General features: G+C 72.1%; 90 protein-coding genes, 2 tRNA genes and 2 pseudogenes (2 of these 94 running past the window's edge). 44 read left to right on the forward strand and 50 right to left on the reverse strand.

What is annotated here, in order from left to right:
• From acnA to ACSRUE_RS07875, 5 genes are all read left to right on the forward strand, one after another.
• Nucleotides 1-198 carry the 3' portion of an aconitate hydratase AcnA gene (gene acnA / locus ACSRUE_RS07855; protein WP_441290472.1) on the forward strand. The gene continues 2,556 nt to the left of window position 1, outside the view, so the window shows 198 of its 2,754 coding nt (coding positions 2,557-2,754); its start codon lies beyond the left edge, outside the window; the stop codon is at nt 196-198.
• A gap of 120 nt (nt 199-318) precedes the next feature.
• Nucleotides 319-1,620, forward strand: coding sequence for a serine--tRNA ligase (serS, locus tag ACSRUE_RS07860; RefSeq protein ID WP_441290473.1), 1,302 nt, complete (start codon nt 319-321; stop codon nt 1,618-1,620).
• Between the two features lie 5 nt (nt 1,621-1,625).
• Complete coding sequence (locus ACSRUE_RS07865; protein WP_441290474.1) at nt 1,626-3,800, forward strand: ATP-binding protein; 2,175 nt, start codon at nt 1,626-1,628, stop codon at nt 3,798-3,800.
• Nucleotides 3,801-3,821: 21 nt separating this feature from the next.
• On the forward strand, nt 3,822-4,850 hold the full coding sequence (locus ACSRUE_RS07870) for a hypothetical protein (RefSeq protein WP_441290475.1): 1,029 nt from the start codon (nt 3,822-3,824) through the stop codon (nt 4,848-4,850).
• Between the two features lie 155 nt (nt 4,851-5,005).
• Nucleotides 5,006-5,455 (forward strand): universal stress protein, encoded by a 450-nt coding sequence (locus ACSRUE_RS07875; protein WP_441290476.1) that lies wholly within the window; start codon nt 5,006-5,008, stop codon nt 5,453-5,455.
• Nucleotides 5,456-5,471: 16 nt separating this feature from the next.
• Here ACSRUE_RS07875 and ACSRUE_RS07880 read toward each other — a convergent pair whose 3' ends face one another.
• Nucleotides 5,472-6,017 (reverse strand): chalcone isomerase family protein, encoded by a 546-nt coding sequence (locus tag ACSRUE_RS07880; protein WP_437763491.1) that lies wholly within the window; start codon nt 6,015-6,017, stop codon nt 5,472-5,474.
• 394 nt (nt 6,018-6,411) lie between these two features.
• On the opposite strand from ACSRUE_RS07880, the gene ACSRUE_RS07885 reads away from it, so the two are divergent.
• The 3 genes from ACSRUE_RS07885 (at nt 6,412) to ACSRUE_RS07895 (ending at nt 11,030) form a co-directional block, all read left to right on the forward strand.
• Nucleotides 6,412-7,935 carry a vWA domain-containing protein gene (locus ACSRUE_RS07885; protein ID WP_441290477.1) on the forward strand — a complete coding sequence of 508 codons (1,524 nt, stop codon included), beginning with the start codon at nt 6,412-6,414 and terminating at the stop codon, nt 7,933-7,935.
• 338 nt (nt 7,936-8,273) lie between these two features.
• Nucleotides 8,274-9,470: an aminotransferase class V-fold PLP-dependent enzyme gene (locus tag ACSRUE_RS07890; RefSeq protein ID WP_441290478.1), complete on the forward strand. Its 1,197-nt coding sequence runs from the start codon at nt 8,274-8,276 to the stop codon at nt 9,468-9,470.
• Nucleotides 9,471-9,707: 237 nt separating this feature from the next.
• Nucleotides 9,708-11,030 (forward strand): hypothetical protein, encoded by a 1,323-nt coding sequence (locus ACSRUE_RS07895; RefSeq protein WP_441290479.1) that lies wholly within the window; start codon nt 9,708-9,710, stop codon nt 11,028-11,030.
• A gap of 95 nt (nt 11,031-11,125) precedes the next feature.
• On the opposite strand, the gene ACSRUE_RS07900 is transcribed toward ACSRUE_RS07895, so the two are convergent.
• On the reverse strand, nt 11,126-11,323 hold the full coding sequence (locus ACSRUE_RS07900; protein WP_437546818.1) for a hypothetical protein: 198 nt from the start codon (nt 11,321-11,323) through the stop codon (nt 11,126-11,128).
• Nucleotides 11,324-12,944: 1,621 nt separating this feature from the next.
• Here ACSRUE_RS07900 and ACSRUE_RS07905 point away from each other — a divergent pair.
• Together ACSRUE_RS07905 and ACSRUE_RS07910 are read left to right on the forward strand one after the other, a co-directional pair.
• Nucleotides 12,945-14,567, forward strand: a complete 1,623-nt coding sequence (locus tag ACSRUE_RS07905) for a thiamine pyrophosphate-binding protein (protein ID WP_441290480.1) — start codon at nt 12,945-12,947, stop codon at nt 14,565-14,567.
• A 5-nt stretch (nt 14,568-14,572) separates the two neighbouring features.
• Nucleotides 14,573-15,094 carry a M17 family peptidase N-terminal domain-containing protein gene (locus tag ACSRUE_RS07910; RefSeq protein ID WP_441290481.1) on the forward strand — a complete coding sequence of 174 codons (522 nt, stop codon included), beginning with the start codon at nt 14,573-14,575 and terminating at the stop codon, nt 15,092-15,094.
• A 40-nt stretch (nt 15,095-15,134) separates the two neighbouring features.
• On the opposite strand, the gene ACSRUE_RS07915 is transcribed toward ACSRUE_RS07910, so the two are convergent.
• The 6 genes from ACSRUE_RS07915 to ACSRUE_RS07940 form a co-directional block, all read right to left on the reverse strand.
• On the reverse strand, nt 15,135-17,201 hold the full coding sequence (locus tag ACSRUE_RS07915) for an ATP-binding protein (RefSeq protein WP_441290482.1): 2,067 nt from the start codon (nt 17,199-17,201) through the stop codon (nt 15,135-15,137).
• Between the two features lie 550 nt (nt 17,202-17,751).
• Nucleotides 17,752-18,567: a hypothetical protein gene (locus ACSRUE_RS07920; protein WP_441290483.1), complete on the reverse strand. Its 816-nt coding sequence runs from the start codon at nt 18,565-18,567 to the stop codon at nt 17,752-17,754.
• Nucleotides 18,568-18,638: 71 nt separating this feature from the next.
• Nucleotides 18,639-21,002 carry an AAA family ATPase gene (locus tag ACSRUE_RS07925; RefSeq protein ID WP_441290484.1) on the reverse strand — a complete coding sequence of 788 codons (2,364 nt, stop codon included), beginning with the start codon at nt 21,000-21,002 and terminating at the stop codon, nt 18,639-18,641.
• A 132-nt stretch (nt 21,003-21,134) separates the two neighbouring features.
• Nucleotides 21,135-22,124 (reverse strand): universal stress protein, encoded by a 990-nt coding sequence (locus ACSRUE_RS07930; RefSeq protein ID WP_441290485.1) that lies wholly within the window; start codon nt 22,122-22,124, stop codon nt 21,135-21,137.
• On the reverse strand, nt 22,118-25,180 hold the full coding sequence (locus tag ACSRUE_RS07935; protein ID WP_441290486.1) for a glycoside hydrolase family 65 protein: 3,063 nt from the start codon (nt 25,178-25,180) through the stop codon (nt 22,118-22,120). Before ACSRUE_RS07935 ends, ACSRUE_RS07930 begins: the two co-directional genes overlap by 7 nt.
• Before the next feature lie 89 nt (nt 25,181-25,269).
• A complete protein-coding gene (locus ACSRUE_RS07940; protein WP_441290487.1) occupies nt 25,270-25,683 on the reverse strand; it encodes a response regulator in 414 nt (137 codons plus the stop codon).
• A 345-nt stretch (nt 25,684-26,028) separates the two neighbouring features.
• Here ACSRUE_RS07940 and ACSRUE_RS07945 point away from each other — a divergent pair, with 345 nt between their 5' ends.
• Nucleotides 26,029-26,691 carry a response regulator gene (locus ACSRUE_RS07945; RefSeq protein ID WP_044970202.1) on the forward strand — a complete coding sequence of 221 codons (663 nt, stop codon included), beginning with the start codon at nt 26,029-26,031 and terminating at the stop codon, nt 26,689-26,691.
• Nucleotides 26,692-26,740: 49 nt separating this feature from the next.
• Here ACSRUE_RS07945 and ACSRUE_RS07950 read toward each other — a convergent pair whose 3' ends face one another.
• Entirely contained in the window at nt 26,741-27,307 is a 567-nt protein-coding gene (locus ACSRUE_RS07950) for a pentapeptide repeat-containing protein (RefSeq protein WP_441290488.1), read from the reverse strand.
• Between the two features lie 53 nt (nt 27,308-27,360).
• On the opposite strand from ACSRUE_RS07950, the gene ACSRUE_RS07955 reads away from it, so the two are divergent.
• Entirely contained in the window at nt 27,361-28,245 is an 885-nt protein-coding gene (locus tag ACSRUE_RS07955) for an alpha/beta fold hydrolase (protein ID WP_437763506.1), read from the forward strand.
• Nucleotides 28,246-28,324: 79 nt separating this feature from the next.
• On the forward strand, nt 28,325-29,134 hold the full coding sequence (gene xth, locus ACSRUE_RS07960; protein WP_441290489.1) for an exodeoxyribonuclease III: 810 nt from the start codon (nt 28,325-28,327) through the stop codon (nt 29,132-29,134).
• A gap of 13 nt (nt 29,135-29,147) precedes the next feature.
• On the opposite strand, the gene ACSRUE_RS07965 is transcribed toward xth, so the two are convergent.
• Nucleotides 29,148-30,281 (reverse strand): penicillin-insensitive murein endopeptidase, encoded by a 1,134-nt coding sequence (locus tag ACSRUE_RS07965; RefSeq protein WP_441290490.1) that lies wholly within the window; start codon nt 30,279-30,281, stop codon nt 29,148-29,150.
• A 367-nt stretch (nt 30,282-30,648) separates the two neighbouring features.
• Here ACSRUE_RS07965 and ACSRUE_RS07970 point away from each other — a divergent pair.
• Nucleotides 30,649-30,722: transfer RNA gene (locus ACSRUE_RS07970), tRNA-Arg, on the forward strand.
• A gap of 79 nt (nt 30,723-30,801) precedes the next feature.
• Nucleotides 30,802-30,874 (forward strand) — tRNA-Lys (locus tag ACSRUE_RS07975).
• 597 nt (nt 30,875-31,471) lie between these two features.
• Here ACSRUE_RS07975 and ACSRUE_RS07980 read toward each other — a convergent pair.
• Nucleotides 31,472-32,278 carry an SDR family oxidoreductase gene (locus ACSRUE_RS07980; protein ID WP_441290491.1) on the reverse strand — a complete coding sequence of 269 codons (807 nt, stop codon included), beginning with the start codon at nt 32,276-32,278 and terminating at the stop codon, nt 31,472-31,474.
• 302 nt (nt 32,279-32,580) lie between these two features.
• On the opposite strand from ACSRUE_RS07980, the gene ACSRUE_RS07985 reads away from it, so the two are divergent.
• Together ACSRUE_RS07985 and ACSRUE_RS07990 are read left to right on the forward strand one after the other, a co-directional pair.
• On the forward strand, nt 32,581-33,015 hold the full coding sequence (locus tag ACSRUE_RS07985) for a hypothetical protein (protein WP_441290492.1): 435 nt from the start codon (nt 32,581-32,583) through the stop codon (nt 33,013-33,015).
• Between the two features lie 167 nt (nt 33,016-33,182).
• The gene (locus ACSRUE_RS07990; protein WP_441290493.1) at nt 33,183-34,100 is read left to right on the forward strand and encodes a cation diffusion facilitator family transporter; all 918 of its coding nucleotides are present in this window, start codon (nt 33,183-33,185) and stop codon (nt 34,098-34,100) included.
• A gap of 47 nt (nt 34,101-34,147) precedes the next feature.
• Here ACSRUE_RS07990 and ACSRUE_RS07995 read toward each other — a convergent pair whose 3' ends face one another.
• Both ACSRUE_RS07995 and ACSRUE_RS08000 read right to left on the reverse strand, forming a co-directional pair.
• Nucleotides 34,148-34,360, reverse strand: coding sequence for a hypothetical protein (locus ACSRUE_RS07995; protein ID WP_441290494.1), 213 nt, complete (start codon nt 34,358-34,360; stop codon nt 34,148-34,150).
• 143 nt (nt 34,361-34,503) lie between these two features.
• Nucleotides 34,504-34,785, reverse strand: a complete 282-nt coding sequence (locus tag ACSRUE_RS08000) for a hypothetical protein (RefSeq protein ID WP_441290495.1) — start codon at nt 34,783-34,785, stop codon at nt 34,504-34,506.
• Between the two features lie 202 nt (nt 34,786-34,987).
• Here ACSRUE_RS08000 and ACSRUE_RS08005 point away from each other — a divergent pair, with 202 nt between their 5' ends.
• The gene (locus ACSRUE_RS08005) at nt 34,988-35,386 is read left to right on the forward strand and encodes a phage holin family protein (protein ID WP_441290496.1); all 399 of its coding nucleotides are present in this window, start codon (nt 34,988-34,990) and stop codon (nt 35,384-35,386) included.
• A gap of 30 nt (nt 35,387-35,416) precedes the next feature.
• On the opposite strand, the gene ACSRUE_RS08010 is transcribed toward ACSRUE_RS08005, so the two are convergent.
• Nucleotides 35,417-36,142: a hypothetical protein gene (locus ACSRUE_RS08010; RefSeq protein WP_441290497.1), complete on the reverse strand. Its 726-nt coding sequence runs from the start codon at nt 36,140-36,142 to the stop codon at nt 35,417-35,419.
• Nucleotides 36,143-36,497: 355 nt separating this feature from the next.
• On the opposite strand from ACSRUE_RS08010, the gene ACSRUE_RS08015 reads away from it, so the two are divergent.
• Nucleotides 36,498-36,692 carry a hypothetical protein gene (locus tag ACSRUE_RS08015; protein WP_437763516.1) on the forward strand — a complete coding sequence of 65 codons (195 nt, stop codon included), beginning with the start codon at nt 36,498-36,500 and terminating at the stop codon, nt 36,690-36,692.
• Between the two features lie 67 nt (nt 36,693-36,759).
• On the forward strand, nt 36,760-38,175 hold the full coding sequence (locus tag ACSRUE_RS08020; RefSeq protein WP_441290498.1) for a sugar porter family MFS transporter: 1,416 nt from the start codon (nt 36,760-36,762) through the stop codon (nt 38,173-38,175).
• A gap of 175 nt (nt 38,176-38,350) precedes the next feature.
• Here ACSRUE_RS08020 and ACSRUE_RS08025 read toward each other — a convergent pair whose 3' ends face one another.
• From ACSRUE_RS08025 to ACSRUE_RS08035, 3 genes are all read right to left on the reverse strand, one after another.
• Nucleotides 38,351-40,891, reverse strand: a complete 2,541-nt coding sequence (locus ACSRUE_RS08025) for a PAS domain S-box protein (protein WP_441290499.1) — start codon at nt 40,889-40,891, stop codon at nt 38,351-38,353.
• A gap of 77 nt (nt 40,892-40,968) precedes the next feature.
• The gene (feoB, locus tag ACSRUE_RS08030) at nt 40,969-42,915 is read right to left on the reverse strand and encodes a ferrous iron transporter B (RefSeq protein WP_441290500.1); all 1,947 of its coding nucleotides are present in this window, start codon (nt 42,913-42,915) and stop codon (nt 40,969-40,971) included.
• On the reverse strand, nt 42,912-43,241 hold the full coding sequence (locus tag ACSRUE_RS08035; protein WP_441290501.1) for a FeoA family protein: 330 nt from the start codon (nt 43,239-43,241) through the stop codon (nt 42,912-42,914). The genes feoB and ACSRUE_RS08035 overlap by 4 nt, the downstream gene beginning before the upstream one ends.
• A gap of 565 nt (nt 43,242-43,806) precedes the next feature.
• Here ACSRUE_RS08035 and ACSRUE_RS08040 point away from each other — a divergent pair.
• Nucleotides 43,807-44,025, forward strand: a complete 219-nt coding sequence (locus tag ACSRUE_RS08040; RefSeq protein WP_441290502.1) for a heavy-metal-associated domain-containing protein — start codon at nt 43,807-43,809, stop codon at nt 44,023-44,025.
• Between the two features lie 518 nt (nt 44,026-44,543).
• Complete coding sequence (locus tag ACSRUE_RS08045; RefSeq protein ID WP_441290503.1) at nt 44,544-45,809, forward strand: cellulase family glycosylhydrolase; 1,266 nt, start codon at nt 44,544-44,546, stop codon at nt 45,807-45,809.
• Between the two features lie 50 nt (nt 45,810-45,859).
• On the opposite strand, the gene ACSRUE_RS08050 is transcribed toward ACSRUE_RS08045, so the two are convergent.
• From ACSRUE_RS08050 to ACSRUE_RS08090, 9 genes and pseudogenes are all read right to left on the reverse strand, one after another.
• A complete protein-coding gene (locus ACSRUE_RS08050; RefSeq protein ID WP_441290504.1) occupies nt 45,860-46,459 on the reverse strand; it encodes a nucleotidyl transferase AbiEii/AbiGii toxin family protein in 600 nt (199 codons plus the stop codon).
• Between the two features lie 128 nt (nt 46,460-46,587).
• Nucleotides 46,588-47,730 (reverse strand): non-canonical purine NTP pyrophosphatase, encoded by a 1,143-nt coding sequence (locus ACSRUE_RS08055; protein ID WP_441290505.1) that lies wholly within the window; start codon nt 47,728-47,730, stop codon nt 46,588-46,590.
• Nucleotides 47,727-48,425: an RNA ligase family protein gene (locus ACSRUE_RS08060; RefSeq protein ID WP_441290506.1), complete on the reverse strand. Its 699-nt coding sequence runs from the start codon at nt 48,423-48,425 to the stop codon at nt 47,727-47,729. The genes ACSRUE_RS08055 and ACSRUE_RS08060 overlap by 4 nt, the downstream gene beginning before the upstream one ends.
• Nucleotides 48,412-48,975, reverse strand: a complete 564-nt coding sequence (locus tag ACSRUE_RS08065) for an endonuclease dU (RefSeq protein WP_441290507.1) — start codon at nt 48,973-48,975, stop codon at nt 48,412-48,414. Before ACSRUE_RS08065 ends, ACSRUE_RS08060 begins: the two co-directional genes overlap by 14 nt.
• A gap of 112 nt (nt 48,976-49,087) precedes the next feature.
• Entirely contained in the window at nt 49,088-50,998 is a 1,911-nt protein-coding gene (locus ACSRUE_RS08070; protein WP_441290508.1) for an ATP-binding protein, read from the reverse strand.
• A gap of 276 nt (nt 50,999-51,274) precedes the next feature.
• Entirely contained in the window at nt 51,275-51,439 is a 165-nt protein-coding gene (locus ACSRUE_RS08075) for a hypothetical protein (protein WP_441290509.1), read from the reverse strand.
• Nucleotides 51,440-51,469: 30 nt separating this feature from the next.
• Nucleotides 51,470-51,616, reverse strand: a pseudogene (locus ACSRUE_RS08080) (Kelch repeat-containing protein); the annotation flags it as partial.
• A complete protein-coding gene (locus tag ACSRUE_RS08085) occupies nt 51,552-52,172 on the reverse strand; it encodes a hypothetical protein (RefSeq protein WP_441290510.1) in 621 nt (206 codons plus the stop codon). The pseudogene ACSRUE_RS08080 and the gene ACSRUE_RS08085, both read right to left, overlap by 65 nt.
• Nucleotides 52,173-52,556: 384 nt before the next feature.
• Nucleotides 52,557-54,479, reverse strand: a complete 1,923-nt coding sequence (locus tag ACSRUE_RS08090; RefSeq protein ID WP_441290511.1) for a methionine--tRNA ligase — start codon at nt 54,477-54,479, stop codon at nt 52,557-52,559.
• An 833-nt stretch (nt 54,480-55,312) separates the two neighbouring features.
• On the opposite strand from ACSRUE_RS08090, the gene ACSRUE_RS08095 reads away from it, so the two are divergent.
• Complete coding sequence (locus ACSRUE_RS08095; RefSeq protein ID WP_441290512.1) at nt 55,313-56,836, forward strand: serine/threonine-protein kinase; 1,524 nt, start codon at nt 55,313-55,315, stop codon at nt 56,834-56,836.
• A 137-nt stretch (nt 56,837-56,973) separates the two neighbouring features.
• The gene (locus tag ACSRUE_RS08100) at nt 56,974-58,263 is read left to right on the forward strand and encodes an Hsp70 family protein (protein WP_441290513.1); all 1,290 of its coding nucleotides are present in this window, start codon (nt 56,974-56,976) and stop codon (nt 58,261-58,263) included.
• Between the two features lie 1,229 nt (nt 58,264-59,492).
• On the opposite strand, the gene ACSRUE_RS08105 is transcribed toward ACSRUE_RS08100, so the two are convergent.
• A complete protein-coding gene (locus ACSRUE_RS08105; protein WP_441290514.1) occupies nt 59,493-60,788 on the reverse strand; it encodes a metallophosphoesterase in 1,296 nt (431 codons plus the stop codon).
• A gap of 750 nt (nt 60,789-61,538) precedes the next feature.
• On the opposite strand from ACSRUE_RS08105, the gene ACSRUE_RS08110 reads away from it, so the two are divergent.
• Both ACSRUE_RS08110 and ACSRUE_RS08115 read left to right on the forward strand, forming a co-directional pair.
• Nucleotides 61,539-62,939: a glycoside hydrolase family 6 protein gene (locus ACSRUE_RS08110; protein WP_441290515.1), complete on the forward strand. Its 1,401-nt coding sequence runs from the start codon at nt 61,539-61,541 to the stop codon at nt 62,937-62,939.
• A 295-nt stretch (nt 62,940-63,234) separates the two neighbouring features.
• Nucleotides 63,235-64,164, forward strand: coding sequence for a LysR family transcriptional regulator (locus ACSRUE_RS08115; protein WP_437763531.1), 930 nt, complete (start codon nt 63,235-63,237; stop codon nt 64,162-64,164).
• A gap of 100 nt (nt 64,165-64,264) precedes the next feature.
• Here ACSRUE_RS08115 and ACSRUE_RS08120 read toward each other — a convergent pair whose 3' ends face one another.
• Entirely contained in the window at nt 64,265-65,344 is a 1,080-nt protein-coding gene (locus ACSRUE_RS08120) for a hypothetical protein (protein ID WP_441290516.1), read from the reverse strand.
• Nucleotides 65,345-65,407: 63 nt separating this feature from the next.
• Nucleotides 65,408-66,091: a DsbA family protein gene (locus ACSRUE_RS08125; protein WP_441290517.1), complete on the reverse strand. Its 684-nt coding sequence runs from the start codon at nt 66,089-66,091 to the stop codon at nt 65,408-65,410.
• 381 nt (nt 66,092-66,472) lie between these two features.
• On the opposite strand from ACSRUE_RS08125, the gene ACSRUE_RS08130 reads away from it, so the two are divergent.
• Complete coding sequence (locus ACSRUE_RS08130; RefSeq protein ID WP_441290518.1) at nt 66,473-69,409, forward strand: Eco57I restriction-modification methylase domain-containing protein; 2,937 nt, start codon at nt 66,473-66,475, stop codon at nt 69,407-69,409.
• Between the two features lie 75 nt (nt 69,410-69,484).
• Here the strand turns inward: ACSRUE_RS08130 and ACSRUE_RS08135 are convergent, their stop codons facing one another.
• Both ACSRUE_RS08135 and ACSRUE_RS08140 read right to left on the reverse strand, forming a co-directional pair.
• Nucleotides 69,485-69,955 (reverse strand): response regulator, encoded by a 471-nt coding sequence (locus tag ACSRUE_RS08135; RefSeq protein ID WP_437295895.1) that lies wholly within the window; start codon nt 69,953-69,955, stop codon nt 69,485-69,487.
• 457 nt (nt 69,956-70,412) lie between these two features.
• Nucleotides 70,413-72,734: an SdrD B-like domain-containing protein gene (locus ACSRUE_RS08140; RefSeq protein ID WP_441290519.1), complete on the reverse strand. Its 2,322-nt coding sequence runs from the start codon at nt 72,732-72,734 to the stop codon at nt 70,413-70,415.
• Between the two features lie 917 nt (nt 72,735-73,651).
• Here ACSRUE_RS08140 and ACSRUE_RS08145 point away from each other — a divergent pair.
• From ACSRUE_RS08145 to ACSRUE_RS08155, 3 genes are all read left to right on the forward strand, one after another.
• The gene (locus ACSRUE_RS08145) at nt 73,652-75,088 is read left to right on the forward strand and encodes a hypothetical protein (protein WP_441290520.1); all 1,437 of its coding nucleotides are present in this window, start codon (nt 73,652-73,654) and stop codon (nt 75,086-75,088) included.
• 212 nt (nt 75,089-75,300) lie between these two features.
• A complete protein-coding gene (locus ACSRUE_RS08150; RefSeq protein ID WP_441290521.1) occupies nt 75,301-77,217 on the forward strand; it encodes a zinc-ribbon domain-containing protein in 1,917 nt (638 codons plus the stop codon).
• Nucleotides 77,218-77,260: 43 nt separating this feature from the next.
• Nucleotides 77,261-77,407 carry a hypothetical protein gene (locus ACSRUE_RS08155; RefSeq protein ID WP_441290522.1) on the forward strand — a complete coding sequence of 49 codons (147 nt, stop codon included), beginning with the start codon at nt 77,261-77,263 and terminating at the stop codon, nt 77,405-77,407.
• Nucleotides 77,408-77,422: 15 nt separating this feature from the next.
• Here the strand turns inward: ACSRUE_RS08155 and ACSRUE_RS08160 are convergent, their stop codons facing one another.
• Nucleotides 77,423-79,153 carry a DUF3344 domain-containing protein gene (locus ACSRUE_RS08160; protein WP_441290523.1) on the reverse strand — a complete coding sequence of 577 codons (1,731 nt, stop codon included), beginning with the start codon at nt 79,151-79,153 and terminating at the stop codon, nt 77,423-77,425.
• A complete protein-coding gene (locus tag ACSRUE_RS08165; protein WP_441290524.1) occupies nt 79,150-80,982 on the reverse strand; it encodes an OmpA family protein in 1,833 nt (610 codons plus the stop codon). Before ACSRUE_RS08165 ends, ACSRUE_RS08160 begins: the two co-directional genes overlap by 4 nt.
• A 777-nt stretch (nt 80,983-81,759) precedes the next feature.
• Here ACSRUE_RS08165 and ACSRUE_RS08170 point away from each other — a divergent pair.
• Nucleotides 81,760-82,308, forward strand: coding sequence for an HD domain-containing protein (locus tag ACSRUE_RS08170; RefSeq protein WP_437763542.1), 549 nt, complete (start codon nt 81,760-81,762; stop codon nt 82,306-82,308).
• Nucleotides 82,309-82,751: 443 nt separating this feature from the next.
• Nucleotides 82,752-83,138, forward strand: coding sequence for an SPW repeat domain-containing protein (locus tag ACSRUE_RS08175; protein ID WP_437763543.1), 387 nt, complete (start codon nt 82,752-82,754; stop codon nt 83,136-83,138).
• 16 nt (nt 83,139-83,154) lie between these two features.
• On the opposite strand, the gene ACSRUE_RS08180 is transcribed toward ACSRUE_RS08175, so the two are convergent.
• From ACSRUE_RS08180 to ACSRUE_RS08205, 6 genes are all read right to left on the reverse strand, one after another.
• On the reverse strand, nt 83,155-84,357 hold the full coding sequence (locus ACSRUE_RS08180) for an exo-beta-N-acetylmuramidase NamZ family protein (RefSeq protein WP_437763544.1): 1,203 nt from the start codon (nt 84,355-84,357) through the stop codon (nt 83,155-83,157).
• Nucleotides 84,358-84,440: 83 nt separating this feature from the next.
• Nucleotides 84,441-85,319 (reverse strand): tRNA pseudouridine(38-40) synthase TruA, encoded by an 879-nt coding sequence (gene truA, locus ACSRUE_RS08185; protein WP_441290525.1) that lies wholly within the window; start codon nt 85,317-85,319, stop codon nt 84,441-84,443.
• Nucleotides 85,320-85,340: 21 nt separating this feature from the next.
• Entirely contained in the window at nt 85,341-85,754 is a 414-nt protein-coding gene (locus ACSRUE_RS08190; RefSeq protein ID WP_441290526.1) for a hypothetical protein, read from the reverse strand.
• A gap of 10 nt (nt 85,755-85,764) precedes the next feature.
• Nucleotides 85,765-86,307, reverse strand: a complete 543-nt coding sequence (locus ACSRUE_RS08195; RefSeq protein ID WP_441290527.1) for an AgmX/PglI C-terminal domain-containing protein — start codon at nt 86,305-86,307, stop codon at nt 85,765-85,767.
• A gap of 313 nt (nt 86,308-86,620) precedes the next feature.
• Nucleotides 86,621-87,166 (reverse strand): 16S rRNA (guanine(966)-N(2))-methyltransferase RsmD, encoded by a 546-nt coding sequence (rsmD, locus tag ACSRUE_RS08200; RefSeq protein WP_437763548.1) that lies wholly within the window; start codon nt 87,164-87,166, stop codon nt 86,621-86,623.
• Nucleotides 87,167-87,203: 37 nt separating this feature from the next.
• Nucleotides 87,204-88,310 (reverse strand): hypothetical protein, encoded by a 1,107-nt coding sequence (locus tag ACSRUE_RS08205; RefSeq protein WP_441290528.1) that lies wholly within the window; start codon nt 88,308-88,310, stop codon nt 87,204-87,206.
• 337 nt (nt 88,311-88,647) lie between these two features.
• Between ACSRUE_RS08205 and ACSRUE_RS08210 the strand changes: the two genes are divergently transcribed.
• From ACSRUE_RS08210 to ACSRUE_RS08225, 4 genes are all read left to right on the forward strand, one after another.
• Nucleotides 88,648-90,075 carry a phosphomannomutase/phosphoglucomutase gene (locus ACSRUE_RS08210; protein WP_441290529.1) on the forward strand — a complete coding sequence of 476 codons (1,428 nt, stop codon included), beginning with the start codon at nt 88,648-88,650 and terminating at the stop codon, nt 90,073-90,075.
• Nucleotides 90,076-90,077: 2 nt separating this feature from the next.
• Nucleotides 90,078-90,959, forward strand: coding sequence for a peptide chain release factor N(5)-glutamine methyltransferase (gene prmC, locus ACSRUE_RS08215; RefSeq protein ID WP_441290530.1), 882 nt, complete (start codon nt 90,078-90,080; stop codon nt 90,957-90,959).
• A gap of 235 nt (nt 90,960-91,194) precedes the next feature.
• A complete protein-coding gene (locus ACSRUE_RS08220; RefSeq protein ID WP_441290531.1) occupies nt 91,195-91,575 on the forward strand; it encodes a phage holin family protein in 381 nt (126 codons plus the stop codon).
• Nucleotides 91,572-92,072, forward strand: a complete 501-nt coding sequence (locus tag ACSRUE_RS08225) for a hypothetical protein (RefSeq protein WP_441290532.1) — start codon at nt 91,572-91,574, stop codon at nt 92,070-92,072. Before ACSRUE_RS08220 ends, ACSRUE_RS08225 begins: the two co-directional genes overlap by 4 nt.
• Here the strand turns inward: ACSRUE_RS08225 and ACSRUE_RS08230 are convergent.
• The 8 genes and pseudogenes from ACSRUE_RS08230 to ACSRUE_RS08265 form a co-directional block, all read right to left on the reverse strand.
• Nucleotides 92,057-92,752 (reverse strand): hypothetical protein, encoded by a 696-nt coding sequence (locus ACSRUE_RS08230; RefSeq protein WP_441290533.1) that lies wholly within the window; start codon nt 92,750-92,752, stop codon nt 92,057-92,059. The genes ACSRUE_RS08225 and ACSRUE_RS08230 overlap by 16 nt on opposite strands.
• A gap of 564 nt (nt 92,753-93,316) precedes the next feature.
• Complete coding sequence (locus ACSRUE_RS08235) at nt 93,317-93,895, reverse strand: hypothetical protein (RefSeq protein ID WP_441290534.1); 579 nt, start codon at nt 93,893-93,895, stop codon at nt 93,317-93,319.
• Nucleotides 93,896-94,803: 908 nt separating this feature from the next.
• The gene (locus ACSRUE_RS08240) at nt 94,804-95,286 is read right to left on the reverse strand and encodes a hypothetical protein (protein WP_441290535.1); all 483 of its coding nucleotides are present in this window, start codon (nt 95,284-95,286) and stop codon (nt 94,804-94,806) included.
• A 28-nt stretch (nt 95,287-95,314) separates the two neighbouring features.
• Nucleotides 95,315-96,001: a hypothetical protein gene (locus ACSRUE_RS08245; RefSeq protein ID WP_441290536.1), complete on the reverse strand. Its 687-nt coding sequence runs from the start codon at nt 95,999-96,001 to the stop codon at nt 95,315-95,317.
• Between the two features lie 247 nt (nt 96,002-96,248).
• Nucleotides 96,249-97,244: a hypothetical protein gene (locus ACSRUE_RS08250; protein WP_441290537.1), complete on the reverse strand. Its 996-nt coding sequence runs from the start codon at nt 97,242-97,244 to the stop codon at nt 96,249-96,251.
• Between the two features lie 351 nt (nt 97,245-97,595).
• Complete coding sequence (locus ACSRUE_RS08255; RefSeq protein WP_441290538.1) at nt 97,596-98,579, reverse strand: hypothetical protein; 984 nt, start codon at nt 98,577-98,579, stop codon at nt 97,596-97,598.
• Nucleotides 98,580-99,285: 706 nt separating this feature from the next.
• Nucleotides 99,286-100,107 (reverse strand): thioredoxin family protein, encoded by an 822-nt coding sequence (locus ACSRUE_RS08260; RefSeq protein ID WP_441290539.1) that lies wholly within the window; start codon nt 100,105-100,107, stop codon nt 99,286-99,288.
• 164 nt (nt 100,108-100,271) lie between these two features.
• Nucleotides 100,272-101,074 (reverse strand): annotated as a pseudogene (locus tag ACSRUE_RS08265) (IS5 family transposase).
• A 198-nt stretch (nt 101,075-101,272) separates the two neighbouring features.
• Between ACSRUE_RS08265 and ACSRUE_RS08270 the strand changes: the two are divergent.
• The 3 genes from ACSRUE_RS08270 to ACSRUE_RS08280 all read left to right on the forward strand — a co-directional run bounded on the left by ACSRUE_RS08270 (nt 101,273) and on the right by ACSRUE_RS08280 (nt 105,008).
• The gene (locus ACSRUE_RS08270; protein ID WP_441290540.1) at nt 101,273-102,565 is read left to right on the forward strand and encodes a sensor histidine kinase; all 1,293 of its coding nucleotides are present in this window, start codon (nt 101,273-101,275) and stop codon (nt 102,563-102,565) included.
• Nucleotides 102,562-103,110, forward strand: a complete 549-nt coding sequence (locus ACSRUE_RS08275) for a response regulator transcription factor (protein ID WP_441290541.1) — start codon at nt 102,562-102,564, stop codon at nt 103,108-103,110. Before ACSRUE_RS08270 ends, ACSRUE_RS08275 begins: the two co-directional genes overlap by 4 nt.
• 68 nt (nt 103,111-103,178) lie before the next feature.
• The gene (locus ACSRUE_RS08280) at nt 103,179-105,008 is read left to right on the forward strand and encodes a glycoside hydrolase family 15 protein (RefSeq protein ID WP_441290542.1); all 1,830 of its coding nucleotides are present in this window, start codon (nt 103,179-103,181) and stop codon (nt 105,006-105,008) included.
• 217 nt (nt 105,009-105,225) lie between these two features.
• On the opposite strand, the gene ACSRUE_RS08285 is transcribed toward ACSRUE_RS08280, so the two are convergent.
• The gene (locus ACSRUE_RS08285; RefSeq protein ID WP_441290543.1) at nt 105,226-105,918 is read right to left on the reverse strand and encodes a hypothetical protein; all 693 of its coding nucleotides are present in this window, start codon (nt 105,916-105,918) and stop codon (nt 105,226-105,228) included.
• 1,012 nt (nt 105,919-106,930) lie between these two features.
• Between ACSRUE_RS08285 and ACSRUE_RS08290 the strand changes: the two genes are divergently transcribed.
• Complete coding sequence (locus ACSRUE_RS08290) at nt 106,931-107,554, forward strand: hypothetical protein (protein WP_441290544.1); 624 nt, start codon at nt 106,931-106,933, stop codon at nt 107,552-107,554.
• Here ACSRUE_RS08290 and ACSRUE_RS08295 read toward each other — a convergent pair.
• Nucleotides 107,536-109,641, reverse strand: coding sequence for a carotenoid oxygenase family protein (locus tag ACSRUE_RS08295; RefSeq protein WP_441290545.1), 2,106 nt, complete (start codon nt 109,639-109,641; stop codon nt 107,536-107,538). The two genes, ACSRUE_RS08290 and ACSRUE_RS08295, sit on opposite strands and share 19 nt — an antisense overlap.
• A 244-nt stretch (nt 109,642-109,885) precedes the next feature.
• On the opposite strand from ACSRUE_RS08295, the gene ACSRUE_RS08300 reads away from it, so the two are divergent.
• From ACSRUE_RS08300 to ACSRUE_RS08310, 3 genes are all read left to right on the forward strand, one after another.
• Nucleotides 109,886-111,007 carry a site-2 protease family protein gene (locus tag ACSRUE_RS08300; RefSeq protein WP_441290546.1) on the forward strand — a complete coding sequence of 374 codons (1,122 nt, stop codon included), beginning with the start codon at nt 109,886-109,888 and terminating at the stop codon, nt 111,005-111,007.
• An 85-nt stretch (nt 111,008-111,092) separates the two neighbouring features.
• Nucleotides 111,093-111,509 (forward strand): hypothetical protein, encoded by a 417-nt coding sequence (locus ACSRUE_RS08305; protein WP_441290547.1) that lies wholly within the window; start codon nt 111,093-111,095, stop codon nt 111,507-111,509.
• A gap of 33 nt (nt 111,510-111,542) precedes the next feature.
• Nucleotides 111,543-111,983, forward strand: coding sequence for a hypothetical protein (locus ACSRUE_RS08310; protein ID WP_441290548.1), 441 nt, complete (start codon nt 111,543-111,545; stop codon nt 111,981-111,983).
• Between the two features lie 33 nt (nt 111,984-112,016).
• Here the strand turns inward: ACSRUE_RS08310 and ACSRUE_RS08315 are convergent, their stop codons facing one another.
• The gene (locus ACSRUE_RS08315; RefSeq protein ID WP_441290549.1) at nt 112,017-113,429 is read right to left on the reverse strand and encodes a sensor histidine kinase; all 1,413 of its coding nucleotides are present in this window, start codon (nt 113,427-113,429) and stop codon (nt 112,017-112,019) included.
• A 152-nt stretch (nt 113,430-113,581) separates the two neighbouring features.
• Between ACSRUE_RS08315 and ACSRUE_RS08320 the strand changes: the two genes are divergently transcribed.
• Nucleotides 113,582-115,343, forward strand: the 5' portion of a protein-coding gene (locus ACSRUE_RS08320; RefSeq protein ID WP_441290550.1) for a MopE-related protein. It continues 437 nt past the right edge of the window; the window shows 1,762 of its 2,199 coding nt (coding positions 1-1,762); the start codon lies at nt 113,582-113,584; the stop codon falls past the right edge of the window.

Consider the following 115,343-nt stretch of genomic DNA (forward strand, 5'->3'; position numbering starts at 1 on the left):
CGCGAGGTGTTCGAGATCGGCGGCATCTCGGAGGACCTCACGCCGGGCAAGAAGCTCAACGTCGTCGTGACCGGGGAAGGCGGGGCGAAGAAGACCTTCACCGTCACCGCGCGCATCGATACGCCGAACGAGGTCGACTACTACCAGCACGGCGGCATCCTCCAGTTCGTGCTGCGCAGCCTGGGCGCCAGCGCCTAGCGCCACCCTGCGCGCCGCTCCCCGCCGAGCGTCTGGCGGGGAGCGCGGGAGGGGGCCCATCCCGGGAGCGGCGCGTCGCGGCTGCTGACGCGCGTGCGGGCTTCGGCTAAACCCTGGGGTATGCTCGATCCTCGCTACGTCGCGGAGCACCTCGATGAGGTGCGCGCGGCGCTCGCCCTCCGCTCGCCCGCCGCCGCCGCCAGCCTCGGAGACGACTTCGCCTCCACGGTGAGCGCGAGGCGGTCCAACATCCAGGAGCTCGAGCGGTGGCAGGCGGAGCGCAACGCGGCGAACGACGCGATGGCGCGCCTCGACAAGAAATCGCCCGAGTTCGCGCAGAAGCGCGACGAGCTGAAGGCCCTGTCGACGCGGATCAAGGAGGCCGAGCAGGTCGTCTCCGAGCTCGAGAAGCGGATGACCGAGCTGCTCTCCGTCGTGCCCAACCTGCCGGACCCGTCGGTGCCCGTGGGCGCGGGGGAGGAGGGCAACGTGGTCGTCCGGGCGTGGGGCGAGAAGCCGAGCTTCTCGTTCGCGCCGAAGTCGCACTGGGACATCGGCACGGCCCTCGGCCTCCTCGACTTCGAGCGCGCGGCGAAGCTCTCGGGGGCGCGCTTCACCGTGCTGATGGGCGCCGCCGCCCGCCTCGAGCGGGCGCTCATCTCGTTCATGCTCGACCTGCACACGCGCGAGCAGGGCTACCTCGAGGTGCTGCCGCCCTTCCTCGTCAAGGACACGGCGCTGTTCGGCACGGGCAACCTGCCCAAGTTCGCCGAGGACCTGTTCAAGACGCAGAAGAGCGACCCGGACAGGGCGTACGACCTGTACCTCATCCCGACGGCCGAGGTCCCGGTCACGAACCTCCACGCCGACGAGATCCTGGACGGCGCGTCGCTCCCGATCGCCTACGCGGCCTACACGCCGTGCTTCCGCAGCGAGGCGGGCAGCCACGGGCGCGACGTCCGCGGGCTCATCCGGCAGCACCAGTTCGACAAGGTCGAGCTCGTGCGGTTCTCGGCGCCGGAGGACTCCGCCCGCCAGCACGAGCTGCTCACCTCGCACGCGGAGGAGGTCCTGAAGCGGCTCGGCCTGCACTACCGGGTGTCGGCGCTCTGCACCGGCGATCTCGGCTTCGGCTCGCAGAAGACGTACGATCTCGAGGTGTGGCTGCCCGGCCAGGGGGTGTACCGCGAGATCTCGAGCTGCTCGAACTTCGGCGACTTCCAGGCGCGCCGCGCCCAGATCCGCTACCGGCCGGAGCCGAAGGCGAAGCCGCGGCTCGTCCACACGATGAACGGCTCGGCGCTCGCGGTGGGGCGGACGGTCATCGCGATCCTCGAGCAGTACCAGCAGGCGGACGGCACGGTGGTCGTGCCGGAGCCGCTCCGTGCGTTCATGGGCTGCGAGGTCCTCCGCGGCAGGTAACAGCGATGGCAGCGGACGAGGAAGCCAAGCGTGAGCTTCCGGAAGCGAAGAGCGCGCACAACGGGGGGGACGGCGAGCGGCGCTCGCAGGTCCCGGACTCGCGGGGCGCGCGCGGCGGGGGGGACGGCGAGCGGCGTTCGCAGGTCGGGGACGGCGAGCGGCGCTCGCAGGTCCACGCGCCGCCGACCATCGCGGAGACGTCGATGGCGCTCGCGCGCCGGCGGCTGCTCGACCTCTGCAAGCGGCACAAGGACGAGCTCATCGACGACTGGATCGAGAACGTGCTGGCGCTGCCGCCGGAGCGGGGCCGGTACACCGATCGGCCCGTGGGCGAGGTCACGGAGAACGTGCGCTCCTGGCTCGCCGCGTTCACCAGGATCCTCGAGGACGGCAGCGAGACGCTGCTCGACGAGTTCATCACGCACCTGGTCGAGCAGCGCTACGCGACCGGGTACTCCATCAGCGCTCCGCTGATCGCCGCGTCCGAGTTCCGCACCGCGGTCGCGGGCGTCCTCGACACGACGCACGACGACGCCGAGGCCGGCGGCTCGTCCTCGATCGACGTGCTCCGCGCCGTCGACGCGCTGCTGCTCCAGTTCGAGCACCGCTTCGCCGAGGCGTACGCCCAGCGCTCGCTGTTCGCCTCCGAGGAGCGCTACCGAGAGATCGTCGAGCTCTCGTCCGACGTCCTCGCGACGATCGACCAGGAGGGCATGCTGACGCGGCTGAACGTGCGGTTCGAGGCGCTCTTCGGGCACTCGCGGCAGGCGTGGATCGGCCGGCCGATCACCGCGCTCGCGGTCGCGGCGGACGTGCCGGCCCTGCGCACGCTCGTGCTGTCCGCGTCGCGGGCCGAGGCGCCGCGGGAGGCCACCATCCGCTGCGGGACGCGCGCCGGCCTGACCAAGGTGATGACGGTCCGGATCACGCGGCTCTACGGCGAGGACGCCTCGCTCGCGCTCATGCGCGACGTCACCGAGGAGGTCGCGCGCCGCGCGCAGATCCTCCACAGCGAGAAGCTCTCCTCGATCGGCCAGGTCGCGGCGAGCGTCGCGCACGAGCTCAACAACCCCATGGCGTGGGTGATGGCGAACCTCGAGCAGATCCGGAGCGGGGCGCACAAGCTCGTCTCGGCGGCGCGCCCGGTCGCCTCGGGCTCGTACGAGGATCTGCTGCGCGCCATCGACCTCATCGATCGCTCGTGCCACGAGGCGCTCGCCGGCGTCGAGCGGATGCGGGACATCGTGACGGACCTCAACCTCTTCTCGAGCAGCAGCGAGCGCAAGCCCGAGCGGGTCGATCTCGTCGACGTGATCGAGCTCGCGCTGCGCATGACGGGCCCGCAGCTCAGCCAGCTCTGCCGCATCGAGCGCAGCTACGGCGAGATGCCGCCGTTCGTCGGCTATCCGGGCAAGCTCTCGCAGGTGTTCGTGAACCTGTTCATCAACGCGGCGCAGGCGATGCCGAACCGCTCCCGCGACGAGAACATGGTGCGCGTGACGACGCGCTTCGACGCCGGCGTCCACCACGTCGAGGTGGAGGACAACGCGCGCGGGATGGCCCCGGAGGTCGTCGAGCGGATCTTCGACCCGTTCTTCACGACGAAGGAAGAGAGCGCGCGCCCGGGCATCGGGCTCTGGGTGTCGCGCAACATCGTCGAGGAGCAGCACGGCACGATGACGGTGTCGAGCACGCCCGGCGTCGGGACCGTCTTCACGATCCGCCTGACCGGCCTCAACCCCACGGATCTGCCCGCGCCGCGGCCGCCGCCGGAGCCGCCGCGCGCGTCGTCGCGCGGGACGATCCTGTTCATCGACGACGAGCCGATGCTGCTCAACGCCTTCGCGCGCGCGTTCGAGGAGCGGCACGAGGTGCTCGTGGCGAAGAGCGGCCACGAGGCGCTCGACCTCCTGCGGGACCGCGGCGGCCGGATCGACGCGATCGTCTGCGATCTGCTGATGCCGCAGATGAGCGGGATGGCCCTGTACGACGAGATCGGCGAGCGGTTCCCGCAGCTCTTGCCGAAGATGGCCTTCATGTCCGGCGGGGCCTTCACGCCGAGCGCGCGGGAGTTCGTGGAGCGGGTGGACAACCCGAAGATCGCGAAGCCGATCTCGCTCGACGATCTGGAGCGGGTCATCGGCGATCTTCTCAGCGGCGGGTCGAAGCGGGCGCACTAGGCTGGAGGAGCGGGGGGCTCGATGGTGGTCGCGAAGGTGAGGACGATCCGGGAGCGGGCGAACCACGCGCGTTACCGGCCGGGGCAGCGGGGCGGCTTCTACGAGAGCTTCTTCCAGCGCGCGAACCACCCGACGCGGCCGCTCGCCTTCTGGATCCGGTACACGCTGTTCAGCCCGGCCGGGCGGCCCGAGGCCGCGGAGGGTGAGCTCTGGGCGGTCTACTTCGACGGCGAGTCGGGGCGCCACGTGGTCGCCAAGCGCGAGGTCCCGTTCGTCGGGCGCTGCTCGTTCGCCCGCGACAGCCTGGCGGTCGCCATCGACGGCGCCCGGCTGAGCCTCGGCAGGCTCACCGGCGCGGCGGGCGAGGGGGAGGACGCCATCACCTGGGACCTCGCCTACGAGGGCGGCGGGGAGCCCCTCCTGCTGCTCCCGGAGGCCCTCTACGGCGCCCCGCTGCCGAAGGCGAAGGCGCTGGTCGGCGCGCCGATGGCCGTCTACAGCGGCCTCCTCCGCGTCGCCGGGCGCGGGGTCGACGTCTCGGGGTGGGTGGGCAGCCAGAACCACAACTGGGGGACGAAGCACACGGACCTGTACGCCTGGGGGCAGGTCGCCGGGTTCGACAGCCACCCGGACAGCTTCCTCGAGGTCGCCACGGCCCGGCTGAAGGTCGGGCCGTTCTGGACGCCGAACATGACGCCGCTGGTCCTCCGGCACCGCGGCGAGGAGATCGCGCTCAGCTCGCTCGTCCAGTCGGTCCGCGCCGACGCCTCGTTCGACTACTTCACCTGGCGTTTCCGGACGGAGACCGATCGGCTGAGCGTCGAGGGGCAGATCTCCGCGTCGGCCGGCGATTTCGTGGGCCTGGCCTACAGGAACCCTCCTGGCGGCGTGAAGCATTGCCTGAACACCAAGATCGGGGCCTGCACCGTCACCCTGCGGCGGAAGAGCCTGGGCCGCGAGGTCGGGATCGAGACCCTGACGACGGCGCGGCGCGCGGCGTTCGAGATCCTCACGGACGACCGGGGCCATGGCGTGACGATCCGCGCCTGATCGACGCTGGACGCACCGTCCGCGGCGGTCGGCGCGGGCGGCCGGGCCGGCGCGGAGGCGCGGGGCGCCGCCGCTCCGCCGAGCGATGCGCTGCGCGCCCGGCGCCAGGTCGGCTAAAGAAGGTGCGGTACGTCACCGCACGAAAGGCGGACGCCATGAGTCTCAAGCACCCCCGGACCATCCTCGTTGCACTGGACAGCTCCCCCAAGGCATCGCTCGTCCTCGCGGAGGGCGTCGATCTCGCGCAGAAGCTCGGCGGCAAGCTCGTGCTCGTGCGCGGGATCGGGCTGCACCACAGCCTGCCCGCGGAGGCGTTGAACGAGTCGCCGACCCGCGTCCCCGAGATCCTGGAGCGGAGCGACCGCGAGGAGCTCTTGGAGCTCGCGCGCGACGTGCCGCCCGAGCTCCTCGCGAAGGTCGTGATCCACGTCGGCGTCGCCTGGGAGGTCATCTGCCGGACGGCCGACGAGGAGAACGCGGATCTCATCGTCATCGGGTCGCACGGCTACTCGGGCATCGACAAGGTGCTCGGCACGACGGCAGCGAAGGTCGTGAACCACACGAACCGGTCGGTGCTCGTGGTGCGCGACAAGCCGTCGGACTGACAGCGGCTCGCCTGCCTCAGCGGAGCCGGGCGATGAGCTCGTCGCTCAGCGTGGGCTGATCGATCTTGCCCAGCCAGATCCGCCAGGTGGCCTTCATGAAATCGACGCCTGCCACGGTCGCCGTCCCGCCGCCGGCGACCGTGACGGTGGTCGCCTTCGCGCGCGGGTCGTACGCGATGGTGACCTCCGCTCCCGCCTTGAGGTCTCCCGCGAACGCCGCCACGAACCTCTCGATCTTCGGTGTGTCCGTGTATCGGTTCAACGCATAGGCGTCCCGCAGCGCCTTGACGATGCTCGCGCGGTCGACGTCGCGGAGCATCGTCCAGACGAACTTCTTCCCCGTGTCCATGTCGATGACGGCGTCCTTGGACCGGGTGGCAGGGAGCTGCTCCATGTAATGGCTGATCCGATAGACATCGACGTGGAGCACGCCGATGGTCCTCACGCGGACGCCCGTGCCGGTGAGCGTGTAGCCCGGCAAAGCAAGGAGGCTCCCGACAGCGAGGAAGACCGCCGCGAACGCGGCGAGAAGAGCTGGAGATTGGCTTCGCGCGAGCTGCATTGGATCGACCTCCTCCGGCATCGCCGCTCCGTGCGGCGCATCGTGTCCGGGCGCCGCGCGCCGGCGATCGCCCGTCGACGGTCGTGAGTGAGCAAGACCTGAACCGCCGACAGAGGGACGTCAGGAGTCGCGGATCTCGCGAGATCTCGAGATGGGCCCTGGAGTCAGGCAGGGACGACCCATGGATGTGTGCTCGGAGGGGGCTCCGGGCGCGGAGCGGCGGCCCTTCGCCGGTGCGAGGGCCGGCGGCGGTGGCGCCGACTCCGGCTCTCCCGGAGATCTTTTTTCGGCCCGGTCCGTAGAAGCCGCGCGCTGCGGAGCCGGGGAGATCGCGGCGGAGGGACGCGGTCCCCCCGTGGGCCGCGCCATGGCTTGCGGCGGAAGGAGCTTCTCGATGCGGACGATGCTCGCTGGATTGCTGATGGGATGGGCGGCGCTGGGCTGCACGGCCAGCGCGGCGGTGCCTCCGGGCACGAGCGCCGCGGCGGTGGCGGCCGCGCCGGGCGCGGCGGCGCCAGGGGAGGCGGCGAAGCCGGTCGCCGTGGCCGCGGCCCCGGCGGAGCCGGCCGGGCCCTCCGCGGCGGCGGCCGAGGCGCCGTCGTCCCGGCCGGAGCCGGCGCCCGCGGGGAACCAGGGCGTCTGGATCGGCGCCGCGGGCGCGAGCGCCTTCGCGCTGCCGGGGACGCGCGAGACGCAGCTCGGCGTGTGGATCGATGTCCCGGCGGCGCGCGCGGCCCGCGGGCAGCCGCGCGCGCCGGCGGCGGTCGTGCTGCTCGTGGACGCCTCCGGCTCGATGCAGGGCCCCAAGATGGAGAACGCGCGCGCGGCGGCGCAGGCGTTCGTCGACGGGCTCCCCGACGGCGACCTCGTCTCGGTCGCGTCGTTCGCCGACGCCGCGCAGGCGCGCGTCTCGCCGACGGTGCTGGGCCGGTCGACGCGGCCCGCGGTGGCGCGCGCCATCGCCGCGCTCGGCCCCGACGGCAACACCAACCTCTTCGCCGGCCTCCAGCTCGCGGAGCAGCACGCGCTCGCGGCGCCGCCGACGCACGCCGTCCGGCGCGTGGTGCTCATCTCGGACGGCCAGGCGAACATCGGGCCTTCCTCTCCCGACATCCTCGGAGCGCTCGCCCAGCGCGGCGCCGCGCACGGGGTGCAGATCACGTCGATCGGGGTGGGGGCCGACTACGACGAGCGCACGCTCAACGCGCTCGCCATCGGCTCCAGCGGCCGGCTGCACCACCTCACCGAGGCGCGGGAGATGTCCTCCGTCCTCGAGCGCGAGCTCGCCCTGCTCCAGACGACGGCGGCGACGGGCGCGTTCGTCGAGATCGTCCCGGCGCCGGGCGTGGAGCTGCTCGACGTCCCCAACGAGCGCACGGAGCGCTCCGGGGACGCGCTCCGGGTGCTGCTCGGCACGATGTTCGGCGGGCAGCACCGCGAGATGCTCGTGCGGGCGCGGGTCACCGCGCCGGCGGCCGGCTCCCACCCGCTGGCGAGCGTGCGGCTCCACTTCCGCGACGCCGCGAGCGGCAACCTCCCGCGCGTGCAGGAGGTGGTCGCCCGCTACGACGTGACGAGCGATCCGGCCCTCGTCGCCGCGCACCAGAGCGACAGGACCCAGACGATCGCCGCGGTGATGGAGGCGGGCATGATGCAGCTCGACGCGGCCCAGGAGGTGAGCGCGGGCAACTTCGGCGCGGCCGAGGCGAAGCTCGCGGCGGCGGAGGACCGGCTCCGGCAGCAGGCGGCGCGCGCCCGGTCGGACAGGGAGAAGGAGCGCACCGTCCAGGCGGCCTCGGCGGTAGCGAGCGCGCGGAAGACCGCGCGCGCGGCCGCGGCGGCTCCGCCCTCGCCCGCGGCGCGGCGCATGGATGCGCTCGAGATGAACAGCGCCTCCCCGGTCTGGTCGGGCCGCTGACCCGGCGCGGCGTCCTTCATGAGAGGGCAGGTGCGGTGTCCTTCATGGGACCGAAGATGGGATGTCCATCGTGGGATGGCAGGTGCGGTGTCCATCATGAGCGGGCAGATGCGATGTCCGTCATGAGACGACCAAACGCGATGTCCATCATGGACGGGTTGACCGGCTCTGCACGACCGGCGGATCCTCGTCATGGTTGATCCATGATTCAACATTGACGATACGATCCATCATGGATCGGGAGCTGCTCCTCGCGTGGCCCTCGACAGGGGTCGGGGCCCGCGCGACATTGTTCCGGGCCCTCCGGCACGTCGCCTCCCCGGGGCCCGCTCCTCGCCATGAACCCGAACGCCTTCCCGGAGTCGCGCGCCGCCGCCGTGCGCGGGCTCTGGTCGCTCGACCCGGCCGTCACCTTCCTGAACCACGGCTCGTACGGCGCCTGCCCGCGCGCGGTGCTCGAGGCGCAGCAGCGCTACCGCGAGCAGCTCGAGCGCGAGCCGGTCCGGTTCTTCCTTCGCGAGCTCGGGCCGCTGCTCGACGCAGCCCGAGGCGCGCTCGCCTCCTTCGTCGGCGCCGATCTCGACGACCTCGTGTTCGTCCCCAACGCGACCGTCGGGGTCAACACGGTGTTGCGGTCGCTCTCGCTGCGACCCGACGACGAGCTCTGCATCACCGATCACGGGTACAACGCCTGCAACAACGCGGCCGAGGCGGCCGCGGCCCGCGCTGGTGCGCGCGTCGTGGTCGCGCCGGTGCCGTTCCCCATCGAGGCGCCCGAGCAGGTGGTCGAGGCGGTGCTCGCGCGCGTGGGGCCGCGGACGCGGCTCGTCCTCGTCGACCACGTGACGAGCCCGACGGGGCTCGTGTTCCCGGTCGCCTCGCTGATCGCCGCGCTCGCGGAGCGCGGCGTCGACGTCCTGGTCGACGGCGCGCACGCGCCCGGCATGGTGCCGCTCGATCTCCGCGCCCTCGGGGCGGCCTATTACACCGGCAACTGCCACAAATGGCTCTGTTCGCCGAAGGGCGCGGCGTTCCTCCACGTGCGGCGGGACAAGCAGGGCGCGGTCCGCCCTCTCTCCATCAGCCACGGCGCCACCTCGCCGCGCACCGACAGGTCGCGCTTCCTGCTCGAGTTCGACTGGACCGGCACGGCCGACCCCAGCGCGGCGCTCTGCGTCGCGGACGCGCTCCGCGCCATGGGCGCGCTCGTGCCCGGCGGCTGGCCCGCGCTCCAGGCGCACAACCGGGCGACGGCGCTCGCCGCGCGCGACCTCCTGTGCGAGGCGCTCGGCTGCATGCCGCCGAGCCCCGACGCGATGATCGGCGCGCTCGCGACGGTGCCGCTCCCCGACGCGCCGTCGTCCGGGCTGCGCCTCGATCCGCTCCAGGACGCGCTGCTCGAGCGGTGGGGGATCGAGGCGCCGGTGTTCGCCTGGCCCGCGTCGCCCCGGCGGCACCTCCGGATCTCGGCCCAGATCTACAACGACAGGCCGCAGTACGAGCGCCTCGCGGCCGCCCTCGCCGCGCTGCTGTAGCGGCGCGCGGGGAGGGCCCGGCCCCGCGCCGCGGCTCCGCGGCGGGGGCCGCGCGGCGCTCCCCTCTGCCTCCGGGTCGCCCCGCGCCCGTGTCGCTGCGGGGTGGCGCTGGCGCTGCGGGACGGCGGTCGCGCCGCCGGAGGCGTCTCCAGCGCTCGCCGGAGCCGACCGCGCGCGCCCGCCGAGGCGATAGGATGCGCGCTCCAAGGAGACACGATGCCACGTCGAATCCTGGTCTTGTCCTCGCTTTCCTGGCTGGCGGCGACCCTCGCGGTCGCGCCCTCCGCTGCGCAGCCCGCGACGCCTCGCCCGACAGCTAGCCCTGCGCCCTCCGCGCCGGCGGGAACGCCTCCGGCACCTGGTGCACGGCAGCCGCCCGCGACGCCGGCGCCGGGCACGCCGCAGCTGCCCGCGACGCCGCCGTCGCCCGCGACGCCGGCGCCGGGCACGCCGCAGCTGCCCGCGACATCGGCACCCGGCACACCGCAGCCCCCGGCCTCAGGCACCCCGCAGGCGCCCGCGACGCCGTTGCCCGGCGGGCCGCCGCAGCCGCCGCAGCCGCCGGCGCTCGGCGCGCCCGAAGCGGGCGCACCGCGGCCAGACGCCTCGCCGGTCGCGCCGCAAGAGGCGCAAACCGCGCCGGGAGCCGCCGGGCCGCCCCCGGACTCGGCGCCGCCTGACCGGAAGCCGGGCGGGGCGGAGGCGGGCCGCAACGGCAGCACACCGGCGCCCTGGGCGCTGTCCCTCTCGGACATCGAGCTCGGGCCGCCGCCCGCGCGCGTGTCGGGCAGCAGGACAATCGACGAGGGGACCGTCCCGCGGAGCCAGCGTGGCGCGATCGGCCTGGAGACCTCCTCGTTCACCGGCGGCGACAGCGCGGTCTCCGGGCTCTCCGTCGCCCTCTTCGCCCGCATGCCGTTCGCCCAGCACACGTTCCTCGATGTCCGACTCCCGTTCGGGCTCGCGATCGCCGAGCGCACCGACGCCGTGCTCGGCAACGTGACGCTCGGCGCCCATCACGTCGCCCACGTCGGCCGGACGCTCTGGCTCACGGTAGGCGGCGACGTCGGGCTGGCGACGCTCTCGGGCCAGACCCACCACCACGCCAGCTACGAGCCCGTCAGCGCCAGCCGGGCGTACTGGGATCTCCACGAGTACTTCCCGAGCATCCTCCCCATCCACGCGCGCCTCGGCGCCGAGGCCCACGTCGGCTCCCTGGTGATCGGGCGCTTCCAGCTCGAGCCGGTGCTCTACATCCCGCTCGGCCGCAACAAGGAGTACGAGGTCGCGATCCAGCACGCCGCCGAGCTCCAGATCGGCCACGGGATCGGCGGCGGCGTGCGCGTGCAAGGGATGGCGCTGCCCACGTTCGACAACGTGAGCATCCGGCACGCCGTCGCCCGCAATCTCTACGTCCTGGCCATCGAGCCTTTCCTCGCGATCGAGCGCAACCTCGCGTTCCTCCGAACGGGCCTGCTGCTGCCCTTCGACGAGGAGCTCGGCCCGCCGCTCGACCACACATGGGGCTTCCACTTCACCGCGGGCGTCCGCGTCGACTGAGGCCCGCGGCCGGGGCGCCCGGCGGCGGGCTCGCTGGCGACAAACCGCGCCTGCCCGGCGGCCGAGCCCGCAGCGCACGCACCTGCACCCCCGCTCTAAGCGCCTCGCGCGCGGCTCGCTTCGCCGATCGCGTACGTGATGTGGCCCTCCAGCTCGCCCGCGGGCAGCTGCTCGGACTCCACGACGACGAGGCGTGCCCCCGCGTCCTCCGCGAGCAACTCGAAGGTCTTCGGCGCACGATCGTGCAAGTGGCTCGGCAAGACGATGGCCAGCGGGCGGAGGCGGACAGCCACCCCCCACGCCGAGCCCGCATCGCAGGAGCGGACGAGGAAACGAGCCCGCGCTGCAACCCTCCGGCAACGAGCCAGGAAATGGGGGCTGCAGTCGAGCGCCAGCACCATGGGTATCCGGATCAACTGACTGCTACTGGGGGGCTCCGACATAGGAAGATGCTACTCCAGCGAAGCGCGATTGCGCGTCCTCTTATCCCGCATAACCGATACAGAGCCTTCCCGAAATAGAAAACAACAAGCTCGCCAGCTCATGTAAGCAGTCACGCGTGATTTTGGTGTATTGGGTAACGTTCTGTGAGCACAGGATATTTGAAATGAACGCTGCGAGAGGGGGAGGCGCCAGCACGCGAGAGCCCCGCGGGACCGCGCGCAACATCGCCGAGAGTTCGGCCCTCCTTGCGCTGCAACAGGGGCGCGTGATGCCCTGACCGATCGCGCGTTGATGAAATGATGCACCATGGACGGAGAGGGTCTCGGCGCACACCCGTGAAAGCAACATGGCGATCGGGTGTCGGGAATGCCCGGACGGATGAAGTCTCCGCACACGTGGTAGACGCCGCTCGGGACGTAGGTTGTAAAGGCAACGCCCACGAGAGCGTCGCACAAGATGGCTCGTGTTCACCCCTGACGCTGCCCCGATCGCCGCAGCGGCTCCACGCCTCCAGCCCGTCGAGGTCGGTACGCCGCAAAGGGGTTGGCGAGCACACGTCATGGAGATCGCGTGTCGTCGCCGCGCGGCAGGCGAGCCGCGCCAGCGCCGCCATCGGCCGGAGCCGCTGCCCGGTCGCCGCGGCCCTCCCTCGCCGCGACGACCCTGAACCGGTTACGTTCCTCACAGAAGCTCGGGGGCGCCACCTACCCAGCCCCCTTCGAAATGTTTCCGCCAGGTTACGGCGAGCGCCGACGATGGAGGCGACCGCCGGCGGCGCGATGGCCCCGCCGGCAGAGGACCGGACCCTCTCCGAGGCCGGCGGCTGCAGGGAAAGAGCACCGGGGAGAGGTCGAGAGAGGTGGCGGTGTCGAGCTGGCACCTGCAATAAGGTTCCAACTATATCATCTCGTGGCCCGGATAGAAGAGAACAGCGTCGGGGTTGTGATCGCAAAGGCGTCGGCCGCCGCGGTGGGTGACGACCTCGCATCCAAGGTCGGAGTCGGCGCTGTAGCCAAGCTGTATTTTTACAGCAAAGCCTTGCGAAGGGGGGTTATCCTTCTCGGCGGTCGGATAGCCGACCTGATCGGGCGATAGCGTGGCTCACCCGTCAGGGACGCGGCGCGCGCGCCAGCAAGCGGGTGGTGCTCTGATCCCGAGAGAGCTCAGACGAGGTCGGGAGGTTAGGAAGAACACTTGCCTACCCCCCGGACAATGGGGGTTTCAGGAGGACACGACCCGCCAGCTCCGGTGATGTTTCGAGGAGTCGACACCTGACGCGCCGCCGCAGCGCGAGGGTCATGCGGCTGTCGACGCGTGGCCCCGGGGCTCGTCCCCGGAGCGCCGGCTCGGGGGCGCCGAGCGGACCGGGCCGGCGACGTGGCCGGGGTGCGCGCGCTCGCGCACGGGCGGCGGCGCGAACCGACCGCTCGCCGGCAGGACGCTGGGTCGCACATGGTATATGCCGGCCCCATGGCGCAGGTGCATGGCGGCAGGCTCGTCTCGAAGGCCCTCGCGAGACACGGGGTGACGCACCTCTTCACCCTGTGCGGCGGGCACATCCAGGCGATCTACGACGGGTGCCTGGATGACGGCATCCGGGTGGTCGACGTGCGACACGAGCAGACCGCCGGACACGCCGCCGACGGGTACGCGCGGGTGACCGGGAGGCCGGGGGTGTGCGCCGTCACCGCGGGGCCCGGCGTGACCGACGTGGTGACGGCGGTCGCCAACGCCCAGCGCGCGGGCGTCCCGATGGTCGTCCTCGGGGGCGCCGGTCCGCGCGCGCTCGCCGACATGGGCTCGCTGCAGGACATGAACCACGTCGAGCTGATGCGCCCCATCTCGAAGTGGAGCGTCTCCGTCCCCTCGACCGATCGCATCCAGGAGTACGTGGACTCGGCCTTCCGCATCGCCCAGGCGAACGTGCCAGGCCCGGTCTTCCTCGAGATGCCGCTCGACCTGCTGATGAGCTACGCCGGCGACGACGCGCCCGCCACCGCGCCCGCGGCCCCGCCTCGCCCCGGGGGCGACCCGGCCGCCGTCGCGCGGGCCGCGGCCCTGCTGAGGGACGCCGAGCGGCCCATGTTCATCGTCGGGAGCCAGCTCCGGTGGTCGCCGCGGCGCGACGCGCTGCGCCGCTTCGCCGACGCGGTGAAGGCGCCCTTCTACCTGAACGGCATGGCCCGCGGCGCGCTGCCGCACGCGCACCCGGGGCTCATGAGCCGCTCGCGCCGCTTCGCGCTCTCGCAGACCGACCTCTGCGTGGTGCTCGGGACCCCCTTCGACTTCCGCCTCGAGTACGGCCGCGCCGTCAGCCCGGCGGCCAAGGTCGTCCAGATCGATCTCGACGGGAGCGAGCTCGGCAAGAACCGCCGCGTCGACGTCGGGATCGACGGGGACAGCGGCGTCGTGCTGGAGCAGCTGCTCGCGGAGGTGCCCGACAAGACGGCCGCGGCGTGGCTCTCGGCCGTGCGCGAGGCCGAGGAGCGATCGCGCGCGAAGATGCTGGCGGAGATCGCGAGCGACGGCGACCCGCCGAACCCGCTACGCGTCTGCGCGGAGATCGGCAGGCGCCTCGGCAAGGACGACATCGTCATCGGCGACGGAGGGGACTTCGTGGCCACGGCGGCGAACGTGCTGAAGCTCGAGTGGCCGCAGCTCTGGATGGACCCCGGCCCGCTCGGGACGCTCGGGGTGGGGCCGGGCTACGCGATGGCGGCCAAGCTGGCGCGGCCAGAGGCCAACGTGGTCCTCGTGTACGGCGACGGATCGTTCGGCTTCCACGCGCTCGAGTTCGAGGCGATGGTGCGCCAGGGCATCCCCGTCGTGAGCGTGATCGGGAACGACGCGGCCTGGACGCAGATCCGCCGGGGGCAGGTGGAGCTCTACGGCGAGGGCCGCGCGCCGGCGACGTCGCTCGACTTCACCCGGTACGACCGCGTGGTCGAGGCGCTCGGCGGCTTCGGGGCCTGCGTGGAGCGCGTCGAGGAGCTCGGGCCCGCGCTGGACGAGGCGTTCCGGTGCGGCAGGCCCGCTTGCGTCAACGTGAAGATCGCGAAGAGCGACTTCCGCAAGGGCGCCATCAGCGTCTGATCCACGTGGAGCTACGGTTCATCTCCCCCGACCTGCAGAGCCTCGACGAGCTCGACTCGGAGGTGCTCGCGTGCGCCCCGTTCAGCGACGCGCGGCCGGCCCACGGCGTGGCCGGCCTCTGCGACTGGCGGCTCGGCGGCCGGATCTCCGAGCTGAGGCGGCAGGGCCTGATCACGGGCGAGCTCGGCGAGGTCGTCATGATCCCGTGCAAGCCGCGCATGGCGTTCGACAAGCTCGTCCTGTTCGGCGCCGGCGAGCGCGGCGCGTTCGACGAGGCGATCTTCCGCGAGATCGTGCGCCGGATGCTGGCCACGATGGGCGGGCTCTGCACGCGCGCCGCCGTGGTGGAGCTCCCGGGACGGCACGACGGGCTCATCCCCGCCGAGCAGGCGGCCGACGCGCTGCTCGACTGCGCGGGCAGGGAGCGCGGCGACAACGTGTGGACGCTGGTGGAGCGCGCCGAGGGCAGGCAGCAGATCACCCAGCACATGATCGAGCAGCGCCGCCGGGTGCGGCGGGCGCTCTAGCCGCGCGGCGCGCGGCGCGCGGCGCGCGGCGTGGGAGGCGTCAGGCGGGCTCCTTCGGCAGGTCGACGGTGAAGGTCGCCCCCTCGCCCGGCCGGCTGTCGACCTGGATCGTCGCCCCGAGCGCGTCGGCGATCTGCCGCACGATCCACAGCCCCATGCCGAAGCCGCTGTAGTTCTCGCTGGAGACGGCGCGCTCGAAGCGCTCGAAGATGCGGGCCTGCTGCTCCGGGGCGATGCCGATGCCGCGATCCCGCACCGTCAGGCGGGCGCGGTCCGCGAGGTCCTCCAGCGCGACGTCGATGGGCTTGCCGGCGCCGTATTTGACGGCGTTCGAGAGGAGGTTCGTGACGATCTGATCGAGCCGGAGGCGATCCCACCGGCCGACGATCGAGGCGGGGGCCGACAGGTTGACGGGGCAGCCGGCGGCGCAGAGCTCCTCGCGGAACCGCTCCAGCGCCTCGTTCACCGTGGCCGCGAGATCGACGTCCTCGAGCTCGATCTGCAGGCGGCCCGCGGAGATGCGCGAGATGTCGAGCAGGTTCGTGATGAGCCGGGCGAGCCGCTCGACCTGGCGCTTGATCATCTCGAGCCGCGGCGTGGCGCGCTCGGCGGTGAGGCCGCCGCGCTTGCCGGCGCGCAGGAGGCCGTCGACCTGCAGCTGCATGGGCGTGAGGGGCGTGCGTAGCTCGTGCGAGGCGATCGTGAGGAAATCGTCGCGCGCGCGCACCGCGAGCTGCGCCTCCCGGTAGAGCCGGGCGTTGTCGACGGCCAGCGCCGCGCGCCGCGCGAGATCCTGCGCGAGGTCGAGATCGACGGCGTCGTAGCGCCGGTGCGTCGAGGCGAACGAGAGCGTGCCCAGCGTGCGGCCGCGCGCCGTCAGCGGGACCGTGAGGTGCGAGGCGAGCGAGAGCGAGCGCAGCGCCTCGTAGTGCGCCTGATCGAACGAGATCGCGCGGACGAAGGAGTCGGTCACCTTGGGGATGAGCTCCGGCTGCGCCGTGCGCAGGACCCTGCCGATCCCTCGCCCGGCAGAGTCGGCCGTGATCCTGCCGAGCAGCTCGGTCGCCATCGCCATTGACGGATCCGCGTGGGCGGTCACCTGCCGATCGATCGCGCCGGACTCGTCCCGCAGCAGGAGCACGCAGATCGACGCGAAGTCGGGGAGCGCGACGCGGACCACGCGCCGCAGCGTCTCCTCGAAATCGAGCGACTCGCCGAGGATCTGCCCGGCGGAGACGAGGATGCGCTGCGCCTCGTGGACGCGGCGGCGCTCCGTCACGTCGCGGGTGACCTTCGCGAAGCCGCGCAGCTGCCCGGCCTCGTCGAAGAGCACGCTGATCACCTCGTTCGCCCAGTAGCGGGTGCCGTCCTTGCGGACGCGGTAACCCTCCTGGATCGAGCGGCCGGCCTCCACGGTGGACTCGAGCTCCGCGGCGGGCCTGCCGAGCTCGACGTCCTCCGGCGGGAAGAGGACCGAGCAGTGGCAGCCGATGATCTCGTCGGCGCGGTAGCCGTTGATGCGCTCGGCGCCCGGGTTCCAGCTGGCGATGCGGCCCGCGGGGTCGAGCATGAAGATGGCGTAGTCCTGGACGCCCTCGACGATGAGGCGGAACCGCTCCTCGCTCTGCTTGAGGCGCCGGTCGGCGCGCGCCTCCGCCGCCTCCATCTCCCGGCGCAGGAGGAGCTCGCGCATCCTGCGGTTCTCGTCCTCGTAATGCTTCCTGCGCAGCTGGGCGCGCAGGCGCGCCTTCAGCACCGTGAGCTCGCCCGTCTTCGTCACGAAATCGTCGGCGCCGGCCGAGAGGGCGTCGAGGATCGCCTTGTGGTCGTCGCGGCCGGTGAGCATCAGCAGCGGGATCGGCCGCCACGAGGCGTTCGCCTTGATGCGGAGGCACGTGGCCGGGCCCGACAGACCCGGCATCACCATGTCGAGCAGAATGCCGTCGACGCGCGCCACCGTGAGCCGCGCGAGCGCCTCCTCCCCCGAGTGGGCGAGCACCGGCAAGTAGCCTTCGTCGCGCATCGCCGCCGCGACCTGGTTCAGGTACGTGGGGCTGTCGTCCACGATGAGGATGCGATGGGATGGCGTGTCCGCTGGGCGGTTCACGGGAGCCTCCGGGGCGGGCTCCTGTGAGCGAGGGGAGTCGCCAGGATGGGGCGCGTGGGGCTGGTTGAACCGGCGCAACACCCGTCGATCACCCCCCGTGGCGCCTCCACCCTCATTGGCCACCCATACAGGTTGGCATGCGTTCTCCCCCGGTCGACGCGAAAAGGCTACCTGGCCCGATGCACTTTGCGTACAGCATCCTTTTTCTACCAGCCGCCAGGCGCTCGCAACGTTGCTTCCCCCACCGCGAACCGGAATCCCCGGGGAAGCGCACACGATGCGCTCTGTGGGCTTCGAGCGTCCGGCGCCGGCAGAGGGGCCTTCCCGCGCTACAAACCAGGGAAATGACGCTTGACAAGCGGCGTGACGATCCGAGTTGCGCCTGACTCGAGCGACTCGAGATCCGCGCTTGGCGAGTCGCGGCCTCACGGCGGCGCACCTGCGTCGAGGAGGGCGTGAGCGCGCGGCGAGGAGCGGAGCTCATCACGACGCTGGCTCCTCGGCGGAGCCAGGCCTGGGCGGCGCGGAAGGTCGGAGACGCGCGAATCCGTCAGCCCTCGTCGATGAGCTCGATCATCGTGGCCCGGGCGGGCCCGCCCGCGGGAATCCAGCGGCAGAGCTCGTCGACGCCGACGTCATCGACCACCCGGCGGAGCTCCGCGCGCGCTGCGGCGGGCTCGCCGAGCGCGGTGAGCGCGTGCGCGCGGGTGATGCGGTAGCGCTGGCGCACCTCGGTCGGCTCTTCCCGCTCGCCGTCGCGGAGGCCGATCAGGGAGAGCGCGCCCTCGACGTCGCCGGTGCGCACGAGCACCGCGGCGCGCGCTCCCCGCACGAGCGGCCGCACCGACGCCGGCGCGCGCTCCTCGTCCAGGTCCGGGAGGAGCTGCCGGGCGGACTCGATGTCGCCGGCGCAGAGCTGCCATTGGGCGAGGTTGCTCATGACGAGCGCCCGAACCTGCGGAGGTATCCAGTCGCGAGGCACGTCGCGCAGCGAGGCGGCCGCCGCCTTGTAGCTCCCCTCCCAGGCGAGCGACTGGCCGACGGCCTGGGCTGCGAAGGCGTAGACGAGCCGCGGATCGCCGTGCTCGGTCGGCGGCATCGAGGCGCGCTCCGCGGGGCGCGCGGCCGGCCGCCCAGTCCGCGGGGGCCGAGGCGCCCCGGGCGCCTGGCGCCAGGATCGACCGGGCCCCGCGGCGAAGCGCCGCCGGACGACGCCGCCGAGGAGGACCAGCAGCGCGATCGCGGCGGCGGCCGCGCAGGCGGCGCCGAGCGAGAGCGACGCATCACGCCACCGCGCGAGCGCGCCCCACGCCAGCAGCGGCGCCGCGGCGCCGGCCGCCGCGAGCAGGATGAGCCGCCGCGTCATCGGCGGGCTCCGGCGCCCATCGGCGCGGGTTCGGCTGTGCCCTTCGCTGCCATCGGTCCTCTTCTTCAGCTTCAGCGCTCCCTGAGCAGTCTTCGGGGATCCGCGCTCGCCGCGCCCTTCTGCGTGTCGGCGATCGCCTGGTGGAAGCGCTCGAGCCGCTGGTCCGCCGCGTGGAACACGGTCCCCTCCGGGTACCTTCCGTCCGCGTCGGCGACGCCCGCGGGGACGCCGGTGATGATCTCGATGCCCTCCTCGACGGAGCTCACCTCGAACACGTGGAAGCGGCCGGCCTCGATCGCCGTCACGACGTCGCCCCGCAGCATGAGCGCGTCGCGGTTCGCGCTCGGGATCAGCACGCCCTGCTCGCCCGTCAGGCCCTTGGCGGCGCACAGATCGAAGAAGGCCTCGATCTTCTCGTTGATGCCGCCCACGGGCTGGATGCTCCCCTGCTGATCGATGCTGCCCGTCACGGCGAGCTCCTGCCGGATCGGGACGCCGGAGAGCGCGGACAGGAGCGCGTACAGCTCGCTCGACGAGGCGCTGTCGCCCTCGATGGGCTCGTAGGTCTGCTCGAAGACGAGCGAGGCGCCGAACGAGAGCGGGCGGTGCTGGGCGAACCGGGCCGCGAGGAAGCCCGTGAGGACGAGCACGCCCTTGCTGTGGAGCGGGCCGGACATCTCGACCTCGCGCGCGATGTTCACCGGGCCCTCGCGGCCCGGGTAGACGACCGCCGTCACCCGGCAGGGGCGGCCGAACGTCTGCGGGCCGTCGGACAGGACCGAGATGGCGTTGACCTGCCCGACGCGCCGGCCGGTCACGTCGATGCGGATCGTCCCGTCCGAGAGCAGCTCGTGCACGTGGTCGCGGAAATGGCTCCCGCGGCGCCGCGCCGCCTCGAGCGCCTCGTTGACCTCGGGGCCGTCGACCACCTTGCGGCCGCGGCGCTGGGCCCGGTAGCCGGCCTCGGTCGCGACCTCGGCGATGAGCCCGATCTGCGCGCTCACCTTGGTCTGGCTCTCCGCGAGGCGGCCGCCGTGGAAGAGGAGCGCGGTCACGCCGTCGGCCGTGATCGGCGGGAGGCCGCGATCGTGCGCGAAGCCGGCGAGGAACGCGGGGTACGTGAGGAGCGCCTGATCGAGCGAGATCGTCGTCTCGAAGCGCGCCTGCACCTTGAAGAGCTGCGAGAACTCCGGATCGGCGTCGTGCAGGTCCTGGTAGAGCTGCGGGTTCGTGACGAGGACGACCTTCACGTCGATGGGGATCGGCGGGAAGAGCAGCTCCTCCGCGGTGCCGCGGAAGTACGACGGGTTGTGCTCCGGCACGATGAACTTGCCCGCGAGGAGGCAGGCCTTGAGCTGCTCGTAGAGCGCCTCGTTCTTGAGGAGCGCGCCCGCGGGCAGGATGAGGAAGCCGCCGGCCGCCTCGTGGAGGGCGCCCGCGACGGCGAAGCCGGGCTCCGGCGGGAAGCCGGAGTCGGGCGGCGCATGGGTGCGGCCGAACAGGGCGGTCAGCGTGGGGTAGGGGACATCGACGACCGGGGCGCCGGAGTCGGGCGTGTGCTGCGTGAGGAGCGTCGGGACGACCACGCCGCGCGGGAGGGTGGCGCCGCCCTCCTCGCCGCGCGCCTCGTCGACGAGCAGGCGGAACTCCTTCGACACGACCGTCTCGACGTCCGCGAGGAACGCGCTGATGTCATTGCGCCCCTCGAAGCGCGCGCGCACGGGCTGGAAGCAGGCCTTCACCCCGTCGCTGAGCAGCTGCTTCACGACGCCGCGCAGCTCGACGTCGGCCTCGTCCTGCACGGTGGCGAGCCGCATCTCGAACTCCTCGATGGAGCCGGCGATGGCGAGCAGGGCCTCGCCGTCCGGCGCGTTGGCGGCGTCCTCGATCGAGGTGATCTGCACCTCGTCCTCGCCGCGCACGAGGTCGAGGCCGAGCTCGCGCGCCGCGGACTTGAGCTGCTCCTCGAGCCGCCGCTCCTCCGCGTTCACCCGGCGCTGGATCTTGCCGCGCGCCTGCTTGAAGCGCTCTCCCTCGGTCGCGCCGCGCAGGGCGTCGACGAGCTTCTCGTGGAGCTCCTCCATCGCCTCGACGAAGGGGCGCCCCTCGCCCGGCGGCAGCGACAGGACCGTCGGCTCGCTCGGGCGGTGCGGGTTCGGCAGGAGGAGGATGTCGTCGGGCGTGGGGCGGCTCGCCGCGATGCGCTTCGCGACGGCGCGCGCGCAGAACGTGCGACCCGTGCCGGGCGCGCCGACGACGACGACGTGGAAGCGGGGCTGGCGGATGTCGAGGCCGAAGGCGAGCGCGGCGAGGGCGCGCTCCTGCGAGCCGATGCCCGCCGAGAGCGGCGCGACCTCCTCCGTCGTGGAGAAGCGGAAGCTCTGCGGCTCTACGATCTTGCGGCACTCGCTGGGGGGCAGCTTCCGGGAGACCATGGCGGCGCACCATAGCGCCTTTCGCCGGTCGTTGGCGTGGAGCCCGCCCGGCGAGGCGCCCGCGCGCGGATCGAGGGCCGCGGGAGCGCCTCGCCCGCCGCCGGGGCGCGCCGCGCGTCACGTGGGGCCGCGCTAGCGCCGCAGGACCAGCACGGGGCACGGCGCCCGGGCGAGCACGTCGCGGATGATGCCGCCATGGTGATCGGCGAGCTGCCCGTGCCAGACCAGCACTACGAGGTCGCTCGCCAGCTGCCAGGCGAGGCGCGCGATCTCCGCCGCCGGCTCGCCCTTGCCGAGGAAGAACCGCGTGGCGACGCCGTGGGGGCAGTGCCCGATCGCGCTCAGGAACCGGGCCAGGAACTCCTCGGTGAACGCGGGCCACTCGTGCTGGGGCTGGTCGACGTAGAGGGGCGCCACCATCGCGCCCGGCTCGAATGGCACAGGCGTCGAGACGGGCGGCCCCTCGTCCGCGGCCTCCCGCGGCGAGGCGCAGCCGACCAGCACGATGTCGAGCTCGGCGCCGAGCTTGCGGGCGACCTCCCCGACGGGCCTGATCGCGCTGGCCGTGCTGGGGGTCCCGTCGAGCGGCAGCAGGATGCGCTGTAGCCGCGGCGGAGAGGGCTCCTCACGGATGACGAGGACGCCGAGCGCGGCGGACTCCAGCGCGCGCGCCGCGAGCTGGCCGACGCCGAAGTGCGGGTCCATGGGCTCGTCCGCGTGCGAGGCCACGATCACGAGCGCGGTCCCGCAGCTCGCCACGGCTGAAGCGAGCGCGCCGGCCGGATCGTCGCTCGCCTCGACGTCCAGCACCATGCCCTGCAGCGCCTCCGGGGCGATCCCGAAGTGGGCCGGCACCTCGCACGCGTCGATCGGCTCCGTGGAGAGGCACAGCCCGCGCAAGGGGGCCTCGAGCCCGTGGGCGATGAGCCGCCCGAGCGCGACGGCGCCGAGGTGGGCGCGGCGGCCGTGGAGCGCGACGACCACGCTCCTGCGCTGCAGGCCGCTCTGCGGCGGGCGCTCGTCGGCCTCCTTGAACGCCTCGTGGGGTGGCTCGGCCAGGGGCGCCGGCCCAGACGGCGCCTCGAGCCCGACCGGAGACCCATCGCGTACGGCGCTCAGCATGGCGTGACCTCCTCCCATGGCGTGACGCGGCCGCCCAGCCGCCGCGTCGCATAGCGGTGGCCCGGCTCCGCCAGCACGGCGCAGGCGGGCGCGCCCGCGTCGAGCAGGCAGATCGGCAGCGGCGCGCTCCCCTCCAGCGCGACCTCGACCGCCCCGTCCTCCACGTGGATCTCGAGGGCGCGGCCCCGCCAGGCGATCGGGATCTTGACGTGCCGCCAGCCCGGCAGGAGGTGCGGCTCGATCCCGATCGCCTCGTCCTCGTCGGGGCACGGCGGCGCGTGGGGGAGCGCCTCCGAGAGCGCGCTCCGCGGCACGCGCGTGACGCCGGCGACGCCGAACGCGACGGCTTGCCAGAGGCCGCCCATGGCGGCGATGTGCACGCCCCCCGCGGCGTTGCCCATCGTGTTGCCGAGGTCGATGTCGGCGGTCTGCTCGAAGTAGCGCTCGGCGTGGGCGTGGAGATCGAGCCGGGCGGCGACGAGCGCGTGGGCGCTGGGGCTGAGCGAGCTGCCGTGGGCGGTGCGCGGCTCGTAGTAGAGGAAGTTGTCGCGCCGGGCGCCCGCGGGCACCGCGCTCCAGAGCATCGCGATGAGCTGCACGACGTCCGCTTGCTTCACCACCTGGCAGGCCTGCGTCCGCTCGCGCCCGAGCAGGACGTCGATCGGCGCGCTGCGCACGGCGTAGTCGGCGATGGAGAACGGCGCGAGGCCGAAGTAGCCCGCGAACTGCTCGATCAGGCCGGTCTGCGGGTCGATCCCGAGGAGCAGGCGGTCCGCGACGTCGCGCCAGTGGTCGGGCTCGTCGGGCCGGAGGTCGAGCCGCGCGAGCACGTCCGCGCGGGCGACGTTGCGCCGGACGAGCGCGGCGGCGACGCGGAGGTTGTGCCGCGCCATCCAGTTCGTGAACGCGTTGTCGTCCACGGTCTCGTGGTACTCGTCTGGCCCGATCACCCGCCGGATGTGGGCGTGGCCATCCGGCGCGAGCTCGGCGCGGCTGGCCCAGAAGCGCGCCGTCTCGATCAGGATCTCGGCCCCCTCGCCGCGCTGGAAGTCGAGATCGCCGGTCGCGCGGACGTACGCGTGCACCGCGTACGCGATGTCGGCGCTGATGTGGTGCTCCTGCTCGCCGGAGAGCACCCGGACCACCTCGCCGAACGGCGTGACGACGAGCGCCGGCGTCGTCTCGTCGCCCGTGTCCGTCGACTCCCACGCGTAGAGCGCGCCCTCGTAGCCGAGCGCCTTCGCCTTGCGGCGCGCGCTGGCGAGGGTGCGGTGCCTGTAGAGGAGCAGCGCGCGGGCGGCCTCGGGGTAGCAGTGCGTGTAGAACGGGACGAGGAAGGTCTCGGTATCCCAGAAGGCGTGGCCGCGGTACGCCTCCCCGCTGAGCCCGCGCGCGCCGATCGAGCTGCGCGGGTCGTCCGGGTTCGCGGCGCCGATGAGGTGGTACAGGGCGAACCGGAGCGCTCGCTCGATCCTGGGGGCGCCGTCGATCTCGACGTCGGCGTGGCGCCATCGCTCCGCCCACGCCTGCGTGTGCTCGCCGAGCACGTCGGCCATGGCGCGGCGCGACAGCTCGTCCTGGAGCGCCTGGCCCGCCTCGTGCGGCGTGGGCGTGTCGCGCGACGTGTGCAGCGTCGCCGTCCGAAAGAGGCGGCGCCGCTCGGCGACGCGGACGCCGACGTCGCAGCGCTCGGCGATGGATCGCGCGCCCGTGGTGCGCTCGCAGCGCGCGCCCGCGAGGGCCTCGAGCGGGGGTGAGCTCTCCGCGGCCTGCTCCGGGAGCTCGCGCAGGTGCGAGGTCATCGCGGTCACGAGCCCGCCGTGCGTGTGCCCGACGAGCAGCAGGCTCTTCGCGCCCGCGTCCGCCACGAAGCCGGCCCAGTGCGCCGCGCCGCTCGCGCTCTTCACGTCGCCGCTCAGGATCGCGTCGACGCGGATCGTCCCGGTGAAGTTGAGGGGGGCGATGCTGAGCGCTTCCATGAGGACGTGGCGGTTCGCGAGCGACGCCGCGTGGAGCGTGTGCAGGTGCGTGAGGTGGCCTCCCTCGCCGCGCCGCAGGCACTCGCGCAGCAGCACGCCCCGCCGCATGTCGAGGGTGCGGCGGTGGTGCAGCACGCCGCTCGTCTCCGCGGAGAACGACTCGCCCTCGATGGCGACGCTCAGCCGGCCCCAGTCGGGGGCGATGACGAGCTCCGGCACGCGGCTCACGTCGGCCGAGGGCTCGAAGGCGCCGGCGATGAACGTCGCCGGCCGCGACACGCTCGAGCCCTCCGGCAGCGACGCGCGCGAGCCGAGGTAGCCGTTGGCGATCGCGAGCAGCGACTCGATCTCGTGCTCGCGCGCGACGTCGAACCCTGGCTCCTCGATGAGCCACGCGGCGTCCCGGGGCGCCGCGAGCGAGCCGAGCTCGCCCTCGAGATCCCGCTGGAGCGCGAGGATCTCGTGGAGCCGCTGCGCGCTAGCCGTCGCGTGGACGGCGCCCGCGAGCTCCGGCGCGCCGCAGAGGCCGCGCGCCGCGGAGGCCGCCGCGCCGTCGCGTGATTCGCGTGATTCGTGTGATTCGTGTGATTCGTGTGATTCCGGCGAGATCGCGAGCCGATCGTGCGGCTCGATGCGGAGGGGCGCGATCACCTGAGCGAGCAGCGCGGCGACGGCGGAGCGCCCGTCCGGCTCCGCGCGGGCGGCGAGCGCGACCGCGGCGCCGCGGCGATCGAAGCCGTGGAGCTCGGCGCCCTCGAGCGCGCCGAGGAAGAGCCGCCTGCGGTTCTCGGCGCGCACGCCGCGAGCGAGCCGCCGCGCGAGGTGGGGCATGGCCTCGTCGGCGAAGAGCGCCACGCGCACCCCCATCGCGAGCAACGCGTCGAGCAGCGCCGCGGCGCCGTCGACCGCCTCCCCGAGGAGGCCCGCGTCGAGCGCGATGAAGCGGAAGCGGTGGTGCAGCTCGGCCGGCAGCTTGATCGCGGCCGCCGGCGCGTTCGCGACGGCGGGGCTGCCCGATCCGCCTCGCGCGAGGACGGCTGGCTCGGTGGCGCTGTCTTCTACAAGCAGCGACGACATCCTCGGCTTCTCCTGGGGGGCCAGGGGACGCGAGGAGCGTGCCGCCGCGCCTGTGCGAGCCGGGATCGGGGGGCCGCGGCGCCGGTGCGCTAGCGTTGCACGGCGCCGGCCAGGCGCTCGAGCACGACGAGGAGCCGGTCGACGTCGAAGGGCTTTGCCAGCACACCGGCCACGGCGCCGCGAATGTTGGGCTCGTTCACGCCGGAGAGCAGGAGGACGGGCACCTCGACGCCCGCGGCGGCGAGCGCGGCGAGGAACTCCTCGCCGGTCATCTCGGGCATCACGTAGTCGAGCAGGACCGCCCGCGGCCGCGCGCCGCGGGCGAGGCGATCGAGCGCCTCCAGCGGCCGCGTGAAGCCCTGAACGCGGTAGCCCTCGTCGGAGAGCAGGTCGAGCAGCGACTCGACGAGCGCGGGGTCGTCATCGACGACGAAGATCTCCGCGGGCGCGCGCGGCGAGGGCGAGTTGGCGGCAGGGCCGGGAGCGGGGACCGGCGAGCTCATCGTATTTCCCTGGATCGCTGGCCATTCCGGCGCATGAGGCGCGCGAAGGATACCAGACGGTTGCCGCGACCGCATGCGCAGGCCGCTCTGGGCGCATCGTTGCACCTTCCATCACGTCCACCGTTGCGCATTCCACGTCGCGCGGATCTCCGTCGAGCTCCGAAACTCGCTCAGGACGGAGTTTTCCTCATCAATTGGGCTTGCCGCCGCGCCGCTCCTTGCAGATCGTTGAGTACCTGATACCCCTGTAAGGTTCCTCCCAGGACGACCCGAGCAGCTTGACTTGAACTGCTCACGGGTATCGAATTGTGGTCTGAAGGACACTCCAATCCCCCTGTGGTCATCATGGCGGAAACCCCTGCTAGCAAGCTGCACATCTATCTGATCGACGATCACCCGGTCGTTCGCGAAGGCTTCGCTCGAGCGCTCTCGGACGAGCCCGACATGGTCGTCGTGGGCCAGGCCGGGACGGCGGCCGACGCCCTGCGCGAGACGGCGAGCTGCAAGCCGGACGTCGTGCTCGTCGATCTCAACATCCCCGACCGGGACGGCATCGAGCTCCTCGGGGCGCTGAGAGCGCAGCTGCCGCAGGCGAAGCTCCTCGTGTTGAGCGGCTATGACGACGAGTTCCGCGTCGCCGAGGCGCTCCGCGCGGGCGCGCAGGGGTATCTCGTGAAGACCTCGAAGCTCGAGGAGGTCATCGAGGGCATCCGCCGGATCGCGACCGGGGGAGCGCCGCTCTCCTCGAGCATCGCGGGGGCCGTGGTGCGCGCGATGCGCAAGCCGGCGAGCGAGGGCTCCGGTGGTCTCGACGCGCTGACGCCGCGCGAGCGCCAGGTCCTGCGGCTGCTCGCGGCCGGCGTGTCGACGCGCGAGACGGCCGCGCGGCTGACGATCAGCCCGAAGACGGTGGAGACCCACCGCGTGCGCATCTACGCGAAGCTCGGGTGCAAGAGCGCGGTCGAGCTGACCCGCATCGCGGTCCGCACCGGGCTCATCGAGGCGTAACCACCCGCGGCCGCGCGGGGCGCTGCCCGCTCGCTCCGCGGGTGGGGCGCTACGGCTTCCGCTCCTTTCTCGGTTTCTTCGGCGGTACTTCCTTCTCGGTGGCCCTCGGGGCCTGGCTCGCGCGTGATCGCTCCTTCGCCTCCTCGAGCAGGCGATCGATCCGCACGCCGTCGATGGTGAGCCCGTCGATCGCGCAGCCGACGATCTCGACCTCGCGGAGGTCCGACCCCTCGAAGCGAGCGCGGCGCAGGCTCGCGTCGGACCAGCGGGTCGCGGCGGCGTCGGCGTCGTTGATGCGCGCGCCGGCGAGCGAGACGTCGTCGAGCGAGGCGCCGGCGAGGGTCGCGTTGTGCAGGCGCGCGTCGCGCAGGTCGACGTCGTCGAGCTCGGCCTCCGCGAGCGAGACGTTGTGCAGGCGCGCGTCGCGCAGGTCGACATCGTCGAGCTCGGCCCCGGCGAGCGAGACGTTGTGCAGGCGCGCGTTGCGCAGGTCGACATCGTCGAAGCTGGCCCCGGCGAGCGCTGCGCCGTGAAACCGCTCGGGCTTCGTCGGCTGGATGCCCTCGTCTTCCGTGGCGTCCGCGCTCGGCGGCGCGATGGGGGGCTTCTTGGCCATGGGTCCATGCTAGCGCTAGGCGCAGGCCGCGCGCTCGCGCGGTCCGGAGAGCCATGAACGCACACGACGGCTTCGTGCCCCACCACGCCCTCGTCTCCGCCCCCTCCGCGGCGCCTGCCCGCTGGATGCTCGTGCTGCACGGCATCTTCGGCTCGGGCGCCAACTGGCGCACCTTCATCCGACGCCTCGCCGAGGCCCAATCCGCCGGGGGCGCGCCAGGCGCAGCCGCCCGGCCGTGGGGCTTCATCCTCGTCGACCTGCGGGCCCACGGCATGTCGCAGAGCCCGCCTGCGCCCCACACGATCGCGGCGGCCGCGGAGGATCTGCTCCGGCTGGGCGACCGCCTCGGCCTCGATATCCGCGGCGTGATGGGCCATTCGTTCGGCGGCAAGGTGGCGCTCGCCTACCTCGAGCGCCGGCCGACGGGGATCGAGCGCGGCTTCCTCCTCGACGCCGATCCGAGCGCGAGGCCCGCCGGCGAGAGCGGATCGGAGAGCCCCGGCGTGCTCGAGATGCTCCGCGCGATCCCGCAGCCGATCCCGTCGCGCGAGGCGTTCCTCGAGGCGGTGCACGCCGCCGGGTTCAGCCGCGGCATCGCGGACTGGCTGGCGATGAACGTCCGCCGCGAGGGCGACGGCTTTCGCATCCGGCTCGACCTCGACATCCTGGACGCGCTGCTCGCCGACTATTTCGCCCGCGATCTGTGGCACGTCCTGGAGGACCCGCCGGCGCCGGCCGGCCCGGGCGTGGAGCAGCGGCGCATCCACGTCGTGCTCGGCGGCAAGTCCAAGTCGATCTCGCCGGCCTCGCGCGGCCGCTTCGAGGCGCTCGCGGCGCGCGCGCCCTGGGTCTCGGTCCACGTCCTCCCGCGCGCCGGCCACTGGCTCCACGTCGACGATCCGGAGGGCCTCTTCGACGTGATCCGGGCGGCCTTGTGATCGGGCGCCGTGGACCCCGCGCGTGCCCCTGGACCAGGCTTCCCGCCCGGCTCTTCATCCGCTATCGCCCGGAGGACCTATGCGCATCGCGTCCTGGAACGTGAACTCCATCCGCACGCGGCTCGAGCAGCTCACGAGCTGGCTGGTCCGCGCCGCGCCCGACGTCGTTTGCATGCAGGAGACGAAGGTCGAGGACGGCAGCTTCCCCGAGGCCGCGCTCTCCGAGGTGGGCTATCGCTCGGTCGTCTTCGGCCAGAAGTCCTACAACGGGGTCGCGATCGCCGCGCGCTTCGGCCTCTCGGTCGACGACGTGAAGAAGGGCCTCGACGGCGATGAGCAGGACGTCGCCCGGCGGATGCTGGCGGCGACGATCGAGGGGATCCGGGTCATCAACGTCTACGTGCCCAACGGCCAGGCGGTGGGCACGCCGGCCTTCGCCTACAAGCTCGCGTGGCTGGGGCGGCTGCGGAGCGAGCTCGAGGCCCGCTACCGCCCGGATCAGCAGATCGTGATCTGCGGCGATTTCAACGTCGCGCCCGAGGCGATCGACGTCGCCGAGCCGAAGAAGTGGGAGGGTCAGGTGCTCTTCCATCCGGACGAGCGGGCCGCGCTGGGCCGCCTGACGGAGTGGGGGCTCGTGGACGCGTTCCGCGCCTGCCACCCCGCCAAGGAGGCGTACAGCTGGTGGGATTACCGGATGGGCGCGTTCAGGCGCAACAAGGGCCTCCGCATCGATCTCGCGCTGGTGACGCGCCCGCTCGCGGCGCGGTGCACCGATGTGTGGATCGACACGCGCCCGCGGGAGCTCCAGCGCCCGTCCGATCACGCGCCGGTCGTGGTGGAGCTCGCGGACGACGCCGCGCCGCCCGGGGCTGCGCCGGCGGCCTGAGCGCGGGCGGACGTCAGCGGGGCGCGGCCGTGCCGGGCGCGTTCGCGGCCGCCGGCGCGGCCGTGGCGCGCGCTCCGTCGGCCGCCGCCGGCGCCGCCGTGGAAGGCACGCCGTAGATGTCCGTGTCCGTCGCCGCGGGCGCCGCGGAGGCGAGCGGCTGCTTCGCTTCCTCGGCGGCGCACGCGGGGCGGGCCAGCGACTCCTCGATGCAGGCGCCGCGCATCGACGGGGGGCACATCACGCGGATGTGGAAATGGTCGTTGTGCAGGTCGGCGTCCCTCGGGCTCATCATCGCGGCCGCGGCCCGGGCCCGGAGGTCTGCGGGGACGCGCTTCTTCGCGGCGTGCGCGAGCAGCCGCGCCCGCAGCGCGTTGGTCACGAAGAGGTATTTCACGCCCGCCTGCCGATCCTCGAGCAGCGCCTGGACGAGCGCCCAGTTGCGCGCGTCGTCGAACCGCGCGCCCGGGAGGCCGATGGCGTTGCCCTCGTCGTCGAACGCCACGAACCGGTCCGTGCGGAGGTTCTTGCCCTTCGAGTTGACGACGTAGAAACCGACGTCGGCGTCGCGCCCCGTCTGGTGGGAGTTGTGCCCGTCGAGCGCGCCGCCCGTCCTGGCCGAGAGGTCCCCGACGAGCAGCGCGGAGTCGCCGTGCTTCTTGGCCACCTGGAAGGCGGCGCGCCGCAGGGTCTTCACGAGCACGGGCAGCCCCCATGTCCTGGCGCCCTCGCGCGTCTTGAGGTGCCTCGACGATCGGAGCCGCACGGCGCCGGTCAGCCGCCCGCGGTTGGGAGCGCCCTTCGACAGCGGCTTCCGCTCGTCGGCGCCGGCGTCGGTGCCGCCGCGCGCCGCGCGGGAGGCGTCATCGCGTTTCGCCGCGCGCTTCTTGCCGGCGCGCTCCTGGGCCTTCTCCTTCGATCGGGCGCTGCGCGCCGCCCGCGACTCGCCTTCGCCGCCGACCGAGCTCCGCCGCGCGGCGCGGCGCTCATTCTGCCGGCTCTTGCCCGGCTGCTGCTCGGCCGCGGCCGGCTGCGCGCCCGCGGCGGGGGCGCCCTGGGCCGGCGCGGCGAGCGAGAGGGCGAGGAGGAACGCGGCGATGGGGCCTCGCGACGCGAGGCCGCGCCGAGAGAGCGGGCGGAGCAGCGACATGGCGGAGCGGACCCTACCTTGCGGCGCCGCGGACAGAGAACTTCTTTCGCAGCCGCGCGGGGCCAGGTGCGGTCGTGCCGGGACCAGGAGAGCAGGAGGCAGCCGCCCCCGGCCCGGCGCCGCCGTGTCGGCCCAGGCGCGCCCGGGGAGCGCGCGCCGCTGGCGGGCCGCGGCCGCGCGGCGGGTGCTGGTACACGACGGTGCGCCTCACGGGGGAGGAGCCCGGATGTACCCGGCGCGCGCGTCCGCCCTGGCTCGGCGGCGGGGGCGGCCTAAAAATTGCGCATCATGTTGCTACAACGCCTTGACATATCGCCGCCGGTGCGGTTAGAAGCGTTCCGCGAGCCCCGCCGAGGGGCGCGCAGGAGCGCCCGTAGCTCAGCTGGATAGAGCGTCGGACTTCGAATCCGAAAGTCGCCTGTTCGAATCAGGCCGGGCGTACCGGGCTCAACGGGCGACTCAAGCGTTCCGGCGAGATCCCGGGAGCCGTTCCAGGTTCAGTCGGTTTGACAATTCACTCGGGCCATTAGCTCAATTGGTAGAGCAGTGGACTCTTAATCCATTGGCTGAAGGTTCAAGTCCTTCATGGCCCACCCGAGATGATTGAGGAAGCCAGCCCGAGGGGCTGGCTGGGACAGCCGGTACAACGGCTGGCTCAGGTGGTTGAGAGCCCGGCGCCCGTGGGTCGTCGGGCTTTTGGCGTTCTGGGCTGCTCTTTCGCCGGCCCGCCCGCTTCGGCACACGAGCGGCGCGGTGTCAGGGGCGCTGCTTGCCGATCTGCGGAGGCAGCTCGTGGCGAAGCTGCCGACAGGCACGAGAGCGTCCTCTGAGCCTCCCATGCGGAAGCGGGACGCCTCCGGGGTTCGTCCCTCGAGCGCAGACCGCCGTCGCTCGCCCCGCTGAGCCGTGCCCGACCTTTCTCGCGTTCGGACCCACGCCGATCGGGCGACCCGGCGGGTCCACCGTCGCGGCTCGTCCGAGGCGAGGCGCCCGGCTCTCACCATCGGGGGGAAAGACTACCCGATGCCCCTCTCTGCCGACTTCGGTATGCCGACCACCGCTTCGCCGAGGCCGAGAAGAAGCTCGCCTTAGCGACTTGGCGGTTCCCTTCCCCGGCCGGCTTCCCGCAGCAGTGCTGGCCAGGCGCGTGCGGGGATACCGAGCCGGGGTGAGGCCGTGCGCCGCGCGCCTCAGCTCCTCTTGACGGCGAAGCCGGCGAACGCCTGCATCACGGGCATCAGCTCCAGCCGGTTCACGTTGACGTGCTCCGGGAGCATCGCGCACCATACGACGGACTCGGCGATGTCCTCGGCCGAGAGCGGCTTCACGCCGCGGTACACGGCGGCGGCCTTCTCCTGGTCTCCCTTGAAGCGCACCACCGAGAACTCCGTCTCCGCCATGCCAGGCTCGATGTCGGTGACGCGCACCCGACTGCCGAGGATGTCGGAGCGCAGGTTCAGCGAGAACTGGGCGACGAACGCCTTGCACGCGCCGTAGACGTTGCTCCCGGGGTACGGCGTCTCCGCGGCGACCGAGCCGATGTTGATGATGTGCCCGCGGTCGCGCGCCACCATGCCGGGCAGCAGCGCCCGGGTGCAGTAAAGTAAGCCTTTGACGTTGGTGTCGATCATCTCCTCCCAGTCGTCCAGATTCGCCTGGTGCGCAGGCGACAGCCCGAGCGCGCCACCTGCGTTGTTGACCAGCACGGTCACCTCGGAGAACTCGGGCGGGAGCTCGGCGATGGCCTTGTCGACCGCGCCGCGGTCGCGGACGTCCAGCCGGATCAGGTGGATCGCCGGCGCGCGCGCGCCAGCCTGGCCGGCGATGCGGCTGTCCGAGAGCTCCGCCGCGAGCGCCTCCAGGCGCTCGTAGCGGCGGGCGGCGAGGACGAGGCGCGCGCCCAGGCCGGCGAAGCGTCGGGCGATGGCGGCGCCGAAGCCGGAGGAGGCACCGGTGATGAAGACGATGGGAGGCTGAGCCGTCGTGGTGGCACTCATTGCGATGTCCTGGGCGGAGCTATATCAGCTGTGCGCGCGCCGAGCGACCTCCGGCGCCTTCGGGCCGCGCGCCCGGGCCGCCGGACATCCTCCTGGAACAGCGCGGTCGCGCGGCCGTGGATGTGCTCGTCTCTCCGCCACCCGCCGATGCACATCCCACCTCGGCACGTCGCTTGCTGAAATTACCACGATGCGGCCGAGAGGCTGTGGCACCGGCCAGCCCGGACGCGACTCCCTACGGGGGCAGCGGGGCCGCCGTGAAGCAGAGAGGCGATCGAGGTGGCGATATGAAGCACGTTGACATGGGACGGCGGATCGGCGGCCGGCTAGGGCTCACGCTCGGTCTTCTCGCGAGCATGGCGCTCGCGGGCTGTGGCGGTCCGAGCGAGCAGACCATTCAGGGCACGCGGCTCGCGCCCGGCGCCGATGCGCACATCACCGCGGACATCGACTCCGACGCCGCGACCACACGGCTGCTGGTGGACGTCGTTCACCTCTCGCCGCCCGAGCGGATCGAGGCCGGCAGCAGCCACTTCGTCGTCTGGCAGCGCCCGAGCCCCGAGTCCCCGTGGAAACGGGTCGGAGTGCTCGACTACAATGCTGACAGCCGAAGAGGCAAGCTGGCCCAGATGAGCGTACCGCATGCCAACTTCGATCTGCTCATCACCGTCGAGAAGCAGAGCAGCCCCCGCTCCCCATCGTCTGCCGTCATCATCGGGCCGACATCGGTCGGGTAGCCGGCAGCCCTGGCCCCCAGCCTCGACGGCCTTACATCAAGCCTGCGCGCTCCTCCAGCGACGGTCGCGCCCGCGCGGCCGCCGCGTCGACAGGGCTCTACCTTCACGACTTCACGATAGGAGGGCGCCTGGCGCGACCTGCACATCGCTGGAAGGATCGGCGCCGCATGAGGGAAGAGTCGAGGCTCGCCATCTATGGCGCCATCGGCGCCAACGTGGCGATCGCAGCGGTCAAGTTCATCGCCGCCGCCGTGACCGGCAGCTCGGCGATGCTCTCCGAGGGGGTGCACTCTCTCGTCGACACCGCAGACGGGCTCCTCCTCCTGCTCGGCAAGCGCCGGAGCGCCCGCCCGGCCGACGCCGATCATCCGTTCGGCCACGGCAAGGAGCTTTACTTCTGGACGCTGATCGTCGCCCTCATGATCTTCGCCGCGGGCGGCGGTATCTCGATCTACGAAGGGATCTTGCACATCTTGCGCCCGCGCCCGATCGAGGATCCGACGTGGAACTACGTCGTCCTCGGCGCAGCGGCCATCTTCGAGGGAACGTCGCTCGCCATCTCGGTCCACGAGTTCAAGAAGAAGGCCGGACAGGGCTACCTCGCGGCGATGCGATCCAGCAAGGACCCGACGACGTTCACCATCGTCCTGGAGGATTCCGCGGCGCTCGCCGGGCTCGCCATCGCCTTCCTCGGCGTCTGGCTCGGGCACCGCCTGAAAAACCCCTACCTCGACGGCGCGGCGTCGATCGGCATCGGCCTCGTGCTCGCGGCGGTCGCGATCTTCCTCGCACAGCAAAGCCGTGGGCTCCTCGTGGGCGAGAGCGCGGACAGGGATCTCCTTGCCGCGATCCGCGCGCTCGCCAAGGCGGAGCCTGGCGTGGCGGAGGTGGGGCGACCGATGACGATGCACCTCGGTCCGCACGACGTCCTGGCCGTGCTGTACATCGAGTTCGACCCCGCGCTCACGGCCTCCGGGGTGGCGGAGGCGATCGAGCGGATCGAGGCGCGGACACGGAGCCAGCGACCCGAGGTGAAGCACATCTATGTCGAGGCCAGGTCGTTCCAGAGGCGCGCAGGGCCATGACGCGCCCATGGAGAGGCCGCTCGCAGCCTCCAGTGCGAGTTCCGGCGTCACCACCCCATGCGCCGGCGTTTGCGGCGTGAGCTCACCGCCACCGCCGCGACACCGCCCAGGGCGAGCACGGCCGCTGCGACGACGGCGACGCGCCAGGCCGCGTGCTCTGCCTCGCTCTCGGCGCCGCGGAGCCTCGCCCTCGCCGCGACGAGGTCGCCCGCGAGCCGCTGCTTGCTGTGCTCGATCTGCTCGGCCGGGCCCGCGGGCACCGCGGAAGCTGCGCCGGCGCCGACGTGACCTCGTTCGCTGAGGGGACGGGCGACCCTCTCCTCGTCGAATAGGATTGCAGCGGATGGTTCCATGTCTCCCGCGCTGCAACCGCCGTTCCTCGCCAGCGCATCGCACAGCAGCGCTAGGTCGCCCCCGCCTGCCGCGCCTGCTTCCGATGCTGGAGGGCGATCCAGAGCCCGGCGGCGTTGTTGACCACCAGCGCGGCGTTCAGGGCGGTGAACACCCAGTTCTTCACGAGCAGGCTGTAGATGAGGTTTCCGGCCGTCCCGGCGATCGCGGCGATGAAGAAGACCAGGGTGTACTTCTCCGATTTATCCTTCTCGCCCTTCCACTCCCTGTAGGTCTGTGACCCGAAGGTCACGAGGAGCAACAGGGAGCTTATCCAGCCCACGACATGCTTCATCGGGGGTTCCCGTGATCGGTTACCAGGTGAGCCGTGATCGGCGACGCTCGCGAGCTCGACCCTGGGCGGCGTGCGACATCCGTGCCGCCCCGCCGCGCTGCGTGCCTCCGGCGCGCCTTCGGGCGGGCGCGGCGCGCGCGGGCGCAGACAATGCATCCCGGGGCGCGCCGGGCGCGTGCTCACGCCGGCAGGGAGAGCCCGTATGCAACAACAGCCATCCATCGGTCCATCACCCACCGATCGCAGCGCGCAGGACCTCGCCGCCGACGCGGTCCACGAGGCGAAGAGGCTCCTCGGCGCGGAGCTCGCGCTCGCCAGGCGCGATCTCCGCCGGTCGGCCGCGGCCCTCTCGCGCTCGGCGATCGCGTTCGGCGTCGCGGGCGTCGCGGGGCTCGCCGGCATCGACGCGCTGATGGTGTCGCTGGCTGTGGGGCAACGCCGCAATCACCCGGCGCGCTCGACCGCCGTGGGGCTCGGGCTGCTCGCGCTCGCGGCCGCCGCGGCGCTCGTGGGGCGGCGGGTGCTGCCCGGCAGCCCGCTGCCGATCGCCGCGCGCATCGCATCGGACCTCGAGGACGTCGCCCAGCGCGTGGTGGGGTGAGCCGCCTCGTGAGGCGAGCGTCGCCCCGGCTCAGCGCCGGAGCGCCGCGGCCGCGCGGCCGGAGACGGCCGATCCGCTCGTGACGATCGCCGACCCCAGCGCGAGCAGGGCGACGAGCGTGAGCACCATGGGATAGATGCCGACGAGCGCGAGGATGCCGAGCACGACCGTTCCGGCGCCGACGAGCGACTGCAAGCCGGCGGCGGCCATCGCCGCCTGACGAGCGACGTGGGCGAGGTGCATGTGCGCGCCGCGCGCGTCGAGCGCGCCGAGGTCCGCCGTCGCGCCGCCGCTGAGCAGCAGCGTGCCGCCAAAGACGATCACCGCGACCGACGTCAGCGTCCCGGGGGCGAGCCCGAGGAGCGCGAGGATGCCGAGCACGATGCCCGCCGCGCCGCCGACGAGCTCCGCGCCCATGCCGCCGCCGAGCTCGGCGCGCGTGTCCCACTCGACGGGGGCCGTGGTCCGTGTCAAGGCGCCGAAGCGCGAGGCGATCGCGCCGCCGTGCGCGATCAGCGCGGCGCCGAAGACGATCGTGGCGATCGAGGTGAGCTCTCCCGGAATGATCCCGGTCAGTCCAAGGATGGCGAGGACGATCGCCCCCGCGCCGCACACCACCTCGGCGAGCGAGCCGCCGAGCACGATCCGCGGCGCCTCCCTCTCCTCCTCTGGCCTGCGCCGCGCGCCCGATATCGGCGCGATCGAGCTCTCCTGCTGTGTAAACCGTTCACGTTCCTCGGGTCCTAGCGTCTGCATGATTCCCCCATCCTGTGGCGTGGCCGCGCCGCGGCTACGCGCCTCTGGCTTGCATGTTCTGCGCCCCGCTGCGGCGATCCGGGTCCACGGGCTCATCGGTCCGCTGCCGCACGTCGAACGGGCCGAAGCGCTGCTCGATCGCCGCGGCCGATGACAGCGAGGCGTCGCGCCACCAGGTTCCACCGCGGTCCTCGGGCAGCGCAAACCTCGTGCACTGTCGGAAGGAGCAGCGGCGAACGCCAGGGGAACGAGCAGGCGAGAGGCGCCGGCCGGCGGCCCGAACAGCCGTGCGGGAGCGCCCGTGAACGAACGCTTGTCCGAGGTACATGCCCAGCGTCAGGAGGAGATTAGGAGCATGCTGCATCTCGAGCTCAGCGAGCGCGAAGCGGATGACACAAGGACGGCCCTCTCGACCCGGCTCGTGGGGATGCGGGACGAGCTGGTCCACACCGACGATCGAGCCTACCGGGCGGACCTGAAGGCGACGATCGAGCGGCTCGAGGTGGTGCTCGGCCGCCTCGAAGCGATCGTGGCGGCGGCGGCGCCGTAGCTGGTCATGCCCGTGCTCGTCGACGCGCCGGGGCGGCCGGCGGCACGGTTCGTGGTTCACCGGGGGCATGGCAGAGCCCGCGGCGCAGCAGGGGGATGAACGCGGCGAAGAGCCCCTCTCGACGGTACGGATCGCCCTGATCGCGTCCGTCGCCGCGCTGGGAGGCTTCCTGTTCGGGTTCGACACCGCCGTGATCAACGGCGCTGTCGGCGCGCTGGAGAGGGTATTTACAGCGCACCCGGGGGCCGTGGGCCTGTCCGTGTCCTCGGCGCTGCTCGGCGCGGCTGCCGGCGCGGTGCTCGCGGGCAGGCTGGCCGACCGTTACGGCCGGACGCGGACGATGATTGCGACCTCCCTGCTGTTCGTCGTCAGCGCGGCGGGCTCGGGGGCGGCGATCTCGCCCTGGGACTTCAGCGCGTGGAGGGTGCTCGGCGGCATCGCCGTCGGCGCGGCCAGCGTCGTCGCTCCCGCCTACATCGCGGAGATCGCGCCGGCCCACCTGCGCGGCCGCCTCGGATCGCTCCAGCAGCTCGCGATCGTGCTCGGCATCTTCGTCGCCCTGCTCGGCGATTACGCCATCGCGACGTCCGCGGGCTCGGCGACGAGCCCGTTCTGGCTCGGGGCACAGGCCTGGCGATGGATGTTCTGGAGCGCCGTCCCACCGGCGGTCCTCTACGGGCTCGGCGCGCTGCTGATCCCCGAGTCCCCGCGCCACCTCGTGGCGAAGGGGCGTGTGGACGAGGCGCTCGTCGTGCTCCGTGGCCTCCTCGGCGCGTCCGCCCAGGCGAAGCTCGTCGAGATCCAGAGGACGCTCTCGTCCGAGCGCCGGCCCAGGCTCGCGGATCTGCGGGGGCGCGCTGGGCTGCTCCGCATCGTCTGGATCGGCATCGGCCTCTCGGCGTTCCAGCAGCTCGTGGGCATCAACGTCATCTTCTATTACTCGAGCGTCCTCTGGCAGGCGGTCGGGTTCTCCGAGCGAAGCTCGCTTGTCATCACGGTCATCACCGGCGTCACGAACATCGTGACCACCCTCGTCGCCATCGCGACCGTCGACCGCGTCGGGCGCAGGCCGCTGCTCATCGCGGGATCCATCGGCATGACGCTGACGCTCGGCGCCATGGCGGCCGTGTTCGGCGCCGCGGGCCAGGACGCCGCGGGCAACCCCGTCCTGACGGGCGCCGCCGGCCCCGCCGCGCTGCTCGCCGCCAACCTGTATGTCTTCTGCTTCGGGGCGTCCTGGGGCCCGGTGACCTGGGTGCTGCTCGGCGAGATGTTCGAGAACCGCATCCGCGCCCTCGCCCTCTCGATCGCGGCCGCCGCGCAATGGCTGGCGAACTTCCTCGTGAGCGCGACCTTCCCCGCGCTCAAGGCGGCCGGCCTGGGCATCGCCTACGGGCTCTACACCGCCGCCGCGGCGGCCTCGCTGGTGTTCGTCGTCGCCTTCATCCCCGAGACGAAGGGCAAGGAGCTCGAGGAGATGTGATGTGCGCCCGCCTGGCGAGAGGAGATGTGTGTCAGCGCGGCGCGGCTGCCTCGAGAACATCAGCGGGCGGCGAGCGACCCCGTGGCATCTGTGAAGGAGAGGCAAAAGGCCGTCGCGATCTCTCCTGATGGCTGTCTCGAGCGGCACGGCAGCGCGTCAGGTCCGCGCTTCGTCGCTACGCCAGCGGCAGCGTGAACTGGAAGGTCGTCTTCCCGGGCGCGCTCTCCGCCCAGATCCGCCCCCCGTGGGCCTCGACGATCCCCCGCACGATGTAGAGCCCGAGGCCCAGCCCGGCGGCGCCTCCTGCCTTCGCCTCGCGCGTCCGGTAATAGCGGGTGAAGAGCCTCGGCACCTCGTCCGGCGCGATGCCCTTCCCCTCGTTCTCGACCGCCACGGACACCTCGCCGCTCCGCCGTTCCACGGCGATCCTGATCGGCGTCTCGGGCGCGCCGTACTTGGCCGCGTTGGACAGCAGGTTGGTGAGCACCTGCTCCAGGCGCCCGGGATCGGCCAGGAGCGGCGGGACCCCGTCCAGCACCTCGACGTCGACCCGATGCCCCCTCGTCGCGTCGGCCGTCCGCTCCACCGTCGCGCGGATGAGCGCCGGCAGATCCACCTCGACATGCCTGAGATCCAGCCGATGCGATTCGAGGCGGGAGACGTCGAGCAGATCGTCGATCATCCGGTTGAGCTGCATCGCGCTGGCCCGGATGTGCTGCGCCCTGTCGCTGGACTGCGGCTCCGTCGCGAGCCGAGAGGCCTTGAGGAGGATCGTGGTGATCGGCTGACGCAGATCATGAGCGATGATGCTGGTCCACTCCTCGCGCATGCGCGCGAGCTCCTTCAACGCGCTGATGTCCTCGCCGGCGACGATGGCGCCCGTGATCTTCCCCGCGCTGTCGTGGATCGGCGCGGCGGCGATGAGGAAGGTTCCGGACGAGCCGTCCGCCTTGGTCACGAGGAGCTCTTCGCCGAGGATCGTCTCGCCGCGCATCGCCCGGCTCGACGGCAGCTCGTCCAGCAGGAGGGCGGTGCCGTCCGGGCGCCGCACGCGACCGACGCACTGCTCCCGCTCCTCCGCGCCCCCGGTGAGATCTCGCGCGTGCGGGTTGGCGATCAGGCGCTCTGCGCCGCTCCGATCGACGAGCAGGAGCGGGACGGGCGCGCTGTCGAAGACGGTTCGCAGCGTCCTCCGCTCGGCGTCCAGCTGCGCGAGCAGGCGCTCCCGCTCCTCCTCGGCCTGCTTGCGCGCCGTCACGTCCTCCACCTGGGCGATGTAGTGGATGGGCTCGCCCTTCTCGTCACGCACCACGGACGAATGGAGGACGACGTGGATGGTCGTGCCGTTCTTGTGGATGTACCGCTTGGCGAGCTGATAACGCGGGATCTCACCGCGGCGCAGCCGCTCGACCAGGCCCACGTCGGTGTCCACGTCGTCGGGGTGGGTGATGTCCTGGAAGCGGAGCTGCGAGAGCTCGTCGGCCGCGTAGCCCACGATCTCGCAGTAGACGTGGTTGACGCGGACGAATCCCCCGCCGAGCCCGACGATGGCCATGCCGATGGGCGCGTTCTCGAAGGTGAGCCGGAAGTCCTCCTCGCTCTCGCGGAGCGACTGCTCCATCTGCCTGCGCTCGGTGATGTCCCGCCCCTCGGGGATGAGCATCACGACCCTGCCACGGTCGTCGGTGATGGGCCGGATGGAGAAATCGATGAAGCGCCGCCCGGTCGCTCCGTTCACGTAGATCTCGTCTCGCACGAGCCGGCCCGCCGCGGCCTCGGCGACGGCGGCGCGGACGTGCTCCCGGTACTCGGGGCTCCACCCCGTCAGCTCCCAGAACGGACGGCCGATCGTCTCTGCCTCCGTGGCCCTGCAGAACTCGAGAGCGGTGCGGTTGTTCTCCAGGACGATGCCCTCCGGCGAGAGCAGGCCGATGAACTGGAGGGCCCCGTCGAAGATCGCCCGAAAGCGCTCCTCTCTCTCCCGGAGCGCCCTCGCCAGGTGACTCGCGCGCCGTAGCTCCCGGGCCATGCGGTCCGAGGTCCGTGCGCTCCCCTCGCGCGCGAGGGCGCTGTCCAGGCCGATCGCGAAGAGCGCGGCGAGCGCGCCGAGATCGACGTCGGCGCAAGGGGGAGGGTGGGGCAGGCAAAACGAGAGGACGCCGAGGCAGCGATCGCGGACGTGGAGGGGCATCGAGACCGCGCTCCGTGTGTCGGTCCGCGCGCAGAGCTCTCGCGTCATGGACGGACCCGGATCGAGCGAGCGCGCATCGCTCATCACCTGAACCCGACCCGAGCTCGCCGCCCATTCATCGAGCAGCGGCGCGCCCCGCGCCACCCGCGCGAGGCAGAGACCGATGTCGGCGGGCACGTGGCGGTGGGAATGCAGGCCGAGCTCGCCGGTGTCCTCGGAGGTCAGAAGCAGGTAGGCAGCGCGAGCGCCGAGCTCCATCGCCTGGTCGAGCAGGAGCGCAGCGAGCTCGTCGAGATCGGCCGCGCGCGCCATGCGGGGCGCCGCGCGCGCCATGAGCTCGCCCGGCGCCGGGTAAACCTCGCGGCGAGCGCATGGGCTGAGAGAGGCCGCGCAGGCGACCTCCTCGTCGCTGCCGATCGACGCCTCGATCTCTTCTGCCGATAACGTGGCCCCCACCGGAATTGACCGATTGTTGCACGAGAGGCGCGCCGCCTGAAGGGTCGCCACGGTCAGGTCCCTCGGCATGACTTCCTCGGATACCGACTGTTCCTGTTCGCCAGGGCTGGGCTCGCCGGCGCGCGCCCTCCCTGAGCGGCGCCGCCTCACGGCATCCCGAGCAGCCCGCTCCCCTGGTAGACGACGAGCGCCGCGACGTACGCCGCCGCGTAGGTGTAAGCGAGGACGAACGCCGGCCAGCGCCACGACTTCGTCTCGCGCCGGATCGCCGCCACGGTGCTCATGCACTGGCACGCCAGGACGAAGAACGCGAGCAGCGCGAGCCCGGTGCGCGACGAGTACGCGAGCGTCCCGTCCGGGCGCCTCGCCTCGCGGATCTGCTCGGCGAGCGGCGCGGGCTCGTCGTCGGCGTCCTCGACGCCGAAGATGACCCCCATCGTCCCGACCATGACCTCGCGCGCGCCGAACGAGCCGATGAGGCCGACGTTGATGCGCCAGTCGAACCCGAGCGGCGCGGTCACCGGCTCGAGCGCGCGCCCCACGCTGCCGGCGATGCTCGACTCGAGCGACGTCGCCGCGCTCTCGGCCGCGGCGGCCGGGGGCCCCTCGGGCGCGGCGCCCGGCATGGGGACCTTCAAGAGCACCCACAGCACGGCCGAGACGGCCAGGATCACGGTCCCGACGTCGCGCGTGAACCGCCACGCCGCCTGGCCCGCCTTGCGGACCACGAGCCGCGGCTCGGGGCTGCGGTACGCCGGCATCTCGAGCACCATCGGGAGCGAGCGCCCGCGGGTCGCCGTGCGCCGCAGCAAGAGCGAGGCGACGAGCCCGGAGAAGATGCCGGAGACGTAGAGCGCGACGAAGAGCAGCGCCTGCACCCAGGCGCCGTGGGCGGCAAAGAAGGTCGTCAGGAGGAGCGCGTAGGTCGGGATCCGCGCCGAGCAGGCCATGAGCGGCAGGACGAGGATCGCCGTGAGCCGCTCGCGCGGGTCGCGCAGGATGCGCGTGGCGTGCACGGCGGGCACCGCGCACGCGTGCCCCATCAGCAGCGGGAGGAACGCCCGGCCGCTGAGCCCCATCAGCTGGAGCAGGCGGTCGACGAGGAAGGCGCCGCGCGCGAGGTACCCGCTCGCCTCGAGCAGCTCCATGGCGATCGTGAGGATCACGATCTGCGGCATGAAGGCGAGCACCGTCCCCGCCCCGCCGAGCAGGCCGTCGACGACGAACGAGGCGGCGAGCCCCCCGCCGAGGGCGCGGGACACGAGGCTGCCGAGCTCGCCGATCGCCGCGTCGAGCGCCTCGGTGACCGGGGTGGCCACGAGGAACACGGCGGCGAAGAGGAGCGCCATGAGCCCGAGGAACAGCACCGGGCCGGCCGCCGGGTGGAGCAGCACGGCGTCCGCGCGCGCGGTGAACGTCCTCCGTCGCTCCGCGGCGGCGTCGCGGCGCGGCGGCTCGACGTACACGGCGCGCGCGACCTCGTCCGGATCCCACGCCGCGGCGCCGGGGGGCTCCACGGCGCCCGACGCGATCGCGTCGAGCCGCGCGGCCGCCGCGTCGAGCACCACGCCCCGCGCGGCCGGGTCCCTCGCGCTCACGAGCAGCACGGGCAGGCCGATGGCGCGCTCGAGGGCGCCGACGTCGAGCCCGCGCCCCTCGCCCTCGAGCACGTCGCGCTGCGTGGCGACGACGAGCGGGGCGAGCCCGCGCCGCACGAGCTCGCGCGTGAGCCGCAGGCCGAGCGCGAGCTGCGTGGCGTCCACCACCTGGACGACGAGGCGCGGCCGCTCGCCCTCGCCCGTGCGGTCGAGGAAGCGGCGCGCGACGCCCTCGTCCGTCGCCGGATCGACGACGGCCTCGATCGAGTAAAGCCCGGGGAGATCCGCGATCGTCGCGACGGCCCCGCCCGCGAGGCGGACGTCGGCCGTGAGGATGTCGACGGTGATGCCCGGGAAGTTGCCGACGTGCGCGCTGCCGCCTGTCAGCCGGTTGAACAGCGACGATTTGCCGGAGTTCGGTCGCCCGAGCAGCGCGATGAGCGGCCGCTCTGCCGACGTCGGGAGGCGCTCCGTGCCTGCATGGCAGGCGGTCATCCGCCCCGCCTCTGCGAGGGCAGGGGCGCCACCAGGATCGAGCGCGCGAGCGTCGCGTTGATCGCGAGCTCCCCGCCCGACCCGGTGCGCACGTGGAGCGGCCCGCCGAACGCCGCGCGCCGGATCGACGTGAGCGTCTGGCCGGGGCCGAGCCCCATCGCCCCGAGCCACGCGGCGAGCTCGGCGTCGAGGCCGACCTCGACCACGATCACGCGCTCACCGGCGCGCACCTCCGAGAGCGGACCCGCAGGAGCTGCGGCGCCGGCGTGCGCCGGAGCATCCGCGCCGGCCACGCTGCCGGACGAGGCCACATCGGGGAAGGTCACGTCAAATTGGGGAGGAACGCTGGAAACCATGGGTCCTGCCAGATTTTGAAAATCAATTTCAAATCTGCACCCATTGTGAACGGGTTCGGCCGGGATGTCGAGCGTCTCTCGACCCGCTGCCGTGGCGACTGGCCGCTCTGGCGCGGCGGCGACGCCTGTTCTCCTGTTCCTGCCCAGGTGGCCAACCCTTCCGCGTCCTGGAGATGGCCGCGCCGCTCCTCGCTCCGGGGCCCGGCGCACCCTCGATCCGCTCTCGGGAGAGCGGTCGCCGCGCGCCGGCCGAGGCCGCGGAGCGGAGCGCGCGAAGCGTTCGGGTCGGGCGAGCCATCCGATTCACCGGGCAGCGGCGGAGCCTCGGCCAGAGCGACGGCGGCCCGCGGATTGTCCTCCAAGGGTCCCTTCTACCATGGGCGCGCGCATGGGCGCGCGACGCGAGCGCATGGGCGCGCGACGCGAGCGCCTCGCGGTCCTCCATCGCAGACCCGCCGCTGCTCGGGGTGTAACGGACCCCGACGGCTGCGTCTCCGAAGGTGAGCGGCCCGTGGGTCGCCGCAAGGAAGACGCCATGAAAGAGACCATGCTCCAGGTGGACGGGATGAGCTGCCCGTCCTGCGTCCGCCACATCGACAGTGCGCTTCGCGAGCTCGGCGGCGTGGCCAAGGTGGACGTGCGCCTGCGCGAGGGCACCGTCGTGGTGCAGCACGATCCGGTGAGCGCGCCCGTTGCCGCCCTCGTCGAGGCCGTGCGCGGCGCCGGCTACGACGTGCGCCCGCGCGCCGCCTGAACGCGGCGCCCGCGGCGCGTGATCCCGTGACAGCGCGTCGCGCCATGAGATCTCCCATGCCGCGCTCGACGCTGCAGTGAAATATTTACCGGTTAATTCAAGCGGGGGCCAGCCCGCGCATGGGGCCATCTCCGCGAGCTCCGAAGCGCGCTCTCCCCCTCGGGCGTCGCGGCCCCGCGGCGCCCGTCGAGGCGCTGGACAATGAACCGATTAAGTGGTTTCCTGTCCGCGCTTCCCGCGTGCCTCGGGCCATGTCGCAGGAGTCGTTTGTGGGCCCCGGTCCGCGGTTTCTTGGTTTCTTCATTCTCGTGGGCCCGCGGACGGAATAGGTCCTCTCCTCGCCGTGGGTTCCTCCCAGGCCTGGCCATGCAGGGCGTCCTTGGCGCGCTGCCCGCGCCGCTGCGCGGGGTGCAGGATCTGCTCGACCTGCAGAACGAGAAGGATTCACCGTGCGGTCACGCAGGGTCGAAGCCGGACGTCGCCGGGTGCAATCAGGGGAGAGGCAGAAGGAGATCACGATGCGCGTTCTTCACGGGTCGGTGGCTGGTTGGACCGGAGCAGCCCTCATGGCGCTGGGCCTCTCCGCGGGATGCGGAGACGACCCGGGCGACCAGCAGGGCGCGGGGCAGGAGACGACCGGAGCGGGCGGCGGCGCATCGGGCGCGGGCGGGGGGGCCACCGGAGCCACGTCCGGCGCAGGCGGCGCCACGTCCGGCGCGGGCGGCGCCACGTCCGGCGCCGGCGGCGCCACCTCGGGCAGCGGCGCCACGTCCGGCGCCGGCGGCGCCAGCTCGAGCAGCGGCGACACGTCCGGCGCCGGCGGCGCCGCCTCGGGCGCGGGCGCCGGCGGGGGGGACCAGGAGTCGACGGGGTTCTCGGTGCGCGGCCGCTTCCTTTACGACCGCTGCGGAGAGAAGGTGCTGCTCCGGGGCATCAACGAGATGGTCGTGTGGCTGTCGTCGGGGCCCGACGGCCTGCCGGAGTTCGCGGAGATCGCGAAGACCGGCGCCAACGCGGTGCGGATCGTCTGGCTCGCCACGGAGTCCGCGGCGGGCCTCGAACAGGCCATCACGAACGCGCTCGCGCAGAAGCTCATTCCGATCGTCGAGCTCCACGACGCCACGGGGAAATGGGATCTCCTGCCGAGCCTCGTCGACTACTGGACGAGAGCGGATGTCGTCGCCGTGATCAAGAAGCACGAGCAGAATCTACTCGTCAACATCGGCAACGAGGTCGGGGACCAGGTGGACGACGCGGCGTGGGAGGCGGGCTACAAGCAGGCCATCACCCGGATGCGCGGCGCCGGCATCACGGTCCCGCTCGTGATCGACGCCTCCAAGTGGGGGCAGAACATCGACCAGCTGCAGGCCGTCGGCCCCGCGCTCGTCAAGCACGACCCGAACATCCTGCTCAGCGTCCACATGTGGTGGACGGACGGCAGCGCGGCCACGATCACGAAAGAGCTGCAGGAGTCCGTGGCGCTGAACCTGCCTTTGATGGTCGGCGAGTTCGCGCAGCACGCCGTGTACGAGTGCGGCAAGCACCCGTTCGATTACAAGGCGCTCCTGGCCAGGAGCGTCGAGCTCGAGGTGGGGTGGCTCGCCTGGTCGTGGGGCGCCGTCAAGAACAGCGACTGTCAGAGCGACGGGCCGTTCGACATGACGACCAACGGGACCTTCGCGGGGCTCACCGGCTGGGGTCGCGAGGTCGCGGTGACCGACCCGAACAGCATCCAGAACACCTCGGTGCGCCCGCGCTCGATCGAGACCGGATCGTGCCGGTAGCGGCGTGACGACGCTCCCGGACCCGGGCGCCCGTGTTCGGCACGGCTTCGTCAGCGGACGGGGTGAAGGAACGACCGCACCACCTCGCGCGCTTCGCGGATGGCGTCGGTGCGCGAGAAGGTGACCCACGGCGCCGTTGCCACGTACTTCTTCCACTTGTGACGGCTGCTGCGGCCAGACCCCCAATCCTCGGCCGTGAAGAAAGCGTCGAGCGCGCTGAGGCTCATCTCGCGGCTGGCGAAGGCGCTCTCGACGCAACGCTTGGTGGCCACGGGATCGAGCGTGCAGTGCCGAGCCAAGAGCACCAGATCGATGAGCGTCTTCGGGTGCCAGCGACCACGCGGACCGAGCTCCACCAGCGAGTGAACCTTCCAGGCGAACATCACCTCGGGTGCGACGGCCGGCAGCGTGAAGCCCTCCAGCTCGAAAGGGCGCGGAGCGACGCCGAGCACCTCGCCCCAACCGAAGTCGACCTGTAGCCTTCGTTCGCCGCGTGAAAGCTCGAGCCGCAGGCCAGGCCAGGGCGTTTCGAGCCAGATGCCCCACGCTTTGACGCAGAGGTCAGCGACGACGCCTTCAGCCGGCAGCTCGCTCGAGCCCAGGAGCTGATTCACGACGCGCGTGGCGCGGCCGAGGCTCCAGTCGCCCATGAGAACGAAGTCGAGATCCGCCGCGACGCGCCCGGGGACCCAGCTCGCCGTGAGCTGGCTGCCTCGCAGCACGGCGTCGGCACCGAATTCGGTGCGCGGCATGAGCTCGAGCCACGAACGGATCAGGCTCAAGCCATCCACCCCGTGTCCACATCGAGCGCCGAATCATAGACGGTGTACTCACGCGTACGGTTGCGCAGAGGCAGACCGAGCCGCGCTGCGAGCGCCAGCACCTGATCGAAGCGCGCGTCGGCTGAAGCCTGCCCCAGGCCCCACGAGCGCAGCGTGACGAAGCGGAGCTCGACGCCGTCCGCGCGCGGCGCGCCGCGCGACAGGTAGGCCCCCAGCTCGGCGAATGCGCGCGAAACCTCGGCCTCGCTATCAGGCGAAGGCAGCACGACCTTGGCGTGGTGCTCGAAATAGTTGGTACGCGGCGCCCGCGCGGCCACATCGTCCGTGAGCGGCAGATCGCGGTGCGGGCCGACGGCCTCCACCTTGGTGCGGATGACCTCGAAGCCGGCTTGCGCGAGATCGCGTGCCAGCTGATGTACGGCCAGCAGGACCTCCTGCAGCGAGCCGCGGTGGTGTGCTCCCGTCATCGGCTGACGCGGCGTCCGGCCGCGCGGCAGCGAGATAAGCAGCGCCCTCACCCCGAGCGCGTCGCAGGTCTTGGCGAACGCGGCTTCGTCGCAGGCGGCGACGGTCACGTGAGACTCGAACACGCCTTCGAAGCCCGTGCCACGCAGCTCGGCGGCGAGCTCGAGAAAAGGCAAGAGTCGCATATTGACGACATATTTCGAGCTCCGGAGCTCGGCCAACGTGCGCTCGAAGCCGTCCGGGATCCACACAGGGTCCCAGCCGTAGCCCTGCTCGCCGCGCGGCCCCTTCGCGACGCTCCCGGAGTTTTCACCTGCGAAGAGCTTCACGCTGCGGCCGTCCTCCGTGTACGCCACCACCACGCGGGTCACGCCGCGCAGCCCACCGAAGCGAGCGCTGAAAGCGGCGGGCCCGAGCTCTTGCAGCAGCTGCTTCACCTGCGCCCCCGCGAAGGCCTCGCTCGACTCCAGGTACATGCCCGTATTCTCGAGGAAGCAAGGTGTCTCGAGCTGCCTGAAGGCGTCGAGCACGCGCGCCGTGGCGATCTCTTCGAGCTTCTCGGAGTCGCCTTTGGCGAGCGTGATGCGCGCGCGTTCGACGTGCAGCCCCGACAGCAGGCGCTTGGCCTCGTCGTGCCGCCAGCCGTTACCGGTGACGAAGGTGACCGTCTTCATGGCTTCCAGTTCCAGACCGCTTCATGCCCTGAATTCTCGGGGAGGAGCGCGCCGTCGATCTTGTCGCTGCGCACGTATTTCGCCATGCCGACCACGCGCCCGGCGCGCTCGACCCGCCAAACAGCGCCTTCCGGCGGCTCGATGGCGCCGTGGCCGCCTCTGCCCAACCGTTCGAGCATGGCCGAGATGCCGAGCGCGCCACCTCGATGCAAGAGCGCCGGACGCGGAAATGCGCCTTGCAACCGAGCGTCGAGCTCGTCGAACGTCCATTGTCGACCCTCATGAAAGGCGTCGAAGACCACGAATGGCTCGTGGCGGAGCTCGTAACGGGTCGAATGCGCAAGCGCGAGCCATTCGCCGACGAGCCACCCGCCGGGGTGGAGCAGCTCGCGAAACGAGGTCGCACGCCGCTCGACCCAGGCCGCGAACATCTGGCGCCCGGGGTTCTCGGAGCGCGCGGCGAGCGTGCCTTCGCGGCCCAGCGCCAGCACGGCGTCGCCGAGGCGCGCGACCGCGACGCAGGAGCCGTCGAGCTTCTCTTGCACGAGCACCTCTTCTCCGGGGCGCGGCGCGACCAGACAGCGCTCGGCAAGCTCGCGCGGAGCGGTGCGGTCGGACGAGCCAGTGCGAGAGCCGGGCAGGTGCGGAATCTTGAAGTAAGCCTTCCGACCGAGCGGGCGCTCAAGCTCGACCACGGCTCACTCCGCGCGTCGTCCCTCCCGCGATGATGTGCGCGAGGCGCAGCGGCTCGGGGATGGCGCCGTGCAACGTGGTCCGTGCGATGAGCTCGCGCCCCTCCTCGAGCGACAAGCCGGCGCGGTGCACCCACAGGCCAGCGCAAGGCTCGATCGGTCCGGCTCGCTCGAGCACGCTCCGCTTCTCAGGCGCGCTCTTCACCTGTTCGAGCGCTTCGAGGAATTTCTGCATCTTCGGCCGCTTGCGCATCACGACCATCACCGGAACCCCGAGCTCCTCCGCCAGGGCGTTGATGTCGACGACATTGAACCCCGCCACCGTGATGCCCTGCATCAGCACGCCGCGCACGTGGACCAGCTCGTTCTCTTTCACGAGCTCTGCCATCACCGCGGTGGCGTCGCTGCCATCTTGCTCGACGTGCCCGCGCACCACGATGTCGAGCCGCGTCCCCGAACAAACCGTCCCCACGAGCGCTACCTTCCCACCCATCCCCCGCTCGAACGGCGCATCGTCGAACCCAATCACATTTGAAATTCGTCGGCTGCGCATGACTCGGCGTTGAAGCGCTTACTTTAACCAAACGGCGTCACGGTCGACAGCCTGCGAAGGAGAGCCCGCTCGAAGTCATTCCGATGTGTTGGTAATTTTCCTCCAGCGCACTTCAGCGATCGGCGAGCGGCAAGGTAAACGAGAAGGTGCTCCCGTCGCCGACCCGGCTCTCCACCCAGATTCGCCCACCGTGCGCCTGGACGATCCCCCGCGCGATCGCCAGACCGAGGCCCGTGCCGCGCTGCCTGTTGTTCGGGCGCGTCCAGTACGGGTCGAAGATGCGTGGGAGGTGTTCGGCCGCGATTCCGACACCGGAGTCCCGGACGTGGATCCCCACCTCGCCGTCGAGCGCCTCGGCACGCACGCCGATCTCCCCGCCGTCGGGCGTGAACTTGTGGGCATTCCCGAGCAGGTTGGAGAGGACCTGGACGACCCGGTCGCGATCGGCGAGCACCCGCGGCAGATCCGTCGGAACCTCCACGTGCACCGACAACGAGCGGCTGGTCGCGCCGAAGCGCACCGTCTCGGTCGCATCCGCCACGAGGTCGGAGACCTCGTGCGGGGCGGGCAGGATCGACAATCGGCGAGCGTCGATGCTCGCCACGTCGAGCAGGTCGGCGATGAGGCGGTTGCTGTGGAGCGCTGCGCGCTCGATCGTCCTTACGCCGTCCCGCCACGTCTCCTCGTCGACGCGGGACGCCAGCTCCCGCTTCAGCAGGGCCGCCCGGAGCATGATCGTGCTGAGGGGGTTGCGGAGATCGTGGGCCACGATGCCGAGCATCTGCTCGCGCTGCCGGACGGCATCCTGTGCCTCGGCGCGGGCGCGCATCTCCGACTCGAAGAGGCAATTGCGCTCGACCGCCTGAGCGCACTGATCCGCCATCGTGGCGACCAGCTGGCGCATCGCCGGATCGAGGCGGCACGGCCCCTCGATGACGAATACCAGGCCGCCGAGATCCCGACCGTGGATCCGGAGCGGCAGCGCCACGAGGCGTGGCGAGGCCATCGCGGACAGGGTGGGGCTCGGGGCGAAGCGCGTGGCGCCCCCCTCGGCCTCGTCGGGGTCCGGCAGGATGACCAGCTCGCCGCGGTACAGGGCCAGGATGATCGGCTGCTCCGGATCGGACGGGATCGCCGGGAAGGGCGACGTCCCGTCGCCGCCGGTCGAGGCCACGAGGCGCAGCCCTCGTGGGTCGTCCGTTCGCAGGTACGCCCGCGCGCCCTGGGCCCGCAGGATCGCGCCGATCGCGCCGATCGCGACGCAGGCGGACTCTCCGGCGGTGCTCGTGCGGGCGAGCGCGGCCGTGACGGCCTGCAGGTGGGCGAGCTGCTCGCGCGCCTCCTCTGCCTGGATCCGGCCCGCCTTTTCGACCTCGCGGCGGTGACTTTCCCACGACGCCTGCAGCTCGCGCTCGATGGTGTAGGCGATGTGCGCCACCAGCGCGAGCCGCTCGGGGCTGCCGGTCGCGACGGACGTGCTGACGTCGATCGCGCCGATGATCGCACCGTCGGGCGCGTGGATCGGCGCGCCGGTGCACGTGCAGTCGTCGAATGCGCTCGCGAAGTGCTCCGGCCCGACGATCGCGACCGGGCGATCGGCGGCAATGGCGGTGCCGGCGCCGTTGGTCCCCATCGCCCGCTCCGACCAGTCGAATCCGGGCAGGAGGCCGAATGTCTCCATCATCGAACGAGACGCGCCGACCGAGTAAAGGACGATGCCGTCCCCGTCGACGACGTAGACGACCGGCTCCGACGCCCGCAGGAGCGCGGCGGCCCAGTGCAGGTGAGGGGTGGCGGCCCGGACCAGGTCGGCGCTCCGTTCCAGCCTCCTCGTGAGCTCGTCGTCGTTGATCCGCCGGAAGGGCGGACGAACGGGGTCGACCGCCGCCGCCCAACTGCGCTCCCATGAGTCGAGTACGAGACGGCGCAGCGGGTCGGCGAGATCCAGCTCGCGGACGAAGTCGTTCCACTTGCGGAACCGTTCTTTCGCGACCGTGGCGCCCGGCGTTCCAGCATCCCCCATGGACACCAACGTTGTAACACGAGAGCTGCGCCAAGGCACGAGCCTGCTGACCCGGCAACTCGCGGTTCACGTCACCCTGCTGCGGGGCGTGCTCGGTGTCGTGCGGCTGCTTGGCCGCATGGTTGTGTTCTCTCGCATGGCTACCGGGGCGCGGGCCCTGTACGTCAGAAAAGATGTTCAGCCCGGCCGCCCGGCCTGTGGAGCTCAGGAAATCGTGACCAGGGCGAGGTCGGAGAATTCGCCTGAGACCGGCGTATTCGGAGCTTCTGGGGAGACTCAGCCGCCGCAGGCGAGGGGGATCGTCAATCTCCACATGTCGTTGAGCAGCACTGGCGCGAACTCCGCGGTCGCTCCCCCGAAGATGTAGAGCTCGTAGGCCGTGGCGGTTCTCCGAGTGAAGTAGAACTGGCCGAACCTCGGCGCCGGCGCGGGTCCCGTCATCGCGGTGTCCACGCGGGTCCAGGTCCCGGTGTGGAGATCGAAGTACCAGACATCGGACAGCGTGGTACCGTCGAACTGGCTGCCCCCGAACAGCCAGATGCGGTCGTTGTGCTCATCCGGTCGCGACCTGCTTCCAACCGTTCTTGTAGCGGACCAGGTTGTGCTGGAGGCCGTCAGGGCGGTTGATGAAGGCCGGCAGCGTCGACGACGAGCCCGAGAACGCGTACGCGACGGTCTTGTGTTTCCCCTTCTTTCGCACGGCGACCGCCTCCGTGGAGCGGTTGGCGCGCCCGAGCTCGGCCGCGCTCTGCGCGATCTGCGTCCACCCGTGCACCGGATCGAACCGGAACGTGTCCTGGTGCGTGAGGTCGAGCCCGCGCCGGAAAGGACCTCTCCCGCCAGAGACGATCAGCGCGTCCTCCTCGGCGACGCACCACATCATCGACTCGGCCCTGGCGGACGGCCCGCCCGGGTGCTGGCCGAGGTCGTACCAGGTCGACGTGTCGACGTCGAAGGCGCTGAAATCGGCCACGGGCTCGTCATTCGGGTAGGTCCCGTTCAACCCACCGAAGATGTAGAAGATGCCCTGGTGATAGGCGCTCGCGCCGTCCCAGATGGCGTCGGGGATGGCGCCGCCCTGCGGAATCTCGGTCCAGTAGGGCAAATTCGACTGAGCGGCGCTCGGGCGGATACCGGCGAACGAGAGCACGAGTGAGAAAGAAGCGATGAGCACGATCCGAAGCTGAACCCTGCATCTCATCCGAGCGACCTCCTTGATCCAGGAAACGGCGGGCGCGCGCCCGGCGCATCGCGAGCGTACAGGAGAAATATTTCGTCGATGCATGGATAAGTTGCTGATACAGCGTCACTTTTCCGGGAGGTAGGCGGATCGCGCAAGGTTCTCCATGTTAACCAGCGCGTGCAGCGTGGCTGTACGGTGGGACGGTGATCCCGCGACTCCCTCAGCCGCGCGCGACGCGGCGGCGCAGGGTGCCCCGTGGGGCCGCACCGGAACCGCCCTCGGCGGCGAAACAGGCGAAAGCTATGAAATGGCTACGTTTTTCGGCGGCCGCTCGTCATCGACCGGTGTTTCTGGCGGGATTTCTGACACGCGGCGCTATTCCCCCGGCACCGGCGGGAAGTAGACCTGCTTGGGACCGATGGCGTGCCCGGCGGGGATGGGGGCGCCGAGCTCCTCGAGGCGGAAGACCTCCGGTGGGAGCCGGAGCGACTCCCGCAGCCGATCCATCGTGGCCGGGACGAACGGGTAGAGCATGATCATCAGGGTCTTGAGCACGTAGAACGAGGAGAAGAGGGCGTCTCGCCGGCCCTCCTCCGGGCGCCGATCGTCGTGGGGCTTGAACTGCGCGAAGAGGCTGTTGATGACGCGCGCGTAGTTCTCGATCTCGAAGAGCAGCGTCGGGTAGTCGGCGCGATCCATCGCGCGCACGTAGCGCTGGACGATGCGCAGGGTGTCCGAGGCGACCTTGTCGAGCAGCGCGCCGTGGGGCACGCGCCCGTCGAATTTCGAGTGCGCCGCGGAGATCGGCCGCTCGAACGCCGCGTTGAGCGGCCCGGCGAGGAACCGGTTGCGCTCGTCGAGCTTGGCGAGATCGAAGTTCGACGGCTTCTCCGCGAGGCCGAGCAGCGCCAGGTAATAACGGATCTGGTCCGCTGAATACCCCTTCTCGTCGAGGAGCTGATCGGCGGTGAAGAAGTTTCCGCGCGACTTGCTCATCTTGTCGCCCCCGACGAGCAGGTGGAAGCACCCGAGGACGTCGGTGAGCTGCAGCTCGCCGGGCGCCGGCAGCCGGCGCGGATCGGGCTGCGTACCGAGCCACATCGCGCCCTGCATGAGCACGTAGAAGAAGACGTTGTCCTGGCCGAGGAACTGGTAGATCCTGGCCTCCGGATCGCACCAGAAGTCCACGTACCGGGCCGGATCGACGCCCCGCCGGGCGAGCGCGACCTGCGAGAAGGCGATGGGCGCGATCAGCGAGTCGGGCCAGACATAGAGCGTCTTGCCGCAGAGCTCCGGATCGAGATCCACCGGCAAGGAGAGCCCCCAGGCGACGTCGCGGGTGATGGCGCGGTGAGCCCAGTCCTCGACGGGCTCGCTGGGGACGCCATGGCGCGAAAGGGCGGCGCGCGCCTCCTCCATCTCCGGCTTGCTGCCGAGCTGCAGCAGGACCTCGCGATCCTGCGTGAACTTCGCCTTGTGCTTCGGCAGCGACGCCTTGATCTCCTTGTACGCCGGGGCGAGGTCGGCCTCGAAGCGGAGCGAAGGCATCACGGTGTTCAGCACGTCCGCGAGCACCGCCGGGCGCCACGCGCCCTGCTTGCCCTGGATCCAGCCCCGGAGCGTCTCGGACACGGCCCACATGTCGAGCCACCAGTGCGCGGTGTCGCGCATCACCGGCGTGGCGTCGCTGAGCGCGCTGCGCGGACTGCCGAGCTGTGAGGGCGAGTGCTGGTGACCGCAGCGATCGCACTCGTCGCTGTACGCGTCTCCGTTGTCGCACTTCGGGTTGGGGCAGCGCCCGCGCACGAGGCGGTCGGGGAGGAAGCACTGGAGCTCCGGATCGAACCACTGGCTGCTCGTGCGCTTCTCCAGCAGGCCGTTCCCGTGCAGGCGCCGGAGGAAGCGGTGCGCGAGCTCCTGCTGGATCGGGAGGCACTCCGGCCGCGAGGTCCCCGAGTAGACGTCGAGATCGATGTCATACCGCCGGAGGCTCGCGTGCTGCTTCTCGTGGATGCCGTCGATGAACTCTCGTATCGACACGCCGGCCTGCCGCGCCGCGATCTGGCTGGCGGAGCCGTGATCGTCGGTGCCGCAGACGAAGAGGACGTTCTCGCGGCCGATCAAAAGGCCCAGCCACCGCGCGTGGATGTCCGCAGGGACGTGCGCGCCCGCGAGGTGCCCAAGGTGCAACATCCCGTTGGCGTAGGGCATGCCTGCGGTGACGACCGCCCGCCTGGGCCTGCGAACCTGGCGAAGGACCGATGCGACGTCGGTCGGGGCGCCGAGATAAGATGCCATCGAAGCTCGCTATACCCCAGCGGGCCCATCAGCACAACGCTCGCGCCCCAAGCTTCCTTCCTCGAGTCATGAGCGGTGAAGCCGCGCCCGCAGAGGGCTCGGGCCCTGCCTGAGCTCCGAGGTGGCCTGCTCCCGAAGCCTCCCCTCGAATAGTCCGGGAGAATTCACAGGGAGGCAAGGAGGCGGGGAGAAGGGAAATAGAATTTCATGAATCTCCCCGTCTCCTCGCCTCCCTGTTCAATTCTTCTCTAAAAATGCCGACGAAATGAAGGATCTATCAGGTCCTGCTCGATACCCGTCTTCCGTGTCGCGGTTCCCCTCCTTGCCGGCTCGAACGGACGTCATGAGGTTGCGTGTCCACCGGTGTCGGCGATCCAGGATGCCCTCAGGAGGGAAACAGGGAGTCTGTTGAAGACTTCCACGTTCGCGGAGATCAGGTCCCCCCCGGAACACGCGCAGATCGCGGCGCGTGTCGCGCGGGCACCGGGCTCCGGCGGTCGCTCGCTGGTCCGGGACCACCCGCCCATCGGCGCAGCCAGCGAAGGCGACAGCCCCCCACGGGTGGGCATCGGCGTGACGAGGCCCGGCCGGGTGGGCCTCCAGGCCATGCCCGCGTGACACCGGGACGCGCCGCGGACGCCGCCAGGCCGCCGCGCGACTGCCGGCGGGCCTCTCCGGCGTCGCCCTGCATCAGCCCCGGCGGGGCCGATCCGTCGCGCCCGGAACCCGCTTCTCGACTAGACTCGCCGTCGATGGCCGACCTAGCCAGGCAAGCCGCCCCGGACCAGGCACGGCAGCAGGTACCCCCGGAGAGGCCGACCCGACGCTGTCCCGTGTGCGGCGTCCGGTACCCGCTCGACTTCCTCGTCTGCCCCATCGACGCGACGGCCCTGGAGCTCCAGGGCGTCACAGCGACCGACCCCATGGTCGGCGAGCTGCTCGCGGGGAGCTTCTGCATCACCGGCGTGATCGGCGCGGGCGGCATGGGCCGCGTCTACGTCGCCGAGCACATCCGCCTGCCGAAGCGCTTCGCCGTCAAGGTGCCGCACGAGCACTTCGCCAGCCACCGGGAGGCGATGGCGCGCTTCGAGCGCGAGGCGCAGACGATCGCGCGCGTCGGCAACGAGCACGTCATCGACGTCGTCGATGTCGTCCGCCTCAAGGACGGGCGCCCGTGCATGGTGACCGAGCTGCTCAAGGGCGAGGACCTCGGCGGCCTCCTCGACCAGGTCGGCAAGCTGCCGCTCCCCACCGCCATCACGATCTCGCGCCAGGTCTGCCGCGGCCTGGCCGCGGCCCACGCGACCGGCGTCGTCCACCGCGACCTCAAGCCGTCGAACCTGTTCCTCGTCCGGCGCGAAGGGGGCAGCGTCCACGTGAAGATCCTCGATTTCGGGGTCGCCAAGGTGCTCGACGGCGCCGACCTCACGCGCACCGGCTCGGTGGTCGGCACGCCCCAGTACATGGCGCCGGAGCAGGCGCGCGGCTCGGCCGACGTCGACTCGCGCGCGGACATCTACGCGGTCGGCGCCGTGCTGTACCGCATGCTGACCGGCGAGCGGCCCTTCCCCGAGGAGGAGCCGACGCGGACCATGCTCCGCCTGCTCACCGAGGATCCCCGGCGCCCGCGCGACATCGACAAGACCATCCCCGAGGGGCTCGAGGCGCTGATCCAGCGCGCCATGGCCCGGGCGCGCGAGGACCGGCCGCCGTCCGCCCAGGAGCTCGATCGCCTGCTCGCGGACTTCGATCTGCAGGATCCGCTCGCGCCTTCCCGCGCGCTCGGCGCGGGCGTCGCGGTGACCGAGGGCGCCCCGAACGACGAGCGGGCCACGGTCGTCATCCCGAACGCCCAGGGCCAGAGCGCGGACGACGTGACGCGCAAGGCGCGGCGCGCTCGCCCCGTCGCGTCGCTGCTGTCCATCGCCGTGAGCCTCGCCGCGGGCGCGGCCGTCTTCACCAGCGGCGCGATGGTCCTCCGCAGGGTCTACGGCATCACCGAGCGGCGGGCGCTCAGCCAGAGCGAGGTCCTCCTCGCCGCGGGCGCCGCGGGAGCGCTGGCCTTCATCGCCTTCGTCGCCACCGTCCGGGTCCTCGTCGGCCGCTGGCGGAGCGCGCCGGCCATGGAGCGCCTCGGCAACGGCCTCCTGGGCGCGCTCGTGTGGCTGTTCGTCTCGTGCGGCGTCCTCGCGCTCGGCGCCGCCGCCTACAACGCGTTCGCGCTGCCGATCCCCACCCTCGGCCTCGACCCGGCCGAGTGGCTCGGCTGGGTCGACGTCGGCGTGATCGCCCTGCCGGCCCTGATCGCGCTCGTCGCGCTCACCGTGGCGCTGCGGCGCGTGACCCGCGTGTCGTAGCGGCGCGGGCGGGCCAGCAAATTCTGCTCATCCCGAGAGCCAGCCATCATTTTCGCATGCATTCGATAGCTTGTAAATAGGTGGCTACGTCGGCGAGATCCGCGTGCCCGCGAAGCACCCCACGAGGAGGCGAGATCATGTCCGCACGATTCAGGCCCGAGGTGTATGCCGTCGATTTCGGTACCTCCAACTCGCTGCTCTCGGCGGCCAGCGCGGAGGCGACCTGCCCGCCCATCCCGCTCGACGCCGCGGCGGCCGATCCGACCGTCCTCCGGAGCCTCCTGTTCTTCGGGCAGGAGCGGTTCTCCTGCGGCGCGGCGGCGATCAGCGATTTCGTCGCGAACGGCATGCAGGGCCGCTTCATCCGCTCGATCAAGAAATACCTCCCCGATCGCAGCTTCTCCGGCACGCAGATCGGGCACCGGGTCGTGACCATCGAGGACCTGATCGGCCGCTTCCTCCGGGAGATGCGCGAGCAGGCGAACCGCCACTTCGACGCCGACGTCGCGCGGGTCGTGCTGGGCAGGCCGGCGAAGTTCTCGGCCGAGCCGGCCGACGATCGCCTCGCCGAGGAGCGCCTCGAGCGGGCGGCGCGCATCGCGGGCTTCCGCGAGGTCTCGTTCTGCCCCGAGCCGGTCGCCGCCGCGCACGACTTCCACCTGGAGCTCGACCGCGGGGCCGTCGTCCTCGTCGCCGATTTCGGCGGCGGGACGTCCGATTACACGATCGTCCGGATGCGGCCGGAGGGGTTCTCGCCGTCCGACGTGCTGTCGCTCGGCGGCGTCTCGGTCGCGGGGGACGCGCTCGACGGCAGCCTCATGCGCCACAAGGTCGCCCGCCACTTCGGCGCGGAGGTCACCTACCGCGTCCCGTTCGGCTCGAACCAGCTGACCATGCCGCGATCCATCGCCGAGAAGCTCTGCTCACCGGCCGACATGACGGTGCTCCAGCACCGCGATGTCCTCGCCTTCCTCCGCGACGTGAAGGCGTGGTCCCTCGGGCCGGAGGATCGGCAGCGCATGGACCACCTGCTCTGCCTCGTGGAGGACTCGCTGGCCTTCCGGCTCTTCGAGGAGATCGAGCGCAGCAAGTGCGCGCTGTCCGGCGAGGCGGCGGCGGAGTTCCGCTTCGATTACCCGTCGATGCACATCCGCGAGCGCATCACCCGGGAGGAGTTCGAGGCCGGGAGCGAGCGGCAGATCGACGCCGTCCTCGGCGCGCTCGACCGGACGGTGGCGGACGCGGGCCTGTCGTTCGACGGCATCGACGTCGTGTGCTGCACGGGCGGGACCGCCAGGGTGCCGGCGCTCCGGCGCGGCATCGAGCGGCGCTTCGGCGAGGGCAAGGTGAGGCAGCTGCGGAGCTTCCACTCCGTCGTCCAGGGGCTGGCCGAGCGCGCGCGCAGCATCGCCGCCGCGTCCTGCTGAGCGGGCGCCGGCCCCGCCGATCGGCACGGCAGCGCCCGCGGGCGGCGGGGCAGCGTCCGCGGTCGACGCGGCCTCGCCGTCGAGCCAGCGGGGATCGCCCTCGACGACCCACGGGTACGCCTCGTGGAGCGCGTGTTCCATCAGGCCGCCGTAGCTGTGGCCGGCTCCCACGGCGTGGACGACGCGCGTTGTGACGCCGCCGCGCTCGAGCACCTCCCGCGTCCTGCGCGCCTGCGCCGCGCAGTCGGCCCGCCCGCACGCGAGGAGCACCCGCGCCCCGCCGCCGCCGCGAAAGCGCCGGGCGGCGCCGGGCGTCCACTCGTCGAAGCTGCCGTATCCACCCTCGATCAGCGCCGCCCGCGCGAAGCGGGCGGGATGCCCGGGCAGGAGCAGCGCGCCCATGATCGCCCCCTGCGAGTACCCCGCATAGATCGGGTCGCGGAGATCCACCCGATCCCCGAAGCGCGCCGACAGCGCCGAGACCGCCGCGGCGACCTCGCGGCTCAGCGCGTGATGGTCCGGGTAGTAGAAGATCCGCCCGGCGTCCGGCGCCCGGACGTCGATCGGCTTGCCGCGCGGGCAGAGCACGAAGCCGGCCCCCCTCACGATCCCGCGCCAGATGTCGCAGTGCCATTCGGGCCGATCGCCCGCGCCGTGCGCGACGACGAGCAGCGGCCGCGGCCCCTTGCCTCGCGGCGTCACGACCACCGCGGGGCCGAAGTCCGGGACCTCGAGCGCGATGAGCTCGGGCTCGTCCGCGGGCGGCGAAGGCTCCGGCGCAGGCGGAGGCGCGCTCTCCGGCCAGCGCCCGCGCCCCTGCTCCTGCCGGGCGGCGGGCGGATCGCTGTGGCCGACACGGCCGAGAGGCGCGGCGAGCGGCGCGCGCGCACACCCTTCGGCGCCGATCGCGAGTGCGATCCCGAGGAGGAGCGCCCGCCGGGGGCCCGGGGCGGTCAGCGCGTGTCGACGTGCCGCACGTGCCGCACGTGCCGCACGCATCGCGCGTGCCTCACGGTTCGCGCATGTCGTACGGGCCGCACGTGTTGCGCTCATCGCACAGCGGAGGGTGAACACCCTCAGCACGGGAATCAAGAACCGGAGGACACGCCACTCCCGGAGACCCTCGAGCGCCCGGGAGATCGCGGCGGCTCTCCGCGGATCGACGCCGGGCTCGGCCGCCCGCTCGCCAGCGCCATGCGGGCTCGACGGGGACGGCGTCGGGCGTGACGTCAGGCGGCGACGAGGACGATGCGGCTCACCTCGGGCGGCGCTCCGACGCGGGCGGGCGGCCCGGCGGTGCCAAAGCCGCGGTTGATGTAGAGATGCGAACCGCCACGCTGGTAGAGCCCGGCGACGTAGCCGTGGGGGAGCACCAGATCGGCGGGCCGCACGAGGAGGTTGATCTGGCCTCCGTGGGTGTGGCCGCTGAGCTGCAGGGCCACCTCTCCGGCCGCGTCCGGGAAGAACACGGGGTTGTGGCAGAGCAGCACGCGCGGCAGATCGCGGGGCACGTCCGCGAGCGCCCGGCCGAGGTCCGGACCGCCGCCGGGGACCCGCCCTCGCGCCCACACATCGTCGACGCCGAGCAGCGCGAAGGCGCCGCCGGGCCCGCCCACGACGCACCCGCGGTTGCTCAGCACCCGGGCGCCGCCGCGCTCCAGCGCGCCCAGCGCCGCGTCGATGCCGGCGAAGTGGTCGTGGTTGCCCGGGATCGCCGCGACGCCATGCCGGGCGAGCGGGCCGAGCCTCCGCGTGAGGCGCCCGAGGTGCTCGGCGTACCTCGGATCGAAATCGACGAGATCACCCGTCATCACGACGAGATCGCCGCGGGCCTTGCGCACGAGATCCTCGGCGGCGCGCATCTCCGGCTCGCTGACGAACAGCCCGAGGTGGATGTCGGACAGCTGCACGATGGCGAACCCGTCCAGGCTCCGCGGCAGGCCCGGTATCGGGATGGCGACCTCTTCGAGGGTGTAGTCGTGCCGCCCGAGCAGCGCGCCATACACCGCGCTGCCGCCGCCGATGAGGAAAGCGGAGCCAGCGGCCCCGGTCGCGAGGAAGTCGCGGCGGGCGAGCGTCGGCCGCTCGACCGGCGGCGGGAGCGGCAGGGCCGCGGGGCCGCCGTCCTCCTGCGCCCCTCGCTCCGTGGGGTCGGGCGCCGCGTGGGCAGGGCCGCTGGTCCGGCCTTCCGCGCGTGCGGCCGCCGTCGCGCGCCGGAGCGCGGCGCGCCCGAGCCGCGCGATCAGCCGGCCGAGGTCCACGACGGCGAGCAGGACCGCGGAGAGCAAGACGCCCAGCGAGAGCGTGCTGCCGGCGAGCCCCATCCCGCGGAGCACCCCGTCGGGCAGCGCGCCGCGCCCGAGCCGCGCGGCCGTCATGCCGACAATCCCGGCGGCCAGCGCGCACGCGAGCGCGCGCCGGCCGCTTACTCCCAGGCCGAGCAGCCTGGAGGCGCGCCGGTGCACGTACAGGCCCTGGACGCTGAGGACGAGGACGATGATCAGCCAGAACACGACGAAACGCATGGGAAGCTCTGCGCGAAAGGGGGGCGGAAGCCTAACCGATCGGCGGCGGTCGGCCAGAAAGCGCCCTCCGTGACGGCCCGATGACGGCAACGCGCCGCGACGGGTGCCGCGACACGCGGACGTCGCGTGCGATCTCCCTCGCTGTCACGTCGTGAGCGCCTAACCGGGAAGAAGGTCCACACGCAGCCCGCAGGCGAGCGGCGCACTCGGCCCCTCGACCTCCGACGCTCCATGGCGCCGCGCGTCGCCTCCTCGCGTGACGCCAGGCGCAGCGCTCCGAGCAGCCCTGGTGTGTGGTATCGCCCGGAGAATCGGAGTTTGTCGCCGCTGACAACCTTGGAAATAGAACTGAAACCCTTCTATCCGTCTGCCGTGTCACATCCGGGCCCAGCCGCGCTCGCAACTGCGGAGTCGTGGTGGTTGCGCGTTGCGTTGAGCGGAGCGCGCGCGCCCCCGCCGGTGCGTTCTCCCCTCGAAGAACCGCCGCAGCCGCGTCCTGCCCGCGCGCGGGCAGGACGCGGGCAGGACGCGCGTCGAGAGGTGTCGATCGTTGTAGCGTCCGTGGAAAAATACCTACATGGCGTACTACGACGTAGCCGCGCTGGCGCGGGAGAGCCGTCGTTTGTCCTTGCCCGAGAGAGGCCATTGGTCTAAATTCGGCCCGCTATTTGACGCGTTGAATTGGCCTGGTTTCTTCATTGAAGTACTGAGAGGCTTAATATGCTGAGAAGGAATGCGCATCGGCTGGGGTTGGCAACGTCGGTTGCGGTCATCCTCGCGCTCACGGCGTGCGGGGACGGCGGGGGCGGTGACACCAGCGGGACGGGCGGGGGCAGCAGCGGCGGGGGCGCGGGCACCCCGGCGAGCAGCGGCGTGGGCGCGGGCACCCCGACGAGCAGCGGCAACGTCGACCCGACGACGACGAGCAGCGGCAACGTCGACCCGACGACGACGAGCAGCGGCAACGTCGACCCGACGACGACGAGCAGCGGCACCGTCGACCCGACGACCAGCGCGGCTTCGGGCGGCGGCAACTGCTCCCCTGCGGTCGACATCACGGCGCCGAGCGGCAACCCGTTCGCGGGCGGGCACCTGTTCGTGGACCCCGGTTACGTCAAGAAGGTCGACTCGTCGATCGCGCAGGTGACCGATGCGGCCCTGAAGGCGAAGATGGAGAAGGTCAAGCAGATCCAGACGGCGTTCTGGCTCGACAGGATCGAGGCGATCAAGGAGCTCCCGGCCTACCTCGACGCGGCGCTCAAGCTCCAGAACGAGCTCTGCGAGCCGGTCACTGCGCTCATCGTCATCTACGACCTTCCGAACCGCGATTGCTTCGCCGAGGCGTCGAACGGCGAGCTCCACCTCGATCAAAACGGCACCCAGCGGTACCGGGAAGAGTACATCGCTCCGATCAAGCAGATCCTCGCCGCTCACTCGGGTCAGCGCATCGCCGCGGTCATCGAGCCCGACTCGCTCCCCAACATCGCGACGAACCTGGGCGGGAAGCGATGCGACGAGACGACGGCGCAGTCCTACCGGGACAACGTCGCGCACACGCTCAAGGAGCTCAACATGCCGCACGTGTACCAGTACATCGACGCGGCGCACTCGGGCTGGCTCGGCTGGCCTGACAACCAGAAGAAGGGCGCCCAGATCTTCGCCGAGGTCATCAAGGCCGCCGGCAGCCCGGCCAACGTCCGTGGCTTCGCGACCAACGTCGCGAACTACACGCAGCTCAGCTACAGCGCGGAGAGCTACGATCAGCAGGACAATCCCTGCTTCGGCGAGTTCGACTACGTCAATGCCATGGCCTCGGCGCTCTCGGCCGAGGGCCTCAGCGACAAGCACTTCATCATCGACACGAGCCGCAACGGCGTCGGCAACATCCGGGCGGACTGGGGCTACTGGTGCAACAACAAGGGCGCGGGCATGGGCGAACGGCCCAAGGCCAACCCGGGCGGCGCGACCAACCTCGACGCCTTCGTGTGGGTCAAGCCGCCGGGTGACTCCGACGGTGTGGGCCAGGAGGGTCAGCCGCGCTACGACCTGTTCTGCGGCAAGGAAGACGCGGACACGCGCGCGCCGCAGGCGGGGCAGTGGTTCCACGAGTACTTCGTGGAGTGCGTGAAGAACGCCAAGCCGGCGCTTTGACGGGCGGGTCGACCTGCTTCAAGCTGTGACGAGCGCGCTCGGCTGAGCGCGCGGCCGGCGGCCGGGGCAGGCGAGGAGCGTGAGAAAAAGGGGTCTACCTTCCCGCGGACGACGCGGGCCCGCTGGAGGGTAGACCCCTTGGGAAAACGCTCCTCGCCTGCCCCGGCCGCCGCGCCGCTTTCAGGGACATCACCAGAGCAAGGGCGCGCGGCTTCTGGCGGGCGCACGCACCCACCCACCCACGCTGCGACCGCACCGCACCGGACCGCGGTGGGCCGTGGCATGGTGATGCGCGGTGCACGACTCCATCACGCTCGAACAGCTGCGAACGTTCATCGCGGTCGCCGACGAGGGCAGCTTCTCGGCCGCGGCCAGGAAGCTCCGGCGTGTCCAGTCGGCCGTGAGCCACGCGATGGCCAACCTGGAGAGCCAGCTCGGGGTCGCCCTCTGGGATCGGTCGACGAGGATCCCGGCGCTGACGGAGCAGGGCCGCGTCCTGCTCGCTGCCGCGCGGCGGGTGTGCGCCGACGCGGACGCGCTCAGCAGCACGGCGCAGCGGCTCGCCGGCGGCCTCGACCCGCTCGTCTCGCTGTGCGTCGATGCCGTCTTTCCGCTGTCCGCGCTCGTCGATCTCTGCGTCGAGTTCGCGCGCGCCTACCCCACCGTGGAGCTCGTCGTCCACACCGAGACCATGGCCGCCGTCGCCGATCGCGTCCTCGACGGCACATGCCAGCTCGGGGTCGTGGGGCCGGCGGCGACGGCCCAGGGGCTCGAGCGCCAGCACCTCACCTCGGTGCGCATGGTCGCCGTCGTCGGCGAGACACACCCGCTCGCCGCCGCAGGGCCGCGCGGCGCGCGCGTCGCGACCGAGCAGCTGCGCGAGCACGTGCAGATCGTGCTGAGCGAGCGCGGCGGAGCGCGCTCGCCGGAGCAGGCCGTCCTGTCCCCGCGCACCTGGCGCGTCGTGGATCTCCAGACCAAGCGAGAGCTCCTGTGCGCGGGGCTCGGCTGGGGGAACCTGCCAGAGCACATGATCCGCGACGACCTCAACGCAGGGCGCCTGGTCCGGATCTGGCCGGCGGCGTGGGGGGACGACGAGCACGTCCTGCCGCTCGCCGTGGTCCACAGGCCGGGCCTCGTGCAGGGGCCCGCGGGGCAGTGGGTGCTGAAGCGCCTCGTCGAGCTCTGCCGCCAGCACGTGGGGGGCCCGGGAGCGCCGCGGTGAGCTGACGTCGGGCGGGGTCGAGCAGGGAGGCGCGGCGAGCGCGCGCCCCGCGCCCCTCCACGCGCGCGCTCGCACGGGGCTCCCGGAGCCGGCGCGGGCCTCAGAGCGAGAGCCGCGACAGCAGATCGTTCACGCGGAGCGCGGCCGCGACGCTCCCGGCGTCGTGCGCGTAGTCCATGGCCGCGAACAGGTGGGTCTGCTCGAGGTCGAGCCGCTCCGGAGAGCGCTCGAGGAGCGCCATGTAGTGCTCGAAGAAGCGGCGCTGATCCATCTGCGTGCGCTTCAGCACGGCGTGGCGCACCGTCGCGTGCAGCGCGAAGCGGCCCGCGAACGGCTCCTGCACCAGCCGGAAGCGGCGCAGCGAGGCCAGCGCGTCGCCGGCGCGCCGCCCGGCCCGCGCGAGCTCGGCGAGGGAGCCCTCGTCGATGTGGTCGCCGTTCGAGTGCGCCAGCGCCGCGAGCATCCGCCGCGCCGGCGGCGAGAGCCCGCGGAAAGCCCACGCGACGAGCAGGCCGACCTCGGGGAGGTCGTCCTCGTGATCGAGGACCCGCACCCGGTCGACGCCGCCCGCCACGAGCCACCGGCGGAGCTCGGCGACGTCGGCCGCGCCGCTGCCGACGATCGCGTCGGCGAGCTCCAGGGAGACCGGGTTCCAGCGGAGCAGGCGGGTCAGCGAGGCGACCGCAGGGAAGGGGCTCCGCCCCGAGGTCACGAGCGGCGCGATGACCGGAAAGATGGAGACGCCGGCGACGAGGCAGCGCCGCGCCGTGATGACCCAGGTCACCGCCTCGTCGCGGAGGTCGTCGAGCATCTCGGCGACGGCGCGGTCGTGCTCGTGGTTGTCGAGCACGATCAGCATCTCCCCGAGCGCCCGCAGGCGGCTCCGCAGCGCAGGCAGCGACGGCGACGGCCCTGCCCCGAAGCGGAGCGACAGCATGCCGCGCAGCGTGCGCGCGTCCCAGGCGCCGACCCGGAACCAGTGGATCCCGCCGGGGAGCTCGCGCGCGAGCTTGTGCCCGAGCGCGCACGCGAGCGTCGACTTGCCGCTGCCGCCGGTGCCGACGAGCGCGACGCGGGTCGGGCGCGAGGCGCGAACCGTCGCCAGGAGCGTCGCGAGCTCGCGGCGACGGCCGCGCAGCGAGGAGGGGCGGGGAGGGAACACGAGCGGCGATGCGGTCATCCCCGCGCGAGCGTACCAAAAAGCGCGCGAGGCGCCGGCGCCCGTCGCGGCGGTCGCGGCGGTTCACCCGGGCGGTCGCGGCTCGAGCATGAACTGCTCTATCGCGCGGGAAATCGGCTCGGGCGACATCGAGGTGAGGCGGAGCCGGCGGGGCTCCTGCCCCTCCCGGATCAGGAACAGCGCCGGCACGCCCCGGACCTGGAGAGCCGCCGCCTCGGCCCGCGCGGCCTCGAGCTGCTGCGCGACCTCCGGGCTGTCGCGCTGCGCCATCGCCTGCTCTGCGTCCACGCCCGGCACCTCGGAGGCGACGCGCAACAGGAGCTCGTCCGTGATCACCGGGCGCTCGCGCGCCTGGAGCCGGAAGAAGCGGTCGACGAAATCAAAGAGCCGATCCTGCATCCCGACCGCGGCGGCCATGCGCGCGGCCTGCACGGAGCTCGAACCGAGGAACGCGAGATTCCGGAATACGAGCTTCACCTGCTTCGTCCTCACATGCCGTTCGAGGATCGCCGGCAAGATCTCGAGCCCGTAATCCCGGCAATGCGAGCAACGCAGATCGGAGAACTCGACGAGCGTGATCGGCGCGCTCGGCTCCCCGAGGACGATGCCGTCCTGGGGAATGCCGGAATAGAGGTCAATCCCACCGGTGAGCGCGCCGGTGGGCTCCTGCACCGTCGCCTCGCCGGGGTCGTGGCACGCCGAGATCCCGAGCAGGAGCGCGGCGAGCAGGGCGCCGCGCCGCGCCACGGAGCCAGCGCGCGAGTTGCGTGAATGAGCGAGTGCGTATCGTTCGAACAGCTCAGGATTCATTCTCGAGCATGCGGCACGAACCGTACCCCGATGGCCGCGTGTGAGAGATGCTTTCACGAGGATCTCGGTAAACCGTGCTGGGTGAGGACCTCCAGGCGAGGAAGGACTCCTCTCCAGGGCGCCGCGCGCCGCGCGGCGCGAGGCGCGACACCGGCAAGCGCCGGGACCGCCGGAAGGGGTCAGGACATGGAGGTCCTCTCTCGGCGTTCCTCCCGCCGCGGCGTCGCGCGGCGGTGCGCCCGGCGCGGGCCGGCGCGACGCCGCGCCGGGGCGCTTGCCTGCACCCGGTCCCATCCGCAATGCTGTTGCGGAACCTGCGTGTCCTCGGAATGCCCTCAGCTCAGCGCCGCCCTCCTGGGCCGCGACCGTGAACGGGGCGACGCCTTCGCCCCGCGCGGCGCCGCGAAGCGAGCGGGCGCGCCCCCAGATGGATCCGCGCCGTCCGCCGACGGCGTGGCGCGGCAGCTCCGCGAGCAGGCGCAGGGCGCGCTCGGCGAGGTCCTCCGCGGCTTTCAGGCGGCGGATCCGCAGGGCGGCGGCGTCGCGTGCGCCGGCTCCGCCGAGGGGCGGCGGCGCCTCCGCGCCGGCCTCGTGTCCGCGTTGATGCGGCTCATCTTCCTCCTCTACGCCGAGGCGCGCGGCCTGCTCGCCGGCGTGGAAGGCGGCGGCGCGCCGCTCGCCCGGCTCTGCGAGGAGCTCGAGGAAGAACGGCGACGGCGGGGAGGCGACCTCGAGCGCCGCCACGGCGCGTGGGCGAGGATCGCGGCGCTCTTCCGCGCGCTCCGTGATCGCGGCCCCGGGGGCGCGCGCGGCGGCCTCTGCGATCCGGACGCCCATCCCTTCCTGGAGGGGAGACCGTGGCTCAGCGACGGCGCGCTCCACCGGGTGCTCTCGGCGCTCCTCGTGCACGACGGCGCGCCGTTGCGCTACGGCGAGCTCGAGGTCGAGCACCTCGGCACGCTTTACGAGGGCCTCCTCGCGCTCGACCTCGAGATCGCCGAGGGCGAGTCGATGGCGCTCTTGCCGTCGCACGTCGTCGTGGATCTGGAGGCGCTCCTCGTCCTCCCCGGCCGTGACCGACTCGCGCGGCTCGAGGAGGTGGCGGACCTGAAGCTCGGCGCGCGGCTGGCCGCGCGCGTCGCCGCGGCCGGCAGCGTGGCCGAGCTGTCGCAGGCGCTCGCGCGCCGCGCGTCCCCGCGGCAGCCGGACCGGCTCGCGCGGGGCGCGCTCTATCTCCAGCCGGGGCAGCTCCGGCGGCGCGCGGGCTCGTACTACACGCCGCGGGAGATCACGTCGCATGTCGTCGAGCGCACGCTGTCGCCGCTGCTCGACAGGGACGGCCGGCCGGCGGCGCCCGCGGAGGTCCTCGCGCTCGCCGTGTGTGATCCCGCGATGGGGTCGGGCGCGTTCCTGGTGGAGGCATGCCGCCAGCTCGCCGCGCGCCTCGTCGATGCATGGCAGCGCGCCGGCGCGGCGCCGCCCCTCGCCCCCGGCGAGCCGCCGCTCCCTCGCGCCATGGCGCTCGTGGCGGAGCGCTGTCTGCACGGCGTCGACCTCGACCCGCTCGCGGTCGACCTCGCCAGGCTATCGCTGTGGCTCGTCGTGCAGGACGCGCGCCTCCCGCTGAGCTTCCTCGACGGCAAGCTCCGCTGCGGCGATAGCCTCATCGGCGCCGAGCGCGCGGAGGTCGGCGGCTTCCCGTCCGCCGCGAGGCTGCCCCGCGGCCCCGGGGAGCGGCAAACGCGGCGGGCCCTGCTGCGGCAGGCTCCTGCGCCCCCGCGGCCGGAGGGCGCGCCGCCGGAGGGCGCGCGGCCGGAGGGCGCGCCGCTGGAGCGCGCACCGCCGGAGCGCGCACCGCCGGAGCGCGCACCGCTGGAGCGCGCACCGCCGGAGGGCGCCGAAGGAGCGCCCCGCGACGGGTCCGGGGGCGCCGAGGGAGCGGATCAGGCGGCGCTCGACGCCTGGATGGCCCTGTGGTTCTGGCCGCCGGCGGGCGAGCTCGCGGCCCTGGCGCCGGCGCCGGCCACGTTCGCGCGTTACATGGCCGCCGCGCGCGAGCCGGCCGATCCGCGGGCGGCGCTGGCGCGGCGTATCGCCGAGGAGCGCCGGTTCCTGCACTGGGAGCTCGCGTTCCCCGGCGTCTTCGATCGCTCCGAGCCGGGCTTCGACGCCGTGATCGGCAATCCGCCCTGGGTCGCGTACGTCGGCCGCGCGGCGCAGCCGATCGCGCCCGAGGTCTTCCACCTCCACCTCCGGAGGAGCCCGGCGTTCCACGGCTACCGCTCGCTGCACGGCCTGTTCGTGCACCGGGCCGCGGCGCTGCTGCGGCCGGGCGGACGGCTCGGCCTCGTCATCCCGACGTCGGTGTCGGATCTCGATGGATACGGCCCGACGCGGCGCGCGCACGACGCGCTCTGCGCCGTGGACTCGGATCTTCCGAGCTTCGGCAGCGACGCCTTCGACGGCGTGTTCCAGCCGTGCATGGGCCTCCTCTCGACCCGCCTCGCCCCCGCCGCCGCGCGGGCGGCGGAGGCCGCCTCGTGGCCGCTCGCGCGTTCGGATCTCGACGTCGTGTCCCGCCGGCTCCTCGAGCGGCTCGGCGCGCTGCCCCCGCTGCCGGCGGCCCTGTTCGGCGAGCGCGGGTTTCAGACGACGGCCGAGGACGCCGAGCGCATCCGGCGCGCGGACGCCCCGGAGCCGCCGTACACCTGCCCCATCCGGGAGGGCGCCGACGTGGGCGAGCTGATCGCGCGCGCGCCGCGCCACCACGTCGATCGCGCCGGCGTGAAGGGCCGCTTCCGGAAGGACGAGGACTGGAAGGCGGTGCGGCTGCTCATCCGCCAGACCGCCCGCTATCCGATCGCCGCGCTGAGCGACGGCCTCCCGTTCCGCAACTCGATCCTGGCCGGCTTCTCCGACGCCACCTGGAGCGAGTTCGCGCTGCTCTGTTACCTCAACTCCTCTCCCGTCCGCTGGTGGCATTACACGCGTCACCGGGACGCGCGCGAGGGCATGCCGCAGGTGAAGATTGCGCACCTGCGTGCGATCCCTGCGCCCCTGCCGGCGGGAGCCGCCCTGATCGCGGCGCTCGACGCGCTCGGACGGGAGCTCGGCCCGGCGAACGCGGGCCTGCCGGACGACGCCCGGCGCCGCCTGGACGGGATGGTGGCGGACATGCTGGAGATGACCGAGGAGGAGCGGGGCTGTGTCGTGCGCTGGGCGGCGGCGACCCCCCTCCCGCGGCCGGACGGCTGAGCGGCGGCCGAGGCGCGCGGAGGAGCGCTCCCTCGTCGGTCCTCGTCGGTCCTCGTCGGTCCTCGTCAGTCCTCGTCAGTAACCGCCGTCGAAGCCGGGCGCGTCCTTCAGGTTGAACAGCACGCTGCGGAGATCGTCCAGATCGAACGGCTTCTCGAAGACGGCCGAGGCGCCCAGGCTGCGCGCGGTCGCATGGAGGTGCGGGTGGCCGAACGCCGTGATCAGGATGACCGGCGGCCGCCGCCTCACCTCGGCGAGGCCCTCCAGGATCTCCATCCCTGAGAAGCAGGGCATCTGGATATCGCTGACGATCGCGTCGATCGGCTTCGGGGGCTCGTTCCCACCGAGGCAGGGCGCCACCTTGTCGAGCAGCTCGAGGCCGTTTCGCGCCTCGGACACCTCGAACCCGTCGCTGCGGAGCGCCATGGCGATCGTGGACCGGAAGTCCTCGTCGTCTTCAGCCAGGACGATATGCTGACCTTTGCCGAACAAACCGCAAGGCGGGACCAAGGGCTTATCGCCAATCCAGCTTTCCGTCAGGTTCATGGCAACTTCTCCTTTTCTGGCCCGCCAAACGCTGCGTCATTGGACCGTCTACCGCGGTCCTCGGAGCTCAGCCCCGCAGGATTTGCAGCGCCCGTGCCATGCTGTCCTGTCTTGCGGTGGAGCGGTCTCGACGGGCTCGACCCCGCTCCTTGGCGGGGCGCTGTTCGAGGCGTAGGCGGCGCCGGCAGGGGCTCCCTCCGGGGTGGCAGGGGCAATTTGCCGCGCCAGGGGCAGAACACGCCCATGCGGGGGTGTGGGGATGTCCAGGGGCGTCGAGGGACGTCCCGTCCTGAGGAGGGACGTCCCGTCCTGAGTACGAGGCGGCCCCGCTGCCAGGGGTGAGGAGAGCTACGGCGGAGGGGAGGGGGGAGGCGAGGAGGGGCTGGGCCAGCGTCGGCGGCTCTCCAGGCTGGTCGCTTGGAGCGGGCGCTGGCCCGGGGGCGCTCGCGCCTACGTCTCAGCGGCCGCAGCCGCGGTGATGGTCGCGATCGTTGCGGTTGTCCTCGCAGTCGAGGTCGTCGCGGTGGGGGGCGCAGAGATAGCCGTTGTTGTACTTGTCGAGCATCTCGGACAGCGGCTTGCCGGTCACCCACGGCGCGTTCCTGCTGCAATTGTCCTTCACGTTGCTGCCGAGCTTGTACTTCTTGAGCCAGGCGTCGGCCTTGGCGATGGTGTCCTCGATGCAGCTCGACCGGTTGCCGATACCGACGTTGAGCTTGGCGACGATGAGGTGCTTCGCGATGATGTAAGTGACGTCACCCTTGGTGGGGCGGCTGATGATGTCGAGGAGCTGGGACTTCGTATAGGTCTTGCCGCCGATGGTCAGCTTCGTGATCTTCCAGGCGCTCTCGTGGTTCTTCCAGTAGCCGGGGGAGCCGGTGCCGGGGGACGAACACTTGCAGACGCCGCAGTCGGCCGCGCAGCTCGAGCAGTTCTCGACGCCCGCCTTGCAGACTCCATCGCCGCAGACGGGCGGGCAGGCGCCGCAGTCGGCCGCGCAGCTCGAGCAGGTCTCACCGGCCTCGCAGACGCCGCTGCCGCAGACCGGCGGGCAGACGCCGACGTCGCTCGGGCACTCGAGGCAGTTCTCGCCGGGCTCGATGACGCCGTTGCCGCAGACCGCGGGGCAAGCGCCGCAGTCGCCGGTGCAGTTCGAGCAGTCCTCGCCGTTCTCGCAGACGTTGTTGCCGCAGACCGCGGGGCAGGCGCCGCAGTCGTCCGAGCAGGTGCCGCAGTCCTCGCCGGCCTCGCAGGTGCCGTTGCCGCAGACCGGCGGGCAGGCGCCGCAGTCGTCCGAGCAGGTGCCGCAGCTCTCGCTGGCGTCGCAGGTGCCGTCGCCGCAGACAGGCGCGCAGACGTCGCAGTCGGCGCTGCAGCTCCCGCAGTCCTCGCCGATCTCGCAGGTGCCGTTGCCGCAGACCGGCGGGCAGGTGCCGCAGTCGAGAGCGCAGCTGGAACAGCTCTCGTCGCCGCCGCAGACGCCGTTGCCGCAGGAGAGCTGGTAGCCGAAGTCCGCGTCGAGCAGGTCCTGGGCCCAGCCGAGCGAGACAACGCCCACGTTGTCGAGCCCGCCGTCGGGGTCGGCCGTCGGCTCCTGTCCGGCGAGCGGACCGCTCGCCATGAAGTTGTCGGGCGTGATGACCACCGAGTAGGTGCCCGCCGGGAGCGTGTCGAAGAGGTAAAAGCCGGGCTGGCCGGTGTAGGGGCTCGTGCCGGTGACGGTGAAGTCGATCAGCTGGGCCCCCTGGAACAGCTCGACACGGACGCCGTTGACGCCGAGCTCGCCGGTCTCCGGCTCGTAGAGCCCGTCGGCGTCGCTGTCGAGCCACACGGTGTCGCCGATCGACGAGTACGTCACGTAGCCGAAGTCGGCGTTGGCCACGTTCTCACCCGCGTCGAGGGACACGCCGAGCGGCTCGTCGTCGCTGGTCAGGATATGGCCGAGCGGGAGCGTCGCGTCGTCGACGTCGACGACGTAACAGCCCGCGTCGAGCTCGGTGAAGCGGTAGACGCCGTTCGCGCCGGTCACGGCCGTCTGGAGCAGGGCGCCGTCGGCGACGCCGTCGCAGTTCGCGTCGCCGAAGAGGTCGACGACGACGCCGGAGATGCCGAGCTCGGAGGCGTCCTCGATGCCGTCCGCGTTCGCGTCGAACCACACCTTGTCGCCGATCGAGCCCTTCGGCGCCGTGTAACAGACCTCGAGGAGAGGCCGGTAAGACTCATCGGTGTGGGCGCTGCCCTTGTACGACGTCTTCCCGCTGGCGCCCTCCTCGAGGAGGATCCCGTGGCTCGGCGCCGTCCCGTTCACCCAGTCCTGCACGATCCCGGTGAGATCGACCGAGCTCCACCCGGTGACGTTGGGCACGAACGAGGTGAACGCGGCGGGGTCCATGCCGCCGAAGTTGTTCCACGTGACGAGCTCCTCGCTCCAGGGGGCGAGCACCTGGTGGACGTACACGGTCTGCGCGGTGCTCGTGTACGTCTGGGCGTAGAACGTGGCCGACGTGACGAGAGAGCCGGCGGGGATGGGGCTGAGATCGAAGCGGAACAGGGCGCGCTTCTCTCCGACCGAGCTGGAGTACCCGGTGTTGACCTCGAACGGGGACGGGACGTGGTAGCTCGGGGCGAGGCTCCAGATCTCGGCGTTGTAGACGTCGCCCAGGACACCCCGCTTGATCACGGTGCACGTGGGAGACGGAGCGGTCGTGTTGGCGAGGCTGGTGGCGGTGATGAACAGCGTGGCGAGCGCGGCAGAAGATGCGATTACGAACTGCTTCATTGGTAGCTCCTCGAGGTCCTCACGGGTGAACCATTGCTGGAGCGTCATCCGGACAGCAGGCACCATGACACACGGGTCAGGCGAGGTCGGTTTCGCGGGCTCCGGTCGGAATGAGCCCCCGCGGGCTGATCAGGATCGGATCAAGTACGCGGGTGCTTGTGCTTCGATCGGAGAGCGGATGCGCAAGGTAACAGGGTGTAAGTTAGCAACTCAGAGGTCGAGATGTCCAGATCTTTTTGGCGGCAGGTGCGAGAAAAGTATCGAGTTGCAAGGTGACAATTTTGGGTCGCGCAGTGACGCTTTTGGGCTGCTTACGGTTCACGGAGACGAGCGCAGTCTGGCGCATCGAGCTCGATGGCCAGATCACTCGCCAGCTCGACGGGTCGGTGCGCAGCTCGCGGTTCGCTGGGGGCGCGCTGGGCGCTCGGCGGCGTGAGGCGATGCTTGGCACGACTGCGGAAAGTTGCCCCGGAGCGGCAGAAAACCGCCAAGCCGCCAAGGACGCCAAGGGGAGAGGGGAAGGGCGCCGTCCGGGCATCCCGCATCCCCCCCCGATTCCCCGGTTTTCTTGGCGCCCTTGGCGGCTTGGCGGTTCCCTTCCCCGGTCGACCTCCCGCAGTGGGGTTAGCAGCCCTCTCCGACCCTCCGCAGGGGTCGAGGGACGAACAGGATCGGATCAGGTACGCGGGAGTTCCTGACGAGATTTGATGCAGAATGCGCACGGGACCATTTTTCAAGATAACGAGTCTTCGCTTCGCCTGTCTAGATCCTTTTTCGAGGGTGTGAGCTTTTTTGTGTGGCTCTGGGTCCTCGCGTGCGGGTCGGCCCGGGCGTTGCGTGTCGGGCCGCACGGCGCCGCGGGCGGCGCTTCGAGCCTGCGGCTGACGCCCGCGCGCGGGCGCTGCTACGGTTCGCCTGTGCGACGCCCGCTGCTCGCCTCGTCGGCCCTGCTCCACGCGCCTCGCCTTGCGTCGCTCGCATCGCTCGCGTCGCTCGCGTCGCTCGCGTTCATTTTCCTCGCCGTCGCCATCCCCCGCGCGGGCGCCGCGCAGGACCTGCCGACGCTGAGCGGGGCCTGGACCGCGAGCGCCCTCGCTGAACAGTGGTCGGTCTCCGCCTGGGGGCAGGCGTGCGGGCCCAGGCCTCGCCCGCAGGGCGCCCCGGGCGGCGCCGTGCAGATCCAGCAGCACGGCTCGGAGCTCTCGATCTCGGGCGCCGGACGGTCGTGGAGCACCGCCGAGTGCTGGGAGCAGATGCCCGGGCTCGCGCGGAGCAAGCACTCGGCGTCCGGCAACGCGCGCTCCTGGCAGACCCGCTGCACGACGCCGGCCAGCGATCCCCGCCGCGCCGTGGTCACCACCACGACCCAGGCGACCGACGCCAGCATCAACATGGTGGAGACAGGGCAGTACCAGTTCATCATCCAGGACACGACCTGCAGCGCGTCCGTCACGAGGACGCGGACCTACACGCTCGTCCGGCGCGAGGGCGAAGCGCCCCCCGCGGCGAGCACCCCGCCGCCGGCGGCGAGCGCTCCGCCGCCGGTCGTGAGCGCTCCGTCCGCGGCGCCCGCCGCAGCCGAGAAGAAGCCCGCGGCCTCGCGCTCCTGCGACGCCCCCGGCGAGCCGGCGCGCCTCGAGGTCACGCCGTCGCGCAAGCTCATGCGGCCGGGCGAGCGCTTCCAGTTCCGCGCGCTCGTCATGGATGCGGCGGGGTGCGCGCTCCCGACGAGGCCCACGTGGTCGATCGCGCCGGGGCCGCTCGCGTCCGCCGCGACGGTCGACGCGACAGGCGCCCTCTCGCTCGGCGCCGGCGCGGGCGAGGGGGCGCTCGGCCTCGTCGCGTCCGTCGCCGGTAAGGGGGTGACCGTCGCGATCGAGGTGACGAGCCCGGATCGTTACGACGCGCTCCTCGCGGCGAGCGGGCTCAACGAGGCCGGCGAGAGCGAGCAGGCCGCCGTCGTCGTGATCGCGGCCGGCACCATCGGCGGGCGCACGACCTCGGGCGAGGACCTGGGACGACAGCGCAAGAACCTGTTCGTGGCCATCGTGGGCGGGGTCGCGGCCTGCCTCGGCTTTGCCGGGTTGATCCTGCTCCGCCGAGGCCGCCGGCGGGCAGGCGAAGTGGAAGGCCCGGCCTCCACCGCCGGCGCCGGCGAGCGCGACAGCGCAGGCGCCGAGGGCGCGCCGGCGCCCTCGGGGGCCTCGCCCGCGGGCGCCGCAGGGTCAGCCACGGCGCCGCTCCGGCCGGCGCCGCGGGTTCGTGGAAAGATCTGCCCAACCTGCGGCGACCGCTATCCGAGCGAGGCGATGTTCTGCGGGAAAGACGGCACGCAGCTGCTGCTGCTCAATTGATCGCGCCACACTGCGCGCGCCGCGCGCGGACGTGGGCGCGCGCTGCGTCATCGCGCGGCGCTGCGCCGGCGGCGATCATAAAAGAGGTCGCCGCCTTGATCGGCCTCGCGCCATCCCGCTATTCTGCGTCGACCGACCGGGCCGCGTGATTGTGCGCGTGTGTGGTCGTTGAACCCATGCCCGCATGCCGGAACGGGAAGGGCGACAGTCGCATGAAGATTACGTGTGAGTCGTGCCAGGCCAAGTACACGATTGCCGACGAGAAAGTCGTCGGCAAGACGGTCAAGATCAAATGCAAGAAGTGCAACCACTCCATGGTGGTCCACGGCGCGAATGAGGCTGCCCCGGCCGCACCGCAGGACGCGACCGTGGAGCAGCAGGGCGCCCTGTCGGATGACGCCGACGCGAAGCTCGTGGCCGACGTGGGCGGCGCGCCCGCGGCGGCGCCCGACACGTGGACCGTCAACGTCGCCGAGGGCGACGAGCGGACCATGACGACCGCCGAGCTCGTGGCCGAGTACGCGCGCGGAGGCCTGAGCAACGACACGTACGTGTGGAAGGACGGGATGGGCGACTGGCTGCCGATCGCCAGCGTCCCGGAGCTCAAGGAGCGCTTCTCCTCGCAGGAAGACGCGGCGCCCGCGCCCGCAGCCGCCGCGGCGGCGCCCGCTGCCGCGGCGTCCGCGATCGCGACGCCCATGCCCGCTGCCGCGGCCGCCCCTGCTGCAGCTGCGCCGGCGGCGGCAGCGGCGCCGCCCGCAGCGGTCTCTGCGCCGGCCGTCGCTCCGGCGCCTGCGGCTGCAGCTGCGCCGGTCCCCACGGCTCCGGCGGCTGCTGGGCTCAGGTTCGGGCCCGAGGGGACCGTGGTCATGAAGGACTCGCGGCGCGCCCTGAACCAAGCGGGGGCCGCGACCCCGGCGCCTGCAGCCGTCGCATCGGCGAAGGCGCCGGAAGCCGCGGCGCCGGCGAGCCCAGCGGCCGCGGCGCCGGCCCCGGCCGGCGCACCGGCGCCGGCGGTCGCGCGTCGCGCGGCCCGGGGGGCCGCGGTCGACGTCTTCAGCGCCGCGGAGCGCGCCGAGGACCCCGCCGCGTCCTCCCCGCCGCCGGGCCTCGATCGCCAGGTGGGCGAGCGCAACGAGAACTCGGTCCTCTTCTCGCTCTCGGCGCTCACCGCGACCGAGAACGCGGCGGCGGCCAAGCAGAACGACGAAGACGAGCTCCCGTCGGGCCGGCGTCCCTCGAACCGCCCCTCGAAGAACAACGGTCGAGCCGGCTATGACGACCTGCTGAACCTCGGCGGCGGTCCCATCGCCTCCGCGCCGATGCTCGCGCCGCCGCCGTTGCTGGCGCCGGTGACGGACTCGCGGCCGCCTCCCTCGATGTCGCTTCCGTCCAAGGCGTCGGTGCCGCCCGCGTCGCTCTCGTCGCTCTCGCCGCTCACGGCGCCGGACGCCTCGACCAGGAAGGGCCGCACGGGTCTGATCGCGGCCGCGGTCGCCGCGGTCGTGCTGATCGGCGGCGTCGCCTTCTTCTTCATGCAGTCGCCGACGCCGGAGGCGTCGACGGCCACGCCGGAGCAGGCGAACACGGCCCCCGCCGAGGTGCCGAGCCCTGCGGAGACGGCGCCGGCGCCGGCGCCGACGCCTGCCGAGACCGCTGCGGCCGCAACGCCGTCCACGGCGGAGACGGCGGCGCCGTCCGCGGAGCCCACCCCCAGCGCCGAGGCCCCGAGCGCCGCGACGCCTGCTGCCGCGACGCCCGCCGCGGCGACGCCCCCTGCGGCGGGGAAGCCGGCGTCCGCGCCCGCCGCCGCGGCGGAGAAGCCGGCGTCGAAGCCGGAGCCGGCGGCGTCCAGTGGCGCCGAGTTCAACCGTGGCGCCGCGAGCTCGGCGCTCGGCGCGGCCGCTGGCTCTGCCAAGAGCTGCAAGAAGGCCGGCGGACCGACCGGGACCGGCAGGGTCAAGGTCACCTTCGCGCCGAGCGGCAGCGTCACGTCGGCCGAAGTCCAGGGGGCGCCGTTCGCCGGGACCAGCGTCGGCGGCTGCGTCGCCAGGCTGTTCCGCAGCGCGCGGGTGCCTGCCTTCGGCGGGGGCTCGGTCACCGTCAGCAAGTCCTTCACCATCAACTGATCGCGGCCCGAGCGCGGGCGCGCCCGTGAGAGGGCGGAGCGCGTTGCTCGAGCAGCTCCGGCTGCGCTTCGGCGAGCTGCCGCAGCCGATCGAGGCGCGCCTCCGCGCCGCCGGCGCCGCGCAGATCGAAGGCTGGACCGAGCGCGGGCTCACCGCGCCCACGCTCGACGACGCCCTGGCCGAGCGCTGACGCGGCGGTGATCGTCTACCCCCGGCGCCGCCGGCGGAGCAGACCCGCCAGCGCGAGCCCCGCGAGCCAGCCGGCGCTCCCATCCCGGCCCCGCGGGCTGGCCGCGCACGCGCCGAGCATGCCGCTGCCGGCCGCGTAGAAAGACTCCGGCTCCACGGCGAGCTCGGTCGGCGGCGCGCCCGGGGCGTCGCCGTTGCCGTCCGTCGGATCGTCGCTGACCGGCGCGCCGAACGCGCCCGCCGCGGCGATCTTCGCCTGGTTCTTGATGAGGTCCGGCGCGTCCGCGTCGACCGTCACCTCGAAGCGCACCGTGACGCTGCCGTCGACAGGGATGCTCCCGCCTCGCGCGCTGTCCGCCCCGTCCCCGAGCCAGAACGTGATGGTCCGCGTCGCGGGATCGTACTGCCCGAGGTCGTCGCCGGGCGCGTCCGTCTGGGGACCGGCGTTCGGCCCGTCGACGATCGACAGCGATCCAGGGACGAACGTCACCCCGGCAGGCAGCGCGTCCGTCAGCACCGCGCCCACGGCCTCGTCGTTGCCCGTGTTCGTCGCCGTGATGCGGTATTCGACGGCGTCCCCGCGGTAGGTCGGCAGCCCGCCGAGATCCGTGGCCACCTTGCTCGATTTGCTGAAATCAGGGCCATAGTTGGAGATCGACGTCACCCACCCCGCGAGGAAATAGAGCTCGTCCTTGCTCGTGGCGACGAGCGTGGCCCGATCGTCCCCCGGCTTGAGCTTCGCGCTGACATCCACGATGTCGATGTCGACCCCCGACATGCTCTGAGGCGTGCCCGGGATCCTCGGGAGATCGCCCTCCACCGACACCGGCTTTCCGAGCGCCGAACGGGTGCTGTTGAAGAAGTTGTCGGCGGGGTTCAGCTCGTCGCTCAGCGCCTCGGCCAGATCGGGCTTGCCCGGGTTCTTGGGATTGAAGAACACGCTGTCGCCGGTGTTCGAGTTGTCGCCCTCGAACGCGACGATGCCCAGCTTCGCCACGAAGCCGGCGTCGGGCACCTTGAAGCCCGAGAGCTCGACCTGCTGCCATCCCACGTCGGAGACCCGGTCGAGCCCGTCGAACAGCGCGAGGTTGCGCATCGGCGATCTCGGCGCCTCGTAAAACACCACCATCCACCACGCCACGAAGGCCACGTCGTCGTCGCTGTCCCTCACGTCGACGACGTCCACGCCGCCCACCCGGTAAGCCCCGGCGCCGCTCTCCTTCACGATCGAGGTGATGTCGGCGACCGACTGGTAGTTGTGCGACTCGTTGGGTTTCCCCTGGTTGATCACCGTCTCGACCGAGTCGATGGCGGTCACCGTGCCGTCGTAGCCGCCCGCGTGGTGGAGCTCCACCTCCGTATCGGCGCCGGCGGTGTTGCGCGCGGCCCAGTACAGGAACGCGTGCGTCACCGCCGCCCCCTCGGGCAGCGCCAGCACCGCGGTCGTGCGCGCCATCTCCGGGGTGATATCGAGGTTCGCCTCCGCCTTGCCGTCAGAAGGCGAGTCGGACCTCCAGAAGAGATCGGGCCCCGACTCGACGGTCGACTGGCCGCAGGCGCCCATCGTGCCCTCCGTGGGCCTCGGCGTCGCGGAGCGGCACTCCTGCCCGAGCGAGCTCCCGATGAGGGCGAAGTCGCCCTGCTGATCGACCTGTACGCGCAGCTTGGGTTCGGCCGTCGCGCTGGCGGTCGTGAGCCCGATCAGCGTGAGGGACGCGAGCCCCGTGATGCTCAACTGCTTTCTCATCGATCCTCTCCGGTCTCGGCCTGCGGCGTGTACGCGGCCTTCTTGATGATGTTGAACTGGACTCGTCGGTTCCGCTGCCTCCCGGCTTCCGTCGCGTTGTCGTCGATGGGCTGCTCCCGGCCGTAGCCCTGTGCCGTCAGCCGCGTCGAGTCGATGCCGCGGCGGACCAGCGCCGCCATGACGGAGTTGGCGCGGTTCTGCGACAGGATCCTGTTGTGCTCCACGGTGCCGCGGTTGTCGGTGTGGCCCTGGATCTCGATGAGCACGATCTCCGGGTGCTCCTTCAGCACCTCGGCGACCTCGTCGAGCAACGGATCGCTCACCGGCTTGATGGTGGCCTTGTCCGTGTCGAACTGCACCTGCTGGAGGATCACCACGTGCTTCTCGGTGACGCGCACCGCCTTCGGGCAGCCGTTCTTCTCCGGGTCCGGATCCGCGAAGCCCTTCTCCCTCGGGCAGGCGTCGACGTCGTCGCGGAACGTGTCGCCGTCGGTGTCGCGCGGGCAGCCGTTCTTCGCCGGATCCTTCGAGCGGAACCCCTTGACGTCGGGGCAGGCGTCCTCGGCGTCGGCCACGCCGTCGTCGTCCCGGTCCGGCGGGCAGCCGTTCTTCTTCGGGTCGTCGCTGCGCACGCCGGCGACGTCGGGGCAGGCGTCCTCGGCGTCGGCGATGCCGTCGGCGTCGCGGTCCGGCGGCGGCGGCGGGCAGCCGTTCTTCTTCGGGTCGTCGCTGCGCACGCCGGCGACGTCGGGGCAGGCGTCCTCGGCGTCGACGATGTCGTCGGCGTCGCGGTCCGGCGGCGGCGGGCAGCCGTTCTTCTTCGGGTCGCCGCTGCGCACGCCCGGCACGCTCGGGCACGCGTCCTCGGGGTCGCCGATGCCGTCCCTGTCCCGATCGGCCGGCTGCTCGGGCGTGAAGGCGGCCATCGCGACGGCGCGCACGTCCGGCGTCCCGATGCCCGAGGTGATCCCCGGCCCGACGCCGATGCCCGCCTCCATGAAGGGCAGGAATCGATACCTCGCGTCGAGGAGGAGCTCCGCGTTGGTCGAGCGACTGCTGATGTCCTCGAGCACCATCGCGGCGCTGAGCTCCGGCCCCACCTGGAGCCGGCCGTCCAGCGCGAGGAACCCGACGCCGCCGCCCAGCGAGAGCATCGTCCCCTGCGCCACGCCGCCGAACGACTGGGAGCGCCGGACCTCGGTGCCCAGCGCGGTCGACCAGACGAGCCGATCCATGCGGCCGCCGGCCGCGACGTACGGCATCGCCCGGACGCTCCCGTCGCTCACGAACGAGTCGTCCGCGCCGGTCGGCAACCAGAGGTAGGCGCCGACGGCGAGCTGGAACGGGTCATGGTACGTTCCATGGAGCTGCAAGCGCGCGCCGAGCCGCACGTCGCCGAGCGCCGCGCCGCTCGGCGACGGGAACTGCTGGCCGCCGCCGCTCGGGCTGTCCCCGGACTGCAGCGCGGTGAGCGGCGCATCGAGGTCGACGCTCAGCTTGTTCCAGAGCGGGAGCGACGCGCCCAGGTGGAACGTGAGCTGATCGCTGACGACCGCGCCGATCTCGGCGCCGTCGCGCTCGCGCCGCAGGACCAGCGGGTTGCTCGCGTAATCGGCGAGCAGCATCACATGCGGTGTGAGGTGCCCTGCCACGAACGGCGACGGCACGCTGAACATGCGGTCCCCGGCCGGCGCCGGCACGAAGCGGCTCAGGGCCATGCCTCCGGGGTTGACCGGCGCGTCCTGCCCGTACGCAGGCGCGGGAAGGAGAGGGGCGACGACGAGGGCGGCCAGCGCGGCGGCGAGCGAGCGGAGAGGCCAAAGTCTCATGAGGTGGCACCCTGCATCGGCGGGTTTCGCATGACGATATAAGACGCTGTCGCGGACGAGTATACAGGTCGGCAAGTGCGGAGTCTTGAGCAACGAGCGACGTCGTCGGCATGTTCGTAGGACTTGCGCGCACCTCCCCGGACCATTCCCCGACCATTCCGCGCCACCCCAGCGCATTCCCCGATCCGCTGAACGAACGAGAGGCGATCGCGCGCGCGGGCGGCGCGCGCTCCATCCGCAGAGACGCCGCCGCGAGCGGGCGTGCCGAGCGCGCGGAGTCGACCTCGTCGAAGAGCGGATATCCCGCGCTGCGCGCCGGACGACTGGCAGAGAGGGACCGTCGAGTCGCACAGAGGGCCGGGAGAACCCCTCTCGTCGCGGCGGCCCCGGCGCGATGCGGTCCGACTCCAGGGTCGGTCGCTCCAGCCGCCCTCGCGAACGGCCAGCGCGACGGCGCGACCGCTCCGGCGCCCCGTCGCGCTGGCGCGAGGCGGGCGCGCGGGCCGGCAGCGCGGATCGCCGGCGATGCGGCGGCGCGCCGCGCCCCTCGCCCGGCGCGCCCGTCGTGGCGCCTGTCCGCCGCGCAGCCAGCGCGCTCGGCGCGCGCCGCTCACCGGGCTCGTGGCGCGCCGGGCGCTCGAACCGACGCGGCCTTCGACGGCGAGCCTCGAGCGGCGCGGGGTCCGATCCGGACGGAGGACCTGCCGGACGGCACAGGGGGGCGCTCGGGCGCCTGCGCTCTGGACGCCGAGCGGCTATGGTTGGCGGGACATCGCGATGAGCACCCTCCTCAAGCGTGCGCTCGACCAGGCGGCGGTCTGGCATCGAGCCCAGAAGCGCAAGTATCCGAACGCCGACGTCCCCTACATCAGCCACCTCGCCGGCGTGGCGGTCCTGCTCGCGCGCCACGGCTTCGACGAGGAGGTCGTCGCGGCCGGCGCGCTGCACGACGCCATGGAGGACCAGGGCGTCACGTTCGACGAGCTGAGCCAGCGCTTCGGCGATCGCGTCGCCACGCTCGTCCGCCACGTGACCGAGCAGGACAGGGCGCTGCCGTGGGAAGACCGCAAGCGGCTCTATCTCGAGGCGTTCCCGAAGAAGCCCTGGGAAGCGCAGGCGATCACGCTGGCTGACAAGATAGACAACTTCCAGTCGATCATCGTCTGCGCGCGTGAGCACGGCGATCCGTGGTCGATGTTCAAGCGCGGCAGGGACATGCAGATCGCGAGGTTCGAAGAGCTGCGCGCGATGTGCCGCGGCCTGCGGCCGCACCCGCTGCTCGACGAGTACGGGGCCGTGCTCGACGAGCTCCTGTCGACGGGCTGAGCGCCGGATCCGCCGGGGGCTCGGCGACGCGCTCCGGGGCCTCGGGCTCGGCGGCGAGCGGCGCTCCGCCCGCGGCCAGGAGATCGTGGAGACCGAGGCCTCGGAGGCACGGTGTGTCTCGAACGTGCACGACGTGACGGCGACGCGCGCCGGACCCCGGAGAGGCCCTCTCGGGGCTGCGCGCTCGGCGAGAGCAAGCGTGAAGGGGCCAGTGCTCCCGTGAGCCACCCTGCCCCGCTCTGTGCCGGATCGGGCTCACTCGCGCCGTCCGCTCCCTTCTTGTGAGCACGACGAGCACCCCTCCTTACCCGTCCCGGGCGAGCGACAACCACCCTGATCCTGGCCGGCGCTGCGTTCCGGAGCGGCCGGGGCGCGCGCGTCGACAGCCGCTCACCGGCACATGCGATGCACCGGGTGAGGGGAGCTCCTCCAAGGAGGCACCGATGAAGCTTCTATCTCCCCGCCACCATGGATACGTCGATTACGCGATCGTCGTCCTGCTCGCGCTCGCGCCGCTCGCGCTCCGCCTCGATCCGGTGCCCACGGCGGTCTGCTACGTCGCCGCCGTGGCGCACCTCGTCGTGACGCTCCTGTCCGATCAGCCGCTCGGCGCCGCCAGGATGATCCCGTTTTCGGTGCACGGCGCGCTGGAGACCTCCCTCGCCGCCGCGCTCCTCGCGTCCCCCTGGCTGTTCGGGTTCTCCGCAGAGCTCCCGGCGCGGACCTTCTTCGTGGTCACCGGGCTCGCGCTCGTGCTCGTCGCCCTCGGCACGAGGTACTCGACCGGCGCCGCCTCCCGGCAGGCGCCGTACGACCGCTACGACCGCTGAGCCGCGCGGGCGGCGCTCAGCAGGCGGAGACGGCCGCCTGCGCCTCCCGCATCACCTCGGGCCAGGCCGGATCCGCGCGCGACACCTCCAGGGCGATCGCCAGCGGATCCTCGCCGGCCGCGATGGCGAGGCGCGCGGCAGCGGAGCCGGTGAGCAGATCGAAGGCCGGGATCGTGTCGACGTACTCGTACCGCTCGGTGCGGAAGCGGAACTGCTCGGGCTGCTGCCTGCAGGCGAACGCGATGAGCGCGACGTACGTCGCGACCGGGCGGAAGGCGCGCGGATCGGTGACGTGGATCTGGACGCCGCCGCAGGTCTTGCCCGCGTGCTTCTGGAAGGTGGGCCGGAAGGTGAGCGGCCGCGCGACGAAGCCCGGCAGCGCCGTGGACGCGAGGCGCGCGGCGAGATCGCGGCCGTCGAGCCAGGGGGCGCCCACGATCTCGAACGGGCGCGTCGTGCCGCGGCCCTCCGACAGGTTCGTCCCCTCCAGCAGACAGCCGCCCGGGTAGACGAGCGCGGTGTCCGCCGTCGGCATGTTGGGCGACGGCAGGACGAACGGGCGATCCCACCCGGACGCGAGCGCCTCCCGGCGATGACCCTCGACCGCCACGACCTGCAGCCCGCAGGCGACGTCGCCGAGCGGGATGCCCTCGCGCCGCGCGAAGAGCGCGACCAGCTCGCCCACCGTGAGCGCGTGGCGGATGGGCACCGGCTCCAGGCCGACGAACGACAGGAACCCCGGCGCCTGCGTCGCGCCCTCGACGCTCTCCGCCGCGCCCCCGAGGGGGTTCGGCCGGTCGAGCAGCACGACGTGCACGCCCGCCGCGTGGGCCGCTCGCAGCGCGAGGAGCGCCGTCCAGACGAACGTGTAGTACCGCGCGCCGACGTCGGCGAGATCGATGAGGAGCACGTCGATCTGCGCGAGATGCGCCGCGGAAGGCGAGAGATCCTCGAAGCTTTCGCCGTACAGGCTGACGATGCCCGCGCCGGAGCGCGCGTCGACGCTGCTCATCACCGTCGCCATGTCCTGCGCCTCGCCGCCGTAGCCGTGCTCCGGGCCGAAGAAGAGGCACGGGCGCAGGCGGAGGCGCTCGAGGACGAAGGCGATGTGGGTCAGCTCGCGATCGACGCTCGCCGGGTGCGCAAGGACCCCCAGGCGAGTCGAACGGAGGCGCTGGAGCTGCGGAAGATCCGGGAGGCGGTCCAGTCCGACGTGCACCTCGCTGTGCTACCAAGGCCAGCGCGGGCCGTCCATGTGTCCGCGTTGGATTCTGTGTGACGCGCGCGCGGCGACGGGCGGCGTCACTCCTCGGGGGCGCTGTCCGCCGGCGCGCCGGGGTCCATCGGCGCGGCGTCGTCCGCCGAGCCTCCGTCGGAAGGCCCCGCCGGCCAGGCCTCCTGCCCGTCGTCGCGCAGGTGGATGCGCTCGAGGTAGAGCCCGTCCGGCGGCGCCGTGATCCCTGCGTCGCGCCGGTCCAGCGACGAGAGCGCGCGCGCGATCGCGCCGGGCGCGAGGTGGCCGCGCGCCACGTCCATCAAGGTGCCGACCAGGATGCGCACCATGTTGTGCAGGAATGCGTTCCCCTCGACGTCGATCCGCACGACGCGCGGGTCCGCGGGATCGAGCGACAGCTCGACGCCGTACAGCGTCCGCACCGTGGTCGTCCGCTCGTCCGCGCTCGTCCGGAACGCGGCGAAGTCGTGGGTGCCCTTCGCGGCGAGCGCCTCGGCGCGCGCCCGCTCGATCGCCTCGTCCGTGATGCCCTCGACCCGCCAGGCGCGACGGCTGAGGAACGGGTCGCGGACCAGATCCCGGAGGACCAGGTAGCGGTAGCGCTTGCGGAGGCTCTCGAAGCGCGGAGAGAACCCGAGGCGCACCACGGCCGCGCGCCGGATCACGATCTCTTCCGGGAGGTGGCGCGCGGTCGCGAGGACCCAGCCGCGCGGCGGCAGCGGCGCCGCCGTGTCGAAGGCGACCCGCTGGTCGCGCGCGTGGACGCCCGCGTCGGTGCGGCTCGCGCCGCGGATCTCGCGGATGCCGGGGTCGATGACGCGCAGCGCGCCGAGCAGCTCTCCCGAGACCGTGCGCTGGTCGCGCTGGCGGGCGAAGCCCGCGAACGGGCGCCCGTCGTAGGCGACCGAGAGCAGGATCCCCCGGCTCGAAGCGGCGCTCCTCGCCACGGCGCGATCGACGCGCGCGGCCTAGCCGCCGCTCCCCCCGGCGCCGCCCGCGCCGCCCGCGCCGCCCGCGCCGCCGGCAGCACCCGCGCCGCCGGCAGCACCCGTGCCGCCGCTTCCCCCGTCGCCGTCCGAGCCGCCGTCGCCGCCCGTGCTGGCCGAGGAGGTCCGCGACGCATACCCCTTGACACACTCCAGGTTGACGAGGCCCTCCGCGTTCTTGCAGCACTCCTCAGGGGCCGCCAGCTGGCCATTCACCACGCAGGACGGGAGCTGATAGCAACCGTCCGGATCGGTCTCGATTCCCTTGTCGGCGTCGAGGTTGTTGTCACAGAGCGCCGTGGTCCCTTCATCGACGTGGCACGCGGCGCTCTGCAGGACGAGCGGCGCGAGCGCGAGGAGGAGCAAGCTGGCCATCCGGGGGGGGAGCGTTCGCATCGGCTGCTTCCTATTGCTTGATGGTGAAGTTGATCGGAACGTTCACCACGACGCATCCGCTCTGCGGCGGAGGCAATGATTTGCCGCGGAAACGTCCCAGGACGCAAGACGCAATCTCGCCCGACCCCACCGTGTCGTTGAGGATCGAGGCGCTGCACACCGCGCCGTTGGAGGCGACCTGCACGCTCACCGTCAGCTTGCCGGAGACCTCCGAGGTGCGCAGCGCGCGGTTATAACAACCCTGCGCCGAGCGAGCGAGCCCCAGGACGGCGGAGTCGAGCGCGGGCGAGGTCGCGCCGTCGCCGCACTTGCCGGAGCAAGGCGACTTGCCGGTGGTGGCCGGGCCCTGCCCCGACGTGACCTTGCCGGCGTCCACGCCGGCGTCCTCGACCTCCTCGACGGGCGGCGGCGGCGGGGGCGCGAACAGCGGCGGAGGCTCCGCGGGCCTCGTGTCCGCGGGGACAGCGGCGGTCGGCGCGGCGGGCGGCGTGGCCGGCTCCGGGCGCAGCTTCCAGTAGAGCAGGCCCGCCATGAGCGCAGCAAGGACGACCATTCCCGCGATGTAAGGCCCAGGGCCGCCGGATTTTCCCGGGATCTGCTGGGATGACGGAGGCATCGATGCGGACACGTTGAGAAGTCCTCCCGGAGAGACGCGCGAGGTCCGGCCGCTTCGGCGGGACCGTCGTGCGCCGGAGCCGAGACGCGGGCGCGTCCGGCGGGGCGAGTCTACAAGGGCGGGCAGGGAAGCGCGCCAGGAAACTGGATGCGCCCCGGATGAACACGACAGCGCTGCGCGGCGCGGAGGGCTGCCCGCGCGTGGCTGCGCGCAGGCGGCTCAGCACGCGTGGCTGGCGCGCGCAGGCGGCTCAGCGCGTGTAGAACGACACCGCGGTGTCACCGTAGGCGCGGCTCGCGGCGCAGGTGAGCCCGGCGATCTCCGGGGAGGGATCGCGGCGCGCGTGCTCGAGGACGAGGCGCCCTTCCGGGGCGAGCAAGCCGAGCGGGCCGGCGAGGCGCGCGGCCGCGGCGGCGGCCCTGGCCAGGACGGCGTAGGGTGGATCGAGCAGGGCGAGGTCGAAGGGGCCCTCGTCGCGGAGCAGATCGAGCGCGCGCTCGACAGGGAGCGGGACGACCCGCGCCGCCTCGTCGAGGCCGAGCGCGGCGAGGTTCTCGCGGAGCACGGCGAGCGCGGGGCGGCCGCTCTCGACGAAGACCGCGCGCCGCGCGCCGCGCGAGAGCGCCTCGATGCCGAGCGCGCCGGTGCCGGCGTACAGGTCGCAGACGACCGCGCCGGTGACGTCGCCGAGCGAGGAGAAGAGCGCCTCGCGCACGCGGTCCGCCGTCGGCCGCGTGCCCTCGCCGCGCGGCGCGGCGAGCCTCCGGCCGCCGAGCCGGCCGGCGATCACCCGCACGGTCGGCCCCCCGTCATCGCGGCCAGCGAGGCAGAGCTCACCAGCGGTACGTCACGTCGACGCCGCCGCCGCCGAGGCCGACGCTGGGCTGCACGCTCCAGCCCGTGCGCTCCGCGGGCTGGCCGTCGCTCGTCACGAGCAGGTACGCGCCGACACCCGCGGACGCCACCGCCAGCGGGTAGAAGACGTACTGGAGCGCCATGAACGTGTCGGCCCTCTCGCAGAGCTCGATGCCCTTGCGGGCCGTCTTCGCGTCGGCGGTGAAGTCGTCCTGGATGGCCCTGCGGTTCTCGAGCGCGCAGACGTCATCGACGTTCTCCGTGAACAGCCCTCGATAGGCCATGTACCGCGCGTCGTTCTGGATGCTCGCGACCTGGACGGAGCTGATGACGGCGACGGAGCCGAACACCGCCCCGGCGCCGAGGCCGATGAACCCGCCCATGCGCTTCCAGTTGGTCCGCGTCGATTCGGCCGGCATCTGGCTGAGCGCGACGTCCGTCGTGGCGACGGGCAGGACCACGACCGACGCCTGGGAGTCGAGGAAGCCGGCCGACTTGACGCGCACGTCGTGCGGCCCGGCCGTGACGGTGAAGGTCGCCTCGCCGTTGTGCACGTTGCCGGCGGGCTTCCCGTCGATGAAGACGCTCGCCTGCGCGGCGCCCGTCCTCACGCGGAGAGCCCCGCTCGGCGGCCCGCCGGTCAGCGTCGCGATCGCCTGCGCGGCGATCTTGCGGAGCGGCTCGTCGTTGGCCTCGGTGAGGTTCGCGCTGTACTTCACCGGCACGCTCGATTCGGGCTTGCCGCGGGTCCAGAGGTGCAGCTCGCCCTCGACCTCGGTGTCGCTCTTGCGGAGCATGCCCCAGATGTAGCGGTCGCTCTTGATCTGGTCGGCGATGCGGGCCTGGCAGCCCGCGTCGGGACGATCGTCGCACTGGAGGGAGAGCGTCAGGACCTCGAGCGAGAAATCCTCCTCGCTGACCGACCACCCCGGGGCCTCCTTGATGGCGGAGCGGAGCGCCTGGGTCAGCGCGCCGGCCTGGTCGTAGGCGTCGTCGGTCCGGAGGACGACGACGGTGATCGGTAGGGCGGTGGGCGACGGCTCCGCGGCGCGGGCGGCGTTGCTGCAGGCGAGGAGGGCCACCACGGCAGCGAGACCGGTCCTCTGTGGGCGCGTCATCATGTGGTCCTGGGCTCCACGCGCCCAAGTTACCCGTCCGGCGGCCAGGAACGCAATCCGTGAGCCGGCGAGGCGGCGCGGCGGGGCGATCGCGATGTCGGCGCGGCGAGGCGGCGAGGCGAGGCGGCGCGATCGCGATGACGGCGCGGCGAGGCGGCGGCGAGGCGGCGGCGAGCCGGCGAGCCGGCGAGCCCACGCTGCGCGCGCGGCGTTTTTCGTTTCGCCCACGATTGCTCCGTGTCAGAGCGTCCCAGGCGCCGGCCCGCCTCGCAGCGCGGGCGCCGCGCGCTCCTCTGCCTGGTCCATGAAGGTCCCCCGACACATCTTCCGCGAGTACGACATCCGCGGCGCCGCCGAGCGCGACCTCACGAGCGAGCTCGCGCGCGAGCTCGGCGCCGCGTTCGCCCTGCTCCTCGGCCGCGAGCTCGCCGCGGGGGCGCCTCCTCGCCGGGCCCGGCCGACGGTGGCGGTCTGCCGGGACGGCCGCTTCTCGAGCGACCGGCTGTTCTCCGCCCTCACGGACGGCCTGCTCGCGGGCGGCGCCGACGTGATCTCGGCGGGGGTCGGGCCGACACCGCTGCTCTACTTCGCGGCGCACCACCTCCACGCCGACGGCGCGATCATGATCACGGCGAGCCACAACCCGGCGCCGGACAACGGGTTCAAGCTCATGCGCGGCAAGGCCTCGTTCTTCGGCAAGGACATCCAGGCGCTCGCCGACCTCATCGAGGAGGGGGGCGCCGATGGCCGGAGCGCCGCGGCGGCGCGGGGCGCGCTCACCGAGGTCGATCTCGCGGAGGACTACATCGCGGCGGTGCGCGCCGCGTCCCGCCTGTCCGGCACCGACGTCCGCTTCGTGATCGACGCCGGCAACGGCGCGGCCGGCCCGCTCGGCGTCCGGACGCTCGCGGCGCTCGGCTTCGCGCCGGACGCGCTCTTCTGCGACATCGACGGCCTCTTCCCGAACCACCACCCGGACCCGACCGTGCCCGAGAACCTCGAGGCGCTCCGCGCCCGCGTGCTCGCGACCGGCGCCGCGCTCGGCGTCGCGTGGGACGGCGACGGCGATCGGATCGGCGTGGTCGACGAGCGCGGCGAGGTGCTCTGGGGGGACAAGCTGCTGCTCCTGTTCGCGCGCTCGCTCCTCGCGGAGCGCCCCGGCTCGGCCGTGCTCGGGGAGGTGAAGTGCTCCGAGACGCTCTACGCCGACATCGCCGCGCGCGGCGGGCGCCCCATCCTCTGGAAGACGGGCCACTCGCTCATCAAGACCAAGATGAAAGAGGAGGGCGCCCTGCTCGCCGGCGAGATGAGCGGGCACATGTTCTTCGCCGATCGGTGGTTCGGGTTCGACGACGCGATCTACGCGACGGTCCGCCTGCTCGAGATCGTCGCCCGGGCGCGGCGGCCCGTCGGCGAGCTGCTCGCCGACGTGCCGGAGACCTTCGCCACCCCCGAGATCCGCGTCGACTGCCCCGACGCCGTGAAGTTCGAGGTCGTCCGCCGCGTGACCGAGCACTTCCGCCGCGCCCGTCCGGTCGTGGACATCGACGGCGCGCGCATCGACTTCGGCGGCGGGGCCTGGGGCCTCTGCCGCGCCTCCAACACCGGCCCGATCCTGGTGCTGCGGTTCGAGGGGCGGTCCGTCGCGGACCGCGACGCGGCCCGCGCCGAGGTCGAGGCCGTCGTCACCGCCGCCGTCCGCGACGCCGTCGCCGCCGCCCCGCTCCCGTGACCATGTCCTCCGAAGGCGAGCAGCAGAGCGAGGCCTGGACGATCCGGCGCGTGATCACCTGGGCCACGGGCGACCTGAAGAAGCGCGGCGCGTCCTCGGCGCGCCTCGACGCCGAGCTCCTGCTCGGCAAGGTGCTGGGCATCGATCGCGTCGGGCTGCTCATCGACGCCGAGCGGCCGCTCGACCGGGCCGAGCTCGCCGCCTACCGCGAGCTGCACCAGCGCCGCCGCGCCGGCGAGCCGGTTGCCTATCTCCTCGGTGTGCGGGAGTTCTACGGCCGCCCGTTCCGCGTCGATCCGCGCGTGCTCATCCCCCGCCCCGACACCGAGATCCTCGTCGAGGTGGGCCTCGCCCGGACGAGGCACCTCGCCCTCTCCGCGCGCGTGCTCGACCTGTGCACCGGGTCCGGCTGCGTCGCCATCAGCCTGGCGTGCGAGCGGCCGACCAGCCGCGTCCTCGGCATCGACATCTCGGACGGCGCGCTCGCCGTGGCCCGCGAGAACGCGCTCCGCCTCGGCGCGGTCAACGCGGGGTTCCTGCGCTCGGATCTCCTCGACGGCGCGCCTTCCGGCGTTCGCTACGACCTGATCACCGCGAACCCACCGTACATTCCGGACGAGGACGTCGCCGCGCTGCAGATCGACATCCGCGGCTACGAGCCCCACCTCGCGCTCGCGGGGGGCCCGGACGGCCTCGTCTTCACGCGCCGCATCTTCGCGGGCGCGCCGGCCTTGCTCGCCGCCGGCGGGGTGCTGGCCGTGGAGGTCGAGGCCGGCAAGGCGGGCGCGGTGGCCGAGCTCTTCACCGCGGCGGGGTTCGGCGACGTCGCGAAGCACCTCGACTACGGCGGGCACGAGCGCGTGGTCTCCGGCGTCCTGCCCTGATCGCCCGCCGCCCGGGGGGCGGGTGGCCGCCGCGGCCGCGCGGCGCGCGCCTCCGCGAGGGCCGCGCAGCGCCCGTGCCCTCCGCGAGGATGGGGCTGGCGCGCTGTATGCACAGCGACGCACGGCGAGGGTGGCGTGGCGCAGTCGGTGGCGGGGGCTCGGTGGTGACCCGCGCGCCGCCGGCTGCCTGCGCCGCCCCCGAGCGCGTTCACGCTGCGAGGCGAAGAGGTGTCCCATGAGGCAGGTGGATCCCAGGCCGGAGAGCTCGACGGCAGATCTCGTGAAGGAGGCGATCGCCGAGGCCAGGGAGCTGATGCAGGTCGAGGTCGCGCTGGCGCGCGACGAGATGAACGAGGAGATCTCGCGGGCGAAGGCGTCGTGCGTCGCGCTCGGCGCCGCGGCGGCCGCGGCGCTCCTCGGGGTCGCGCTGGTGCTCGTCGCGATCGCGCTGGCGATCGCGCCGGAGCCGCTGCCGGCGCTGCTGATCGGGCTCGCGTTCATCGCGCTGGCGATCGTGGTGGGCGTGGTCGGCTACCAGCGCGTGCCGAGGAGGCCGCTCGAGAGGACCCGGGGCCGCCTCGGGGCGGACGTCCGGCTGGTCCGGGAGCTCGTATGAAGGGGCTGAACGGTCAACGCGCCGACTTCGAGCGCAGGGCGGACGAGCTGCGCGACCGGCTGATGCACACGATCGAGGCGCTCGATCGGCGGCGCCACGCGCTCGTCGACGTGCGGTCGCGGGTGCGCCGGCACGGCCCCGAGGTGCTCGCCGGCGGGCTCCTGCTCGCGATCGCGGGCGGCGCGGCGGCGATCGTGTTGATCAAGAAGGCCCGCGCGCGCAACGAGCGGCCGGGCGGCGAGCGCCTCCGCGCGCTCGTGCGCTTCTGGCGGCACCCGGAGCGGGTGGCGCCGCGCGGCAAGCCGAGCGTGTCCCGCGAGATCGGCCGGAGGATCCTGGTGGGCATGGCGTCCTACATGGCGATGCAGCTCATCCGGCGCGGCGTCCGGCGCACGCTGGCGCTCCCGGAGGGGGACGCGCAGGCGCGGCGGAGCCCGCTCGCGCTCGGCGCCGCGGCGTCGAGGACCAGGCCGCCGTCCGGTCAGGGCCCGGTGTAGAGGGCGGTGCGCCACCCCAGGTAGAACCCTGGCTGGCGGACCGACGTGCTCCACGTGTAGTCGGCGTAGAGCCACGGGCCCATCGCCACCTTCCAGAGCCGGATCCCCTCGTAGAACACGCCGCCTCCGATGCGGGCCGGCAGGGCGCCGTCGATGACCTCGGCGCCGTCGGCGTCGGAGGTCGTGTACGCGACGCCCGTGCCGGCGTCGAAGGCGACGCCGACGTCCCTCCACCGATCCGCGAGCGAGAAGAGCGGGAAGACCTCGGTGTGGAGCATGAACCCGCCGGCGAGGGAGGCGTGGTCGGCCGCGCTCAGGCCGTGTCCGCCGAAGGCCGCGCCGAACGTGAGCCAGTCCGCGAGCGCACCGCCGATCCAGACATAGCCTCCGGCGCCGATCCCGACGCCGGTCTCGGTGTAATGACGCTGGAATCCGATCTTCTGGACGTCGTTCTGGAAGCCGGCGGCGCTCCCGAGCGCCAGGCCTCCGGCGATGCCCGCGGCGAGCCCGCCGCGCCGCACGGCGGATCTGGGCGCGAACAGCGGGTCGGCGGCGGGCGTCTCTCCGGACGCCGCCGGCTGCGCCGCGGCGGCCGCGGGGAGCAGGCTGAGGCCAAGGAGCGCCGGCAGCGCGAACGCGCGCGCGCGTCGGAGGTGGCGGAGGTGGGGACACGTCGCCATGGGCTCCCTTTCCTATACGATGACGGCGAGGGCGGCATCGCAATCCGGCGGCGCGCTTCGCTGGTGCGCCTCGTTTCATCCAGGGGTCGCGAGTTTACGTGAAGCCCGGCGGTTGCCCCCAAGGGGCACCGCCGGCCTGCGCCTCTCTCCCGAACGATCGCCGCTCGGCCGCCTTCTCGCGTCGAGTGTCGGCTACGCGCTGATCCAGGTGGCCTCGTAAGGAGGAGGCGATCGCGGGGGCGAAGTGCTTCCGTCAGGTCGCGGGGGATGGACGCTGCGATGTGCTGCCGCTGATGGATGGGCCGCCACCCTCCTGAGCGCGCCAGCTGCGAACGCTACACTGATACAAGAATTGTTCGATGTGACGGCTGTCTGAAGCCTCCGGTTTGAGTTTCAACTCTCCGGGGAGGCTCTCGACAGGTGATGTCCGGAACCACATCGGCGCCATCCGCATTCCAGACACTCGCCCGGCGCATCCCGGACACCCGCATCTACTGAAGCGAATCTGAGTCGACGTGGGCGCGATCTCCATGGCGGGAGTGCCACGTCGCTCGCCCCGGCGCTTCAGGGGGCCTGACAGAACCTGTTGAGGCTGTCGACGATGGGGTCTTCCTGCCTGATCGCTTTCTCGATCGCGGCCTGGGCGCGGTTGCTCTTCTCCGCATCGTTCGCGTCGGCCGCCGAGGCGAGGTCGCGCGCCGCCTTGGCGAGGTCCTTGGCCATGGCCTGATACTCGCCCGAGAACTTTTGTAGTTCGGCGGTGGTCAGCTTCACCTGCGCCGCGTCGGCCGCCACCTTGTCCATCGCATCGGCCATCATCTTCAGCTCGCTCGACCCGCCCTGGTCGGTGCCGGCCTTGGTACCTTTCTCGATGCTCTGAACGCCATTGTTGGCAACCGCGATGAGCGCATTGCACTCCGATACTTTGGCACGGCGAAGAGCGGCGGGGTCGGGCGCCACGCACACGCACGGCTCCCAGCGGGCGCCATCGGCGGCGCACGCCTGCGCGCCCTGTTGGACGCCAGGGCAGACGCACGTCTGCGTGGACCCCGGAACGCATGCCTTCTCCTCGCCCTTGCAGGCGGTCAGCGTGAGGAGAATGGCGGCGGTTGCGAAAGCGGCGAGCGGGCTGGGGCGCGTCATCGCCGCATGATGCCGCGCGCAAGCGCTCGGCGGCAAGGTCCGTCCACGACCTCGATCCTTTCCCGGGGTCGCCGTCCTCGCGCAGGTAGACGTCCACCTCGCCGCGCTCGGCGACGGGCTCCACGCTCACCACGTCGCCGTAAGGGCGTTTGCCGGCGAGACCAATCGTCAGTGAATGTCCACTCTGGAATACTGCGCTCGGTGACCGATCAGCTGCTGCCGAAACAACATGGTTCGTCAGATAAAGTATCGCTGGAGATTTCCGGCGATTACACCTCCGATAGAAAGGAGGAAGCCAGATGGAAGCACTAGCAGCAGCGTTCTTGCTGGGCATCGTCACCGCGTTGGCGTACCTGCGGCACGTCCCACCCGCCCCCCGCTCGTAGCATCGATAGAACCCAGGCATCGTTCGATGCGGCATACCCTGAAGCTGCACGTCGAGCATGGGGATAATACCATGCCAGTCCCACCCAACGCGCCCGGAGACAGCAGCAGTACGGCCGCTGTCTCCGGGCGCCAATCCTAGTGACAGCCGTCAAACAGGCTGTAATCACGCATGCTGGCTATGACAGCGGCTGTCCTAGCCGACTCACTGAGACCGAGCGGACGATCTCTCAAGTGGTACACTAAGGGCCTTAACGAAAGAGCCCGTCTGTAGCTGGTCACTACGGACGGGCTGCAACACACCCTGTGGAGGCCCACAGAGCGCGCGTCGCAGCCGCATCATGGGCCGACCCGGTGTTGACGCTCAGGCTGTCCGATGGTCCGCCGAGCAGGCTGCTTGATGGCCATCGGACAGCCTGAGCGTCAACAGCCGGGCGCGTCGCGGCGCCCCTGCCTCCGGCTCAGGAGAGGGCGCGCGTGCCTCGCCGCCGGCGCGCGTCGAACCCGGCCGCGCCCGCCGTGCGCTACTCGTTCTCGCACTCCTTGACATGAAACGATGCGGAGACGAGCAACGCCGGATGGCCGTCGAGGACCCGCTGGAGCTCGCAGTCGGCCGCAGAGAACTCCACTTCGTGCGGATCGCCGCCGACCGTCGCCACGACGTCGCAAAACCCGGCATAGCGCTGATATTTCAGCTCTGCGATGACGTTCGGAGATGGCTCCCCATTGTCCCTCACCTTGCTGACGAGCAACGCGATCGTCTTGAGAGGCGGATCGCCGTCGCGGGCGCGGTCCAGAGTCATCGACAACCCGCCATCTTTGGTATTACACGCGGTTGACCACCGCTCTCCCGTCTTCACGAACCGTTGGCCATCGTCGCCGGTGTCCAGGACCAGGGTTTCGTCGTCGAGGAGGACGGACGCTTTCCCTGCGATGTCCGGGTAGTTCTCGCATGCCATCGCAGGCAGCGATAGCATGACCAGGAGCGTGCGCCGCATGCTCGACATGCATGGCCTCATAGTCCGCATGGCTGCCCTAGGTCTCGGGAAAGGAGCACACGACGTGAGGCTCACGTCGCTCCAGGGTGCCGATGACGGCCGGAACGTTGGGGGAGCAGGCGCCCGGCGCCGCCTCCACGAGCGAGGCCCGCACGGCGCTGAGCGGGAGGGACGAGCGGATGCCCGCACAGGGAGTCTCCCCGAGCCCGGCGGAGAGCGCCGCACCCACGCGGTCGTTGCACGCGCCGTCCCCATACAAGAGGAGCTCGGCGATGCACGTGCCTCCCGCCGGCGGACCACATTCACACGGAGCGCAGGCGCGGTGGTCGATCAGCTCCTCGAAGAACTCGTGGCGGGTATATCCATCCCAGCACGTGCCGTCGCTGCTGGCCTGCATGCAGGCGGTGAACCCCGGCGGCTCGTGGGCGGTGTCGCCGGCGCACACCCGCACGAACCTCGCAGCGACCAGCGGCGGCTCGGGTGTCTCCGACGGCGCGCACGGCGAGAGCGCCGGCGGATCGTAGACGATCGACGCGAGCTCCTCGGGCGCGACGGGCGATGGCAGTGCGGCGCACGTCCCATCCCATCCGTCGCCGGCATCGACGCTCACCGAGCTTCCGCCGCCGGGGCAGTCCAGCGAGTCCACGGTCAGCCTGGAGGGCAGCTCGCACGCGGCCGGGCCGCACGCGCATCCGTCGCACGTATCCAGTGGTTCTTCGGGCATCCAGCCCTCCCATCGGGGCGGTTGTTCGTCGGCGCAAGGCGGTGCCTCGTCCTTCGGCCCCACCCACATCCACAGCACGGGGTACGAGTCGGGCGGCGGGGTCATCAACGGCACAAACGATTCGTCCTCACACGCAAGCAGCGGTATCGCGGAGAGAGCCAGCCACATCAGCCGTCGCATCGGTCGATCCTCCGTGCGAGCTTCACGAGACGCACCGATGATGGCCTGCAGGGGGCGTGGCTGGCGCTCACCATCGAAACCGTATCTCTGCGCCATGGGTTGCCACCCGGATCTGCGTGTCGCTCGGCAGCCACACGTACACGAGGGTGCCCACGCCGGCCGTCGCCCCGACGACCAGCGCGCTGGTCCCGAGAACGCGCATCAGCTTCGCGGTGGCGGCAGCATCAACGAACTCCTTGTAGTCAGGCTGAGATGCCGTGCCATCTGTCGGCCCCCTGTAAGCCCGATCCCAGGCAGCCGTCGCCTCCTGCTTATACCCCTGCGCGCTCTGCAGGCACACGGCGCCCGTGACCAGCAACCCGACGGAGGCCATCGTGCCTGTGACGACCATTCGGAGATCCGGCCCGGGCCGGGCTGCCCCCTGCGGCGGCTCCTTCGTCGCCGTAGGCCCAGGAGCCTTAGGCGCAGGCGCCCGCTGCGGCGTCTGCGCCTGCGCGCGATCCACCGGCGCCGGCTTGTCGAGCGTGAGCGGCACCGGCTTCGACTCGCCTGCCTCCACCTTCACGCTCGTGCGCGCGACCTGACCATCCTCGCCGACGGCCGTCACCTCGTGCTGGCCGGGCGGCACGTAGACGCGGCTGCTGCCATGCTTCACCCCGCGGCCGTTCACGAGCATGCCCACGACGCCGGGCGCCGGCACGAGGACCATCTCGCCCACGCGCAATCGGGCACGGGCGAGGTCGGCGTGACGTCGCTCGTACAGGCTGCGCTCCTGCTTCGTGCGGGGGGCCGGCATCTGGTCGACGCACTGCGACAGCTCCACCATGGCCTCCGCCCAGTGGCCCATCCGCGCGTCGAGCTGCCCCATGGTGCACATCGCGACGTTCGACCGCTCGATCTCGTAGACCTCGGCCCACAGCTCCCGGGCCCGCGCGATATCGAGGCGAGCCACCGCCGCCTCGGCCTCGCGGATGAGCTCCTTGACGGGCCGGGAGCGCTCGGGAGGCGCCACCGCGCGCGCGGTGGCGCTCGTGAACAGCACGAGGAACAGCGCTGTTCCCAACGGAAAACAGGCTGCTGGCCGAGGACTGCGCATATGCACCACGCTGGTCTCCCGATGGCACCCGCCGCACGCGACAGCATGCGGCGGCGCGAAGCCCCTCTTAACATCGCCCGTGCGTGCGTGGCCAGACGTTTCCGGATCGCTGGAGGTTCCAGGGACATCGAGATTTGCATTGCATCTCGGGGGACGAAATTCTCATCGGGCGCGCATCGACGGCGGTCCCGTGAGGGCATCACCGCTGGTTCCGGACCGGCGAGGTGCGACTCGCGTCACTCCAGGCTGGCGATGTCGATCCTCCACGAGAGGTTCACAGGGCACCTCGATGATCGCCCGCAGCGGCGCGGCCGGCGCTCACCATCGCACGCGAACCCCCACGCCTTGCGTTCCCGCCCCGAACTGCGTGTCGTTCGGCAACCAGACGTATAAGAGTGTGCCGACGCCCGCCGTCGCGCCCGCGAGCATCGCGCCGGTCCCGAGGACCCTCATCAGCTTCGCGCTGGCAGGGTCGTCGATGATCGTCCCGGAGTCAGGCGGAGGCGTCGCGCCCGCGATCCTCGGCTTGCCTTCGTGAACCTCGGCGGCCTTCGCCTCCTGCTCAAGCCGCTGCGCGCTCCGCGTGCACACGGCGCTCGCGGCCAAGAGCCCCGCGGAGCTCAGCGCGCCCATCACGATAGTCCCGAGATCCGGCCCGGGACGGGTCACCCCCTGCGGCGGCCCTTTCGGCGCCGCCGGCCGCGGAGCCCGAGGCTCCGGCGCACCCTCCGGCGCCTTCGCGCGGTCCTCCAAGGCCGGCGCCGGCTTTGCAGGCTCGTCGAACGTGAGCGGCACCGGCTTCGACTCGCCTGCCCCCACCTTCACGGTCGCGCGCGCGTCCTGCCCATCTCTCCCGACGGCCGTCACCTCGTGCTGGCCGGGCGGCACGTGGACGCGGCTGCTGCCGTGCTTCACCCCGCCGCCGTTCACGAGCATGCCCACGACACCAGGCGCCGGCACGAGGACCACCTCGCCCACCCGCGCCTGGGCACGGGCGAGATCGGCGTGACGCCGCTCATACAGGCTGCGCTCCTCCTCCGTGCGCGGGGCCGGCATCTCGTCGACACATTGCGACAGCTCCACCACGGCCTCCGCCAAGCGGCCCATCCGGGCGTCGAGCTGGCCCATGGCGCATACCGCGAGGTTCGACCGGTCGATCTCGTGGACCACGGCCCACAGCGCCCGGGCCCGCGCGATATCGAGGCGAGCCACCGCCGCCTCGGCCTCGCGGATGAGCTCCTTGACGGGCCGGGAGCGCTCGGGAGGCGCCGCCGCGCGCGCGGTGGCGGTCGTGAACAGCAAGAGGAACAGCGCTGTTCCCGACGGAAAACAGGTTGCTGGTCGAGGACCGCGCATGCACCACCCTGGTCTACCGACGGCGCTCGCCGCACGCGACAGCACGCGACGCCGCAGCGTCCCTCTTCACTAACATCGCACCTGTGTCCATGGCTAGACGTTTCCGGATCGTCGGAGGCCTCGAGGGACATCGAGATTGGCATTACGTGTCGGGGGCGGAAATTCTCATCCAATGCGCATCTATGGCGGTCCTGTCCGGGCATCACCGCTTGTTCCGGACCGGCGAGCTCGTATACGCTGGGACGCGACGGGAGGGAGCGCCCAGGAGGGGGCCGGTAAGGATGGGGGCCCACGAGCTCTCGCGCGCGGCGATGTTCGTCGAGCGACCTGCTGAAAGCCGCTCCAGACGTCGAAAGGCATGGAAAAGGCCGTGAGAAAACAGCTTGGTATCACATTGTTGATCTGCGCTCTTTCTCTTCATGGGTCAGGCTGCGTTGCGCCGTGCCCGGTGGTAAAGGAGCCAGGCTGTGACACGACGGATCCAGACCACGAATGTCGCGATATCTGCGTGGGCGAAGTGCGGGTGGACGACCCTGAGGAGGGCGAAGATGCGCGGGAACCTGATAGCCCGGAAAGTGACGCTCAGGAGGGAGGTCAACCTTCCGACGAGGCCGCGGACGCAAACAAGGGATGAAAAGCAGACGAGCGCGGCTCAGCGAACGTCGCCGGCCGAAGCCTGGTCACCCCGCGGCAAGTCCGCGCTCGACGGCGAGCTTTGCCCCGACATCGCGCCCCGAACCCATGCCAGGAGCTCTGGATACGTATGATATTTCCTGATTCGCGCCACCTCCTCGCCATCCTTGAGGAGGACCAGCATCGGGAAGGTCGTGATATCGAACCTCTCGATCAGCTCCCGGTGCCGATCGGCGGTCACCCTCCCGACCCGGATCTCGCCTCGATGATGGCGCGCGAGCTTCTCCAGCTCGGGCGCCATCATTTTGCAAGGTCCGCACCAGTGGGTCATGAAGTCCACCAGAACAAGCCCGCGGCTGGTTTCAGCGTCGAAGTTCGACTGTGTGAGGATGGAGACGTGATGTTCCTCCCTCGCATTGCGGGGGCCTGCGCCTGTCAGGCCACGAACACACTCCAGCAGACCCTCGAAGTAGTACCTCCTTAAATAGATCGCCGGCAAGAGCTCCTCCGGCCTCCCGCTCTGCAGGAGACCGTAATATTTCCCGTCCGCGGACTGCTTCTGCGGGTTCCCCATCAGGAGCTTGAATGCCTGCATCCTGGACAGAACCTCGCGATTGCCGTCAGCGCAACGGTCGCGCGGATTGCCGGGAATATTGGAGGGGGATTGCGCGTAAACTTCGCCCTCGAGCAGGTCCAGCCGGTGCAGCTCCTCTTCGAGCCGCATCTCGTCCACCACCACGGGGCTCGCCGCGGGAGCGGGCTGCCCGTGCCGAGATCGCGCGCCACCAGCGCCGCAGCCTGCCGCCGCCAGGAACAAGAGCGCGAATGCCGCTTCTTTCATGGCGCTCAACCTACGCCTGGCCTTGCTCGGAGACCACAGGGATCCGGTAGCTGTCGCAATTGCTCGGCGGGAGTCCGCATGAAGGCGGGGAGGTGATTGACCCTTTCGTCCCGCCTTCATGATCGAACATGATCGAATACGACCACCACCACGACTAAGAGCGCCTAACAAAAGCCCGTCGGGATATAGTTGAGGCAGATCAGGCATACGGCGAGCAGGAGGAACGCTCGGTGAATGTCGGCACGGCGCTCATACCGCACGGTCAAGCGCCGGAAGCGCCGGAGCCAAGCGATCGTCCGTTCGACGACCCAGCGGTAACGGCCGAGTTTCTCCGACGACTCGATGCCCTTGCGAGCGATGCGGGGCACGATGTGGCGCAGATGACAAGCCAACCGCAGGGCCGGGTCGTCGTAGGCCTTATCGGCATGCAGTTTCTTGGGGCGGCGCCGCGGTCGGCCGCAAGGACGCGCGATCGGCGGCACCGCGTCCACCATAGGAGTGAACATCCTCGAGTCATGGACGTTCGCCGGCGTCATCTCGACGGCGAGCGGGATACCATTCTGATCGACCAGAAGGTGATATTTCGTGCCCGGCCGGCCGCGATCCGTGGGGTTCGGGCCAGTTTTTTCACCCCCCTTTTTGCCGGAACCAGCGAGGCATCCAGCGCAGCACGCTCCCAGTTGATCCTATCGGCTTCGCCGAGCTCATCGAGCAAGACCTCGTGGAGCCGATCCCAGACGCCAGCCTGCTGCCAGTCGCGCAACCTGCGCCAGCACGTCATGCCGCTGCAGCCGAGCTCTTGCGGGAGATACTCCCAAGGGATCCCGGTCTTGAGCACGAACAAGATACCGGTCAGCGCGATCCGATCAGGCGTACGCGGCCGGCCCCCCTGCGGCTTCGGCTCCGTTTTCGGCAATAGAGGTACGATTCGTTCCCAGAGTTCGTCCGGCACCAACAGCTTGCCCACGCTGTATTCTGCCGCACCATCGGCTTCCCTCAAGCAAGCGGGGTGAACGGGCTTTTGTTAGGTGCTCTAAGACCAGGAGTACGACTACGGCCACGGCCGCGCCGGGCTGAGGTGGGGACGGGGCGAAGAGCGAGGTGACGGGGCGCGGCGCTCGCCGCATCGAGCGCCGCGCCCGGGCGTTCGCGCTATAGTCCGGCCGTGACGCACGAAGCTTCCCTGGAGCGGGCGCCGGCGGGCGGGATCGTCCTCCGGTGGCTCGTCGGGCTGCGCTGGGCGGTGTTCGCGCTGCTCGCGGCGACCCTGGCCGTCGACGAGGCGCTGTTCGGCTACCACGTCCGGTACGCCATCGCCGTGCCCATCCTGGCGCTGGCCGCCGGGCTCAACCTCGCCCTCGACCGTCGGGTGCGCTCGGAGCGGGGCGCGCAGACGGCCCTCGTCGCCGGCGTCGTGGCGCTCGATCTCGTCGCGATCGCCGGGGTCCTCGCCGCGTCGGGCGGCGCGGGCAACCCGTTCAGCGCCCTCTTCTTCGTGCACGTCGCCCTCGCCGCGGCGCTCCTGCCGCCGCGGACGACCTTCGCGCTGGCCGCGCTCGCGGCCTGCCTCTTCGCGGCGCTCTTCGCGCTCCCCGCCGGCGCGTGTTGCCCGAGCCACCCGGAGCACGGCGCGTTCTCCACCCACCTCTACGGGATGCTCCTCGCCTTCGTGCTGAGCGCGGCGCTCGTCGCCCACGTCCTCCTGAAGATCCGCCGCGCGCTCGACGAGAGCGCGGCCGAGAACGCGGCGCTGCGCCGGCGCGCGGAGGAGGCGTCCCGCTTCCAGGCGCTCGGCGCGCTCGCGGCCGGCACCGCCCACGAGCTCGGCACCCCGCTCGGCACGATCGCGGTGCTCGCCGGGGAGAGCCTCGGCGACCCCGGATCGAGCGACGCCGCGCAGCGCCGCGCCCGGACGATCGCGGAGCAGGTCGAGCGCTGCCGCGTGGTGATCGCGCGCATGCGGGCGGACGTCCGGGCGAGCGACCTGCGCGCCGGGGTCGACGTCGGCGAGGCGGCCCGGCGCGGCGTCGAGGCCTGGCAGGCGGCGCACCCCGGCGTCGCGGTCGAGGTGCGCGCCGATCTCGCGCCGCGCCGCACGGTGCCGCTCGACGCGGCCGACGTCGAGGCGGCCCTGTTCGCGCTGCTCGACAACGCGCTCGAGGCGCTCGGGCCGAGCCCCGCGGCCGCGGAGCCGATCGTGGTCACCGTCGGGGACGAGGGCGGCGCGCCGGTGATCAGCGTCGAGGACGGCGGCGCGGGCGTCGCGCCCGGCCTGGAAGGGCGGCTCGGCGAGCCGTTCGTGACGACCAAGGCGCCCGGCGAGGGCATGGGCCTCGGGCTCTACCTCGTGCGGACGCTCATCGAGCAGGTCGGCGGCTGCCTCACCGTGTCGCCGAGGCAGGGGCCTGACGAGCGCGGCACGCGCGTCGCCCTGCGCCTCGCGCCGGTGGACTCGTGAGCTCCGAGGCCGCCGGCGAGCCGACGCTGCTCATCGTCGACGACGACGCGACCTTCCGGACCGCGCTCGGGCAGGCGCTCGGCAAGAGCGGGTTCGCGGTGTCCCTCGCCGCCAGCGCCGAGGAGGCCGCGGCGATGGCCCGAGGGCACGTGTTCGAGTACGCGCTCGTGGACGTCCGGATGCCGGGGCAGAGCGGGATCGACCTCGTGGGGACGCTGCGGAGCATGGATGACGGCATCCGTATCGTGGTGTTCACCGGATACGGCACCATCGCGAACGCGGTGGCGGCGATCCGGGCCGGGGCGGTCGATTACCTGACCAAGCCGGTGGACGCCGCCCAGTGCGCGCGGTCGCTGCTCGGCGTCGCCCCGAGCGCGCGCGGCGAGGACGACGAGGACCTGCCGTCGCTCGATCGGGTGGAGTGGGAGTACCTCCAGCGCGTGCTCGCGGACTGCGAGGGGAACATCTCGGAGGCGGCGCGCAAGCTCAGGATGCACCGCCGCTCGCTCCAGCGGAAGCTCTCGCGCCTGCCGCCGAGGTCGTGAGGGCGTGGCGGGGAGGATCGACGAGAGGCGGTGCCGCTCGGTCGAGCGGGCCCTATGATGGAGAGGCCATGCCCTACAATCCCATCGAGTCCTACGGCGTCATCGGCGACATGCACTCCGTCGCGCTGGTCGGCATGGATGGATCCATCGACTGGTGCTGCCTCCCTCATTTCGACTCCCCGAGCGTGTTCGCGGCCATCCTGGACGACGAGCGCGGCGGCCGCTTCGCGCTCTCCGCGGCGGACGGCACGCCGCGCAACAAGCAGATGTACATGCCCGACACCAACGTCCTGCTCACGCGCTTCCTCGGCGCGGACGGCGTCGGCGAGGTCTGCGATTTCATGCCGATCCACCGGGACACGTACGGCGCCTACCGCCGCGGGATGCACCAGATCGTCCGCGTCGCGCGGGCCGTCCGCGGCGCGGTGCGCTTCCGGCTCGCCTGCCGCCCCGCGATCGACTTCGCCCGCCGCCCCCACCGCCTGATCCTCGACGACCCGCGCGGCGCCATCTTCGACTCCGATGGCCTCGACCTGGCGCTCATCAGCCCGGTCCCCCTGTCGAGCGACGGCGCCGGCGGCGTCACCGCCGACTTCGTGCTCCAGCCGGGCGAGTCGGCCACGTTCTCGCTGCGCCAGGTCGAGGACTGGACGGAGAGCGCCGATCTGCTCGCCAGGCCGATCGACGGCGAGGACGCCCTCCGGCGCACGGTCGCCTTCTGGCGGTCGTGGCTCGCCCGCTCGCGCTACAAGGGGCGCTGGCGCGAGATGGTCGACCGCTCGGCGCTCGTCCTCAAGCTGCTCACGTTCGAGCCGACCGGCGCGATCGTCGCCGCGGCGACGACCAGCCTGCCCGAGGAGATCGGCGGCGTCCGCAACTGGGACTATCGCTACGTCTGGGTGCGCGACGCCGCGTTCACGCTCTACGGCTTCCTCCGGCTCGGTTACACCGAGGAGGCCGCGCGCTTCATGGAATGGCTGAGCGCCCGCGTCTCCGAGGAGGACGGCCCCACCGGGCCGCTGCAGCTCATGTACGGCATCGACGGACGCCACGAGCTGCCCGAGGTCGCGCTCACCCACCTCGACGGCTACCGCGGGTCGCGGCCGGTCCGCGTCGGCAACGGGGCGACGACGCAGCTCCAGCTCGACATCTACGGCGAGCTCATCGACTCGGTATATCTCTTCGACAAATACGGATCTCCCATCTCTTATGATTTCTGGCGCGAGCTCCGGCGCATGGCAACCTGGGTGTGTCAGAGCTGGGAGCAGGCGGACGAGAGCATCTGGGAGGTGCGCGGCGGCAAGCAGCAGTTCGTCTACTCGAAGCTCCAGTGCTGGGTCGCGCTCGACCGGGCGCTGCGGCTCAGCGACAAGCGCTCTCTGCCGCTCGACCGGCAGCGCGTCGCGCGCGCGCGCGACGACATCTACGAGACGATCATGGCGCGCGGCTGGGACGCGCAGCGGAGGACGTTCGTGCAGGCCTTCGGCTCGAGCGCGCTCGACGCGAGCAACCTGCTCATGCCGCTCATGCGCTTCATCTCCCCCACCGATCCGCGGATCCTCGGCACGCTCGACCGCACGCTGGAGGAGCTCGCGAGCGACACGCTCGTCCACCGCTACGAGCTCGGCAAGGGCGCGGGCGACGGCCTGACCGGCAAGGAGGGCACGTTCAGCATCTGCACCTTCTGGCTCGTCGAGGCCCTCGCGCGCGCTGGCCGCCTCGACGACGCGCGCTTCATCTTCGAGAAGATGCTGACGTACGCCAACCACCTCGGGCTCTACTCCGAGCAGATCGGGCCGAGCGGAGAGCTGCTCGGCAACTTCCCCCAGGCGTTCACCCACCTCGGCCTGGTCAGCGCGGCGTTCTACCTGGATCGCGCGCTCGGTCAGGGCGGCTGAAGGTCGGATCTGGGTCCTCGCGCGCTCCCCGCCGGCGAGCGGCGGGGCGTTGCGTATGCGCGAGCGGTGGAGGGGAGAGGGCGGCTACCGGCCGCCCGGGAACTCCAACCCCGGGCGGCCGGCGCGCGCGAGCCTGGTCAAAGGAGGGGGCTGGCGCGGCGCCGAGGGATCCTGCGACGTGGAGTCCCTGGCGCCGGCCAGCGTGACGGGGATCAGATCACCAGAAGCCGCCGAAGCCGCCGCAGCCGCAGCCGCCGAACCCGCCGATCGGAATGATGGACGTCGTGCAGTTCGTGAACGACGAGACGAGAGCGCCGCCGCCGAAGCCGCAGCCGAGGCCGCCGAAGCCGCCCCAGCCGCCGAAGCCGCCCCAGCCGCCGAAGCCGCCCCAGCCGCCGAAGCCGCCGCCGAAGCAGCGCTCGCCCTCACGCTGCCCGGTCTCCTGCCCGACCACGCCCACCTGCCCCAGGCCGGCCTGGCCGATCTGCGCCTGGCCCGCCTGGCCGATCTGCGCCTGGCCGATCTGAGCTTGCGAGAGCTCGGACGCCTGGCCGAGCTGCGCCGGGCCTTGCTGCGCGTATCCGCCCTTGGTCGGGTAGCCGCCCTTGCTCGGGAGGCCCTTGCTCGGAAACTCGCCCTTGCTGGGAAGGAGCCCGCCCTTGCTGGGGAGCATCGGAACGCCCTTCGAGGGCAGACCCTTGCTGGGGGGCAGACCGAGCTTGCTGGGCCCCATCTGGCCGACCTGAGCCTGAGCCTGCGACTGGGTCGCGTACCCACCGCGCTCGTCCGCCTCCAGCGCGCTGTTCGCGGAGTCGACGCTCTCGTCATCCATATCGAAGTCGTCGTCCGCGCCGACCGCGCACCCGGCACCGAGCGCCAGCATCATCGCGAAACCCATCGTCTTGTGCATCGAGATCATTGGTCCTCCCCGGTGTTCCTGATGAGCCTTGCGGCCCCCGAACACCTTGGTGCACCCCAGAGCAGGCTGTGTGCCTCGCTCTTCTGTGCAGAGGCTGCCGCTTCGCACAGCATGGATTCGCGGGATGGCGCCCGCGAATCAGGCGCTCCTCGCATCTGCGCTCCCCTGGGATTTCTCCGCGATTCAATCGCGGTGGATCCGGGCGAGCGCGGCGCTCGCTGGAGCGGCGTCGCGATGATGATGGATAGGATAGAAGGCGCCCCGCCGCGCGCCGCGCGGGAAGAAGAAATGCGAGCGCGGCGCCCCCGCGCGGTGGCCGTGGCGAGCGGAGGTGTCCTCAAAACAGGGTGAACCTCCCTCCGGATCCAGAAAAGAGCGGGCTCACGACGCGTCGACATCACGGGACGTCAACGGACGTGATCGAACCCAAACGGACGTGATCGGACGTGATCGGACGCAGGCGGATGGGATCGGACACAAACGAACGTGATCGGGCGAGCTCGATGGCGCCGTCCAGGCGAGACATGCGCCCTGCGCCCTGCCTGCTCAGCGCCTCGCGTCCCGACACGTTTGTGCATCTCTCCGCCCGTGACAGCGGAATTGTCGCTTCCGGTCGGAATCGACCGCGCCGGAGCGCGACGCGACGCGACGCGGCGAGCGGGCGACGAGACCGCCCGCGTCGCAACAAGCCACTCCCGCGGCGCCGCTTTCCTGCTCCGGCGGCGGACGGAGTCGAATCGGCTGTTATTCCCACTTGCGCAGGACGTTCTGTAAATGGTCCAGTGGAGGATGTCGGTGACGGGGAGGGCGCATCTGATTGTGTAGTTTGCCCCACGGCTCTCGACGACTCGGTGGCGGGTTGTCTCATGTCGTCCGGGACGCTGGCTCTCCAGCGTGCTCGGCGTTGGCCGAACGGCGGTGGTGGAGCGCCGGATCGAGCTGCCTTGGCCAAGATTTGCAGGATCGGCGCGCGTCGGTCGCGGCGCTGTAGCAGAGCAGAAACATGGTCCAGCGTCGCATCGCGGCCGTCGCCGCCTATCTGCCGGAGCGCGTCGTCACGAACCAGGAGCTCATCACCAGCTATGGTCTCCCTCACGCTGCGGACTGGCTGCACGAGGCGACGGGGGTCGCGGAGCGGCGCTTCGCCGGCGCGACGGAGACCACGCTTTCCATGGCCGCGGCGGTGCTGCGGGAGCTCATCGAGGTGGGGCGGCTCCGCGATCCCTTCGTCGATGTCTTCATCATGACGGGCGACGACGGCGGGGGAGGGGACGCCGGCGGGGCGGCCTTCGCCGCGTGCATGGCCGGCCTCGTGCCCGCGCTGGCGATCGATCTCACGCCCGCTCAGGGCGGTTTTGCGGCGGCCGTCGAGCTGGCGAATCGGCACCTCGACAGGGGGTGTCGTCGCGTGCTCATCGTGGCGAGCGACGTGCGGTCGCGGCGCCTGCGCGAGGGGCAGCCATGGGGCAACCACCAGATCACGGAGATCCTGGGAGACGGCGCCACGGGCGTGCTGCTCGAGCGGGTCGACGGCCTCGGGGCCGAGGTCCCCCCGCGCTGCGCCGAGCCGCCCTCGTCTCGCGGCTCCCAGCCGTTCCTCTCCGCGGCTCACGCGAACCGCGGATAGACCTCCTCCTCGAAGAGCGTCTTCACCTGCTCCCCGGGGGCCTCTGCCACGAACTCCTCGTAATCCTCCCGCACGGGCACCCTGTATCCACCCCTCCACGGCGCGACCGAGTTGAGCCACGCCGTGTGGAGGGTCAGCCCCGGCCGGAACGCCGGATGTCCCAGCTTGCAGAGCGGCCCGCGCGCCAGGTTCGTCGCGTCGAAGATCCAGACCTCCGCGCGGCACGGCGTCGCGACGATCGCCACGACGTACCCGTCCGTGTCGGCCCCGCTGCCGCCGCGCCGCGGGACGAACTGCAGCGAGCTGAGCCAGCACCCCACCGCGCGCCGCGGGAACTCGTAGCGATCCTCGATCCGCATCGCGCGGTGGTTGAACCGGAACAGGCTGTCGGGGTGGCCGCCCTCCGCGCGCATCCGGCGGAGCGCCGGGAGGGGGAGCGACCTGTGCGGGTGCGCCGCGTAGAGCCGGTCGATGAACTCGGTCGACAGCTCATCCCATATCCCGCCGCCGCGCCAGTAGACGTTCTCGAGGCGATCGGGCGGCATCCACGACGCGCCCGTCTCCCGGTACGCATAGAGGCCGACGCCGAGCGCCCGCGCGGCGTCGGCGAACACCGCCTGGTCCACGACGCGCTCGGCCGCCGCGTCGAGGGTATACCGGCCGATCCGGTTCACGTCCGCCTGCCCGAGCGGGAACAGGCCGCGCAGGCGCGGCGGCGCCGGCGTCTTGTCGGCGGCGTGCCGATCGCAGGGCCGGAGCCACTCGCCGTGATCCGTGGCGCAGTTGTGCGCCGCGTGCACGGTGATGCGGTCCCCCGCGTCCTCGTAGTCGACGAGGAAATGGAGAGTCTCCAGCGGGACGACGACCCGCTTCACCACGACCGGCCCGCCGCCCGGCCGCAGCGCGTCCCGCCGGACCAGGTAGAACGTCGTGCTCGGCTCGTGGGGCATCGTGAGGAGCGACCGGACGAGGCGCTCGACCCCGGGGCTCTCCTTGGAGCCCCGGAACGCCACGCTCTCCAGGCCGATCCTGAGCGCCGTGTCCGCGAGCACGACCCAGCGCCGCGTCAGGCCGATCTGGTGCACGCTCTGCTCGATGCGCACCGGCGCGCCGCCCGGCAGGACCAGCGCGTGCCGCTCGGGCTCGTTGTGGCCGTCCCATCGCAGGAGATGCACGAAGTCGCCCGCCGGCTCGTCGAGCGCCACGCCGCCGAAGCGCGCCGCCTGCCGCGCGAGGAGGTCGCCCGGCCCAGCCGGCGCGCTCGGGCGGAGGCGCGCGGGCAGGAGCTCGATCGCCCGCTTGGCGAACGCCTCGATCCGATCCGCCCTCGGGCGGACGAGCTGCTGCTCGATCATCGACGCGGCCGCCGCGGCGAGCCGATCCCAGGAGCGCGGGAGCGCGCCGAGCTCGTCGAGCCGCGGCAGCGACGCGACGAACAGGTGGAGGAGCGAGCGGCCGTAGTTGACGGTGAGGAGCTCGCCCCGCTCCGCGTCGAAGCATGGGTGCGCGCTCGAGAGCGTCATCGGAAAGGGGTGATCGACGGGCGCGGCCGGGTACCACGTGCTGTTGCGCCCGACCGGCGTGACGAGCTCCAGCGTGGCCGGGTCGATCTCGTAGGGCCTGCCCGTGTCGCTCGTGACGAGCAGGCGCGCCGGCGCGCGCGGCGCGTGCATGGGCACGAACGCGGTGTTGAGGTGGTTCCGCAGGCCGAGGTGCGGCGAGAAGCGGAGCAGCCCTGCGTCGCGGAAGCCGAGCGCCTCGAAGCGCGTGCCGGCGCGCGAGGCGGCGTCCGCGTGATAACAGGGCGTGCGCGCGATCCTCGAGGTCAGCCGGACCGCGCCGCCGCGGCCGAAGTCGAGCCGGTAGATCATCCCATTGCCATTGAGGATCGGCGCGCCGTCCGCTCTCGGCAGGTCGCCGTCCACCGAGCCGACGGGCCCGATCGCGAACACGTGGCCCGTGAGGTCCCTCGGCACGCCGCCGGCGTGGGGGGACTCCAGGACCGCGAGCTCGACCTTCGTCAGCTCTTCCGTGCTCGCTGCCATCAATGCATCGGGGACGCGCTGGCGCATGACGACCTCGGTCACACCAAGCTACGCCAATCCGCGCGCCGCGTGGGCGCCGCGCTGCGCCGCGCGCCTCCGAATGCGCTCCCCTCGCCGTGAGTCCCGCCTGGGACGGACGCGCGCCGGCGCCCTCGCAGCGTCGCGCGCCGCTCTGCATTGCGTGGCGGGGCCGCGCGGCTGCCCTGGTCTTCCGCGCATTGGCGCTGTCCCGGCGGCTTGCGAAGGTGCTTGTCGGCCCCATCTGTACCTGCGGATCAGGAGGCACATGTTCGACCAGGGGCTGACAGTCCTGCGGATCCGTGGAATCCCGATACGGCTGCACATCACATTGCTGATTTTCCTGCCGTACGTGGCCTATCTGGCGTCGTCGCAGTTCTCGGTGATCGCGTCGTCGCTCGGGATTCCGCGCGAGGAGATGCGCCTGCCGCCGCTCGCCTGGGGGGCGATCCTGGCTGTCGGGCTGTTCGTGGCGGTGCTCGTGCACGAGCTGGCGCACTCGTTCGTCGCGCTCAAGAACGGGATCCGGGTGCGCGCGATCACGCTGATGATGCTGGGCGGCGTCTCGCAGATGGAGCGCGACGATCCCGAGCACGAGGCGTGGATGGCGTTCGCCGGCCCGCTCATGAGCTTCGGTATCGCGCTCGCCAGCTACGTCGCGTATCGGCTGCTCCCGGCGCCGGCGGAGGTCGGCGCCGCGCTCGTGGCCTTCGCGATCACGAACGCGCTGCTCGGCGCGTTCAACCTGCTGCCGGCCTTCCCGATGGACGGCGGCCGGGTGCTGCGCGGGCTGCTCCAGCGCCGCCTCGGGCGGGCCCGCGCGACGCGCATCGCGACGGCGATCGGCAAGGTGATGGCGGTGGCCTTCGGGCTCTTCGGCTTGCTCTCGTGGAACCTGATCCTGGTGCTCATCGCGATGTTCGTCTACATGGGGGCGTCGGCCGAGCAGGCGCGCTCCAGCACGAACGAGCTGCTCCGCGGCATCCCGATCGCGCGGCTCATGACCGATCGGCTCGGCGAGGCGTATGCGGACGAGAGCCCTCGCGCGGTGGCCGAGCGGCTCCTGCGCAACAACCTGGTCGGCGCGCGGGTCATCGACGATCCCCGGGACGGCGCGGGGCGCCGCGAGATCGGCGTCGTCACGGTCTGGGATCTCGCGCGCCAGCTGCAGGGCGGCGCCGCGCCGGCGACGGTCGGCGCGGTGATGCCCGTGGATGTGCCGAGGGCGCACGCGGACGACGACGCGTCCCGCTCGTTCGACGCGCTGGCGAGCGGCGAGGCGAGCGTGATCGCGGTGCTCGACGAGGGCGAGCGCGTGATCGGCCTGGTGACGTCGGCGGAGATCCAGCGCGCGCTCGCGCTCGCCGGCGCGCTCCGCGCGGCCCGGTGAGCGCCGCGCCGGCGGAGATCCGGAGATCTCGAGTCGCGCCGCGCTGGCACTCGCGTTGCTGAGTTGCGCCCCGAGGAGCAATGACGTGAAGCAGAGCAACAACGTGACTCCGCCCGTGCGAGGGCGGTCCAGATCTCTCGGTGTGACGAGGGCCCCGCTCGCGGCGGCTGCGCTCGTGGTCGGCGCCTCGCTGCTCATGGGGTGTATGGGCACGGTCGGGACCGAGGGGGGGTTCGTCGTGTCCGGCGTTCCGGCGGTGCGCGCCGAGATCGTCCCGGTGGAGATCGCCGCGTATCCGCGCGTCTTCTTCCGCGGGACGTACGCGTACCTGGTCGACGGCCGCTGGTATTACCCGACGAACCGGGGCTGGGTCATCTTCGAGGAGGAGCCCACGGAGCTCCAGCACTACAGGCAGACGTACCGGACGTCGCCGCGGTACGTGCCGGAGCGCGAGCTGAGCTATCCGCGCGAGCGGGGGCGCCGTTACTACACACCGCGTTGACAGCGGGGCAGCAGCGAAAGGACGGGTACGAGGATGAATCAGGAGAAGAGCGTCTTTCCCCTCTGCGGCCTCGCGTTATCGAGCTTCCTGGCCCTGGGGTGCATCGTCGACGTGGAGCCCAGCTCCCAGCGCCGGCCGCGGCCCGTGCAGGCCGTCGGCAGCCTGACGATGGAGTGGACCGTGGCGAGCCGGATGGATTCGCGGGCGTGCTTCCAGCACAGCCGCGGAGGCGCGGATTTCGAGCTGATCGTTTACCGGGGCAGCCGCGAGGTGGCGAGAGACTACGCGCGCTGCGACGACTTCAGCATCACCGTGGATCTCCCGCCCGATGAGTACACGGCCACGGCGACGCTCGTGGAGCGTGGCAACGACCGCCCCGTCACCACGACGCTGCAGGTGGAGGCCATCCATATCGTGCGCGGCGCGACGCTCAACCTCGACGTCGATTTCCCGCCGAGCTCGTTCCTGCGATAGCAGGTCGCTCGATTGGATGTGGACGACGAGGCGTCAGCCCGAGCGCGGGATCGTGAGCCGCACCCGCGTCTCGCCGCGCGGCCCGTCCTCGATGGCGATACCGTAGTTCGTGTGGGCGGCGATCGCGTGCGCCGCGATGAGCGGCAGGGCCGGCGGGCGGCCCTGCGCGACCGCCTCGAAGTCGCGGCTCAGCACGACGCTCCGCGCCGCGGCCGGGAGCGGCGGCCCGGCGTCGTCGAAGGTGATCTCGACCCCGCTCGGGCCCTCGGAGAGGGACACGAGCACCTCGCTGCCCGGCGGCGACGCGCTGATGGCGTGATCGAGCAGCGCGTGCAGCAGCACCGTCAGCGCGCCCTGCGGCACCACCTCCTGCGTGCTCTCCGGCGCCTCGACCACCACGCGCACGTCGTGGCGGGCCGCGCGCGCGAGATCGTCCTTCACGACGTCGCGCAGCACGTCGGCGACGTCGCAGTGGCGCGGGAACTCGTGGAGCGGACATGCGCCCAACCTGGCGAGATCACTGACGATTTCTGACGCCGCGGTCACGTGGCGCCCCACCGACGAGGCCGTCTCGCCCGCGTCGCCGCCGTGGGTCCGGAGCGGCGCGATGTCGCGGCCGATCGCCGACAGGATGCCGCGCAGCTGCGTGCCGAGCACGCGCACCGCGGCGACGAGCACCGCGAGGCTGTCGCCGCTCGGCGGCAGGTGCGACACCGGCTCGCTGCCGCCGAGCCGCGAGATGACGCTGGGCAGCGACCCGCGCTCCCGCTCGCCCTCGGCCCGCGAGAAGACCGCGGCGAGCTCGCGCGCGTAGGCCTCGCCCTGGGCCTGCGCGGCGGCGAGCTCCTTCCTGAGGCTCTCGACCTCGAGGCGCTGGAGATCGACCTCGGCGGGCAGCGTCAGCGTCTGCATCTGGCCGTCGAGCTCGAGCCGGCCGCCGTAGCGCAGCGCCATGCGCGACAGCCACACCCGCTCGGTCTCGAAGTTCACGGGCGTCTCCGGGCCGAGGTTGACCCGGACGCTGACCTCGGCGCCGACGCGGTGGATGCTCACGTCGGGCGCCCCGGTCAGGCTCGAGGGGTCGCCGCCCTGCGCGATGAGCACCTGGAGCATCCGCCGGAGCTCGGTCTCGTCGCCGAACACGGTGGTCCCTTCGCCCATCTCGATCTGCACGCGCGCCTCGGGCGCGACCTCCCAGAGGAGCGCGGTCAGGTCGACGCGGCCGCGCCGCCCGCGCGGCAGGGGGCGGCCGTGGAGCGACGCGAGCATGCTCACCGCCTCGTCGAGCCGGTTGAGCGTACTCTCGACGCCGCCCGAGCTGTCGTCCGGCGACGGCGTCGGCGGCGGCGCGCTCTCGGTCGCGATCATCCCCACGCCCTGGCGGAGCTTCTGGGCGGCGCTCCGCGCCTCCTGTGCCAGCAGCCACGTCAGCTCGGGTCGGGTCAATCTGTCGCTGGTCACCCTGTTTTTCCCTCTATCCGCGACGCTCGGCGGAATCGCGCGCCATGATGCCAGACGTGGCGGTGCCCTGCTACGCTCATTGCCGCTCACCTCGTTCGATGCGGACTCACACTTCCTCCTTCTTGACGCCTTCCTCCTTGACGCGTCTCGCTCTCCTCTGCGGAGCGGTCGCCGCGGCGGCGCTCTCCGGCGCCGCCTGCGCCTCGAGCGCCCCGAGCCCCTTCCCGTCGGCCGGGGCGGGCGGCGACGGCGGCGCCGGCGGCGAGGGCGGCGCCGGCGGCGAGCAGGCTCCAGCGGACCCGACGCTGGGCGGCCCGTGCGTCGACGACGATCAGTGCGAGGACGGATTTCCCTGCACCTTCGACGCGTGCGACACCGCCCTCGGGCGGTGCCGCTTCACGCCGGACGACAGCGCCTGCCAGAACGACGTCTACTGCGACGGCGTCGAGCGCTGCAACCCGCGGCTCGGCTGCGTGCCCGGCGCGCCGGTCGCGTGCGACGATCAGAGCACCTGCACGATCGACGCGTGCGACGAGGCGACCAAGACGTGCTCGAGCGCGCCGCGCGACGCCGATCTCGACGGCGATCCCGACGAGCACTGCGGCGGGGGCGACTGCGACGACGCCGATTCCACGGTGTCGTCGATGCAGCCCGAGGTCTGCGGCAACGATCGGGACGACGACTGCGACGGGCGCGTCGACGAGAGCGGCTGTGTGTCTCCGGAGCACGACACGTGCCTGGACGCGCTGGAGATCTCCGCGCCGGGCTCGTACGCGATGACGACGGCGGGCGCGGGCTTCCACTACGCGAGCTCGTGCGGCCTGCCCCGCCCTGCGAGCACGCACGACGTCGTGGCCGCGGTGATCTTGCCGCCGGGGCCGCCGGTCGACGTGGAGGTGACCGCGCGGACGGAGGCCCCCGATGGGGAGACGGAGGCCACCGACGTCGCCGTGACGCTCGCCGGCCAGTGCGGCGACGCCGCGACCGAGCTCGCGTGCGGGGGGCCCCACGAGGCGGCGGACGGCGGCAAGCTCGCGAAGCTCCGGGCCCGCGGCCTCGGCGATCCGGAGCGGGCGACGGCGCTGCCGCTCTACGTGACGACGAAGGTGGGCGCGCCGGTCATCGTCGACGTGGCGTTCCTGCCGCCGGCGCCGGCGCCGGAGAACGAGACGTGCGGCACGGCGGCGCCCCTCTCGCCGGGCGCGCCGGCGCTGGCGACGATCGTCGACGCCGCCCTGGATCTCGGGACCGCGTGCGAGACCGGGCTCGGGGAGCTCGTGTACACGTTCGAGCTCGCCGAGCCCCGGGACGTCGACCTCTACGCGATCTCGACCGACGGCGACGGCGATCCCTCGCTCTCGCTGCGGAGCGCCGCGTGCGCGCTGCCGGAGGACGAGCTCGCCTGCCAGACGGCGGCGGCGCCGCACCTCTTCCGGCGCGCGCTGCCGGCCGGGGTGTACGCCGTCGCGGTCTCCGCGACGGCGCCGACCTCGGTGCTCGTCACGCTGGAGCTCTCGCCGCCGACCGAGCCTCCGCCGGACGAGGGGTGCGAAGGGGCGGCCGAGCTCGCGCCGAACCGGACGGTCTCCGTGTCGCTGCTCGGCCACCAGGACGACGTGGATCTCGGCTGCGGCCCCGCGGCCGTCGACGCCGTGTACGCGCTCGAGCTGCCGGTCGCGTCCGACGTGCTGCTCGTCGAGAAGCTGTCGGCCGGCGACTCCGGCGCGATCGCCCTGTCCGCGCCGGCGTGCGGCGGCGAAGGCGATCGGCTCGCGTGCGCCGAGGGCGAGGTCACGCCGCTCCGGAGCGCGCGGCGCAACGTCGCGCCGGGGTCGTACCGGGTCGTGGCCGAGGCGCAGCTCGGCCAGCCCGTGAGCGTGACGGCGTTCGTCCGGCCGG

The sequence above is a fragment of the Sorangium sp. KYC3313 genome (assembly GCF_052075895.1).
Lineage (GTDB): Bacteria > Myxococcota_A > Polyangia > Polyangiales > Polyangiaceae > Sorangium > Sorangium cellulosum_B.

Excerpts from the sequence above, each read along its gene's own strand:
- serS (WP_441290473.1), top strand. The coding sequence starts at position 319 with ATGCTCGATCCTCGCTACGTCGCGGAGCACCTCGATGAGGTGCGCGCG.
- ACSRUE_RS07865 (WP_441290474.1), top strand. The coding sequence starts at position 1,626 with ATGGCAGCGGACGAGGAAGCCAAGCGTGAGCTTCCGGAAGCGAAGAGC.
- ACSRUE_RS07870 (WP_441290475.1), top strand. The coding sequence starts at position 3,822 with ATGGTGGTCGCGAAGGTGAGGACGATCCGGGAGCGGGCGAACCACGCG.
- ACSRUE_RS07875 (WP_441290476.1), top strand. The coding sequence starts at position 5,006 with ATGAGTCTCAAGCACCCCCGGACCATCCTCGTTGCACTGGACAGCTCC.
- ACSRUE_RS07880 (WP_437763491.1), bottom strand. The coding sequence starts at position 6,017 with ATGCAGCTCGCGCGAAGCCAATCTCCAGCTCTTCTCGCCGCGTTCGCG.
- ACSRUE_RS07885 (WP_441290477.1), top strand. The coding sequence starts at position 6,412 with ATGCGGACGATGCTCGCTGGATTGCTGATGGGATGGGCGGCGCTGGGC.
- ACSRUE_RS07890 (WP_441290478.1), top strand. The coding sequence starts at position 8,274 with ATGAACCCGAACGCCTTCCCGGAGTCGCGCGCCGCCGCCGTGCGCGGG.
- ACSRUE_RS07905 (WP_441290480.1), top strand. The coding sequence starts at position 12,945 with ATGGCGCAGGTGCATGGCGGCAGGCTCGTCTCGAAGGCCCTCGCGAGA.
- ACSRUE_RS07920 (WP_441290483.1), bottom strand. The coding sequence starts at position 18,567 with ATGACGCGGCGGCTCATCCTGCTCGCGGCGGCCGGCGCCGCGGCGCCG.
- ACSRUE_RS07925 (WP_441290484.1), bottom strand. The coding sequence starts at position 21,002 with ATGGTCTCCCGGAAGCTGCCCCCCAGCGAGTGCCGCAAGATCGTAGAG.
- ACSRUE_RS07930 (WP_441290485.1), bottom strand. The coding sequence starts at position 22,124 with ATGCTGAGCGCCGTACGCGATGGGTCTCCGGTCGGGCTCGAGGCGCCG.
- ACSRUE_RS07935 (WP_441290486.1), bottom strand. The coding sequence starts at position 25,180 with ATGTCGTCGCTGCTTGTAGAAGACAGCGCCACCGAGCCAGCCGTCCTC.
- ACSRUE_RS07940 (WP_441290487.1), bottom strand. The coding sequence starts at position 25,683 with ATGAGCTCGCCGGTCCCCGCTCCCGGCCCTGCCGCCAACTCGCCCTCG.
- ACSRUE_RS07945 (WP_044970202.1), top strand. The coding sequence starts at position 26,029 with ATGGCGGAAACCCCTGCTAGCAAGCTGCACATCTATCTGATCGACGAT.
- ACSRUE_RS07950 (WP_441290488.1), bottom strand. The coding sequence starts at position 27,307 with ATGGCCAAGAAGCCCCCCATCGCGCCGCCGAGCGCGGACGCCACGGAA.
- ACSRUE_RS07955 (WP_437763506.1), top strand. The coding sequence starts at position 27,361 with ATGAACGCACACGACGGCTTCGTGCCCCACCACGCCCTCGTCTCCGCC.
- xth (WP_441290489.1), top strand. The coding sequence starts at position 28,325 with ATGCGCATCGCGTCCTGGAACGTGAACTCCATCCGCACGCGGCTCGAG.
- ACSRUE_RS07965 (WP_441290490.1), bottom strand. The coding sequence starts at position 30,281 with ATGTCGCTGCTCCGCCCGCTCTCTCGGCGCGGCCTCGCGTCGCGAGGC.
- ACSRUE_RS07980 (WP_441290491.1), bottom strand. The coding sequence starts at position 32,278 with ATGAGTGCCACCACGACGGCTCAGCCTCCCATCGTCTTCATCACCGGT.
- ACSRUE_RS07985 (WP_441290492.1), top strand. The coding sequence starts at position 32,581 with ATGGGACGGCGGATCGGCGGCCGGCTAGGGCTCACGCTCGGTCTTCTC.
- ACSRUE_RS07990 (WP_441290493.1), top strand. The coding sequence starts at position 33,183 with ATGAGGGAAGAGTCGAGGCTCGCCATCTATGGCGCCATCGGCGCCAAC.
- ACSRUE_RS08000 (WP_441290495.1), bottom strand. The coding sequence starts at position 34,785 with ATGAAGCATGTCGTGGGCTGGATAAGCTCCCTGTTGCTCCTCGTGACC.
- ACSRUE_RS08005 (WP_441290496.1), top strand. The coding sequence starts at position 34,988 with ATGCAACAACAGCCATCCATCGGTCCATCACCCACCGATCGCAGCGCG.
- ACSRUE_RS08010 (WP_441290497.1), bottom strand. The coding sequence starts at position 36,142 with ATGCAGACGCTAGGACCCGAGGAACGTGAACGGTTTACACAGCAGGAG.
- ACSRUE_RS08015 (WP_437763516.1), top strand. The coding sequence starts at position 36,498 with ATGCTGCATCTCGAGCTCAGCGAGCGCGAAGCGGATGACACAAGGACG.
- ACSRUE_RS08020 (WP_441290498.1), top strand. The coding sequence starts at position 36,760 with ATGGCAGAGCCCGCGGCGCAGCAGGGGGATGAACGCGGCGAAGAGCCC.
- ACSRUE_RS08025 (WP_441290499.1), bottom strand. The coding sequence starts at position 40,891 with ATGCCGAGGGACCTGACCGTGGCGACCCTTCAGGCGGCGCGCCTCTCG.
- feoB (WP_441290500.1), bottom strand. The coding sequence starts at position 42,915 with ATGACCGCCTGCCATGCAGGCACGGAGCGCCTCCCGACGTCGGCAGAG.
- ACSRUE_RS08040 (WP_441290502.1), top strand. The coding sequence starts at position 43,807 with ATGAAAGAGACCATGCTCCAGGTGGACGGGATGAGCTGCCCGTCCTGC.
- ACSRUE_RS08045 (WP_441290503.1), top strand. The coding sequence starts at position 44,544 with ATGCGCGTTCTTCACGGGTCGGTGGCTGGTTGGACCGGAGCAGCCCTC.
- ACSRUE_RS08050 (WP_441290504.1), bottom strand. The coding sequence starts at position 46,459 with ATGGGCGACTGGAGCCTCGGCCGCGCCACGCGCGTCGTGAATCAGCTC.
- ACSRUE_RS08055 (WP_441290505.1), bottom strand. The coding sequence starts at position 47,730 with ATGAAGACGGTCACCTTCGTCACCGGTAACGGCTGGCGGCACGACGAG.
- ACSRUE_RS08065 (WP_441290507.1), bottom strand. The coding sequence starts at position 48,975 with ATGCGCAGCCGACGAATTTCAAATGTGATTGGGTTCGACGATGCGCCG.
- ACSRUE_RS08070 (WP_441290508.1), bottom strand. The coding sequence starts at position 50,998 with ATGGGGGATGCTGGAACGCCGGGCGCCACGGTCGCGAAAGAACGGTTC.
- ACSRUE_RS08075 (WP_441290509.1), bottom strand. The coding sequence starts at position 51,439 with ATGACGGGACCCGCGCCGGCGCCGAGGTTCGGCCAGTTCTACTTCACT.
- ACSRUE_RS08090 (WP_441290511.1), bottom strand. The coding sequence starts at position 54,479 with ATGGCATCTTATCTCGGCGCCCCGACCGACGTCGCATCGGTCCTTCGC.
- ACSRUE_RS08100 (WP_441290513.1), top strand. The coding sequence starts at position 56,974 with ATGTCCGCACGATTCAGGCCCGAGGTGTATGCCGTCGATTTCGGTACC.
- ACSRUE_RS08105 (WP_441290514.1), bottom strand. The coding sequence starts at position 60,788 with ATGCGTTTCGTCGTGTTCTGGCTGATCATCGTCCTCGTCCTCAGCGTC.
- ACSRUE_RS08120 (WP_441290516.1), bottom strand. The coding sequence starts at position 65,344 with ATGACCGCATCGCCGCTCGTGTTCCCTCCCCGCCCCTCCTCGCTGCGC.
- ACSRUE_RS08135 (WP_437295895.1), bottom strand. The coding sequence starts at position 69,955 with ATGAACCTGACGGAAAGCTGGATTGGCGATAAGCCCTTGGTCCCGCCT.
- ACSRUE_RS08140 (WP_441290519.1), bottom strand. The coding sequence starts at position 72,734 with ATGAAGCAGTTCGTAATCGCATCTTCTGCCGCGCTCGCCACGCTGTTC.
- ACSRUE_RS08150 (WP_441290521.1), top strand. The coding sequence starts at position 75,301 with ATGAAGATTACGTGTGAGTCGTGCCAGGCCAAGTACACGATTGCCGAC.
- ACSRUE_RS08160 (WP_441290523.1), bottom strand. The coding sequence starts at position 79,153 with ATGAGAAAGCAGTTGAGCATCACGGGGCTCGCGTCCCTCACGCTGATC.
- ACSRUE_RS08165 (WP_441290524.1), bottom strand. The coding sequence starts at position 80,982 with ATGAGACTTTGGCCTCTCCGCTCGCTCGCCGCCGCGCTGGCCGCCCTC.
- ACSRUE_RS08170 (WP_437763542.1), top strand. The coding sequence starts at position 81,760 with ATGAGCACCCTCCTCAAGCGTGCGCTCGACCAGGCGGCGGTCTGGCAT.
- ACSRUE_RS08175 (WP_437763543.1), top strand. The coding sequence starts at position 82,752 with ATGAAGCTTCTATCTCCCCGCCACCATGGATACGTCGATTACGCGATC.
- ACSRUE_RS08190 (WP_441290526.1), bottom strand. The coding sequence starts at position 85,754 with ATGCGAACGCTCCCCCCCCGGATGGCCAGCTTGCTCCTCCTCGCGCTC.
- ACSRUE_RS08195 (WP_441290527.1), bottom strand. The coding sequence starts at position 86,307 with ATGGTCGTCCTTGCTGCGCTCATGGCGGGCCTGCTCTACTGGAAGCTG.
- ACSRUE_RS08210 (WP_441290529.1), top strand. The coding sequence starts at position 88,648 with ATGAAGGTCCCCCGACACATCTTCCGCGAGTACGACATCCGCGGCGCC.
- prmC (WP_441290530.1), top strand. The coding sequence starts at position 90,078 with ATGTCCTCCGAAGGCGAGCAGCAGAGCGAGGCCTGGACGATCCGGCGC.
- ACSRUE_RS08220 (WP_441290531.1), top strand. The coding sequence starts at position 91,195 with ATGAGGCAGGTGGATCCCAGGCCGGAGAGCTCGACGGCAGATCTCGTG.
- ACSRUE_RS08225 (WP_441290532.1), top strand. The coding sequence starts at position 91,572 with ATGAAGGGGCTGAACGGTCAACGCGCCGACTTCGAGCGCAGGGCGGAC.
- ACSRUE_RS08230 (WP_441290533.1), bottom strand. The coding sequence starts at position 92,752 with ATGGCGACGTGTCCCCACCTCCGCCACCTCCGACGCGCGCGCGCGTTC.
- ACSRUE_RS08235 (WP_441290534.1), bottom strand. The coding sequence starts at position 93,895 with ATGACGCGCCCCAGCCCGCTCGCCGCTTTCGCAACCGCCGCCATTCTC.
- ACSRUE_RS08240 (WP_441290535.1), bottom strand. The coding sequence starts at position 95,286 with ATGTCGAGCATGCGGCGCACGCTCCTGGTCATGCTATCGCTGCCTGCG.
- ACSRUE_RS08245 (WP_441290536.1), bottom strand. The coding sequence starts at position 96,001 with ATGCCCGAAGAACCACTGGATACGTGCGACGGATGCGCGTGCGGCCCG.
- ACSRUE_RS08260 (WP_441290539.1), bottom strand. The coding sequence starts at position 100,107 with ATGAAAGAAGCGGCATTCGCGCTCTTGTTCCTGGCGGCGGCAGGCTGC.
- ACSRUE_RS08280 (WP_441290542.1), top strand. The coding sequence starts at position 103,179 with ATGCCCTACAATCCCATCGAGTCCTACGGCGTCATCGGCGACATGCAC.
- ACSRUE_RS08285 (WP_441290543.1), bottom strand. The coding sequence starts at position 105,918 with ATGCACAAGACGATGGGTTTCGCGATGATGCTGGCGCTCGGTGCCGGG.
- ACSRUE_RS08290 (WP_441290544.1), top strand. The coding sequence starts at position 106,931 with ATGGTCCAGCGTCGCATCGCGGCCGTCGCCGCCTATCTGCCGGAGCGC.
- ACSRUE_RS08300 (WP_441290546.1), top strand. The coding sequence starts at position 109,886 with ATGTTCGACCAGGGGCTGACAGTCCTGCGGATCCGTGGAATCCCGATA.
- ACSRUE_RS08310 (WP_441290548.1), top strand. The coding sequence starts at position 111,543 with ATGAATCAGGAGAAGAGCGTCTTTCCCCTCTGCGGCCTCGCGTTATCG.